The organism is Paenibacillus wenxiniae, from assembly GCF_039822605.1.
GTDB lineage: Bacteria > Bacillota > Bacilli > Paenibacillales > Paenibacillaceae > Saccharibacillus > Saccharibacillus wenxiniae.
In genome coordinates this window covers 1-115,343 of record NZ_JBCGUH010000016.1, presented here as the reverse complement: position 1 = coordinate 115,343, position 115,343 = coordinate 1, and the positions used below count along the sequence as shown (strand labels likewise).

The 115,343-nt window shown below is 44.8% G+C and carries 85 protein-coding genes and 1 riboswitch (1 of these 86 running past the window's edge); of the genes, 67 read left to right on the top strand and 18 right to left on the bottom strand.

Going from position 1 to position 115,343, the window contains the following annotated elements; translation table 11 throughout:
* The 4 genes from AAHF22_RS20550 to AAHF22_RS20535 all read left to right on the top strand — a co-directional run.
* A protein-coding gene (locus tag AAHF22_RS20550) for a flagellar assembly protein A (protein WP_347326886.1) crosses the window boundary here: on the top strand, window positions 1-1,925 show its 3' portion. It extends 241 nt beyond the left edge of the window; the window shows 1,925 of its 2,166 coding nt (coding positions 242-2,166); its start codon lies beyond the left edge, outside the window; the stop codon is at window positions 1,923-1,925.
* Between the two features lie 2 nt (window positions 1,926-1,927).
* Window positions 1,928-2,242: an STAS domain-containing protein gene (locus AAHF22_RS20545; RefSeq protein ID WP_347326885.1), complete on the top strand. Its 315-nt coding sequence runs from the start codon at window positions 1,928-1,930 to the stop codon at window positions 2,240-2,242.
* Entirely contained in the window at window positions 2,239-4,320 is a 2,082-nt protein-coding gene (locus tag AAHF22_RS20540; protein WP_347326884.1) for an HD domain-containing phosphohydrolase, read from the top strand. Before AAHF22_RS20545 ends, AAHF22_RS20540 begins: the two co-directional genes overlap by 4 nt.
* A gap of 187 nt (window positions 4,321-4,507) precedes the next feature.
* Window positions 4,508-5,689 carry a PP2C family protein-serine/threonine phosphatase gene (locus tag AAHF22_RS20535; protein WP_347326883.1) on the top strand — a complete coding sequence of 394 codons (1,182 nt, stop codon included), beginning with the start codon at window positions 4,508-4,510 and terminating at the stop codon, window positions 5,687-5,689.
* A 405-nt stretch (window positions 5,690-6,094) separates the two neighbouring features.
* Here AAHF22_RS20535 and AAHF22_RS20530 read toward each other — a convergent pair whose 3' ends face one another.
* The 8 genes from AAHF22_RS20530 to AAHF22_RS20495 all read right to left on the bottom strand — a co-directional run bounded on the left by AAHF22_RS20530 (window position 6,095) and on the right by AAHF22_RS20495 (window position 15,532).
* Window positions 6,095-8,011, bottom strand: coding sequence for a beta-glucoside-specific PTS transporter subunit IIABC (locus AAHF22_RS20530; protein ID WP_347326882.1), 1,917 nt, complete (start codon window positions 8,009-8,011; stop codon window positions 6,095-6,097).
* A 309-nt stretch (window positions 8,012-8,320) separates the two neighbouring features.
* Window positions 8,321-9,154, bottom strand: a complete 834-nt coding sequence (licT, locus tag AAHF22_RS20525; protein ID WP_347326881.1) for a BglG family transcription antiterminator LicT — start codon at window positions 9,152-9,154, stop codon at window positions 8,321-8,323.
* A 509-nt stretch (window positions 9,155-9,663) separates the two neighbouring features.
* Complete coding sequence (locus tag AAHF22_RS20520; RefSeq protein ID WP_347326880.1) at window positions 9,664-10,101, bottom strand: hypothetical protein; 438 nt, start codon at window positions 10,099-10,101, stop codon at window positions 9,664-9,666.
* A 399-nt stretch (window positions 10,102-10,500) separates the two neighbouring features.
* Window positions 10,501-11,940: a 6-phospho-beta-glucosidase gene (locus AAHF22_RS20515; protein ID WP_347326879.1), complete on the bottom strand. Its 1,440-nt coding sequence runs from the start codon at window positions 11,938-11,940 to the stop codon at window positions 10,501-10,503.
* 768 nt (window positions 11,941-12,708) lie between these two features.
* Window positions 12,709-12,996 (bottom strand): YxcD family protein, encoded by a 288-nt coding sequence (locus AAHF22_RS20510; protein WP_347326878.1) that lies wholly within the window; start codon window positions 12,994-12,996, stop codon window positions 12,709-12,711.
* 5 nt (window positions 12,997-13,001) lie between these two features.
* Complete coding sequence (locus tag AAHF22_RS20505) at window positions 13,002-13,439, bottom strand: hypothetical protein (protein WP_347326877.1); 438 nt, start codon at window positions 13,437-13,439, stop codon at window positions 13,002-13,004.
* A 361-nt stretch (window positions 13,440-13,800) separates the two neighbouring features.
* Complete coding sequence (locus AAHF22_RS20500; RefSeq protein WP_188777831.1) at window positions 13,801-14,364, bottom strand: PadR family transcriptional regulator; 564 nt, start codon at window positions 14,362-14,364, stop codon at window positions 13,801-13,803.
* Window positions 14,365-14,953: 589 nt separating this feature from the next.
* Window positions 14,954-15,532: a beta-class carbonic anhydrase gene (locus AAHF22_RS20495; RefSeq protein ID WP_347326876.1), complete on the bottom strand. Its 579-nt coding sequence runs from the start codon at window positions 15,530-15,532 to the stop codon at window positions 14,954-14,956.
* 439 nt (window positions 15,533-15,971) lie between these two features.
* Between AAHF22_RS20495 and AAHF22_RS20490 the strand changes: the two genes are divergently transcribed.
* Window positions 15,972-17,489, top strand: coding sequence for a carboxypeptidase M32 (locus tag AAHF22_RS20490; RefSeq protein ID WP_347326875.1), 1,518 nt, complete (start codon window positions 15,972-15,974; stop codon window positions 17,487-17,489).
* A 235-nt stretch (window positions 17,490-17,724) separates the two neighbouring features.
* Here the strand turns inward: AAHF22_RS20490 and AAHF22_RS20485 are convergent, their stop codons facing one another.
* Entirely contained in the window at window positions 17,725-19,269 is a 1,545-nt protein-coding gene (locus tag AAHF22_RS20485; RefSeq protein WP_347326874.1) for a hypothetical protein, read from the bottom strand.
* A gap of 699 nt (window positions 19,270-19,968) precedes the next feature.
* Here AAHF22_RS20485 and AAHF22_RS20480 point away from each other — a divergent pair.
* The 19 genes from AAHF22_RS20480 (at window position 19,969) to AAHF22_RS20390 (ending at window position 50,771) form a co-directional block, all read left to right on the top strand.
* On the top strand, window positions 19,969-20,943 hold the full coding sequence (locus AAHF22_RS20480) for an aromatic acid exporter family protein (RefSeq protein WP_347326873.1): 975 nt from the start codon (window positions 19,969-19,971) through the stop codon (window positions 20,941-20,943).
* A 192-nt stretch (window positions 20,944-21,135) separates the two neighbouring features.
* On the top strand, window positions 21,136-22,167 hold the full coding sequence (locus tag AAHF22_RS20475) for an ABC transporter ATP-binding protein (protein ID WP_347326872.1): 1,032 nt from the start codon (window positions 21,136-21,138) through the stop codon (window positions 22,165-22,167).
* Window positions 22,145-23,071, top strand: a complete 927-nt coding sequence (locus tag AAHF22_RS20470) for an ABC transporter ATP-binding protein (RefSeq protein WP_347326871.1) — start codon at window positions 22,145-22,147, stop codon at window positions 23,069-23,071. Before AAHF22_RS20475 ends, AAHF22_RS20470 begins: the two co-directional genes overlap by 23 nt.
* Before the next feature lie 18 nt (window positions 23,072-23,089).
* Entirely contained in the window at window positions 23,090-24,058 is a 969-nt protein-coding gene (gene opp4B, locus AAHF22_RS20465) for an oligopeptide ABC transporter permease (protein WP_347326870.1), read from the top strand.
* A 76-nt stretch (window positions 24,059-24,134) separates the two neighbouring features.
* Window positions 24,135-25,034, top strand: a complete 900-nt coding sequence (locus AAHF22_RS20460) for an ABC transporter permease (RefSeq protein WP_347326892.1) — start codon at window positions 24,135-24,137, stop codon at window positions 25,032-25,034.
* 38 nt (window positions 25,035-25,072) lie between these two features.
* Complete coding sequence (gene opp4A / locus AAHF22_RS20455; RefSeq protein WP_347326869.1) at window positions 25,073-26,875, top strand: oligopeptide ABC transporter substrate-binding protein; 1,803 nt, start codon at window positions 25,073-25,075, stop codon at window positions 26,873-26,875.
* A gap of 534 nt (window positions 26,876-27,409) precedes the next feature.
* Window positions 27,410-30,256 (top strand): DNA mismatch repair protein MutS, encoded by a 2,847-nt coding sequence (mutS, locus tag AAHF22_RS20450; RefSeq protein ID WP_347326868.1) that lies wholly within the window; start codon window positions 27,410-27,412, stop codon window positions 30,254-30,256.
* 93 nt (window positions 30,257-30,349) lie between these two features.
* Complete coding sequence (gene mutL, locus AAHF22_RS20445; protein ID WP_347326867.1) at window positions 30,350-32,788, top strand: DNA mismatch repair endonuclease MutL; 2,439 nt, start codon at window positions 30,350-30,352, stop codon at window positions 32,786-32,788.
* Between the two features lie 104 nt (window positions 32,789-32,892).
* Window positions 32,893-33,666 carry a class I SAM-dependent methyltransferase gene (locus AAHF22_RS20440; protein WP_347326866.1) on the top strand — a complete coding sequence of 258 codons (774 nt, stop codon included), beginning with the start codon at window positions 32,893-32,895 and terminating at the stop codon, window positions 33,664-33,666.
* Entirely contained in the window at window positions 33,663-34,667 is a 1,005-nt protein-coding gene (gene miaA / locus AAHF22_RS20435) for a tRNA (adenosine(37)-N6)-dimethylallyltransferase MiaA (protein ID WP_347326865.1), read from the top strand. Before AAHF22_RS20440 ends, miaA begins: the two co-directional genes overlap by 4 nt.
* A 377-nt stretch (window positions 34,668-35,044) precedes the next feature.
* A complete protein-coding gene (hfq, locus tag AAHF22_RS20430; RefSeq protein WP_188777805.1) occupies window positions 35,045-35,284 on the top strand; it encodes an RNA chaperone Hfq in 240 nt (79 codons plus the stop codon).
* A gap of 270 nt (window positions 35,285-35,554) precedes the next feature.
* Complete coding sequence (locus tag AAHF22_RS20425; RefSeq protein ID WP_347326864.1) at window positions 35,555-38,254, top strand: transglycosylase domain-containing protein; 2,700 nt, start codon at window positions 35,555-35,557, stop codon at window positions 38,252-38,254.
* Window positions 38,255-38,375: 121 nt separating this feature from the next.
* A complete protein-coding gene (locus tag AAHF22_RS20420; protein ID WP_347326863.1) occupies window positions 38,376-38,924 on the top strand; it encodes a ribonuclease FAU-1 family protein in 549 nt (182 codons plus the stop codon).
* Between the two features lie 108 nt (window positions 38,925-39,032).
* Window positions 39,033-40,322: a GTPase HflX gene (hflX, locus tag AAHF22_RS20415; RefSeq protein WP_347326862.1), complete on the top strand. Its 1,290-nt coding sequence runs from the start codon at window positions 39,033-39,035 to the stop codon at window positions 40,320-40,322.
* Window positions 40,323-41,184: 862 nt separating this feature from the next.
* The gene (locus tag AAHF22_RS20410) at window positions 41,185-42,438 is read left to right on the top strand and encodes a methionine gamma-lyase family protein (RefSeq protein ID WP_347326861.1); all 1,254 of its coding nucleotides are present in this window, start codon (window positions 41,185-41,187) and stop codon (window positions 42,436-42,438) included.
* Window positions 42,439-43,694: 1,256 nt separating this feature from the next.
* The gene (locus tag AAHF22_RS20405; RefSeq protein WP_188777794.1) at window positions 43,695-44,108 is read left to right on the top strand and encodes a MerR family transcriptional regulator; all 414 of its coding nucleotides are present in this window, start codon (window positions 43,695-43,697) and stop codon (window positions 44,106-44,108) included.
* Between the two features lie 24 nt (window positions 44,109-44,132).
* Entirely contained in the window at window positions 44,133-45,461 is a 1,329-nt protein-coding gene (gene glnA, locus AAHF22_RS20400) for a type I glutamate--ammonia ligase (protein ID WP_347326860.1), read from the top strand.
* Window positions 45,462-45,818: 357 nt separating this feature from the next.
* Window positions 45,819-47,939 carry a CBM35 domain-containing protein gene (locus AAHF22_RS20395; protein ID WP_347326859.1) on the top strand — a complete coding sequence of 707 codons (2,121 nt, stop codon included), beginning with the start codon at window positions 45,819-45,821 and terminating at the stop codon, window positions 47,937-47,939.
* Window positions 47,940-48,686: 747 nt separating this feature from the next.
* Complete coding sequence (locus tag AAHF22_RS20390) at window positions 48,687-50,771, top strand: CBM35 domain-containing protein (protein WP_347326858.1); 2,085 nt, start codon at window positions 48,687-48,689, stop codon at window positions 50,769-50,771.
* 287 nt (window positions 50,772-51,058) lie between these two features.
* Here AAHF22_RS20390 and AAHF22_RS20385 read toward each other — a convergent pair whose 3' ends face one another.
* Window positions 51,059-52,006: an AraC family transcriptional regulator gene (locus AAHF22_RS20385; RefSeq protein WP_347326857.1), complete on the bottom strand. Its 948-nt coding sequence runs from the start codon at window positions 52,004-52,006 to the stop codon at window positions 51,059-51,061.
* A gap of 305 nt (window positions 52,007-52,311) precedes the next feature.
* On the opposite strand from AAHF22_RS20385, the gene AAHF22_RS20380 reads away from it, so the two are divergent.
* The 3 genes from AAHF22_RS20380 to AAHF22_RS20370 all read left to right on the top strand — a co-directional run bounded on the left by AAHF22_RS20380 (window position 52,312) and on the right by AAHF22_RS20370 (window position 56,212).
* Complete coding sequence (locus AAHF22_RS20380; RefSeq protein ID WP_347326856.1) at window positions 52,312-53,700, top strand: MFS transporter; 1,389 nt, start codon at window positions 52,312-52,314, stop codon at window positions 53,698-53,700.
* A 277-nt stretch (window positions 53,701-53,977) separates the two neighbouring features.
* Window positions 53,978-55,954: a glycoside hydrolase family 127 protein gene (locus AAHF22_RS20375; RefSeq protein ID WP_347326855.1), complete on the top strand. Its 1,977-nt coding sequence runs from the start codon at window positions 53,978-53,980 to the stop codon at window positions 55,952-55,954.
* A 24-nt stretch (window positions 55,955-55,978) separates the two neighbouring features.
* A complete protein-coding gene (locus AAHF22_RS20370) occupies window positions 55,979-56,212 on the top strand; it encodes a hypothetical protein (protein WP_347326854.1) in 234 nt (77 codons plus the stop codon).
* 164 nt (window positions 56,213-56,376) lie between these two features.
* Here the strand turns inward: AAHF22_RS20370 and lexA are convergent, their stop codons facing one another.
* A complete protein-coding gene (gene lexA, locus AAHF22_RS20365; protein ID WP_188777777.1) occupies window positions 56,377-57,003 on the bottom strand; it encodes a transcriptional repressor LexA in 627 nt (208 codons plus the stop codon).
* Between the two features lie 456 nt (window positions 57,004-57,459).
* Between lexA and AAHF22_RS20360 the strand changes: the two genes are divergently transcribed.
* The 4 genes from AAHF22_RS20360 (at window position 57,460) to AAHF22_RS20345 (ending at window position 60,136) form a co-directional block, all read left to right on the top strand.
* Window positions 57,460-58,062 carry a LysM peptidoglycan-binding domain-containing protein gene (locus AAHF22_RS20360; protein WP_347326853.1) on the top strand — a complete coding sequence of 201 codons (603 nt, stop codon included), beginning with the start codon at window positions 57,460-57,462 and terminating at the stop codon, window positions 58,060-58,062.
* 271 nt (window positions 58,063-58,333) lie between these two features.
* Window positions 58,334-58,534: a DUF896 domain-containing protein gene (locus AAHF22_RS20355; RefSeq protein WP_347326852.1), complete on the top strand. Its 201-nt coding sequence runs from the start codon at window positions 58,334-58,336 to the stop codon at window positions 58,532-58,534.
* 153 nt (window positions 58,535-58,687) lie between these two features.
* Entirely contained in the window at window positions 58,688-59,209 is a 522-nt protein-coding gene (locus AAHF22_RS20350) for a methyltransferase (RefSeq protein ID WP_347326851.1), read from the top strand.
* A 132-nt stretch (window positions 59,210-59,341) separates the two neighbouring features.
* Window positions 59,342-60,136 carry an HAD family hydrolase gene (locus AAHF22_RS20345; RefSeq protein WP_347326850.1) on the top strand — a complete coding sequence of 265 codons (795 nt, stop codon included), beginning with the start codon at window positions 59,342-59,344 and terminating at the stop codon, window positions 60,134-60,136.
* Window positions 60,137-60,592: 456 nt separating this feature from the next.
* Here AAHF22_RS20345 and mtnD read toward each other — a convergent pair whose 3' ends face one another.
* Window positions 60,593-61,132, bottom strand: a complete 540-nt coding sequence (mtnD, locus tag AAHF22_RS20340; RefSeq protein WP_347326849.1) for an acireductone dioxygenase — start codon at window positions 61,130-61,132, stop codon at window positions 60,593-60,595.
* Window positions 61,133-62,040: 908 nt separating this feature from the next.
* Between mtnD and ybiA the strand changes: the two genes are divergently transcribed.
* The 15 genes from ybiA (at window position 62,041) to AAHF22_RS20265 (ending at window position 76,390) form a co-directional block, all read left to right on the top strand.
* Entirely contained in the window at window positions 62,041-62,592 is a 552-nt protein-coding gene (gene ybiA / locus AAHF22_RS20335; RefSeq protein WP_347326848.1) for a riboflavin biosynthesis intermediates N-glycosidase, read from the top strand.
* Window positions 62,593-63,282: 690 nt separating this feature from the next.
* The gene (rnz, locus tag AAHF22_RS20330) at window positions 63,283-64,203 is read left to right on the top strand and encodes a ribonuclease Z (protein ID WP_347326847.1); all 921 of its coding nucleotides are present in this window, start codon (window positions 63,283-63,285) and stop codon (window positions 64,201-64,203) included.
* Window positions 64,204-64,321: 118 nt separating this feature from the next.
* Window positions 64,322-65,110, top strand: a complete 789-nt coding sequence (gene nucF, locus AAHF22_RS20325; protein ID WP_347326846.1) for a 5' nucleotidase NucF — start codon at window positions 64,322-64,324, stop codon at window positions 65,108-65,110.
* 213 nt (window positions 65,111-65,323) lie between these two features.
* On the top strand, window positions 65,324-66,148 hold the full coding sequence (locus AAHF22_RS20320) for an Fpg/Nei family DNA glycosylase (protein WP_347326845.1): 825 nt from the start codon (window positions 65,324-65,326) through the stop codon (window positions 66,146-66,148).
* Between the two features lie 20 nt (window positions 66,149-66,168).
* The gene (locus AAHF22_RS20315; protein WP_347326844.1) at window positions 66,169-66,510 is read left to right on the top strand and encodes a cyclic-phosphate processing receiver domain-containing protein; all 342 of its coding nucleotides are present in this window, start codon (window positions 66,169-66,171) and stop codon (window positions 66,508-66,510) included.
* Between the two features lie 33 nt (window positions 66,511-66,543).
* Complete coding sequence (locus AAHF22_RS20310) at window positions 66,544-66,867, top strand: thioredoxin family protein (RefSeq protein ID WP_347326843.1); 324 nt, start codon at window positions 66,544-66,546, stop codon at window positions 66,865-66,867.
* Between the two features lie 25 nt (window positions 66,868-66,892).
* On the top strand, window positions 66,893-67,948 hold the full coding sequence (locus AAHF22_RS20305) for an SAM-dependent methyltransferase (RefSeq protein WP_347326842.1): 1,056 nt from the start codon (window positions 66,893-66,895) through the stop codon (window positions 67,946-67,948).
* Window positions 67,949-67,986: 38 nt separating this feature from the next.
* On the top strand, window positions 67,987-68,457 hold the full coding sequence (locus AAHF22_RS20300; protein WP_347326841.1) for a DinB family protein: 471 nt from the start codon (window positions 67,987-67,989) through the stop codon (window positions 68,455-68,457).
* 282 nt (window positions 68,458-68,739) lie between these two features.
* Window positions 68,740-70,239, top strand: a complete 1,500-nt coding sequence (locus tag AAHF22_RS20295) for a serine/threonine protein kinase (RefSeq protein ID WP_347326840.1) — start codon at window positions 68,740-68,742, stop codon at window positions 70,237-70,239.
* A gap of 378 nt (window positions 70,240-70,617) precedes the next feature.
* On the top strand, window positions 70,618-71,532 hold the full coding sequence (locus AAHF22_RS20290; protein WP_347326839.1) for a hypothetical protein: 915 nt from the start codon (window positions 70,618-70,620) through the stop codon (window positions 71,530-71,532).
* Window positions 71,533-71,741: 209 nt separating this feature from the next.
* Window positions 71,742-71,848: riboswitch (TPP riboswitch) on the top strand.
* 601 nt (window positions 71,849-72,449) lie between these two features.
* Entirely contained in the window at window positions 72,450-73,130 is a 681-nt protein-coding gene (locus AAHF22_RS20285; RefSeq protein ID WP_347326838.1) for a thiamine phosphate synthase, read from the top strand.
* Window positions 73,127-74,323: a glycine oxidase ThiO gene (thiO, locus tag AAHF22_RS20280; protein ID WP_347326837.1), complete on the top strand. Its 1,197-nt coding sequence runs from the start codon at window positions 73,127-73,129 to the stop codon at window positions 74,321-74,323. Before AAHF22_RS20285 ends, thiO begins: the two co-directional genes overlap by 4 nt.
* 2 nt (window positions 74,324-74,325) lie before the next feature.
* Window positions 74,326-74,529 (top strand): sulfur carrier protein ThiS, encoded by a 204-nt coding sequence (gene thiS, locus AAHF22_RS20275; RefSeq protein ID WP_347326836.1) that lies wholly within the window; start codon window positions 74,326-74,328, stop codon window positions 74,527-74,529.
* A 2-nt stretch (window positions 74,530-74,531) separates the two neighbouring features.
* The gene (locus AAHF22_RS20270; RefSeq protein WP_347326835.1) at window positions 74,532-75,299 is read left to right on the top strand and encodes a thiazole synthase; all 768 of its coding nucleotides are present in this window, start codon (window positions 74,532-74,534) and stop codon (window positions 75,297-75,299) included.
* A gap of 32 nt (window positions 75,300-75,331) precedes the next feature.
* Window positions 75,332-76,390, top strand: a complete 1,059-nt coding sequence (locus AAHF22_RS20265) for a MoeB/ThiF family adenylyltransferase (RefSeq protein WP_347326891.1) — start codon at window positions 75,332-75,334, stop codon at window positions 76,388-76,390.
* A 503-nt stretch (window positions 76,391-76,893) separates the two neighbouring features.
* Here the strand turns inward: AAHF22_RS20265 and AAHF22_RS20260 are convergent.
* Window positions 76,894-77,541 carry a thiamine diphosphokinase gene (locus tag AAHF22_RS20260; RefSeq protein ID WP_347326834.1) on the bottom strand — a complete coding sequence of 216 codons (648 nt, stop codon included), beginning with the start codon at window positions 77,539-77,541 and terminating at the stop codon, window positions 76,894-76,896.
* A gap of 580 nt (window positions 77,542-78,121) precedes the next feature.
* Window positions 78,122-78,856 carry an alpha/beta hydrolase gene (locus AAHF22_RS20255; RefSeq protein WP_347326833.1) on the bottom strand — a complete coding sequence of 245 codons (735 nt, stop codon included), beginning with the start codon at window positions 78,854-78,856 and terminating at the stop codon, window positions 78,122-78,124.
* A 252-nt stretch (window positions 78,857-79,108) separates the two neighbouring features.
* Here AAHF22_RS20255 and pdhA point away from each other — a divergent pair, with 252 nt between their 5' ends.
* The 9 genes from pdhA to AAHF22_RS20210 all read left to right on the top strand — a co-directional run bounded on the left by pdhA (window position 79,109) and on the right by AAHF22_RS20210 (window position 92,807).
* Window positions 79,109-80,176, top strand: coding sequence for a pyruvate dehydrogenase (acetyl-transferring) E1 component subunit alpha (pdhA, locus tag AAHF22_RS20250; protein ID WP_347326832.1), 1,068 nt, complete (start codon window positions 79,109-79,111; stop codon window positions 80,174-80,176).
* Window positions 80,177-80,286: 110 nt separating this feature from the next.
* Complete coding sequence (locus AAHF22_RS20245) at window positions 80,287-81,264, top strand: alpha-ketoacid dehydrogenase subunit beta (RefSeq protein ID WP_347326831.1); 978 nt, start codon at window positions 80,287-80,289, stop codon at window positions 81,262-81,264.
* Between the two features lie 278 nt (window positions 81,265-81,542).
* Entirely contained in the window at window positions 81,543-82,904 is a 1,362-nt protein-coding gene (locus AAHF22_RS20240; protein WP_347326830.1) for a dihydrolipoamide acetyltransferase family protein, read from the top strand.
* 4 nt (window positions 82,905-82,908) lie between these two features.
* Window positions 82,909-84,333: a dihydrolipoyl dehydrogenase gene (gene lpdA, locus AAHF22_RS20235; protein WP_347326829.1), complete on the top strand. Its 1,425-nt coding sequence runs from the start codon at window positions 82,909-82,911 to the stop codon at window positions 84,331-84,333.
* Between the two features lie 557 nt (window positions 84,334-84,890).
* A complete protein-coding gene (gene rpmG / locus AAHF22_RS20230; RefSeq protein ID WP_082472246.1) occupies window positions 84,891-85,040 on the top strand; it encodes a 50S ribosomal protein L33 in 150 nt (49 codons plus the stop codon).
* Between the two features lie 588 nt (window positions 85,041-85,628).
* Window positions 85,629-86,423, top strand: a complete 795-nt coding sequence (thyA, locus tag AAHF22_RS20225; protein WP_347326828.1) for a thymidylate synthase — start codon at window positions 85,629-85,631, stop codon at window positions 86,421-86,423.
* Between the two features lie 582 nt (window positions 86,424-87,005).
* The gene (locus AAHF22_RS20220) at window positions 87,006-87,494 is read left to right on the top strand and encodes a dihydrofolate reductase (protein WP_347326827.1); all 489 of its coding nucleotides are present in this window, start codon (window positions 87,006-87,008) and stop codon (window positions 87,492-87,494) included.
* A 493-nt stretch (window positions 87,495-87,987) separates the two neighbouring features.
* Window positions 87,988-89,475: a glutamate synthase subunit beta gene (locus tag AAHF22_RS20215; protein WP_347326826.1), complete on the top strand. Its 1,488-nt coding sequence runs from the start codon at window positions 87,988-87,990 to the stop codon at window positions 89,473-89,475.
* 848 nt (window positions 89,476-90,323) lie between these two features.
* Complete coding sequence (locus AAHF22_RS20210; protein WP_347326825.1) at window positions 90,324-92,807, top strand: type IA DNA topoisomerase; 2,484 nt, start codon at window positions 90,324-90,326, stop codon at window positions 92,805-92,807.
* Between the two features lie 619 nt (window positions 92,808-93,426).
* Here AAHF22_RS20210 and AAHF22_RS20205 read toward each other — a convergent pair.
* Together AAHF22_RS20205 and AAHF22_RS20200 are read right to left on the bottom strand one after the other, a co-directional pair.
* Window positions 93,427-94,194, bottom strand: coding sequence for an HAD family hydrolase (locus AAHF22_RS20205; RefSeq protein ID WP_347326824.1), 768 nt, complete (start codon window positions 94,192-94,194; stop codon window positions 93,427-93,429).
* Window positions 94,195-94,206: 12 nt separating this feature from the next.
* Entirely contained in the window at window positions 94,207-95,127 is a 921-nt protein-coding gene (locus AAHF22_RS20200) for a winged helix-turn-helix domain-containing protein (RefSeq protein WP_347326823.1), read from the bottom strand.
* A 300-nt stretch (window positions 95,128-95,427) separates the two neighbouring features.
* Between AAHF22_RS20200 and AAHF22_RS20195 the strand changes: the two genes are divergently transcribed.
* The 7 genes from AAHF22_RS20195 to AAHF22_RS20165 all read left to right on the top strand — a co-directional run bounded on the left by AAHF22_RS20195 (window position 95,428) and on the right by AAHF22_RS20165 (window position 102,986).
* Window positions 95,428-96,627, top strand: a complete 1,200-nt coding sequence (locus AAHF22_RS20195; RefSeq protein ID WP_347326890.1) for an MFS transporter — start codon at window positions 95,428-95,430, stop codon at window positions 96,625-96,627.
* Between the two features lie 166 nt (window positions 96,628-96,793).
* The gene (locus AAHF22_RS20190) at window positions 96,794-97,522 is read left to right on the top strand and encodes a phosphonate ABC transporter ATP-binding protein (RefSeq protein ID WP_347326889.1); all 729 of its coding nucleotides are present in this window, start codon (window positions 96,794-96,796) and stop codon (window positions 97,520-97,522) included.
* A 164-nt stretch (window positions 97,523-97,686) separates the two neighbouring features.
* Complete coding sequence (locus AAHF22_RS20185) at window positions 97,687-98,943, top strand: FG-GAP repeat domain-containing protein (protein WP_347326822.1); 1,257 nt, start codon at window positions 97,687-97,689, stop codon at window positions 98,941-98,943.
* Between the two features lie 77 nt (window positions 98,944-99,020).
* Window positions 99,021-99,719, top strand: coding sequence for a response regulator transcription factor (locus AAHF22_RS20180; RefSeq protein ID WP_188777716.1), 699 nt, complete (start codon window positions 99,021-99,023; stop codon window positions 99,717-99,719).
* Complete coding sequence (locus tag AAHF22_RS20175) at window positions 99,719-101,116, top strand: HAMP domain-containing sensor histidine kinase (protein WP_347326821.1); 1,398 nt, start codon at window positions 99,719-99,721, stop codon at window positions 101,114-101,116. Before AAHF22_RS20180 ends, AAHF22_RS20175 begins: the two co-directional genes overlap by 1 nt.
* 223 nt (window positions 101,117-101,339) lie before the next feature.
* Entirely contained in the window at window positions 101,340-102,422 is a 1,083-nt protein-coding gene (locus tag AAHF22_RS20170; protein WP_347326820.1) for a GNAT family N-acetyltransferase, read from the top strand.
* Between the two features lie 45 nt (window positions 102,423-102,467).
* Window positions 102,468-102,986 (top strand): stalk domain-containing protein, encoded by a 519-nt coding sequence (locus tag AAHF22_RS20165; protein WP_347326819.1) that lies wholly within the window; start codon window positions 102,468-102,470, stop codon window positions 102,984-102,986.
* Between the two features lie 408 nt (window positions 102,987-103,394).
* Here the strand turns inward: AAHF22_RS20165 and AAHF22_RS20160 are convergent, their stop codons facing one another.
* Entirely contained in the window at window positions 103,395-104,597 is a 1,203-nt protein-coding gene (locus AAHF22_RS20160) for a glucose-1-phosphate adenylyltransferase (protein WP_347326818.1), read from the bottom strand.
* A 431-nt stretch (window positions 104,598-105,028) separates the two neighbouring features.
* On the opposite strand from AAHF22_RS20160, the gene glgB reads away from it, so the two are divergent.
* The 3 genes from glgB (at window position 105,029) to AAHF22_RS20145 (ending at window position 110,096) form a co-directional block, all read left to right on the top strand.
* Window positions 105,029-106,951 (top strand): 1,4-alpha-glucan branching protein GlgB, encoded by a 1,923-nt coding sequence (gene glgB / locus AAHF22_RS20155; RefSeq protein ID WP_347326817.1) that lies wholly within the window; start codon window positions 105,029-105,031, stop codon window positions 106,949-106,951.
* A gap of 96 nt (window positions 106,952-107,047) precedes the next feature.
* The gene (glgA, locus tag AAHF22_RS20150) at window positions 107,048-108,481 is read left to right on the top strand and encodes a glycogen synthase GlgA (protein WP_347326816.1); all 1,434 of its coding nucleotides are present in this window, start codon (window positions 107,048-107,050) and stop codon (window positions 108,479-108,481) included.
* 640 nt (window positions 108,482-109,121) lie between these two features.
* Window positions 109,122-110,096 (top strand): ABC transporter substrate-binding protein, encoded by a 975-nt coding sequence (locus AAHF22_RS20145; RefSeq protein WP_347326815.1) that lies wholly within the window; start codon window positions 109,122-109,124, stop codon window positions 110,094-110,096.
* A gap of 517 nt (window positions 110,097-110,613) precedes the next feature.
* Here AAHF22_RS20145 and AAHF22_RS20140 read toward each other — a convergent pair.
* Complete coding sequence (locus AAHF22_RS20140) at window positions 110,614-111,846, bottom strand: MFS transporter (RefSeq protein WP_347326814.1); 1,233 nt, start codon at window positions 111,844-111,846, stop codon at window positions 110,614-110,616.
* A 947-nt stretch (window positions 111,847-112,793) separates the two neighbouring features.
* On the opposite strand from AAHF22_RS20140, the gene AAHF22_RS20135 reads away from it, so the two are divergent.
* Window positions 112,794-113,675 carry a hypothetical protein gene (locus AAHF22_RS20135; RefSeq protein WP_347326813.1) on the top strand — a complete coding sequence of 294 codons (882 nt, stop codon included), beginning with the start codon at window positions 112,794-112,796 and terminating at the stop codon, window positions 113,673-113,675.
* Window positions 113,676-114,944: 1,269 nt separating this feature from the next.
* A partial coding sequence (locus tag AAHF22_RS20130; protein ID WP_347326812.1) for an RHS repeat domain-containing protein occupies window positions 114,945-115,343 on the top strand: 399 nt, incomplete at its 3' end.

Here is a 115,343-nt window from a genome sequence, read left to right as displayed (position 1 = left end):
CTGCGGACATTGCTAATGCTGCCGAACACCAGTCTGCTGGAACAGCTTCGACCCGGCAACGTTTATCCGTGCTGGATACTATACAACCGTCTGAATCGATAGCAGATGCTAATGCTGTCAAGCCATCTTCCGATATGAAAGCTTCCCAATCTGTACAAGACGGGCAGATTTGGATCGAAGGTGGCGAAGTACGTGTGCGTACATTTGCTGGTGGTAGCTTACCGAGACTGGATGCGTTTAAAAGTGGAGACATACTAATTAATGGACAGCCGCTCATGGCAGGACAGACAGCAGAGATTAGCGAGCATGATCGAATTGAAATTACGTTCACTGAGGAACTGCGTGAACCACTCTGGCAAATCCAGATTGAACCTAAAGCGATGCAGGTGAGTTTACATGTAGAGCCAGGCAGTCATATTCAGCGTTATTTGCTCGATACCGAACCGGAGTCCAGACTAATGCTGCGTGTCGGCCAGCGACGTGAAATTTTGCCAATTGAACCGGCTCGTGTGACGGACCAGCTTCAAACGCTTGGCGTCGTGTATGGTGTAGATCAAGCGGCGATCCTAGCGGCTTGTCGTTCCTCGGAGCCAGGCGAGTTTATCATTGCAAACGGTACGGAACCTATTCCGGGTGTGGATGGCATATTCGAACTACGGGCGAATACCGAAGCGAAGAAAGTACAGCCGAAGCTGCGTCATGACGGCACGATCGATTATCGGGAGACACGTGAGTTTCCATCTGTCGCTGAGGGTGATTTGATCGGCGTTGTGCGTCCAGCCCAGCCGGGACAGGATGGAACGGATGTGTTTGGACGTTCTGTGGCGGCTCCACCCGTGCGCCAGGTGCAAATTTTGGCAGGTAAAGATGTTAGTTTATCCGACGATGGTTTGCGTGCGATCGCTCAGCGTGCCGGTATGCCTACTCAAGTGAAACAGGGCTATCATATCAAGCTTTCAATTGTGCCCAAGCTGATGCAAAGTGGCGATATTAATCTGTCGACAGGCAATATTCATTTTCTCGGTGATGTAGAGATTAGTGGTGCGGTGCAGGATACGATGAAAGTAGAGGCTGAAGGCAATATTCATGTGCGCGGCAATATTAATATGGCGCATATTGTAGCCGGTCAATCGCTAATTGTGAACGCCAATGTGATCAGCAGTCAGGTGGTCGTTGGACAAATGTATCTATTTTACGGCCAGATTGCCCCACTGCTTCAATCGATTGCAGAGCAATCCGAATTGCTCAAGGCTGCGATTCGTCAGGTAAGTAGTGCGTCTGCGTTTAAACTGGACGATATGGATGAGCATGGATTAGCTCCCCTATTTAAAGTATTGTTTCAGGGCAGATTCCGGGGGATGCATGAAATACTCCAGCGGATGGTTGCGCTGAAAGAGCAATATGTCGTGCTTCCGAGCGATGATTGGAAACGATATTATGAGGAACTAGAGCGTGGATTTTTGACGGGGGACTCCAGTCATTTTCGTACAGCCGATGATCTGGAAAGCTTGATCCGGCGTACACGCTATCTGTATTCGGTTGTCGTTGTACCGGCGATGGAGCAGATTTTCGCCCGTTTGCATCATGTGCAGAACAGTCATGTACGCTGTGGCGGTAATCTGATCATTGAAAAAGGCTGCTATAATGCCCATCTGTATTGTGAAGGACATCTGGAGGCAAATGGTACGTTGCGAGGGGGCACGTATCATGCGGTTGGTGGTATGACGCTGCAAGAAGCCGGCTCACCTGGAACAGGAAGCACGTCACTGCATGTAGGCGCTACATCGGTGATCCGTGCCAAGAAAATTTTGGCAGGAACAACGATTCAGGTTGGTGAACGGATGCATCAGTTTACGAAAGATATGGAACATGTGGCAGCACGTATAAACAGTGATAACGAATTTGTATGGCATGGGGAGGGATGACGATGTTTTCGTATCGATTGCAGGAGCAGGATGGACGAATGGTCGTTTATTGTGAAGGGGATATCGATATTGACGCTGGCGACATGATTGAGGAGCAGTTGGAGCCAGCACTACAGACGCAAGAACAGGTCGTACTGAATTTGGATCAGGTTCATTTTGTCGATTCATCGGGCATTGGTTTATTGATTGGGCTAGTACAGGGCTTACAAGAGCAGGAGCGAATCGTATTGCTGGAGCATGTTCAGCCTGAAGTAATGGAAGTATTTGAATTACTGCAACTGGATGAAATTCTGGGTAAGGACGTTTTTAGCAATTGAATGAAAAGAATCTGTATACGATTCCGCTCGGTATTATAGGCCTGGCCAGCCTGGTGTATATGATCTGGCATCTGGATAGTCTGCTCTGGGTTGGACTGCCAATTTTGTTATTTATCATCGTATTGGATTTATTTCCTGTCCGGCTATTAAGCGGTGAGGAATACAGTGCAAGTGTGGCCGGCTTTCTGATTTTGCTGCTGGCATATGGACCGATCTATGCACTGGTAGGTGTTACGCTTAGTAATGTGATTACTCATTTTAGACGGGCAGGCTTTCAGTGGCGGCGCATTCATGGCTTTCGTGTATTATCGACGCAAGGCAAATATGCGATCTGTTTGTATGTTGCTTATCAAGCGATGCAGCAGGTCGATGGCATCGTACAGTCATCGATTCATATGTATGTACAGGCAGCGGTGGGTGCTCTATTATTTAGCGGCTTGTATGTGCTTATGGCTGTGGTCGTATCGAATAGTATCGGTCATGTGCCTTTATTAGGTAGCTTACGTATACGGCTTAAAGAGCTGGCTGTACCTGTAGTGTTATGCACGATTATTGTGCCGCATTTTTTGAAATATGTATCGCTGGGCTATATTGCATATGAAGCATTATATACAGCACTGTTTTTGCTGCTCATTATATTCTTTTCACATGGTTATATCGAGCAGGTTCGTTTGCGCAGACAGGGTGTAGAGGAATTTATTCGAATCGGTGAGCTGCGACTGTCTAACCGCGAAGGGCATGGGCGTAATGTAGGTATTATTTGCGAGCATGTGCTGGAGCTACTCAATTATCCGAAAAAGCATCGCCCGGAACTGATTAACATTGCCGCCCTTCATGATATTGGAAAAATGCTATTACCGCTGGAGGTGCTAACTAAGCGTGGTGCGCTGTCGCTAAGCGAGCAGCATGAATATGAATCCCATACGATCAAAGGTGCACAGATTGTCGGCAATATTACCGGTGATCGTCGTGCAGCCGCATGGATTAAGCATCATCATGAGCGGTTCGATGGCAAGGGCTTTCCAGATCGGCTCAAAGGAAATGCCATTCCATACGAATCGCGAATTATTTATTTGTGCAATCAGCTGGAATATCTCATTCGTCAATATTCGCAAAATGAAGACGTGATGAGTCAGTTACAGCGGATGGCGGGAAAAGAGCTTGATCCGCAGTTAATCTGGCGTATTCATGCAGGTACCATCGCCTGGTTGCGTCAGTATGTCATTCATGACGATATATCGGTATCGGCTGAACTTTCCTCCGTCATTCGATATGATGGGGATAAGCCGCCACAACAACTGGCAAGTATCACAGGTGGAACGAGACTGCTACGATATGGAGCAGATGGGAAGTTATGTGGAACCGGATTAGCGGATGTACCTGCTGGCATTATTAGCGATGCTGAAGTGTTGGCAGAGCGGGCGTTACTTGTAGCTGAAAGCTTTTATGAAGTGCTGGCGAGTGAAGGGAAGACGTATGAAGCTTACTTTTATCCTGAACCGGATCGGATCAATGTGGTGCTCACGGATATTACACCAGCGCTACAATATCGCGAAGACCTTCATTACAATACACTACGTTCTTATCGTGATGTGATCCGCACCCTTTCGCATAGCAAAATCGATATTTGCCTGCATCCACAGGAGATTGAACGTGAGCTGGGCGAACGACTGGACGGTATGGAAGTGCAGGCGCGTGGAGATGTCTCATCCAGCCGCAATCTGGTGATGGAGCATGTGCCGGAATGGTATCGACAGCAATATCCGAAGAAGCTGATGAGCATCAAGCTTGCGGTATCCGAAGGAGTAACCAATCTGATCAAGCATGCAGAGCAAGGGCAAATCGGGATTTATCAACAGGCGAATCGATTGCAAATTTATATTACAGATCACGGCTCAGGCATTCCGCTGCATGAGTTGCCTAAGACGATTCTCGTCTCCGGGTATAGCAGTAAAAGTTCGCTTGGCAAAGGCTTTGCCGTCATGTATATGTCTGCGGATCGGATTATGCTGCATACAAGTCCGGATGGCACGGCGATTTTGCTTGAATTTATGATGGTAGCTGAAGAGACCGGCTAAACGATTCCTGTAAAAGGGAGCGAATAGTCGGTCTGTATGCGTTTATTTTGATGATGTTATCTTGCGTCTGGTGTTTATTACGGATTCATATGCAATTGGTATAAGACAGTAACTTAATTGCTATTACATATTGCCCTCTTTTGGACGAAAAATAAGTATACCCTTTATTTTCAGGAGGCACAGAAACATGAGCAGCATACTAATTGTCGACGATTCCAAATTGAATCTGGCGTATATGGAAAATACATTAAAATCCGCAGGTTATGAGGATGTATGGACGGCAAACTCAGCGCAGGCAGCATATAAGCGACTCGGTATGCAAGATGACCAGATACCACGTAAACCCGTAGCCGTTGATCTGATATTACTGGATATTGTCATGCCTGAAGTGGATGGCATCGAAGCATGTCGACGAATTAAAAGTATCCCTGTATATCAGGATCTACCGATCATTTTCTTAACGGCGGATCGAGCGCATTTTAAAGAAGCTTTTAATGTGGGCGGCATGGACTTTATCGAAAAAGGCGGGCCAGATTACGAGCTGTTAGCACGTGTACAATCCGCGCTGCGTCTGAAAAAGGAGATGGATGCGCGTAAGGAATGGGAAAGTCGTGTGAGCAAAGACCTACAACTGGCGCGTCACCTACAAAGCAGTGTGATGACTCCGCCGCTAACGGAGCAGGGCATCAGCATTCGTAGTAGCTTTATGCAATCGTCTGATGTGTCTGGGGATATGTTTTACTGGAAACCATTTAACGATCATCAATATGGTATTCTACTAATCGATGTATCGCTAAGCGGAATTCCAGCAGCGCTGATCAGCATGTCCATTCGTTCCTTGCTGGACGGGATTGTTGGCATTTACCGTCGACCAAAAGAAGTATGCGCTGAGCTGAATCGCCAAATGCGTACCCTGTTCGGTAAAATGCGCCGCACTGTTTATTTTACAGCAATCTATGTGATGGTTGATACGAATAAGCGACAGCTGGAATATTTTAATGCCGGCCATACGCAAGGGTTACTGTTAACGGAAGGCGAGCCTGCTGGACGACTGAGTGTAACAACGGAACCGATCGGTATGAAGCACGATATGGATACCGATACGAAAACGATCGATTACACAGGTGATGCTCGCATCGTACTGTACACGAATGGGCTGATTACACGTCCAGGCACGAACCCGAAGACGGTCATTCAAGAGCTGGAGCAATATGCCCAAAGCTTGCTGTATCTGGATAATGACAACTTTTTAAGTAAACTGGCGCGCCTGAATCGTCAACATGAAGATGTATGTATTATTTCCATCGACTTGACCGGCCCGGCACCAGTAGCAGAAGTACAATCTGAAGCGGCAGCAGAAGTGGAGTAAAAGTCGGGAAGCAGTCTGAGCGGAAGTGAAGCCTGAAATAGAAGTTCGAAGTAGAAGCATGATCATCAGTACAACGAAACTCCAGACGAGATGCATCATTATCCATTTGAGTCGATGTACACTGATCGATATGCATACTGTAGCTTCCAAATAAAAAAGACCATGCTGCACAATGAGATTATTGTAGAGCATGGTCTTTTTCTGTTGTATTTAAGCACGAAGATTGTCTATAATCGCTGAGACACGAGACACGAGACACGAGACACGAGACACGAGACACGAGACACGAGACACGAGACACGAGACACGAGACACGAGACACGAGACACGAGACACGAGACACGAGGAGTTACATCAACGATGGCAATTCACGGAGCAGCTATCACAATCACACCACCATCAGGTTCAAGCAAGCACTTCCTTGCCAGGCGTTGTCGTCGTAGCAACACTGCTATCCGACACAGCGGCTTGAATACCGAGCAATTCTTGCTGTTCCTGTACCGTTCCTTCTGTAAGCGGAAGCACGTCCTTGTACTCAAACGTATTCGTTACGATAATCGGCGTAACCGTTGCACAGCCTGCGTCACGAATTTGCTGCAAATCCATCTCCAGCAACAATTGACCGGCAGTGACACGATCGCCTTCTTTCACATGTAGTGTAAAAGGCTTACCTTCCAGCTTCACCGTATCAATGCCGACATGAACGAGAATTTCTGCACCATGATCCGACACAATTGCCAGCGCATGCTTTTTCTTAAATGCAACCGTAATCGTACCATCAAAAGGAGCAACAACACGTCCGGCAGCAGGCTCAATCGCGACGCCTTTGCCCATCGCTTCCGAAGCAAATGCAGGATCAGGCACTTCAGTCAGCGGCACAATATGACCGGCAACGGGACTCAGCACTTTTTCATCGATTTGACCTGCATTGCCTTTCACTGGAGTGGCAGGCGTTTCCGATGGAGCTTCTTCAACCGGATCTTTAAAGCCAAGCACATATGCCAGTGTAGCCGAAATGAGGAATGATGCAGTAATCCCGATAATCAGACCAGGAAAACCTTGACCACCCGGACCGTAGAAAATAGGCAGTGTGAGCAGACCTGGTGCACCGGAAGCAAATGCCTGCGTACCCGCCTGACCGATAATCGCACCACCGACTGCACCGCCGATAATACCAGCGATAAATGGACGCTTCAGCGGCAACGTTACCCCGTATACCGCAGGCTCGGTAATGCCGAACAGGGCGGATAGAGTAGCTGAACCAGCGAGTGTTTTGAGCTTTTTATTTTTCGTGCGCAGCATCACACCAAAGGCTGCACCTGTCTGCGCAAAGACCGAAGCAGCAGCGGCTGGCTTAATACCATCACGTCCATGTACCGCGATATTGTTAATAAACACCGGTACAAGACCCCAGTGTACACCGAAAATAACGAACAATTGCCAGCAAGCACCCAGAACTGCGCCAGCAATAAGTGGACTAAAGCCAAATGCAGCGACAAGACTGGTGGCAATGGCATTACCAACATACACACCAAATGGACCAAATACGAGCAATGTTAGCGGCACCATCACAACGAGTGAAATTAACGGAGTAACAAAGTTTTTGACACTTTCATGAATAAAGCGGTTGCATAGCTTCTCCAGCTTACTCATCACAATGACCGCAATGATGATTGGAATGACGGTGGAGGAATAACTCATCATAATAACAGGAATTCCGAAAAATACCGTTTCTGTACCTGCTGTTTTCAACTCAACGATCGAAGGATAGACGAGCGCACCGGCAATCGTTAATGCGGTAAACGTATTCCCACCAAACTTACGAGCCGTGGTCACAGCCAGCAATAGGGGCAGGAAGTAGAACAGACTATCTGCCGTTGCCATTAGAATCGTATACGTCGTTTCCTTTGTGCTAAGCCAGCCTACATTGGTTGCGATGAGCAGTAAGCCTTTCAAAATACCTGCACCTGCCATCACGCCGAGTAGCGGAGCGAAAATACTGGAGATGATATCGATAATTGCGCCAAAGCCTTTTTTACCAGGAACGGAAGCGTTATCTTTTTTGTGATCATCCAGGATATTGGATACGTCACCAATTGCTGCGTACACTTCAGGCACGGTATTACCGATGACGACCTGAAATTGTCCGCCGCTTTCTTTGACCGTAATAATCCCATCGTTTTTTTCCAGCGTTGCTTTGTCCGCTTTAGACTGATCTTTTAGCGTAAAACGAAGTCTGGTTGCACAGTGGACGAGCGAAGCGACGTTCTTTTCTCCACCGACACCTTGCACGATCTCTTTTGCCAGTTTTTCATAACTCATGGGGACACCTCCAAATTTTGGCAAACAAAAAACCTGAGCCATGACAAACGGAGGACAAAAAAGAACACAGTGGTCCTTGCCGTTTCTCATGACTCAGGTTTTGCCTGCATAACCAGTAACAATCCGAATCAGGTTATATGCGGTTGTTAAACTAACAATATAACGCTTACATTCATTTGTCAATGCTTATATTTACAGCCGCATCAATAGCATTATTTTTAAACGGATATACGATAGTTTAAATTGAATATACGATCCAATCACAGCAAGAAAATGGTAAAAAGGTGTTGGACACAGATGGAAACGTCATTATCTACGGCTGACGATACGTTCAATATGTACAGTCAAATAAAGCATTTCCTCATTCGTAAGCTCGTGTCCATGTTCCTTTTTGACAAATATGCGTATTTTCTCCGTACACGCAGCAGCATCGCGATGTTGTTCCTTGATCATCGTGTACAGATGATCATAATTGCTGTCATAATGCGTACCATGAACAATACGCTGTGCGAAAAATTTAAGGTGGGTAATAAAGCGGAAATAGCTTAGCGAATCCTCTTCAAACTCCGTCTTAAAATGATATTTCACAATATTAATAATGCTATGCATAAATTTGGTAATATTCATCGTCGTGCCAACTTCCTCATTCATCTCAGCATTGACGATATGAATGGCGATAAAGGCGGCTTCATCCTGAGGAAGCTCGATGCCCATATGCTCGCGAATTTGCTCCAACGTGCGTAGCCCGATCGCAAACTCTTCACGGTACAGCTGCTTAATTTCCCACAGCAGCGCATTTTTGATCTCCAGCCCTTTCTGATAACGCTCAATCGCAAAATTCACGTGGTCGGTTAAGGATACATAGATATTTTCGTTAAGCGTTTTGCCAAGTGTTTGGCGGCTGTACGCAATAATTTCTTCAACGATCACAATGAGATCAATCGGAACTTCACGCAATAGCATTTTAAAGTTGTCAGACGCTTTTTTATTTTTAAGCGCAAACACTTTTTGAATTTTATGCTGTTCTACCTCTTCGCCGGGCTTTTTCTTAAAGGCGATGCCGCGTCCCATCACGACCAGCTCTGTGCCATCTGCCTGATAGACGCTAACCACATTGTTATTGATGACCTTGGCAATTTTCATATGAACCCCCGATCTCTATACCCTGATCCAACTTCGTACAGTAGCATGAATCTAGTCTGCAAACAACGATCTCGTCTACTAACAACAGGATGCCTATTCTGTATATCGGCATTCACTGCTTTTCGATCATAAAGCGGTACTGCTTTTCCATAATGAGGCTGTAGATCAATGCAATGATCTATGTGGGACGGATACGATGCAGGTATGCGTAGAGGCAGATATGCCTATATAACAAAAAAACCGTAAGCACGACAAAACAGAAGGAGCTGACTCAGCTTTCCTCGCTTTGGCGGCTTAGGTTTTGCCTGCAAACCAGTAACAATCCTAATCCTCTATAAATGCCGTTAATACGGCGTATGACTTACTCAAGTGTAGCCTGAACCTCACATGCTGTCAACGCTTTCACCGTGCATGGAAGCAATCGACCAGCATAAAAAAGCACGAATGCAATAGAGGAAGCTCTAATTGCATTCGTGCTCAAGTTGTGATGCTAAATGTTCGATGTTTTGTTAAAAGTAAGCTTGTACAGTAGCAGTTACTTTTTCACTGTTTGTGCTTCTAATCCATACTTCATACTCACCATTGGGAACACTAGGAAATGTTACGCTACCTGTTTTTCCATAATCAGGTCCATAAGAACCGTAAGCATATTTATTATTGTTTGGAAAGTTTTCGCCATTTTTATTTCTCAAAACATAAGATACGACAATATTTCCAGAACCGTCACTAGGACGCTGATCAATCGATAGTGAGACCGATTTAGCACCATTGCTTATTTTAATAACACCATTTAAAGATGTCATTTTTTTGTGAGCACTGGAATCTACATTGGATGCTTTGAACGTTGGTGGAGCAGCAAAGGCAGATGGAACACTCAGAGATAAAGCTAAAATAGCAACAAACAAGCCTAAACCTAACTTTATAAAGAGTTTTTGAAAAGTAAACATGATAAAACCTCCTATGTATTTGGTAACAACATGTACCATGAAAACATAAAAATTATTATTTGTAAATAGTTATAATTAAAGGTTTTTATGGTATTAAATGATAAATAAATCGTTTGAGAGTACAGCTTTATAGGAAAAAGCGAGGAAATTAAAGCGTAAAAATAAAAATGCTCTACCAGTATATTTCTGGCAGAGCATGCTGTTTAACCAATCAGTTTGTAAGCTAATGCAGGACACATTGTTACACTAAAACGTGTATCAATGGAATGTCCACTTGTATAGTAACAACATAAGGGATGCGTCTATAAAGTTAAAATTGAGACTCCTGGTAAAAGATAACAAAAGATTAGAAGTTACGTATATTTTATTTAGTGAACTAGTAGAAGCTTGCTTAGATGCTTACAAACCTAAATCGGCTCCACGACTCGCGATAACCTGCTTGTACCAGTCAAAGCTTTTCTTTTTCTCACGTTTTAGCGTACCGTGACCTTCATTATCACGGTCCACATAAATATATCCGTAGCGTTTCCGCATTTCGCCTGAGGAAGCACTCACGATATCGATCGGTCCCCAGCTCGTATAACCAATAATATCAACACCATCTTGAATCGCTTCACCCATTTCGGCAATATGACGTTGCAAATAGTCGATTCGATAATCGTCTGCTATCGTTCCTTCTGCTGTCGGCTCGTCATGAGCACCGAGACCATTTTCTACGACAAACAAAGGCTTTTGATAACGATCATGCAGCTGGTTCGCCGTAATACGGAAGCCTTTCGGATCGATCGTCCAACCCCATTCCGACTTCGCCACATATGGATTAGCGACCGAGCCGAATACGTTACCAGATGTCATGTTTTTAATAACTTCTGGATCTGTACTGGTGGTACGGCTGGAGTAGTAGCTAAAGCCGATATAATCGACCGTATGATCTCGCAAAATCTGCTCATCCCCCGGTTCCATCTCAATAGTCAATCCATGATCACGGAAGAAACGTTTCGCATAGCCCGGATATTCACCACGTGATTGTACATCGATAAAGAAGTACGATTCGCGGTCTTTTTCCATGCCTTGATACACATCTTCTGGATTGCATGTATACGGATAGAAGCTACCCGCAGCCAGCATACAGCCGATCATTGCATCTGGAATTAGCTCATGACAAGCTTTAACGGCCAGTGCGCTAGCAACCAATTGATGGTGAGCTGCCTGATATTGAATTTGTTTTACATTGTCGCCTTCTTTGAAGGTTAGACCGGCTCCGAGGAAGGGCAGGTGCAGCAGCATATTGATTTCGTTAAAGGTCATCCAGTATTTCACTTTGTTTTTATAGCGAGCAAGCACAGTACGAGAATACGTTTCAAACCGATCGACCAGCTTGCGACTCCGCCAGCTTCCGTATTTTTCAACGAGTGCAACAGGCACATCGAAATGCGCCAGTGTCACCACCGGCTCGATCCCGTTTTGGATCAAAGCATCGAACAGATCATCATAAAATTGCAAGCCAGCTTCGTTCGGCTGTGCTTCTTCACCTGTTGGGAAAATGCGCGCCCAGGAGATCGATACACGCAATGCTTTAAAGCCCATTTCCGCAAACAGGGCAATATCTTCTGGATAGCGGTGATAGAAATCGATCGCTTCATGCGAAGGATAAAATTCATTTTCAAGTGGTGTCAGTGAAGGTACATAGCCTTTCATAATATCGCGGCGACTCTCGCCAGTAGGTAGCAGATCAACAAGTGTCAGCCCTTTGCCACCTTCAAGATAAGCACCTTCTGCCTGGTTCGCCGCAATCGCGCCTCCCCATAAAAAGTTCTCTGGAAAAGTAAAAGTAGACATAGTAAAACTCCTTCCGCAGCATAATAGAGAATGTGAACAAAACAGGGAAGATGGCGTAGAAAAAAAGAAAACCTGAACGAAGCCTGACATATGCACGCATAGCGCCAGGTTCGTTCAGGTTATGCCCGATAGGTAACATCCCTGAAATGAATGTAGTTGTTACTACAACTGTAGCAAGTGATGAAGGCGCTGTCAACTGCAAGGTACTTAAAAGGTATGTAGAAGACTGACAATTGGCAATCGTGAAGGATTAAAAGGTAGTCGTTTGCTAGAGTGCTTTGTTATGGTTTCATCATTAGATGAATTTGCGGGATAAAGTGAAGTTTTTGCTGAGAGTGATACGACTTGCTTCAAGGAATAAGGGAACATGCTCGGATGGAGACTAGAAATCTACAGATATAGAAGATGAGCTGCTATAAGTTGCTTGCTTATGTGGCGCAATACAGTTGATTATTTAAGGAGTGAAAAGCCTATAATTTTGGAGTAAGGAGTAAGGAGTAAGGAGTAAGGAGTAAGGAGTAAGGAGTAAGGAGTAAGGAGTAAGGAGTAAGGAGTAAGGAGTAAGGAGTAAGGAGTAAGGAGTAAGGTGAAAGGAGTAAGGTGAAAGGTTTGGACATGTAGCTTATAGCAATGGGAAGTAGAGCAAGAGGAGTAGAATTAGTGTAGACACAAATGAGTTAACGATAACAACTATACTAAGTATGCAATAAACAAAAAAATCCCCATCCGATTGTTACATCAGATGGGGAAGGTTGTGTACATGTATCATTAATCTCGGATGATGGCTTGAATTTCTTCTTCTTCATCATTCAAGATCAGTTCGACTTGATCACGGAATACTCTCGCGTTGTATTCGGAAAACATGTAACGCAGGATGGCTTCATATAGATTACTTTCGATGAGGTACTGGCTGCGTCCCAGTGACCACACTTCAGCAGTAAAGCCGGTATCTTCCTCCCAGGCTAGCTGAACAGTGACTTCGGTTGGCTTGATGCCTTTCCGCTCTGCAATGTTCAGACATACTGCATTAATAATCTCGTCCATGCTAAGCCGCATCGCCATTAGCGTCTGTCGTAAGGGTCAGCTGGTTTTTTACGCTGACGAATCATACGATAAATGCCGCGAGCTGCAATGAAAAGTACATAAATAGCGAGCAGGTTGACGATCAGACCGAGGAAGTCGCCGAAGCCGCCCATATTAGCGAACATACCGCCAAACAGCATGCCTGCCAGACCGCCGACCATCATACCGGTGAAGAAGCTACCGCCGCTGAAAAATCCGCGTTTGCCGGTGGCTGCGTTCGCGCCAGTACCTGTATTCGAACGATTGGTGCTGTTGACACTGCCGTTCGTATTATCGGAACGTTTAGGTGTCGTATTGTACGATTTAGGTGAGGATTTGAAGCCACCCCCACGTCTTGCATCTGCATCACTTGCAAACGCCCCGAGCGAAGCAAAAAATACAGTAAATGCCATGAAGACCATAAGCACTTTTTTCATGATGTGTAAGTTCCCCCTGAACGATTAGATTTTGTATTTGTATAGGTATTGTATAAAGGTAATACGGACAGTCAGCCTCTTAGTTTCAAAAATTTTAAATAAAATGCAATTACTATGCGATTTATTTAATAATGATCGTTATTAAACTTCATCTGCTAACGAATTAAGCTCAGATGATGCACACTATAATCCATACTGAAAAGAGGCGGTAAGCGCGATCGTCCTACATGCGTCGTTATCACAACATTCAATAACGACGCAGCTGCAACTTCTGTCTGATTCACTTGTGTATTCGCAAAGGATGCCGGATGTTGTATTCCGATCCGGTACAAAATGATAAAGTATCAAATCATAATTTACATTAATGATGCTGTGGTTCAGATGGTACTTCAGGAATCGCTGCATTTTTCAGCATATCAATGACCCAGGTTGTCCATTCCATATTGGAGCGAGCTGTACCAAGCGCTTTGTGACGCAAAATATATAATCCAAAATCAGGTGAACCAAAATGATGGCTCTCATCAGACATTTTATGAATCGCTTGCTCAAAATAATGAATTTGCTCCTGATAGAAAATAGAGCGCTTGCGGAACAGGGCAATTGCCGTATCACGGTCGGTAATCCACAGGCAGAACGCTTTCAAAACAAGTTCGTCACGGGATACAGGTTCGCCAGCTGGCAGTTGCATCCATTCTTGAAGTTTTTGCTCACCAAGCGGTGTGATTGCATAAATCTTCTTATCGGGCTTGTCTGTTTGTTTTACCCACTCTGCGGTAAGCAGTTGTTGTTCTTCCATACGAGACAACAATGGGTAAATTTGACTATGTTTCGCTTGCCAGAACGGTTGAATTCTAAGCATAAGGTCATAGCCTGAAGAGCGATTACGGGCAAGTAATGCAAGTAAACCATAAGATAATGTATTCATAAGGCAGTCTCTCCTATCTTCGAGCAGCAATCGGCCGATTTAAAATAAAGTGTACACTACAACTGTATGCTTTCGCAACAAACCATTACGTAAAAATGATAAAACCATACAGTAATGAGACCTATTTAGACAAACAATCTTCATAAATTAGACATAGTTAAAGCGCACATAACAACTGTACAAGGAAAGCGTAAGCACAATAAAGCTACGAAAGTTCCTTGATATATCAATCAAAACGAGCATCGTGCCAGCAGTGAGGGATCGGCCAATCCGCTGCATGGTATGGTGGAACGTTATACCTATCGTACTGATATACAAATTTTAGCAAAAATACAGTCGTCTATAGGATGAACAACAGTTTGCTTATGTACCCGTTACGTATGAAAAACGAAAAGGATTCAAAAAGTTATTATTTTTTGAAATATTTTTTATGTATGTTTTGATAATGGTCGGAAGACCCATATATTACAAGTAGATTTGCTTTAATGCGAAAATGGAAACAAATAAAAAGGACACAAACAAAGTTTGTGTCCTGGCGGCATCGATCGCAAAGCTGGCATAGCGTATGCCACTGGTGCATCCGGTTCCGCTAAATGGAAGATTTTTGTTGTTCGTAACCGTTAACGAGCAATTCCAATTGACCTGTCGAGGGATCAATGATCATGCCGTGCACGGGTACATGGGGGGGAAGTAATGGATGATTCTTAATCATATCCACGCTGTTTATTACCCCGTTCTTTTCACTACCAAACCCTTGTAACCAAGTTTTCAAATCTATTCCAGAATGCTCTAAAGTTGTCAAAACTTCTGGAGAGATACCCCGTTCTTTAATTTCATTAATCATATGATCTGCATTCAGTGCAGCCATACCGCAACCATAGTGACCGCAAACGATCACTTCTTCAGCCTGCAATTCATACAGTGCTACAAGTACGCTACGCATCACACTACCATACGGGTGAGAAATAACCGCGCCTGCATTTTTAATGATTTTAGCATCACCGTTACGCAGGTTCATTGCACGTGGCAGCAGCTCGGTTAGCCGTGTATCCATACAGGTTACGACAACCAGCTTTTTGTTGGGTATTCCGCTGGACAGATAGGTTTCGTACTCTTTAGAAGCAACAAATTGTTCATTGTGTTCAAGAATAGAATGAATGGAATCCACAGTATCTCCTCCTGATCGATGCCGATAGGCATAATGAATTTAAATTCTTTTTTGTGAATAAATATTCACATTGGTCACAAGCAATATAATGTCGTTCAGACACAAATTTCAGATATTAAAATAATACATTTTCCGATAAAATGCAAACCAAATGCTGGAATTTGGTCTTTCATATGCACACACGACCCAAACATCATCTTCACTAACCGCTTTTGCAGCAACACGTTGTCATGTGCCACAACGTGAATATCATGTGATGTAACATTGATTATAAAGCTTGAAAAACGTATCATCAAGCAGTAACATACTTTACCGTATCCGCTATTTATTCGGTTTGCGATGGCCTTAGCCTTAGATCATAGCAAACGGTAACATGAGTGATAGATAGGGGTATAGAGATGAATGTAAGACAATTATAAGAGCCGAAGGAGATCATCTAATGGAACAAAATGTAGAGCAAGTAGTGAACTCATTCAAGCAGCTCGTACATAAGATGACGAGTTATTACGAAGCACTCGGTCTACTCGGCTGGGATTTGCGTACAGGTGCGCCACGTAAAGGCGCCGAACTCCGTGCTGAAACGATTGGTATTCTAGCTACAGAAGCATTCAAGTTGTCCATTTCCGAAGAGATGGGTAGCTATGTAGAGTTTCTGTCCCGTCCGGAAGTTTCCGCACAGCTGAGCGATGTTGATCGCCGCTCCGTCAAAGAATGCAAAGCTGAGTATGAGCGCAGTCTCCAAATTCCGCCAGAGCGTTTCCAGAAATATTCTAGTTTGACCACACATGCGCAGACGGTATGGGAAGAAGCGAAGCACAATAATGATTTTGTTGGTTTTGAGCCGCTTCTGCGCGAAATTGTCGACATGAAGCGTGAATTTATCGATTATTGGGGCGTAAAAGAAACACGTTATGATACGCTGCTGGATATGTACGAGCCGGATATGACGGTAGCGAAACTGGATGCCGTATTTGACCGACTCAAATCGCGTCTCGTACCGTTGCTGCAAAAGATTCAGCAGTCTGGTTATACACCAGAGCATGATTTCCTTAAACAAAATTATGATCTGCAAAAGCAAGAAGAAATCGGTCTGTTCCTGCTGGAGCAAATGGGCTATGACTTTGAAGCTGGACGCCTGGATGAGAGTGAACATCCGTTTGCTACAGGTTTGAACCCGGGCGATGTACGGATTACGACGCATTATTATCCGGATGATCTGCTTAGTGCGATCTTTAGCTCGTTGCATGAAGGCGGACATGCTTTATATGAGCAAAATATTTCGACTGATCTGGTCGGTACAGGTCTGGCTACAGGCACATCGATGGGTATTCATGAATCGCAATCCCGTTTCTGGGAAAATGTTGTCGGCCGTAGCCGCGTATTCTGGGATCAATATTATGATCGTTTGCAGCAGCTATTCCCAGAGCAGCTGGGTAAGGTAAGTAAAGAACAGTTTTATCAAGCGGCAAACCGTGTGGAAAATTCACTCATTCGGATTGAAGCGGATGAGCTGACATACAATCTGCATATTATTATCCGTTATGAAATTGAGAAAATGCTGTTTAATGACAATTTAGCGGTTGCTGATCTGCCGAAAGTATGGAATGCGAAGTATAAAGAGTATCTGGGTATTGAGCCACCGACAGATGCACTGGGTGTACTGCAAGATGTGCACTGGTCAGGTGGAGACTTCGGTTACTTTGCATCGTATTCACTGGGCAATATGTATGCAGCACAAATGACACAGACGATGCGTAAAGAGCTGCCACAATTTGACGAGTGGATCGCTGCTGGTAATCTGTTGCCAATTAAGGAATGGCTAACTGACAAAATTTATCGTTTTGGCAAAAGCAAAACGCCATCCGAGCTAATTATGGATATTACAGGGGAAGAGCTGAATCCGGATTATTTGGCGGATTATTTGGAAGCGAAGTACGCAGATATTTACAAGCTGTAATTGGAATTGCGATTGGAAGCATATAGAGCAGAATCCGATACAGTAAAATAGCGCAACAGCCCGTGTTCAACTGCGATGATGGCAGTGAAACACGGGCTGTTTGGCTAGAATTTCAGAAAAATACTATCTATTATATAAGTATATGTTCATTATATTCTTTGATTAATTTGAACATAACATTTGATTGGTTGGAACATAAAATAGGTGGTATATGCTTATTCCGTACAGACACCATTTAAAATTCCCGATGATGCTGGAATACATGTTCCAACTCTTCCAGATGAACATCAAGCACAGGTTCGGATCTGGAAACAAGTTGCTGTTGCAGATAGTGGAACAGTTCGTTAAGCGCAGCATAGATTTCTTCACGTTCAATCGTATCGATAAAAGCGGATTGGGCATCCATTTGATTAAATGTTTCGGTGTACATTTCAATCATCGCCGTAAGCTGTGCAGTAAGGGTTATACGATCAGGTACAGTTTGAGTCCAGTTTCGAATGTTTTTTAGACATTGTTTGTAAAGTGTAGCTGCCTTTTTGGCATCGGTAGCTTTAATGTGGGCACGTCCATCCCAATCGCGGAACGGATTATTTAGATTTTCCGCCAGCCATTCGGGCTTGCGTGGTTGAGTAATGTCCAGCTCGATTGTGGTGGATGCTGCCTTTTTGTAGCGAGCTTTGATCGATCTGGCGGCATCTGCTGGTAAGCTGGTAAGCCATAGTGTACGGAGCTGTGGCAATTGTTCTGGATCAGGAAAGTCGTCGCCTGTAAAACCGAACAGATCAAACATACTGAGAAATTGTAGTGCACGTAAACGTTTTATAGATAATAAACCGGATATCGTACCTGGTTTGCCGGTTAGCCTTAATTCGTTCAGTTCGGTATACATCGTTGTCACAATCTCCAGATCAAGTTGCTCAATACCATGAATTTGCAACGTATGCAGCCGATCCAATCCAGTTAACGCTGGAAATGACGACGGCACATATACACTTAATGTGAGATCGCATCCATCCTGATCGGCATGTACATGTAATGGGCTTGTATGCTCTCCGGTTAGGCTCAGAAATTCCATATGTTTGTTTAGCGTCAACGTCTCTAAATTACCACGATGTAGAATCAGACAACTCAGGTGAGTGTGACTTAGATCCAGCGTCTTCAGATCATGCTGATCAATATGTAATTCGTTAACGAATGGATGTTGCTGTAAAAAGGGGATGATCGCTTCTGTAAAATAGTTCATTTCAATGTGCGTTAGACAGTATAACTGCTCTAAGGCAGCGATGTCTGCATCCGACGCTGGTGAGAAGTTGCGCAGAGTAGACGTATTCTTTTTTACTAAAACGCCTCCGATCATTATTTCTCCGGTATCGTTGCGTGCGTTTTTGAATAGCTGTCTGCGTTTCTCATCGATCGCTTCCCATTTGCGCTGCTGATATAGACTGTCACCAATATCCCAGTTTGTATCATATGTATGCGAGGGAGTAGCAACAAGCGGAGGAATGTTGCCAACAAGACTATAGTCGGCCGGAATGGTTGCTTCTACAAAGCGATGATCCCAATCACCATTCCAAAAATAAAAGCTGCGTATAAGCGGCTTGAGCTGAGCTAGCTGATCGTTCTCCAGTGGCTGATCACCTGACCAGTCTAGCTGTACGATCGAGGCAAGCATTTGTGGGTTTTTGCCTTCTGTTTCTTGAAGCGCTGTGACCTGGCAGGCAGTATATTGCTGTAGCTGATTAGAATAAGTGCAATAAATATCTCCTACAGTGGGAAACATAGGATTCTCCTTTCATCGTGCAGATCATAATATGAATCAAGTGCCTTGCAAGTACTCTGAGTCATGAAGCAAGGATATTAGGTTATGTACAAATAGCTGTAATGCAAAAGCTAATACGAGGAACACAATATATAGAGGGTCTAAGTAGAATTATAGAGAGCTACGGTATGACATACAAGGAAGCAAAAATAAGAATGAAAATACTTGTTACTATATAATAGAAAGAACGAACGAAAAGGGTCAAAGTCTGTTTGATATCGCCATCAATAGGCTGAGAAATTTTGACAATAATTCCTGCCTGCTCAGAATTATGAATGAAGATGTGCACGAATCAAAATGTTAGCGAAACATATAATTATTGTTACATATCAAGCTATGAGCACAATAATCCACACATAATGAAGAATATACTTGTAGTTACGAAGCTTCTATTTCATAAAGTAAATGGAAATGACTAACGCGAATATAAGGTATGAATTAAAATGGGCATATCGGGCAGTAATAAAGATTTTAACAATGGATAGGCTCGCTACAGACGGGTTTTTGCGCTTATTTTCACATTGTCGAATCATTCAAAATAAAGTAGGATAAAATGGCATATCATTTGATTCGGAAAACGTAGATTTTACGCGGAAACAGACTCAAATGAACATCATAAATAGACAAATGTGAAGAAGATAGGTAAGGAGAGAAAAACAAATGGGTTTTCGCGTGATCAAGACCGCTATTGCCGCTTTGCTGGCTGTCGTTGTAGCCAGTACATTAGGCGTTCCGAGCGCAATGTCGGCGGCACTGCTTGCTATTCTGGGGGTGGATGTGACACGCAAGCGTAGTTTGATGACGATTTCGGCACGTTTTTTCGCGTCGTTAATTGGCATGGTTTGTGCGTTTGTGTTGTTTTCTTTTTTTGGATTTGAACACTGGGTATTTGCGCTGTATATTTTGATCGCTTTTCCGCTCATTACACGCGCAGGTTTTAGCGGAGGGATCGTGACCAGCTCGGTTGTCGTTGTACATATTTACAATGGCGGCTTGTTAACGATGCATGCGATGCTCACCGAAGTTGCGCTGCTACTGATCGGTTTGGGTTCAGCTGCGATCGTCAATCTGGCCTATATGCCCAATCCACATGCCAAGCTGCATGCCATTCGATTAGAAATCAATGATTTGTTGTCTCGTATGTTTGCGCAGATTGCTCGTACACTGGAGGAACCGAGCTACGTATGGGATGGTCAGGAAGTGATCGAAGCAGGGAAAAAGGTAGAGCAGGGGCTAGTTGCCGCCAAGCGTGAGCTGGAAAATCAGTTTCTCCATCCAGATGAATCATGGATCGTTTATTTCTATATGCGTAAGCAGCATCTGGATTCGATTCAAAATATGATGCAGCTTGTATCTCAACTGTATCGCAAAATGCCTCAGGCTGCGCGTGCAGGAGGAATTTTCGAGCAGCTTGCCGAAGATGTAAAAACTCCGCATTACACCGGCAAAACCGAAGCGCTACTGGTTAGCTTTCAGGAGGAGTTCAGCAAGATGGATCTTCCGGTAACAAGAGAAGAATTTGAAGTGCATTCGGCGATTTTGCAGCTTTGTCGTGAGCTGGAACAATATTTGAAAATTTCAAAGCGGGATAAAGCAAGAAACCCCTTGCTAACTCAGGATAATAAGGTAAAATAAGGATAAGCCTATAGGCAGTAGCTATCACCGTTATAACAAACGGTGATAGCTTTTTTGTTAAAATCTTTTGACCAAATTGGAAAAAAGATAAATTTTATTGACCTGTGGAAGATTATGAATATAAAATGATAACAATCTGATGAACTAAGTTTACATGGCGTTAAAGTTTGAGATGAGGGGGCAACCAGAATTTTGAACACAGAACCGGTATTGCAAATCAAAGGTCTGACGGTGTCTTTTCGGATCAGGGATCAATACTATCCCGCTGTAGACCAGCTTGATTTAACGATTAACAAGAACGAGGTTTTGGCTATCGTGGGAGAATCCGGTTGTGGTAAAAGTGCGCTGGCACTTTCTCTTACACGGCTGCATGATAGCAAAAACACAAGCATTCAAGGAGAGCTGCTCTTCAAGGGACAGGATTTAAACAAACTGTCTCCCGGACAAATGAACAAAATTCGGGGTTCCGAGATCGGTATGATCTTTCAGGACCCGCTCACTGCGCTTAATCCGCTGATGACGATCGGCAGACAGATTGAAGAGAATCTGGATTATCATACATCGTTATCGAAGAAGGAAAAGACCAAACTTATTTACGAATTGCTCGAACATGTCAACATTGTTAACCCACAGCGTGTGTATGATCAATATCCACACGAGCTGTCCGGTGGTATGCGGCAACGTGTCATGATCGCGATTGCAATCGCTTGCCGTCCGTCGTTAATTATTGCGGATGAGCCGACAACGGCATTGGACGTGACGATCCAATCGCAAATTCTGGACCTGCTCAAACAGCTTCAAGCGGAAACCGAAGCTGGTATCGTACTGATCACCCATGATCTTGGCGTCGTTGCCGAAATGGCAGATCGCGTCGTCGTCATGTACGCCGGTGAAGTGGTCGAGATCGCCAGTGTATATGAACTGTTTAACAATCCGCTCCATCCGTACACCCGCTCATTACTTGCTTCGATGCCGGCAGCAAATGCCGAGCAGGATCAGCTTCACGTGATCCAGGGACGTGTCCCTTCCTTGCAAAATATTCCGCGTGGCACATGCCGCTTCTCCGAGCGCATTCCGTGGATACCGCAAACCGCCCATGCCGAGCAACCAACATTAAATGAAGTTGGTGCAGAGCACTGGGTACGCTGCACTTGTTATCAGCATTTTCATTTTGAAGATGAAGGAAAGGAGCACGTACTGGATGGCATTGCTGGAGCTAAATAACCTCAAAGTGCATTACCCGATTCGTGGCGGCTTTTTCCAGCGTGTAATCGATCATGTCAAGGCAGTCGATGGATTGTCCATCCGTATTGAGCCAGGTACGACATACGGTTTAGTTGGTGAGTCTGGCTGTGGTAAAACAACGACAGGACGCGCCATTATCGGTTTGAACAAAATTACAGATGGCAAAGTAACGTTTGAAGGTCAGGATTTGACCCGTATCGCGCACAAAAATCAGCACCCACTGCGCCGTGATATACAGATGATTTTTCAAGATCCGTATTCTTCGTTAAACGGAAGAAAGCGTGTGATCGACATTATTGCCGAACCGCTGCGTAACTTTGAAAAGCTTAGCCCGGATGAGGAACGCCGCCGCATTCAGAATTTGCTGGAGCGTGTTGGTCTGAACCCGGAAGCTGCGTTTAAATATCCGCATGAATTTTCCGGTGGTCAGCGTCAACGGATTGGCATTGCGCGTGCTCTCACACTCAATCCAAAGCTGATCATTGCCGATGAGCCGGTATCCGCGCTCGACGTATCGGTACAGGCACAGGTATTAAACTTTATGAAAGAGATTCAAAAAGAGTTCAATCTAACATATCTGTTTATCAGTCATGATCTTGGTATCGTTCGCCATATGTGCGATGAAATCGGTATTATGTATCGGGGACGACTGGTAGAGCAGGGCAATACCGAGGATATTTATGATAATCCTCAGCATGTGTACACACGCCGCCTCATTTCGGCGATTCCGAATATTGATCCAGGTCAGCGACAGGAAAGTGCAAGGCTGCGTCGCGAGATTATGGCTTCCTATCAGGATGACCTCAAACAACTGCTTGACGCGGATGGGAAACCACTTGCTCTGAAAAGTATCAGTACATCACACCAGGTTGCACTACCGTAACGTAAGGGGGAACTAATAATGTGGAAATTTACGCTTCGCCGTATTCTGATCATGATTCCCCAGCTGTTCGTGCTCAGTGTACTGGTATTTTTCGTAGCTAAAGCAATGCCCGGTGATGCGCTGACCGGTTTGATTCAGAACAATCCGAATTTGAGTCCGCAGGTGATTGCAGAGCAGCGTGAGCGAATGGGGTTGAATGATCCAGTCATGGTGCAATATGCACGCTGGGTCGGCAACTTGTTCCACGGGGATTTAGGCATATCGTATGTGCACAAAGTAGACGTGACCTATCTGATTGGTAGTCGTCTTGCCAATACGTTTTATCTGGGCGTAGCTATTCTCATTCTTACTTATATCATTTCGATTCCGCTCGGTATTCTCAGTGGACGGTATCAAAACAGTCTGCTGGATAAAACGATTACCGGCTATACGTACTTAAGTTTTGCCACACCGCTATTTATTTTTGCGCTCGTTGTCGTGTTTGTATTTGGTTTCCAGTTAGGCTGGTTTCCTACAAGTGGTAGTGTAGATGCCGGCGTACAGCCTGGCACATGGGATTATTTTATGAATCGACTTCATCACTTGATATTGCCTGCATTTGCCGGAGCGTTTGTAAGTACAACCGCAACGATCCAATATTTGCGCAATGAAGTTATTGATACTCGTTTGAAAGACTTTGTAAAAACCGCTCGTTCTAAAGGGGTGCCAGAATCGAAAGTTTATTCTCGTCATATCCTGCGGAACTCTCTGTTGCCAATCGCTGCTTTTCTGGGCTATGACCTGACAGCAGTACTGGCAGGTAACCTGTTTATCGAGTCGATCTTTGGTTATCCTGGATTGGGTCAACTTTTCTTGCAATCCATTACACAGCGTGACTTCTCTGTTGTTACAGCACTCGTTATGATTTCCGGTCTGCTTGCCCTTATCGGTACACTGCTGTCCGACATCATTTTGAGCTGGGTCGATCCGCGTATTCGGATTAGCTAACACGCGAAGATTGGCATATGCGGGATGCTGAATCCTGATATCTGAACAAGAACGGAGGAAGAGACTGAGTATGGGAATGCGTGCAGAAACATTTGCTCCTGCTGAAACGATTCAAAAGTCACCATCCAGTTGGTCGATTCTGGGCAGGGAATTAATTAAAGATAAGCTGGCAATGAGTTCACTCGTTTTTCTAATTGTGTTTTTGATTGCGATTTATGGCTCTACCTTCTTTATTGATCAGAGTAGTGTGACTAAAGTTGATCTGATGTCGATAAAGGCTGCGCCAAGTTCGGATCACTGGTTAGGTACCGACCTTGCTGGCCGCGATATTTTTGGTCAGGTCGTGTTGGGCGCACGCAACTCGTTTACGATTGGCTTTATGATTACTGTGTTTGCCGCTGTGATCGGCTTGACGATCGGTTTGATCGCTGGCTTTTTCGGTGGAGTGATCGACAATGTGATTATGCGTTTTATTGATTTCGTTCTTGTACTGCCATTTCTGATGCTTGTCATCGTGTTTGTTACGATTGTACCCAAGTATGATATATGGGCATTTATATGGATTATGACCGCCTTCTTATGGGTCGGCAAAGCAAGGCTCATTCGTGCCAAAGTCCTTGCCGAGCGGGAACTGGATTATGTGCAGGCTTCCAAAACACTCGGTACGCCAAACTGGAAAATTATCGCGTTTGGTATTCTACCTAACCTTAGCTCCATCGTCATCGTTAACATGACGCTCAATTTGGCTGGTAATATCGGGATCGAGACAGGTTTATCGTATCTCGGTTTCGGTCTTCCGGACGGTACACCAAGTTTGGGTACGATCGTAAGTAATGCGACAGACCCGAACATTTTACAAAATTACTGGTGGATGTGGTTACCAGCATCGCTGCTGATTTTGATTCTTATTCTGGCAATTAACTTTATCGGTCAAGCTTTAAAACGCGCGACAGATGCCAGACAGCGGTTGGGATAATAAATGTGGGCATGTTTATCACAAAAGGAGGAAGGTTTATGATGGGAAGTAAAAAGAGAAGCTTTAAAACATTATCCATTTTAATGATTGCACTCGTGTTGGTGCTATCCGCGTGCAGCAAAGGTACGCCGGCAGCCGATACAACAACACCGCAGACGAATGAGGCAACAAAGGACACAGGTAAGTTCCCTAAAGCAGCAACGAACCAGAATGCAGCTATTCAAGGGGGTACGATGAACTACGGTCTCGTATCCGATACACCGTTTGAAGGTATTTTGAACCCTGTATTTTACAGTGGTAACCCGGACGCAGACGTTATGCAATTTTTCTATCCGTCCCTGTTTAATGCAGATGCAAGCTTTAATATTAAAGACGGTGGCGCTGCTACACTCAGTTTCTCTGAGGATAACAAAACGGCAACCGTAAAAATTGATGACAAACTGAACTGGTCCGATGGTAATCCAGTTACAGCGGAAGATTATGCATTTGCATTTGAAGTCATCGGTGACCCTGACTATGATGGTGTGCGTTATGACTCCACCTTTACAAATATCGTTGGTATGGAAGACTATCATGCCAAAAAAGCAAAAACGATTTCCGGTATTAAAGTAGTAAACGATAAAGAACTGCAAATTTCATTTATTAACCCAGACCCAAGTATTAAAGCCGGTCTGTGGTCTTACCCGCTGGAGAAAAAGGTATTTGGCAGCATTCCAGTAGCTAAAATGTCTTCTTCCGATCCTGTTCGTAAAAATCCAGTTGGTTACGGTCCATTTAAAATCAAATCGATGGTTACAGGGGAGTCTGTACAATTCGAAGCGAACAAAGACTATTTCCACGGTGCACCAAAGCTAGACGGTATTAACCTGAAAGTAGTTAACCCGAACGTTGTTGTTGAATCACTGCGTTCCGGTGATGTAGATATGGTTAGCTTCCCAGCCAGCTACTATGATGAAAAAACACTGCCTACGAATATCGAAATGCTCGGTATACAGGATCTGGCATACTCCTACCTGGGCTTCAAGCTCGGTAAATGGGACAAATCCAAAGGCGAAAACGTGATGAACCCGGATGCAAAAATGGCGAACAAAGCATTGCGTCAAGCTATGGGTTATGCAATGAACAACGCACAAGTTGGTGAGCAACTGTATCACGGTCTGCGTACAGCAGCATCGTCTCTGATCATCCCTGCGTTTGCTGATTACTACGATCCAAGCATCAAAGGCTACACGTATGATCCAGAAAAAGCAAAACAACTGCTGGATCAAGCTGGTTATGTGGACAAAGACGGCGACGGTTTCCGTGAAGATCCAAAAGGCAACAAGCTCGTCATTAACTTTGCTGCTATGAGTGGTGATAGCGTTGCTGAGCCGCTGGCACAATTCTACATCCAGAACTGGAAAGATGTTGGTCTGAATGTACAGCTGTTGGATGGACGTCTGCAAGAGTTTAACTCCTTCTACGATCGTATTGAAAAAGACGATCCAGACGTAGATATCTTCTCTGCCGCATGGGGAACAGGTACAGACGTGAACCCTGCTGGTCTGTATGGACGTACTGCACAGTTTGACTATTCCCGTTACACAAGTGATGAGAACGACAAACTGCTGAAAGAAGGCGTATCGGAGAAAGCATTTGATAATGCCTACCGTAAAGATGTGTACAAGCAATGGCAAGAACTGATGATCGAAGATGCACCAGTCATTCCAACACTGTACCGTTATGGACTGACTGCTATTAACAAACGTATCAAAAACTTCGACATTTCTTATGGCAGCGGCTATGCCGGCGATGCACTGGCTGGTATTGAGTTGACTGCGGACAAACCAGTTACACAGTAATGGAATAGTTGGATATTTTCCTTGCTTGTATGAAGTGAGGAGGTAATGGGACCGGGAAGCTTTTGCTTTCCGGTTCTATTTTTGTTCTGCTATAGCAGGGTGATAAGGGGATACTCGTTTTAACTGTAAAATAATACCGAATAAGATGCTTGATAGAATTTTAATAAAGCTGATAGCCTGTATTATATGTTATAGGTATGAATATAGATTTGATAATTTTTGTTATATTCTGATCAATCAACATACAAAGTGGCTAAGTGCGAGAGTGTGCTCGAATAAGCGCAAGCACATGTTGAAGCTGGCACAAGCATAGAACTTTTCAAGTTCTTTCGTTATAATAGAAAGACGAACACGCATTTGCATACTATCGCTTATTCGGAGAGAACGCAGCCGAATCTACTATGATATCGTATCGATACAGTATAATAGAAGAAAGCGATATTCAAATGATGCGGGAAGCAGTAGTAACCGTGCAGCATAAAGTCTGCTTGACTTTGTAGTATGCAGAAATACAGGTTTGTCTGGAGGGGCATGATGAGTCAATATACACCGATGATGCAGCAGTATCTCAATATAAAAGAGCAAGCACAGGATGCGTTTTTATTTTTCCGGCTGGGGGATTTTTACGAACTGTTTTTTGATGACGCGATCCTTGCGGCTAAAGAGCTGGAAATTACACTAACCGGTAAAAATGGGGGACCGCCGGAACGCATTCCGATGTGTGGTGTGCCGTATCATTCAGCTGAAGGCTATATTCACCGTTTGATTGAAAAAGGCTACAAAGTCGCCATCTGTGAACAGGTGGAAGACCCGGCGACGGCAAAAGGCATCGTGAAGCGTGAAATTATTCGTGTCGTGACACCAGGTACGATGATGGAAAGTAAGGCGCTTAGCGATAAAGCGAACAATTATATGATCTGTATCACCGAGCTGGATGGCAAGATGGCATTGGCAGCCTGTGATCTCTCCACAGGCGAATTGCATGTTACATCCTCGCCAGCTTCTCAGGAGTGGCTACGAGACGAGCTAGGGCTATATGAGCCGTCTGAAATTATCGGGCAGGTGGAACTCGTTGATGATGCTTATCGTCAGGCAGCGCAGTTTGGACGCAAAATAGTGTATACGCCCTGGGAAAAGCAACGCGAAGAGCTGGCACGTCAGCAGTTTGGCGAAGCGGCATGGGCACGACTTGATGATGAGCGTCAAGCATGCGTAGCCCTATTAATCGCCTATTTGAGTGAGACTCAAAAGCGCTCGCTTGGGCAGTTAACGCATATTAACGCCTACGAACCGGAAAACTATATGATTTTGGACCCGTTTACGCGCCGTAATTTAGAACTGGTCGAGACGGTGCGCGAGCGTTCGCGTAAAGGCACGTTGTTATGGCTGCTCGATCGTACCGAAACGCCGATGGGCGGACGGATGCTGCGCCGCTGGATTGATAAGCCGCTGCTATCCAAACGGCTCGTGGAAGAGCGTTTGGAAGCGGTGGAGAAGTTGCACCACGGGTTGATTTTGCGTGAAGATCTGAAAGGGCAACTTAAAGGCATCTACGATCTGGAGCGTCTTGTCGGACGGATGGCATTTGGTACGGCCAACGGACGCGATATGCTGGCATTGCGGGATTCACTTCTGCGCATTCCGGAACTGCGTATGATGTGCGCTGATTCGCCATCGTCAACACTACAGCAGATTGCGGCACATCTGGATGAATGCGCTGATCTGGCTGAAGCGATTGGTCAGGCAGTTGTTGATGATCCACCGATTTCAGTACGTGAAGGCGGCCTGATCCGCAAAGGCTATCATGAACATCTGGATGAGCTACGTGAAGCGAGTGTCAACGGGAAACGCTGGATTGCCGAGCTTGAGGCAGCAGAGCGTGAAGCAACAGGCATTCGTTCGCTTAAGATCGGGTACAATAAGGTGTTTGGTTATTATATTGAAGTGACGCGTTCCAATCTGGCGCAATTGCCAGAAGGACGCTATGAACGCAAGCAGACGTTAGCGAATGCTGAACGATTCGTCACACCGGAGCTGAAGGAGAAAGAAGCACTCATTCTGGAAGCACAGGAAAAGATGGTCGATATTGAGTATGATCTGTTTGCAGAGCTGCGTAATCGTATTTCGGCTGAGGTTGCACGGCTCAAGCTTCTGGCGGAAAAGGTAGCAGAGATCGATGTGTATCAATCGTTTGCTACGGTGAGTGCGGAGCGTGGTTTTGTAAAGCCTGCACTGACCGAGCAATACGATCTGCGTATCGCGGATGGACGTCATCCCGTCGTCGAAGCAGTTATGAACAATACGAATTTCATTTCGAATAGTACGGATATTACCGAAGCAGGCGCTAACATTTTGCTAATTACCGGTCCGAATATGGCAGGGAAAAGCACGTATATGCGTCAGGTGGCATTGTTGTCTATTATGGCGCAGGTCGGTTGCTTTGTGCCGGCAGGCGAAGCGGAAATTCCGATGGTCGATCGTATTTTCACACGGATTGGGGCAGCGGATGATCTGATTGGTGGCCAGAGTACATTTATGGTTGAGATGGCTGATATTCAAGTGATGACCGAACGGGCTACGCGTCGTAGTTTGATCATTATTGATGAATTGGGACGCGGAACGTCCACGAGTGAAGGGATGGCGATCGCTCAGGCAGTGATCGAATATGTGCATCATGAGATTGGCTGTAAGGCACTCGTATCTACGCATTTTCACGAATTGGCGCATCTGGAGGAGACGTTAGAGCATTTGAGCAACTTCTCGATGGCAGTACGGGAAAGTGGAGATAAAGTACACTTTTTACGCAAACTGGTGCCTGGTGCGGCGAGTAGCAGTTACGGCATATATTGTGCACAGCTGGCAGGATTGCCAGGTCGTATTATTAGTCGTGCGAATGTATTGCTAGAACGGATGGAGCAAGCTGCGACGACAACCGTTGTTGCTGAAGATGAAGCAACCGGATTTACATCTTCAACTGCAACGCCGCGGAAGATGAATGATGGCGCAGGTTTGCGTGAAGATGTAGCTTTGTATGGCGCTACACCAAGCAGAGAGCAGGTTGCTGTATTAGATGTAGAACCAGTGCGATCAACTGGCACTGTCGATATCACGCTGGAGCCGGCAGCTTCGCAGCAACAACAGTCCGCCTCTTCAATGGAACAGTCAGAGCTACATCAACAGGAACAACAAGCACAGGAGCAACAAGAAATCGTACAGCTGTCTATTTTTGGAGAAGAAGAAGTGAAGCCTGCTCGAATCAAAGAAGATCCGCTGACGAAGCAGATTATCAGCCAGATTCAAGGTGCGGATCTGATGAATATGACGCCGCTACAGGCGATGCAGTTGTTAAATGAGCTGAAAATGAAAACGATGCGTGCGTGATTGAATTGTATAGTTGATAAGCGTGGTTGATTAGTTTTCAACATCTGAAATAAATAATCGAGACCGTGTTTTTGCAAGAAAGGAGGAACACCAATGGGAAAAATTCGTGTTTTGGATGAGCATATTGCCAATCAGATTGCCGCTGGTGAAGTGGTGGAACGGCCAGCCTCTGTCGTAAAGGAACTGGTTGAAAATGCGATTGATGCCAAAGCCACGCGGATCGATGTGTATATCGGCGAAGGTGGACTGGAGTCGATCCGTGTACAGGATAATGGACTTGGCATTGCCGCAGAGGATTGTGAAACGGCCTTTTACCGTCATGCGACGAGTAAACTGGCGGATGATCGTGATCTATATCAGATTACGAGTCTTGGTTTTCGTGGTGAGGCATTGCCAAGTATTGCAGCGGTATCCAAAGTTGAACTGCTCACGAGTGCGACAGACGATGGAGCAGGCCGCCGTCTGATCATTGAAGGTGGTACGCTCAAAAGCAATGAGGATGATGCGGCTCCACGTGGTACCGATTTTCGTGTGAATGCTCTATTTTACAATACACCAGCCCGATTAAAATATATGAAAACGGTACAGACTGAACTTGGGCATATTTCCGATATGATGTACCGTATCTCACTGGCGCATCCAGAGATTGCCTTTACGCTTCGGCATAACAGTAACCTGCTTCTGCAAACGCCTGGAACAGGGGATATGCTACAGGTCATTGCCGCGGTCTATGGTACGTCAGCAGCGAAGATGGTATTGCCGATTAATAGCGATAGTCTGGATTACCGGATTGACGGCTTTATCGGGCGTCCAGAGATTGCGCGGGCGAATCGTAATGCGATGTCCGTAATCGTGAATGGACGTTATGTGAAAAATTATGCGGTCAATCAGGCGATTTTGCGTGCCTATCATACGTTATTGCCGATTAATCGTTATCCGCTTACCGTACTGCGCTTAGCAATGCATCCGTCTCTAGTCGATGTGAATGTGCATCCAGCGAAGATGGAAGTGCGGTTCAGTAAAGAGCCAGAGCTGATGCAATTTGTAGAGGAAGCGGTGCGACAGGCGCTGCGTAGAGAGATTCTAATTCCGCATGTGACCAAACAAACGGTCAAGCGTGGCAATAGCGAATCGATTATACAGGAGCAGTTTAACTTCACACGCCCACAGCCAGAGGGCGATGCCTATGCCGGTAATGATCTGTTCACGCCAGCCGGAGAAGGGCATGCAGCGTCTCAGACGCAGACACATGGAGTGGCGGCTGACGATATAGGGGAGCTGGATGCACCTTATGTGCCGCCGCTTACCGATCAAGATCTTCCACCTGAACATCGGATTCAGTCAGGTACAGCGACACATTTAACTGCTGCACAGACCGAAGGGCAATTCCAGTCTGCTCCTACTACGGGAGATGCACATCCGATCGACACTGCAACGACCAATGATCAATATATGATCGATTCAGCGGATCTACACCATGTAGCCACACAGCAAGCTACTGCATCAGTACAGCAGCAAGCGCCGACTGCTGAACCTGCACAGGCTGGGCATCAAGCGCAGCAACAGCTTCACAGTCAGGGTGACGATAAGCGTGGACAGGCTATTTCTGCCGAACAGCAAGCTTCTCGTGCGCATAGTACCGACCAGACAACTAGCCATATGGCTACGAATCTATCAAACATTGATCCAGCATCAGTATCCGCTAGTTCAAATGATACTACCATACCAGCCGCACAACGACCTGCGACGGCATCATCCGCTACAGGTCCATTCGCAACAGGCACTGCATCACATACTACAGCTTCATCCGGTATTCGCGAGCGTGCTGCGAGTTATACATCAGATAAGCGTGGAACAGCTCCTAGCGCTCGTCCACAGCAGCGTCCAGGAGCAAGTCGTACCGTTCCAGCCGAGTTGCTCTACGGTACGACCGAACAGCCAGATGTGCCCGAGTTTCCTGAAATGACGTTGATCGGTCAGCATCACGGTACGTATTTAATTGCGCAAAATGATGAAGGCTTGTTTCTAATTGATCAGCATGCCGCCCATGAACGGGTGAATTATGAGTTTTATTATGAAAAATTTGGTCAGCCGGAATCGGTGTCACAGGAGCTGTTATTGCCGATCACATTGGAATTTACACGTGCTGAAGCGGACAAGTTAAAAGACCGTTTACACTGGTTTGAACGCGTAGGTGTCTATTTAGAGCCTTTTGGAGGCCAAACGTTCCGTGTATGTGCGTATCCATACTGGTTCCCTAAAGGGGAAGAGCAACGTGTCATTGAAGAAATGGCTGAATGGGTACTCAGCGAACGTAAAATCGATCTCGCCAAGCTGCGTGAGCAAGCGTCCACGCTCTGCTCTTGCAAAGCATCGATCAAGGCGAATCAACGTTTGACGGAAATGGAAGCACAGACACTGATTAAGCGATTGTCTGCATGTCGACAACCTTATACATGTCCACATGGACGTCCTATTGTCGTATCCTTCTCCAGTTATGATCTGGAAAAGCTGTTTAAACGGGTGATGTGATGCCAGGCAGCCTTCTTGGCGCGAGACTATTCAAGACTTCTCCCGATGATCTCGCGCGTAGCAGGCTGCTGCTTATCACCGCAATAAGAATGGAGAATGAACTTATGTTAATAACGACAGGCGATGAGCCTTCGGTAGCTATGTTAGAGCGTGCAAAAAAGCTGGCGGAGGAATTCGCTGTACGCTATGTCCCGCGCAGAGGACGATCGGTGACAAGACTGACGCGTGACAATGGTAACGTACCCGTCATAGTGCTAGTTGAAAATGAAGTACGACTGGTGCAACCAGGCGAGAAAGCGATGTTTTTCCATCCGAGTATGGCATTTGTTCGGGCCAAGCGTTTGCTTAAAGGCGAAGAAGATGTGATGATCAGCACCGCTATGCTGCAACCAGGCGATCATATATTAGATTGTACCGCGGGTCTTGGCGCGGATTCACTCGTATTCGCACTGGCGACTGGGCCTACCGGCTCAGTCACTGCATTAGAAAGCTCGCTGCCGCTTTCGATGCTACTGACCGAAGGACTTCGTAGCCACAAAACAGGTCTTCCGCCTTTTGATGAAGCAATGGGTCGTATTCAAGTAGTCAATGAGAATCATCTGTCTTATCTGAGTCAATTGCCGGATAAAAGTATGGATATCGTCTACTTTGATCCGATGTTCCGTGAGGCATTACACGAATCGGCGGCGATCGCGCCACTGCGTGGGTTTGCTAATGATGGTGCCCTGCATCCGGATGCGATTGCGCATGCGGTACGTATAGCACGCAAAGCAGTGTTACTGAAGGAAAAGTGGGATAGCCCTGAATATGAACGTCTCGGATTCGAGCGTATCCGACGTAAAAACTCGAAAATAGAATATGGAGTGATTTACCCATGAATACGCCGTTTGGGCCAACGGGTCAGACAACAGGCAAGCCCAAGCTGCTTGTATTGATCGGACCGACTGCGGTCGGAAAAACAGCCATAAGTATCGAAATTGCCAAGCGTTTTGGTGCGGAAATTATTTCCGGTGATTCTATGCAGGTATACCGTGGTATGGATATCGGTACAGCGAAAATCAAACCCGAAGAAATGCAAGGCATTCCGCATCATTTGATCGACATTCACGATCCAAGCGAACCATTTTCGGTAGCCGAATTTCAGCAGCGTTGTCGGGAGTTGATTCCCGCTATTAGCAGCCGTGGTAAACTGCCGTTTATCGTCGGTGGCACAGGTTTGTATGTGGAGTCGGTAAGCTATGAATTCCAATTCAGTGAAAGTGGCGCAGACGAGGAATTTCGCCGCCAGCAGATGGAATATGCAGAGCAGCATGGAGCACAGGCATTGCATGATCGCCTTGCGACTATCGATCCGAAAACGGCGGACAGACTGCATCCGAACGATCAGCGACGCATTATCCGTGCGCTGGAAGTGCACCATTTAACCGGAGTGAAGCTGTCTGACCAGCTTGCCAGTCAAACCCGCACCTCGCCGTATGAATTGTGTATCGTCGGTTTGACAATGGATAGGGAAATGCTATATAAACGTATTGAAGCACGGATTGATCAGATGCTGGATGAAGGCTTGCTGGATGAGGTTCAACATCTGCTGAATCTGGGATATACCCCCGGAATGGTAGCGATGCAGGGGCTAGGCTACAAAGAGATTGCTACCTATCTGACTGGGGGCACAAGCCTGAAAGAAGCGGTTGTTTTGCTCAAGCGCGATACGCGGCGTTTTGCCAAACGACAGCTATCCTGGTTCCGTCATATGCATGATATTCACTGGGTGGATGTGACTGATGTGGAAAATAAAGAAGGACACATCGATAAAGTATATGACATTGTAGCAGGAACTTTATACCGCGACAGGGAATATAATTCAACAACTCCAGTGTGAGTGATCTCCTCACACGGTGTAAAATGAGAAAAAGGATTTTTGCAAAGCATAAAATCCATACCGCTCCAGTGTGAGTGATCTTCTCACACGGTGTGAAATGAGAAAAGGGATTTTTGCAAAGCATAAAATCCATACTGCTCCAGTGTGAGTGATCTCCTCACACGGTGTGAAATGAAAAAGGGATTTTTGCAAAGCAAAAAATCCATACTGCTCCAGTGTGAGTTATCTCCTCACAAGGTGTGAAATGAGAAAGGGATTTTTGCAAAGCAAAAAATCCACACTGCCCTGAATCGCATTCAGCATCAACAGGTATCACATTTTTATCCAATTGAGCATTGAGCCAATGCTGAATTAATAATCACTTGGGGGTACGGTCAATGAACAAATCTATTAACATTCAGGATACTTTTTTAAATCAATTGCGCAAGGAAAATATTCCAGTGACAGTATACCTCGTAAATGGATTCCAGATTCGTGGCACAATCAAGGCATTTGACAACTTTACGATCATGGTAGATAGCGATGGTCGTCAGCAAATGATTTATAAACATGCCGTATCTACGTTTACTCCGTCACGCAACGTATCCCTTATGCAGGATAATCAGAGCGAGACCTGAGCCGTATTGCAAATAAGTGAATAACGGTACAACATAATCGTGAGCTGATTAGTTGTTCATGTACAGGATAGTGCAGACGCTTATTTTACGGAATAAGCAGCAATCCATCTTTAACAATAAACTGAAACATTTATGCTTCGTATATCGTTTAATGAAGAGAACGAATTGGACAACCCCTTCTCAGGGTTGTTCTTTTCTTTCCAATACCTGTCCAGCATGTTAGCAATGAAATGTACTACATGGTTTACCGAAAGGGAGTCAGAATAAACAATGCCAAGACAGCAACTATCCCGCAGTGACAGAAGCCAGCCAAGTCGTCCAACAACGCGTCCAGCGCGTCCGAATCGCACCAGCACATCGGGCTCCGGTGGCGGCGGTAATGGTGGTGGCAATGGCGGTAAAAAGAAAAAGAAACGGATAACGGGCAAAAAGGTTTTTTGGACGTTATTCGCTGTAACTGCACTGGGAATATTTTGTGCGCTTGCCGCCTACCTGTTCATTATGGTCAGCGGGGAAAAGATCTATGAGGAAAACATCAACAAACTCGCTGTAAGCGAACCAACTAAAGTATATGATCGTAACGGAACACTCATTTTACAGCGCAGTATACGTACAGGCGATCCGGTAAAATACGATGATATACCGAAGGAAGTCATTGAGGCGTTTGTCGCTACCGAAGACAGGCGATTTTTTGATCACCAGGGTGTAGACTTATGGTCGATCGGACGTGCCGCTGTACGTGACGTGATTGCTCGCTCAGCAGTAGAGGGCGGTAGTACGATTACGCAGCAGCTGGCGAAAAACGTATTTTTGAATACAGATAAAACGTTTTTCCGTAAAGCAACAGAAGTATCGATCGCGCTGGCGATTGAACGCAAAATGACCAAAGAAGCGATCATTACCACGTACTTGAACCGTATTTATTTTGGTTCTGGCGCTTATGGAATTAAGGAAGCAGCTGAGACATACTTTGGCGTGAGTGATCTAAGCAAGCTAAAATTGTGGCAAATTGCTACGCTGGCAGGCTTGCCAAAAGCACCTTCACGGTATAGTCCGCTCAGTAACCCCGACTTGTCGCAACAGCGACGTGCGGTCGTACTACAATTGATGCAGCAGCAGGGCTACATTACAGCTGCACAGGAGAAAGAAGCGGAAAGTGTTGCTTATGACTATCAGCCGCCGAAAAAAGACTCACAGTATGATGCCTTTATCGAATATGCGATGCAGGAAGCAGAAGATCAGACAGGGCTGAGCGCGGATGATCTAAACCGTGGTGGATACAATATCTACACGACGATGGACGCCAAAGCGCAAAAGACACTGGAAAGTGCATTCAATAACGACGAGTTGTTTGAAAAAAGTTCTGACGGTACAAAAGTACAGGGCTCGATGGTTATTGTGAATAACGATACCGGCGGCATTGTCGCTTTGCTCGGTGGACGCGATTATAAGGCAGGTAACTTTAGCCGTATCACGAGTCATCGTCAGCCAGGTTCTGCTTTTAAACCGATCATCTCGTATGCACCGGCATTACAGAGTGGCAATTACAACACCAATTCGATGCTGAACAATGAAAAGCAATGTTTTGGCAGCTACTGTCCGAACAACTTGCATGGCGGTTATTCAAGCTCGATCTCGATGACAGCGGCGCTGGAAGATTCTGTGAACATTCCGGCAGTATGGCTACTGAATCAGATCGGAATTGATACCGGTATTAGCTATGCCAAGTCCGTTGGCTTCAATCTGACTCCTGAAGACCGTAACTTGGCGATTGCGCTGGGCGGTCTGAGCAAAGGGACGAATACTCTTGAAATGGCGCAAGCGTATCGCGTGTTCGCTGACGGAGGAACGTACATGCCTGCTTATGCGGTCAAGAGTATTAGTGATAGCACAGGAGCAGAAGTATACAAAAACGATATGAAATCAACACAGGTGCTCAATAAGCAGTCTACAGACGAGATGACACAAATGCTGCAAAATGTCGTGCAAAACGGTACAGGTAAACGGGCGCAAATCAATCGTCCGGTCGCTGGTAAAACGGGTACGACTCAGCATGGCATTTCCGGTCTGCGCAGCAGTGCCAACCGTGATATTTGGTTCGCCGGGTATACAAAGGAATGGACAGCAGCAATCTGGATGGGATATGACCAGCCAGACCGTAATCACCTGCTCAAAGACGGCAGTGGTCGCGCGGCAGCTATGTTTGCAGCTGTAATGGGTCCTGCACTTGAAGGCTATCCGGTGCAAAACTTCGATACGCCGCAGCAAGTGGCACCACCACCGGTAGAGGAAGAACCGGAAGAAGAGCAACCACAACCGCCAGCGGCGGTTACCGGGCTGAGCGCTTCATTTGATCAGAATAGTGGAGCTGTTGCACTGTCCTGGAAAGCTGTAGACGGAGCGACCAGCTATACCGTATATCGGAAAGAAAGCTCGGCAACCGAGTTTAATGCGATTGCGAATGGTGTATCTTCAAACTCGACAAGCGATGCAGCCGTTACACCAGGCCAAACGTACGAATACTACGTGACTGCCGTAACAGCGGATGGCGCCCAGTCGGATGCATCCAATACGGCTCGGGTTACGATTGACCAGGCAAGTCCGGAGCAAACGGAAAATCCAGGTGGTGTCGTTCCACCGGGAGGAGAACCATCCACTCCACCGACAGGTGAAGAAAATGGACCGGGTGCTGGAAACGGTCAGGGTAATGGTCCTGGAAATGGGAACGGAAATCAAGGTAACGGGAATGGTAATGGCGGACCAGCTCCTGGACCCGGTAACGGTTCAACCGATACCGGAGGCGGGACGACAGATGGCGGTCAAACCGGCACCGATAGTAATGGATCAACCGACAGCGGCAACACAGCTCCAGGTACGAATACACCTGGAACGACGACGCCACCGTCGGATAGTACGGATACGACCACATCACCGGATGGCGCAACGACAGCGCCGCCTTCAACACCATAAGCCGATTCGTATCTTTCAAAGCCTCCAATCTGCGCGATTGGAGGCTTTTTTATACGATTTTTTTGAGTGAATGCTTTAAATATGCTATTCTGAAGTTACTTTGTAGGAAAGGGACGCTTCCATGAAACGTAAATTTGCAGATCGAGCGAACTGGCGGCGTGTCATTCAACGCAGTTATACTCGCCGCTACGTCAACAACACCATTTTTACAGGATATGTGACGCTGTACCATATGAACCGACTACGCGAGCCACTGTATAAAATTTACGGAGGTCGAAGATTCTGCATTGCTGCTGCTGAATATTCATGGATGCAGTATTACCCCGAAAATGCGAACTATGTAGTCACAGCCATGTTTGATGATCGGCAGGAGATTATCGAATGGTATATTGATATTTGCAAAACGCAGGGAATTACCGATCAGGGAGTACCGTGGTTTGACGATCTGTATCTCGATATCGTCGTGATGAAGGATGGCCAGATTTTTCTGCTGGATGAAGATGAACTGGATGATGCGCTACGTCGTCGTGTCATTACGCAGCAGGATTATCAACTGGCACATGCAACGGCACGCCGATTACTCAAGCAGATTGATGCGCATGCCTTTCCGCTGTTTCCACTTTCGCTCAAACACCGCCGTAGCTTGTTTGGACGTGAGCATCATTCGTAGGAAGTAGTGGAGAAGTACCACGATCATGCCGAAGCTATACGCTGTTTACGAGGCGATTACTCTTCTGATACACAAACCTGAACAACTTGATCCATAAGGAGAATGCCCATGAAACAGGTAACACATAATACAGAGACAGAGCAGCAGGCACAAGCCGTGCTGGTCAGTCTGATCACGCAAATGGATAAACGGAATGGAGTCAATACAGAAGGCTCGATTCAAGAGCTGGTTAGCCTTGCCGAAACTGCTGGTGTTGAAGTGTTAGAGCAGATGACGCAGAACCGCGAGACACCGGACACACGCTGGTTCATCGGTAAAGGTAAAGTAGAAGAGCTTCGCATCATGCTGGAAGCATTAGGAGCCAACACGGTTATTTTTGATCAGGAACTATCCGGTGCACAGGTGCGTAATCTGGAAGAGCATCTGGATGCAAAAATTATCGACCGTACGCAGTTAATTCTGGATATTTTCGCACAGCGTGCCAAAACGCGCGAAGGTATTTTGCAGGTGGAACTGGCACAGTATAGCTACTTGTTGCCACGTTTGTCCGGACAAGGTAAAAATCTGTCCCGTCTCGGTGGCGGTATCGGTACACGTGGGCCGGGTGAAACGAAGCTCGAAACAGATCGTCGTCATATCCGTACACGGGTAACCGATCTGAAACGACAGCTTGAAGAAGTGATGCGTCATCGTACTCTGTATCGTGAACGTCGCAAGAAGTCTGGCGTAGTACAGGTCGCCCTTGTTGGTTATACGAATGCAGGCAAATCAACACTGCTCAAGCAACTGACCGATGCAGACGTATATATTCAAGATCAGCTGTTTGCCACACTTGATCCAACCTCGCGCACACTGGAATTGCCGGGCGGCAAAGAAATTGTGCTGACCGATACGGTAGGTTTTATTCAAAATCTGCCACATGATCTGGTCGCTGCTTTCCGTGCTACATTGGAGGAAGTGAATGAAGCCGATCTGATTCTGCATGTAGTGGATGCTTCTTCTGAACGTCGTGACGAGCAGATGGAAGTCGTCGACGAGATTTTGCAAGAGCTTGGTGCAGGCAGTAAAGAACAGATTATACTGTATAACAAAATCGATCTGTGCTCTCCGACTCAGCTTGAAATGCTTCCATCCGATCGCCATCATCTGCGCGTTAGTGCTTACAAAGAATCCGATCTGGAGCAGATCAAACAGCTTATTCAAGAGCAGCTTGGTGGGGGACAACGTACGTACCGCATTCCGGCTGATCGAGGTGATCTGATTGCACAGTTGTACAGCTTTAGTAGCGTGGTGGAGCAGGAGTATGAGGATAACGATGCCATTTTCAAAGTAGACATAAACAAAGTCGATTATGAGAAATATGGTTATCGGTTACAGGAGTATGAGGTTCATAGCTGAACGAACGTGGTTCACTATTGATAGTTGATAGTTGATAGTTGATAGTTGATAGTTGATAGTTGATAGTTGATAGTTAGTAGTTAGTAGTTAGTAGTTAGTAGTTAGTAGTTAGTAGTTAGTAGTTAGTGGTTAGTGAATATTGAATTTGCTTGCATATGTTTTTTGAATGACGTTTGATTCGTTCAACGATCAAAGGTTTGCATGAGCATTTGGTGACCTAATGAGCAGTAAGGCTTGAATAAGCACCGGGTGATCTACTAAGCGCTCATTGATCCACTAAGCATTTACTAATCCAATCAGCATTTAGTGACCGGATAACCATCTCTATATACAATAAGAAAAGATGGTTACATTTGCTCAGCTATAAGCCGAGTAAAATGTCACATACAAAGTGACAAAATTACGACAATTCGTAAGAGGGCTTTCCTTCACCCTATCGTAGCATGTAAAATATGAAGCGCGATGAAGAGAGCTATCGACCTTTTTGATCGTATGATAGCTAGGATAGATATCTTTTGTGTGCAATTGTAAGACATAATGACGTGAGTTATTCAGATGACAGCTACATGCAAATGCGCAATAAGATGATGAATAGTAGCTGATCACAGATGAATTTTGCGAATATGCTCGAAACTTGCATTCCACACACGATCGAAACTTGCACTAAATCGAATGAGTATAATCCAATGAATAAGATGATTGTTATGGTTTCATTGTGAACATGATCTGAGATTAGATTCATATGATCGATATAGAAACAAATGGATATAACAGCAACAAACGGAGACAATAACGAACGGATATATAAAATCAGCCCGCCCGAGCGATTTGGGGCGGGTTATCATTGTGGGGAGAGACAAGCATGCCTATTTTTGATAATAAAATTACAGCCTGGTCTGCTCAGGCAGACGAGTTAATTGATACAGCCGTTCGCAACCTGGACAGAATTGTGGACAAAAACCAGTGGAAAGTTATTGAAGCTTTTCAAAAGCATAAAGTGAGTGATTATCATTTTGCTGGCTCAACCGGTTATGCGTATAACGATCGTGGACGCGAAGTACTGGAAGAGGTTTATGCTGAAGTGTTTGGTGCTGAAGCGGCACTGGTACGTCCGCATTTTGCTTCCGGTACGCATACCATTGCGACTGCGTTGTTCGGCGTGCTACGTCCAGGAGATGAGCTATTGTACATCACGGGGCGTCCGTATGATACGTTACACAAAGTGATTGGGAAGTCTGGTGATGGTAAAGGATCACTGGCGGACTTTGGTATTACTTATGCAGAGGCAGCGCTTGATGAGCAAGGACAGGTAGACTGGCCTGAAGTAGAACATCTGTTAAACGATCGGACACGAGTGATTGGAATTCAGCGCTCACGTGGTTATGATTGGCGGTCTTCCTTTACGATTGCTGATATTGAAGCAATGGTGCAGCGTATTCGTTCGTATAACAAGGATATTGTCATTTTTGTAGATAATTGTTATGGCGAATTTACAGAGACGTTGGAACCGACACAGGTGGGTGTTGATTTGATGGCAGGCTCATTGATCAAAAATCCAGGTGGTGGTATAGCGGAAACGGGCGGATATATTTGTGGTAAACGTGCTTATGTAGAGCTTGCTTCTTATCGCCTGACTGCCCCGGGCATTGGTGGCGAAGTTGGAGCGATGCTGGGAACGACACGTGGCATTTATCAAGGTTTGTATATGGCGCCAACGATTGTTGGACAGGCGCTAAAAGGTAGCATTTATGCGGCGGCGATGTTTGAATTGGCTGGTTTTGATAGTAAACCTGGCTGGGGAGAGCAACGTACAGATTTGATTCAGGCGGTATCGTTCCAACAAGAGCAGCAATTGATTGCTTTTGTACAGGGCATTCAGCGTGCATCAGCTGTGGATAGTCATGTGGTACCAGAACCATGGGATATGCCTGGATATGAGCATCCGGTCATTATGGCAGCAGGTACATTTATTCAGGGGGGAAGTTTGGAGTTGTCTGCGGATGCACCGATCCGAGAACCTTATATTGGCTACATGCAAGGTGGATTGACCTATTCTCATGTAAAGCTCGGTGTATTGATGGCTTTGCAAACGATGCTGGAGCGTAATCTTCTCTAAAGGACACTATGCGCTAAAATGAATTAGGCTCCAAACTAAAGTGAACGAGGAACCGAGTAGGTAGGCTAAGTTTATCATGTCATTCGTAACATGCCGAACCGATGTATGTCACGGTCATTTTTTGATAATATGCCTGCGTGTCTGTGCAATGATCCAATGGAATGTACAGGCACTGTACCTCATTCAACTGCTATTACAATAAAGTACAATATCCGGATCACGTATCTATCGTTTTCCGGATATTGATATGGCTGTACGGCGGCATAGGATGATTATAAATTGCAATTCGGCTCTGCTAAATACAGATTGCATGTGTTAGAAAATGATAGTAGGGAATACGGTAGAGTCTTTGAGAATATTTCTTTTGAAAATGAAAATATATTTACGTTGTTTAAACGACGGACAGTAGAATAGGGTATGACCTATTGAAGCTACTATCAATAAGGGTAAATAATGTCTAATTACTGTCTAATTCCAGATCTCTTATAGGAATTACGTATAAGTTTATTGATTATTTCTATAAGTAAATTGAAGTACATTAAAGGCTTTTACCTTACGCTGAATAAGCTAGTTCATGACAGATGGAATTTGCTTTTTGCCTGTAAAATGGATGGAATAGACAGTGGATCTATGGAAAAAGCGATGGATCTGATGACCAAAAAGATGAATATTAAGGATATGTTCATTTTATTGTCATGACTGTTTTAGGAAAGATAAATCTATCCGTAGAGGAAGTATGAACTATAAGAATCCATTGGCGATAGCGATCGTTTGTTATATACAATCATTCTTTGCGAATGTTCGTTACGTGTTCATGTAAACTGTAAATAGGAAAGCGATACTGATTCGGTTACGTTTCGTACAATAATGTAGGCGATATGACATGAGCAGACATAATTGCAACAAAATTGGATTTATAAGAGCTTCGTGTAACACGTATAAGAAAATGGATGGATCAATGAGAAGAAGTTGCATAACAAACCTTGCAAACTTTCAGAAGCGTTGTAACATAATTGGAGAGATACGCTGTCCTGGCGTGCATTTATAGGGCATCTAATGTTATAATAAATCTGTGAAAAAGAGAGCTTGCCGGTTTGAAATGAAAATTCAGCCTTTGCATTGTGAAGCACATGTTAACGCAATATAAAATTATTGTGAGTTAAGTTAACATGTTATTGACGTCTTATATCAGGATATGTACAATAGTAGCAAGAGAATATAATGCTAAAATGCTAAATTGGAAGGTTGATGAATATATGGGTGATGAAATTCGCAGAAATATGGCGCTGTTCCCAATCGGGATCGTTATGAAACTTACCGATCTGTCTGCACGTCAGATTCGCTACTATGAGCAGCACAATCTGATCGTTCCGGCACGTACTTCAGGGAATCAGCGTTTGTTTTCGTTTAATGATGTAGAGCGTTTATTGGAAATTAAAGCGCTTATCGAGAAAGGGGTAAATATCGCTGGTATCAAGCAAGTGATGAACCCAGTTTCGAAGGAATCTGAGGAAGCTACTGTGATTACTCCAGATACGGAAGAGCGTCGCAGGGAATTGTCAGATTCGCAACTTCATCGTATGCTTAAACAGCAACTGGTTACGGGCAAGCGTCCAGGCCAGGTGTCTCTTATCCAGGGTGAGTTATCCCGATTCTTCAACAAAAAATAATCAGACCACAGAGGAGAGGATAGCGTGAGTTACACGAAAGACGATATTTTGCGTATTGCCAAAGAAGAAAATGTACGTTTTATCCGATTGCAGTTTACCGATTTACTTGGTGCGATCAAAAACGTAGAAATTCCTTTTAGCCAGTTAAGCAAAGCACTGGACAATAAAATGATGTTTGATGGTTCTTCGATCGAAGGCTATGTACGTATTGAGGAATCTGACATGTATCTGTACCCAGATCTGGATACGTGGGTTATTTTCCCGTGGGTAACGGACATTCGCGTAGCACGTCTAATTTGTGATGTGTATATGCCAGATGGCACGCCATTTGCTGGCGATCCACGCGGTATTTTGAAGCGCAACCTGAAAGAAGCAGAAGCGATGGGCTTCACCGAAATGATGGTTGGACCTGAGCCGGAATTTTTCCTGTTCCGTACGGATGAGAAGGGTAACCCAACGGAAGAGTTGAACGATCAAGGTGGATACTTTGATCTGGCTCCAACAGATCTTGGTGAAAACTGCCGTCGTGATATTGTAATCACGCTGGAAGAAATGGGTTTTGAGATCGAAGCATCTCACCATGAAGTAGCACCAGGCCAGCATGAGATCGATTTTAAATATGCAAACGCTTTGCAAGCAGCAGATCAGATTCAGACATTCAAGCTGGTGGTACGTACGATTGCTCGTCAGCATGGTCTGCATGCGACATTTATGCCGAAGCCACTGTTCGGTATGAACGGTTCCGGTATGCACTGTCACCAATCCCTGTTTAAAGAAGGCACAAACGCGTTTTATGATGAAAGCGACGAAATTGGCCTGAGCGAAATTGCGCGTTATTACATGGCAGGTATTTTGAAACATGCACGTTCGATGGCAGCTGTAACGAATCCTACCGTCAACTCGTACAAACGCCTTGTTCCAGGTTATGAAGCACCTGTATATGTAGCATGGTCTGCAAGTAATCGTAGCCCAATGGTACGTATCCCGGCTTCACGCGGACTGAGCACACGTATCGAGCTGCGTAACCCGGACCCTACAGCGAACCCGTATCTGGCATTGGCTGTCATGTTAAGAGCAGGTCTGGACGGTATCGATCGTCAACTAACCCTACCAAAACCAATCGACCGCAACATCTACATAATGACTGAAGATGAGCGCATCGACGAAGGTATCCCAAGTCTTCCAGGCGATCTGAAAGAAGCTCTGCATGATTTGCTGCGCGATGACATTATGATCACTGCGCTAGGCGAGCACGCGACAGCGCACTTTTATGAGCTGAAAGAGATTGAATGGGATATGTACCGCACTCAAGTTCACCAATGGGAACGTGATCAGTACATGACGTTGTATTAAGAGCTAAATTCAATCAAAGTAAGCCCGACTATTGCTGTGTATGCAGCAGTAGTCGGGCTTTTTTATAATTCCCAAATTCCAAAAGTTAGACCATAGACATTCAGTAGTGTAATTAACGCCTATAAGTAGACTTTCGACCGCTGCTATAAATAACGAACAGCCATAAGTTGACAAGTCGGTAATCTACACCCAACCTACGTTTTTTGGAGTTTACCAAACACTGGAAAATCAATAACCTAATTATACAGGGCATGTATACATAAGCCTTGCAGATGTTGGCCAACATCTTTTGAAAGCGTTATCTTTGTTTGCCTCACTACGCACAATCTATTAAACAAACTTGAAAGGTGATGACAAATGAACAAAATGGCAGCTTTGTTAAGTGGAGCTTTATTGTTAGGCATGGCACCTGCGCTGTTCGCGCCAACTCCTGTATCAGCAGCGTCTCCATCGCCGTTTACGGTAGATGTATCAGATTCATATCGTCCAGTCACACATGTTGCTTCCGGCTCTTTATACGGATTGGCAGATGAAGGTAGGCCAGCAGACGATCTGATTGCACCAACCCATCCGAAAATGTTCACCCAGATGGCACCAGGAGGGCAGCAGCTTCCGAATGGGGAAACCAGGCCGGTCGGCGACGCGCTGAAAGTTGCGCCAATTGCCAAGCGCAGCGGCGCAGAAGTGACGATCCGTATGCCGGACATTTATCCCAATTTCCCATATCGATGGGTAAGCTGGGATGACTGGTATGGGAAAGTAGATCAAATCGTAAAGGCGCGTTTGGATTCAGGTGCGGATAATATTTACGGGTATGAAATTTGGAATGAGCCGGATGGAACCTGGGATACAAACAAGGCAGGTTCATTTAATGAAGGCTGGGAAAAGACCTATTTGCGTATCAAACAGCAGGACCCTACGACCAAAATCATCGGTCCAAGCATTACACATTACAATGAAGGCTGGCTGCGAGATTTTCTAACGTATGCGCGCGATCATAATGTGTTGCCCGATATTATCTCATGGCATGAGTTGGGAGCGCCAGAAGGATATTATGTGGACGGCCCGGCCCCTCAATTTATTTCTAATCATATGGTTGCTTATCGGGCATTGGAAAAGGAACTGGGCATCAGTCCACGACCGATCAGTATCAATGAATACGGCGTTATCTCCGAACAGGCGGTGCCGGGTAATATGGTACGTTATATCGCTCAGTTCGAACGTTCGGGTGTAGATACTGCCAATATTGCGTTTTGGTTCCGTCCGGGACGATTAAGCAATCTGATTACAGATAAAGGTGAAAAAAATGGAGCATGGTGGCTATACAAATGGTATGGTGACATGTCCGGTCAAATGGTTATGACTACTCCACCTAATCCAAAAGCACTTGATCTGGATGGTGTCGCCAGTGTGAATGATAGCAAGCAACAAGTGGATGTTGTGTTTGGCGGCGGCACAGGCAATCATAATGTTGTCGTCAAAGGTCTTGATGCATTATCCGCTTTCTCAGGTACGGCTAATGTGAAGCTGGAAAGCACGCCGTGGTATGGAGTGGATACCGCAGTAAGTGAGCCAACAACGGTATTTACAGGTAATGTTCATATCCAAAATGGTCAAGTAACGATTCCTGTAACCGACATGAAATCGTCCTCTGGCTATCGTCTAATCGTTACACCAGGTGCACAGAGCGATATTACTCGTTATGAAGCGGAAAAAGCGGATGTGCAACAGGCGAGTGTACTGAGCAGCAATCATGCTTCAAGTAACAGCTATGTAGGTCGGATCGATAATCCAGACAGTTATGTACAATTTACAGTGAATGCGCCAGCAGCTGGCAATTATAATCTGACGGTTGGTTATGCCAATGGGGGTTCCAGCACATCTCAGCAAGCGCTCAGCGTAAACGGAGCGGAAGCGACTACGCTGAATTATCCAGCAACAGGTGGCTGGTTAGACTCCACAGACGGTTCAGCTGTCCAGCAACAGATTGCCTTAAAACAGGGCAGCAATACGATTCGCTTGACCAAAGCAGGTTCTGGTTATGCTGAACTGGATTATATTCAGTTACAGCAGCTTGGCAGTTTTAAACAAAGAGTCGAAGCGGAAGAGGCAAAAGTAAACGATGCGCGCGTTGTGAATAGTTCTTTTGCTTCCAATGATCGATTTGTCGGCAATATCGATCATAGCGATAGCTCGGTAGCGTTTACCGTGAATGCACCAGCGGCAGGCACGTACAAAATGGATATTGGCTATGCGAATGGTACGAATGCGACATCTACGCATACATTGACCATTAACGGTCAGTCTCAGGATGCAGTCTCTTATCCGAAAACCGGTGGATGGACAGCAGATGTACCGAATTTTGGTACACGTCAAATCGTAACGGTTTCTGTGAATTTGAAACAAGGAGAGAATACGATTGTACTCGGCAAAGGCAATGGGTATGCCGAGCTGGATTATATTGAAGTGTATCCATAATGCAGGTTACTTTTGGCTCTATGGATGTTAAAAGACAGACAGCACATTGCGCTTTATCAAGGTTAGGAGACGGTGTGTTGAGCTGCATCGAGATGATGAACGGGCTTAATGCTGTAAGATCATTTTGTACTGTAATATGGCCTGATTTGCAGCCTAAATCGGCAATTAAATAGCCAAATACTCCAATAGCCCGAAGTAAACGTCTGATGCACGGACGCTATACTTCGGGTTATTTGGATTGCGAGTTATGAAGTGATTGGATTACGATTAACGGACGATCTCTGTATGATCCGAGCAGAGTAAAGAACTATGTAAGCAGTGATTAAAAAATACTTTTTACAAGTGTGCAGGTCATTAAATGTATCATTCTACTTTCACAAGCTTACTCATCCCGATTGGAATAAGTTGAACAGATCGATGTCATGTTACATATGAACGCTAGTACTGATTATAGTCGCATTTTAAAACAATCATAGTTTCTGATAAAAATATCTAATTCATCTATATATAAGCAAAAAAGTATATTTATTTCTCTAAACAATGAATAACGTATAGTCCAAAAGTCGGTAATTTGCACTCAACCTACGTTTTTTGGAGTTTACCCACTAGTGGAAAATCAATAACCTAATAGTACAAGGCATATACGTATAAGAGCCTTGCGGATGTTGGCCAACATCTTTGTAAGCGTTACCTTTATTGAATTCACTACTTAGCTACTCATTCTACACATTCGAAAGGTGATGACAAATGAACAAAATGGCAGCTTTGTTAAGTGGTGCACTTTTGCTGGGCCTGTTCCCAGCTCTCGTTGCTCCAACACCAGCGGCGGCGGCAACTTCCTCTCCGTTTACAGTAGATGTATCCAATCTATACCGTCCGGTTACACATGTTGCTTCTGGTTCCTTATACGGATTGGCAGAAGAAGGAAGACCAGCCGATGATCTGATTGCACCTACTCATCCTAAAATGTTTACGCAGATGGCGCCAGATGGTCAGCAGCTTCCGAATGGTGAAACGAAGCCAATCGGCGATGCGCTCAAAGTTGCTCCAATTGCTAAGCGTAATGGCGCTGAAGTAACGATTCGCATGCCGGACATTTATCCAGATTTTCCATACAAATGGGTAAGCTGGGATGACTGGTATGCGAAAGTAGATAAAATGGTAAAAGCGCGTCTCGATTCTGGTGCAGACAATGTTTATGGCTACGAGCTATGGAATGAACCGGATTGGACATGGGATACGAACAAGGCAGGCGCATTTAACGATGGTTGGACGAAGACATACAATCGGATTCGTACATTGGACCCAGACACCAAAACGATCGGGCCAAGTATTTCCAAGTACGATTCGAATTTCATCAAAAGTTTTCTGACCAATGCGAGAGATACGAATACACTACCAGATATTATCTCGTGGCATGAATTGGATGGTCCGAAACCGATTGCGGATCATATTGCCAACTATCGTGCAATCGAAAAAGAACTCGGTATCAGTCCACGTCCGATCAGCATTAATGAATACAGCACACCGGCTGAAGAAGCGGTTCCAGGGGATCTGTCACAATATATCGCTCAATTTGAACGTTCTGGTGTGGATACGGCTACGATTGCATTCTGGTATCGTCCAGGTCGTCTGAGCAACCTGATCACTGCGAATGGTGAGAAAAATGGCGGCTGGTGGCTGTACAAATGGTATGGCGACATGAATGGTCAGATGGCAATGACTACACCAGGCAATTCCAGTAATCTGGATGGTGTTGCCAGCGTCAATAATGATAAAAATCAAGTGTATACTATATTTGGTGGTGGCAATGGGAATCAAAATGTTGTGATCAAAGGATTGAACGCTCTGTCTGGCTTTTCTGGCACTGCGAATGTGAAACTGGAAAGTACACCGTGGTACGGAGTCGATACCGCAGTGAGCGAGCCGACGACCGTATTCACAGGCAATGTTGCGATCCAGAATGGTCAAATCGTTATTCCAGTTACGGATATGAAAGCGTCTTACGGGTATCGTCTGACAGTGACCCCAGGCGCACAAAGTGATGTGACTCGCTATGAAGCGGAAAAAGCTGATGTGCAACAGGCGAGTGTGCTGAGCAGTGATCATGCTTCAAGTAACAGCTATGTAGGTCGGATCGATAATCCAGACAGTTATGTACAATTTACAGTCAATGCGCCAGCAGCTGGCAATTATAATCTGACGGTTGGTTATGCCAATGGAGGTTCCAGTACATCTCAGCAAGCGCTGAGCGTAAACGGAGCGGAAGCGACTACGCTAAATTATCCAGCAACAGGTGGCTGGTTAGACTCCACAGATGGCTCAGCTGTCCAGCAACAGATTGCGTTAAAACAGGGCAGTAATACGATTCGCTTTACGAAAGCAGGCTCGGGTTATGCTGAACTGGATTATGTTCAGTTACAGCAGCTGGGAAGTTTTAAACAAAGAGTTGAAGCGGAAGATGCGAAGATTACGGGTGCACGCGTTGTGAATGGTTCATATGCTTCCAATGGTAAGTTTGTGGGCAACATCGATAATAGCGATAGCTCGGTGGCGTTTACGGTGAATGCGCCAGCGGCAGGCACGTACAAAATGGATATTGGCTATGCGAACGGTACGAATGCGACATCTACGCACACATTGACCATTAACGGTCAGTCTCAAGATGCGGTATCGTATCCGACAACGGGCGGCTGGACAGCCAACGTACCGAACTTTGGCACACGTCAAATCGTAACGGTCTCTGTGAATTTGAAGCAAGGAGAGAATACGATTGTACTCGGCAAAGGCAATGGGTATGCCGAGCTGGATTATATCGAAGTGTATCCATAATGCAGGTTACTTTTGGCTCTATGGATGTTAGAAGACAGCACATTGCGCTTCATCTAGGTTAGGAGACGGCGTGTTGAGCTGTATCGAGATTATGAACGGGCTTGATGCTGTAAGATCATTTTGTACTGTAATATGGCCTGATTTGCAGCCTGAATCGGCAATTAAATAACCAAATGGCCCGAAGTGAACGTCAGGTGGATCGACGTGAACCTTCGGGCTATTTGGCTATACTGTTGAAAAGAATTGCCTACGATCTGTCAAAAGCATGTATCGATGCGATATTCGCTCTATGGCTCCTGCAAATGTTTAGGCAACGGAATATCGGGGTCTACAGTCACACTATTCAAATACGTATGAGTATACGTATCCCGAAATTGAGTAGGTGTCATACCGATATAGCTTTTAAATAGTTTCATCAAATATTTTTCATCGCGAAAATGAAGTTCATAAGCGATCTCCTTGATCGACTTATTGGTCGTACATAACAGTTCCTTCACCAGACTCAGTTTGAGCGTATTGATGTATCGGATAGTACTCATACCGAGATTTTTTTTGAATAAACGGGTTAAATGATCGGCGTTGAAGCAGAACGTATCGGCAATCTTTTGCACGGTTAGATCATGATAAATATTCACTCTGATCCATTCCAAAATTTGCATAAACTTCTGATTATGCTCCTTATTTAGCCATTGCTGCTGCAAGAGTTGCTGTATATATTTATCGGTCAATTCAATCATCAGCTCTGTTACCAAATAATCGACAGCATACGTGCTGTAATATGACGTGTGGGAAATATCGAGAATTTGTTTCATGAGCATTACCGGTTTATCCAGATAAGCGAGCGAAAAAAATTCAGGCAGACAGACATAGGCGCTTAGCTCTTTATGCTGTTGCAGTTCAGCACTGGCAAATAGCAGGCTCCTAAACGTATCGCTGTTATCTACAATCACATCCTGACGAGGAATGAAATGTAGCCAGAAAAAGCTTACCCCCTGGCTGGAAGGCGCATAACCGACATATTTCACACCAGGACCAATGAGCATAATATCGCCATGCTTAATTTCGTAGTGTTCACTGCCCACCTGTAAATAGACCGTTTCTTTCAGCCCGATAATAAGCTCGTAATCTTTGTCCAGCTTCATCGGTTTATGCGTCCATCCCTGATCACCTACAAATTGACCACATTTGTAATAGGCGAGCGGACGCTCAATATTCATTCTCGATACAGGCTTCACCATCAACCACCGTCGCTCTCAGCTGTAATATCAGTTTTGACTACGAAAAGTCGTTTTTATGCACTAGCTTTAGCAGATAAATATTAAAATACGTTGTTACTCGTCATTATAGCATGGATTGACGCAGTTTTACGTCATTAAAATTATTGGAAAAGATCGGAAATCTACACTTATCCTACGAAAACTTAAGTTTATTACACATTCGAAAGCGCTTACGATAAACATAACGGCACGGTGCACCGCTATTGCCGACAAAGGAGATTCGTTTTAGCTAGCTGCTTACTTGCACACAGGAGGTTATACGTATGGAACATTCATCCGCTTCTTCATCTGAACAACATCCATCTTTGCAAACCGACAAAGTTCCATTTCACCGCAGAATTAGTTATGCGCTTACAGACACAGGCGGTAACTTATTGTATAGCGTGATTGGTGCCTATCTATTGTACTTTTATACCGATGTATTCGGACTATCTGTAGGCGTAGCCGGTACATTACTGCTAGTGACACGATTGATTGATGCGGTGGATGCCCCAATGTGGGGCATCATCGTTGATCATACCAAATCCAAATACGGGCAAAGTCGTCCTTACTTCCTCTGGTTATGTGTTCCATTTGCTGCCTTTATGGTATTGACCTTTACGACGCCCAATCTGGATGGAACGTGGAAGATTGCCTATGCCAGTGTTACGTATATTCTGGCAGGCATTGCGTATACCGGTATTTCTACACCGATCACTTCGATTTTACCGAATCTAAGTCGCAATACGAATGAACGGGTCGTACTGAATTCCTTTCGTATGGTTGGTGGGAATGTGGGTAACTTTGTTGCTGTCACCTTCACCTTACCGCTCGTCGCTCTGCTCGGTGGCGGTAACGATCAGAAAGGGTTTTTCTGGACACTATGTTTATTTGGGATCATTTCCATCTTCATGTTCCTGACTGCATTTGCGAATCTGAAAGAGATCAATATCGAAAAGATCAAAACGATTCCGCTACGTCACAGTATGAAGGCGATCGGTGGCAACTGGCCGTGGATATTACTCGTTATCGCCAATTTGATATTCTGGATTGCGCTCACCATTCGTACATCCACACTTGTGTATTATTTCGAATACGATCTGGGAAAAAAGGATCTCGTTCCGCTTATTAACGGTATTTCGCTGATCCAGGTGCTCGGTATGATGTCGATTCCGTGGATTGTTAAATATACAAGCAAACAGCTCACGATGATTATTGGCTTTATACTGGCTGCGATTGGTCAGTTCATTTTGTTCAGTGCAGGCACGCATATGCCGCTATTGATCTTTGGCTGGAGTATTGGCTGTATCGGTTCCGGTATTGCTTGTTCGATGCCATTTGCGATGTTGTCCGATACGGTCGATTATGGCGAATGGAAATCAGGCTTACGAGCGAGTGGTATGTTAACAGCGATCGGTAGCGCATTTTGTATCAAAGCCGGCTCTGGGCTGGGCGGATTCATTCCGACACAATTTATGTCAGCCTTCGGTTATATGCCGAATGTTGCGCAAAGTGCTCAGTCGATCGCAGGCATTCGATTTGTATTTATCTGGCTACCTGCTATCGTGTTTTTACTCGGGATCATTCCGATGCTCTTTTACCGTCGCTTTGAGAAGAAGGAAGGGGATATTCGCAAGCAACTGCTACAAAAGGAAGTGAATGCTGAAGCCTAAGTGTAGTAGGGAGTATTTGTGAATATAAAGCATTTTTGCCTGTTTAGCTTCAATGGATATGGATGACGTTCAAGCGTGCTTAAAGCTCGAATGTACATGATACTCCAGCGTACTTCATGCTCCAACATCGTTGAAGCTCAAATAATATCGATGTTCCAATGTCATTGAAGCTCAAATCTCATTGAAGCACTTATGTATCCGCTAGTCTATGTTGCTATTCAATTATAAAACGATGATCGGGTCGATCATCTGCTTACTTATAAGGAGGAATCATTCTATGCCGCTGCAACTGCAATCATCCCATATTACTGATTCATTCTGGTCGCATTATCGTGAACTGGTACGAACCGAGATGATTCCGTATCAATGGGATGTGCTCAATGATAAAGCCGATATTGTGATCGAAAAAGAACGTAATGATGATACGATTCCATCGGAGAAAAGTCATGCGATTGAAAATTTCAAAATCGCTGCTGGTTTGAAAAAGGGTCATCATTATGGTTGGGTTTTTCAAGACAGTGATGTGTACAAATGGCTGGAAGCCGTAGCGTATTCGCTATCTATTCATCCTGATACCCAACTACAGGAGCTGGCGGACGGTGTGATCGATCTGATCGGTTTAGCACAGGAACAGGATGGTTATCTCAATACGTATTTCTCGATCGAAGAACCAGAACGTCGCTTCAAAAAGCTGGCAGAAAGTCATGAACTGTACTGTGCAGGTCATTTTATCGAAGCAGCGGTTGCTTATTACGAAGCTACCCATAATGAAAAAGCATTAACGATTGCCTGTCGACTTGCAGACTGTATCGATGCCCATTTTGGAAAAGAAGAAGGTAAAATTCGCGGTTATGATGGACATGAGGAAATTGAGCTTGCGTTGACCAAGCTATATAACCTGACAGGTGAACAGCGCTATTTGGAGCTGAGTCTGTATTTTCTGTACGAACGTGGGACAGATCCAACCTTTTTTGCGAGACAGCGTGCAGAGGATAAAGGAACTAAGGCTGTGATCGAAGGCATGAGCCATCGCCAGTTGAAATATTATCAGGCCCATCTGCCTATACTGGAACAGGAGACAGCCGAAGGACATGCTGTGCGTCTGGTCTATCTGTGTGCAGCTATGGCAGATGCCGCCTATCTTGCGAACGATCAAGCGATGCTGGAAGCGTGCCGCCGGCTATGGAACAATATGGTGAGCAAACGGATGTATATTACAGGTGGCATTGGTTCAACCGTGGATGGCGAAGCCTTTACGACGGATTATGATCTACCGAATGATACGATGTATTGCGAAACTTGCGCTTCGATCGGACTTATCTTTTTTGCTTTTAATATGTTGAAAAACGAAGCCAAAGCACAATATGCGGATGTGCTGGAGCGAGCACTGTACAATACAGCGATTGGTGGCATGGCGCTGGATGGCAAGCATTTCTTTTATGTGAATCCACTAGAAGTACGTCCAGACAGCAGTCTGCATGATCCGGGGAAAAGTCATGTTAAAGTTACACGTCCTGCCTGGTTTGGCTGTGCCTGCTGTCCACCTAATTTAGCGCGTCTGCTGACCTCGCTCCACAAATATGTGTATACGGTTCATCCGCAGCAGCGTGCGGTATATACGAATTTGTATGTTACAGGTACAGCGAAATTCGAGCTGGATAATCAGTCCTTTCAGTTACAGCAAAATAGTGAGCTACCGTGGGAGGGGAATGTAGCATTTGAAGTACATGCAGATCAGCCCGTCGCGTTTACGCTGGCACTGCGCATCCCTTATTGGTCTGGAGAGCCTGCATTGACGGTAAATGGAGAGGCAGTACCCGTTACTGTACAGGAAGGCTTTGTTTTGTTGGATCGTACCTGGCAAACAGGAGACATCATCAAGCTGACACTTCCGATGGATATTCGGCAATATAGCGCGCATCCGCTTGTACGTAGCGATTGGGGCAAGCTGGCGATTGGACGGGGACCGCTCATTTATTGTGCGGAGCAGGAAGATAATGGAGCGTATTTGCATCTGATCCGCGTTCAACCCCATCAACAAGCCACGTATCGATTTGATTCAGAACTGCTCGGTGGTGTCGGAACGATTGAGTGGACGGCAGAGCGACAGCAAATTAAAGCGGAATGGGACCACGTCTTATACAGCTCTGTTGCAACAGAGTCGTATGTCCCTCACACCTTAAAGCTCATTCCTTACTATAGCTGGGCGAATCGTACACCGGGAGAAATGCAAGTCTGGCTACACAAAGCATAAAGCTAAAGCAAAGGAGCATGAAGGATGAAAAATAAAGTGAAGATCAATCCCGAAACTTTTGCCCATAGTGTGATGGCAAGCTACACCTCTAGCAAGGAACATCTCGAAGCGATTGCCAAAGATCATCTGGTACTTTATTTGAATGCTTATTTTCTGGCAGAGAAATTCAATTCGATGGAGCAAAAGCTAGCTGAGAAAGCGGACAGTAAAGATTTTAAGGAATTAATGGCTAAAGTGCTGGAAACGAAGCTATTTTGAGCAGGCTAGGGAGTTAGATCGAATGAGGAGATAATAAGTTGAAAAGGTGAAAATGTAACGTCATTATCATGGATTGGCTCTAAATGAATCCATTAAAAAAGACTCTCGCATTATGTGAGAGTCTTTTTTAATGGACTGTGATTACAATCATCATCAACGAGTCCTTAGTGTAGATTACGGAACAGACCGACCACTTTACCAAGAATGGTCACACGAGTGAGACGAAGTGGCTCGTAACGTGGATTTTCCGGTTGTAAGCGAATATGGTCTTTTTCCTTATAGAACGTTTTCACTGTAGCTTCATCGTCCTCAGTCATGGCAACGACGATATCGCCATTGTTGGCTGTCTGCTGCTGACGCACGATGACGAAGTCACCATTGTGAATGCCTGCTTCAACCATACTGTCGCCGACGACGGAAAGCATAAATACTTGATTGTCACCGGTAAACTGCTGTGGCAATGGGAAGTAATCTTCAATATGCTCTGTAGCAGTAATCGGTACACCGGCAGTAACTTTACCGATAATCGGTACGCGTGATACGGTCTGTGCGAACATCAGATTGTTTTCCGATTCCTCTTGACCAAGCAGCTCAATTGCGCGTGGCTTTGTTGGGTCACGGCGAATCAATCCTTTTTTCTCAAGGCGGTCCAGGTGTCCGTGAACCGTCGAGCTGGAAGCGAGGCCAACAGCTTCACCGATCTCACGAACGGATGGCGGATAGCCCTTTAGTTTGACTTCATTCCGGATAAATTCCAGAATCGCCTGCTGGCGGTTAGATATTTTGGACATACTGTATCAACCCCAATACTAGTAACGTTTGGGAAAAGTATAACATAGAACTTCCGTTCGTACAAACATAAGTTCTAAAAGTAAGTTAGAATTTTCGGTAAGATGGAACTTTCAAATCAGTGAGTTAGAACTTTCAAAAGAGAAAGTACAGTTTAGCGATATAACGTTTATCCTAATAAAACACCAGTGAAAAGTATAACGCCAGGTATATTTCAGATGAACATGGTCCGAATCGGCGCAATAGTACATAGCTAATATAGGCTTTTCGTAGCTTATATTATAGATTACCGAACGTAGTTTACTTGCATGGTTTCGGTTTTCCTAGCGCCAGCAAGCATTCCAGCACATTTCGAAAAAAAAGCGAACAAAAGTTCGAAAAAACCTATTGATCAAAACATATGTTCGTGCTATATTCTTTTCAGGAAAACAAGAACAAACGTTTGGAGTGTGAAGCACATGCTTAAATATACTACATATAAAAGTATCCATAAAACGAACTCAACTACGGATGAAGCGGCTTCTTCGGCAGCACGCCCATCTACTCATACAGCGAATGATGCGGCAAAACCAGCAGCAGCTCACGTACAGGCCACAAGTAAGCAAGCAATATCCAAAGAACCTGCTGTTACCGAATGGGTTTATGTGAAAGGAGATACTGAACACCAGAAGCCGCTCAAGAAACATGCGGGTCGTTCATTCCGTCGTAAAACGCTTGATCTGATCCAGATGACTGCACGCAAAGCGGTTGACAAGAAATCGAAACGTTCATCCAAAAAGCGCAAATCAGGTTGGAACTCTACAAGTCGTCTTATGGTAAGTATCTTGTTTGCCGGTGTACTATTATATGGTGGGTTTCAGCATTTTGTCATCGCAGATGAAGCTTCGGCGATGAGGCAACATGTGATCGTTAATGAAGGGGATAGCCTATGGGCGATTGCTTCTCAGTACAAAGCGCCTGGTGCAGATATTCGCGATTATATCGCCGAAATACGAGATGAGAACAATTTGAATACAAGCGACATTCAAAGTGGCGATGTGCTTGTTATTCCTCATAACTGAATTTTTCTAAATAGACTAAAAATGGACTAAATAAAACGGTTCGTGTATAACCGCCTGCTGGTCTATATAAAAGTCCATTATGATCGCTTTTACAATAGAACATTTCATCAACATCTATCGTTGTATTTTATTGCTTTATTACAGTTATGATCTAACCGGTTCTCCTCCGGGTTTATATATTGAATTATCGTTTGCTTGTCAGGTGCGAATAGCCTTGACAAGCTTTTTTTTACATGTCAAAGTTAGAAAAGATAGATTTGGGAGGGTAGTTATGGACATCGACGTAATTATTGCAAGAATTAACGAACTCGCACGCAAGAAAAAAGAAACCGGATTGACGGCTGAAGAAGTTGTAGAGCGTGATGAGCTTCGTGCCGTTTATTTGGGAAATATCCGCCGCAATTTCCGTCAACAGCTGGACACGATCGAATGGGTCGAAGATGCTGAAAACGAACAAAAAGGCAATGCATAATAGCTGGATTCACAGCTTTTGGTTATGTATCGTCTCATCTGATGATCATCGACGCAATAACCATACAGGGATGTCGCTACTGATCAACGATCAGGACTCGGCATCCTGTTTTGTTATAACAGATGTACATTACGCATTATAGGGGGAAAAGCGATGTCCCGTTCCTGGGAGAGGCAAGTCAAACGTAATACGAAGCAGTTAAATGTTCGCCGCAAAAAGGCAGGTCAAGACAGTCTTGGCACAAGCAAGGCAAGCTCTGAATTTACGGTATACAAAGGACGCAATATTGTGTTCCCGGCAACACTTGTGTTGCTTGGTCTTGTATACGGTACCATGGGGATTATGTATCCGGCTGCATCGACAAGTGTAATCCTGTTTGTCGTAACCGTACTGCTGTATGTATTCCTCGGCGTCGTTCTATTCCTGCGTCGTCCATATTTGAAAGTAGGCAAAGACTCGCTGATCACAACCAAGTTTAATCGCGATCGTATTTTGACCGCTGCTAATGTGAAAAAGATTCGTCTGCAAAAAGGGTATGTTGTTATTGAGCATAGCACAAAAGGTGGCGCGTGGATGTTCGCTCGCACACTCAATCGCTATGATACCGATGCGATGGCTGAACATCTGCGTAAATTTGCTACTACTCACAATATCACGGTTGAAGATAAGCTGTAATTACAGCCTTGATATAGTTAGTCTAGTAAGGCAACAGTGTATACGTAATAGCTTTAAAAGGGCATGCGCTTATATAGAGCGATCATGCCTTTTTCACCAATATGCTTGAACAATAGCCGGGAGGGTTTGGACTTGAGTATTGAAGCTGTTTTGTTTGATCTGGATGATACATTGCTGTGGGATGAGAGAAGTATTGAGGAAGCGTTCCATTACACCTGTTTGACAGCAGCGAATCGGGAGGGGATCGATGCTGCTGAGCTGGAAAAGGCCGTTCGTCAGGAAGCGCGTGCATTGTACGAATCCTATGAGACCTTTCCGTTTACACAGATGATTGGTATTAATCCATTCGAAGGATTGTGGGCACAGTTTACAGCAGGTGAGCAACCGGAATTTCGTAAGCTGGAGCAGATTGCACCAGTGTATCGCAAAGAAGCCTGGAACAGAGGACTTCGCGCGCTGGGCATTACCAATGAACAGTTGGGCGATGAACTGGCTGAGCAGTTTGTTAGCGAACGTCGCAATCGTCCGCATTTTTATGAAGAAACATTGCAAATTCTAGGCGAGCTGAAAGGTAAAGTGAAGCTACTGTTACTAACCAATGGCTGTCCTGCACTCCAGCAGGAAAAATTAGATGGTGTACCGGAACTGGCGCCTTTCTTCGATCATATTGTTATCTCCGGTGCTTTTGGACGCGGGAAACCAGATCCTTCTATTTTCCGTCATGCCTTAGAACTGCTTGATGTACAGCCAGAGCAAGCACTGATGGTTGGCGATAAGCTGACTACGGATATTAAAGGTGCCCTGGCGACAGGCATTGCTTCTGTGTGGCTGAATCGAAACGGTAAAACGAATGATAGCGAGATTAAACCGGATTATGAGATCAAGCATTTGAGTGAAATTCACGATATTGCGGCGCAAGTCATATAAAAAACTGCGAAGCTTACGAACAATCCAGGTGATCAAGCATGCGATACGTTATCACGTCACGATTTTGAACAATGAACAGTCAGATAAAAACTGGCGTCAATTGGATGCTAGAGATTATGGTGAATGGGCGTATAGCTCAGGAAGTATTGTATGGAGTGAGCAATCGGATTCATCTCTTTCCGATTTGCACCTGTAATCAGGAATATCGAGATGAAAATGATTCTGATTACACATTACGTTCAGAAAAAGCTTTGGATGATGCCAACTTTTAACATGAATGCTTTCTATAAAAAACAAAAAAAGGCACCTTCTTTCATCCTATAATGGGATAACAAGAAGGTGCCTTTTTTATAGCTGTACAATGTTGATGTGTATACGTATGCAATATAGATGTTTATATTTATGCAATATTCATGGTGAAATAGCAACAGTGGGAGTACAGTAGCTTATGCTCGTTTAAGCTTTTTGGAAAGACGAATCTGCAAATGGGTGAGCAACCCAGCCATCGGTTTCGACAAACAGACGTACCGCTACGATTTTGCGGTTATCGACCAGTGTGAAGAAGTGAGGTGTGTTTTCAGGTACTGAAATCACATCGCCTGGTTCAAGCTCAACATCAAAGTAACCATGCTCAGGACTTTTAATAATAAAAATTCCGTTACCGGATACGATCGCACGAATCTCATCTTCGGTGTGGGTATGGATTTCTTCGAATTTCGCCAGCTTTGCTTCCAGATCAGGTGTTGCTTCAGACAGGGTAATCACGTCCCATGTCCGGTAGCCACGGCGTGCAGCCAAATCTTGAATTTCAGGTTCGAACGTATCAAGCACCGCTTGCTTTTGCTCATCGGTCAGGGTAAAGTTCTCACTCAGCTCATCAGCTAGCTTGGATACATCCCATTTTTCATATACAACCTCATGCTTGTTCAAAAACTCCAGTACGTTGTCATCACCGGAAATGCGTTCGTTTGTATTTCTAATTCTGATTTCAGCCATCGGATTACCCTTCTTTCTATGTTTTTAGAAGTATTATAAAAGATATGTCTACTATTGTCGATACTTTCACCCAAAACTCATGTAACGGAATAAAGTCGTAATAGATCAAACGTCAAAAAGATTCAGTTTGAATATTTATGCGGAATTATAACATGAATATGTGATGTAGTGCCATATGATTCTAGGGCATGTAAGCAAACTATTGGTGTTCAGCGCGGCTAAGGTTTGGCGACCCTATGCTCATGTAAACAAACTATTGGTGCTGGAACATACATCACTGTGGTAAAGAGGAAAGGAATGGACTTGGATCTTACACAGAAATGTATAGAGTAGGAGGTGAATGTATGGAGTAAGAGCTGATTGTACATTCTCATGCTCGAAGGCTGTAAGGTAGTTAGCTTTTCTTTAGCAGAATCGTATTGATCAGCATCGAATAGAGGAATGGGATTATCTTATTTCTATATTGATAATAACTTTATGTTAATATATAATGGTCTACAGGCAAAAGGTGATAAAGATTTTATATTACTTTTCAATCTAGTACCTTGAACTAGAGTCGTTCTAACTTGAAATTCACTTCAAAATCTTGAACTATACTTGAACTACAGATATCGAACGATAGATAGGCTACCATACGATCAAAGCTAATAATTAACATAGTTTAGAGAGCAGTCTATTTTGAAGCTATTTCATTTTAAACAAAATAGGATGGATACGCCTTGTTATCTAATGCATAGTTACTGTGTTCGATTTCAGTCTGTATGCAAATGATGGCTATGTTGCATAATTTCAATCAGCTATACAGATGATTTAGCACAAATGAATTCACTTCAAAACTAATTTCAAAACTATTTTTAAGCTAATTTTATAGCTAACTACATAGCGAACCCTATAAAGGAGCAACTACGATGAACTATACTTTAGAAGCATTACAACAGGACTATATTGCAGGCAAAAAAATCAAATATCTCTTGTTCTGGGGTCATACACCGAAAGCGGTCGATCGAGTAGATCAGAGCTGTTTCAGTCAATGGTGGAGCAGTGCATTTACAATAGATGGCGTTACGTATTCATGTACCGAGCAGTATATGATGGCTGAGAAAGCAAGACTGTTTGATGATATGGACATGCTGGCTAAAATTATGGAAGCGCAGCATCCGAAGCAGATGAAAACGTTTGGGCGTTCGGTGCAGCATTTTGACGATCAAATCTGGCAGGCACATAGTTATGAGATTGTGAAACGAGGCAATGTCGCCAAATTTCAGCAAAATGAGGAATTAGGACGATTTTTGTGTAATACAGGCCAACGTGTACTGGTCGAAGCGAGTCCATATGATAAAATATGGGGAATTGGGCTAGCGAAGGATCATCCAGATGCAGAGCGACCTATTCGCTGGAAAGGCACCAACTGGCTTGGGTTTGCTTTGATGGAGGTACGTGATCTGCTTAATGCGGAATGATCCTGTGAGTCCGTTGGATGAGCAAGTAGCTACTCAGACCATGATCTCATTCAAAATATGATTTAAATAGATGGAGAAGATGATAGCCGACATTTTTGAGGATATTATCTTTTTATGATGAACCTCTTTGGTCATTAAGGTCATTAAATTCTTCGATATGGATCGCGAATAAAGCATTAAAGTATCTATTTCTCGCCCTGCTTAAGCTGTATAGAACCATTAGTGATGCTCGATCCCTAATGGTTCTATACAGCTTTTTTGTTATCAATCGGCGATAACCGGCGATGTACTATTTTATATTTACAAACTGCATCATACACAGACTATACTATTTACAAACTGTATCATGCACAGACTGTGTCACTTATAGATTATATGATTCACACACTGTAGCGCCTGATCACGAGCCTATACAACGCCCTACCTTTATGCCATCTATCTTCATCTATGAACGAATCCCTTTTGACAACGGCGTTTACGTGATATGATAAAGGATATTATCATTTTGCCTAATGCTGCATGACAGGAAACGGTCTAGGTGTGGGTGATAAAATGAAAAGGTCTGCGTTTCAGACGTAGGTCCATATCTTTAATTATATAGTATGTTTATTTTGCTATAGAAGGGCATGCACAGTTCACCAAGTTAGACAGTGGATGGATTGTGATGCATAGAGAGAAGGTTGTTGAACAATGGATTTATATTTTCTTGGAACAAACGCCGGTGTGCCTACATTGCAGCGCAATGTGACATCGATCGGCTTACGCTTGTATGAAGAACGTAAAGCACTTTGGTTATTTGACTGTGGCGAAGGTACACAACACCAGATTTTGCGCTCCCAGTTGAAGCTAAGCAAGCTGGAAAAGATTTTTATTACACATTTGCATGGTGATCATCTGTTTGGCTTGCCGGGTCTGTTATCCAGCCGCTCCAATCAAGGTGGCTTATCGCCGTTGACGGTATATGGTCCTCCGGGATTGAAACCATTTGTTGACATGGCACTGGAACTCAGTCAATCGCGTGTAGAATATGAGCTGAATGTGGTGGAACATGAAGGTGGCGTCGTGTTTGACGATGATACGTTCCGTGTGGAGGCTGCACTGCTGGAGCATCGCATTGACAGCTATGGCTACCGTATTATTGAGAAGGATCGTCCGGGGCAGCTTAATTTTGAGTTGCTGAAGCAGTATGGCATCAAGCCAGGGCCTATTTATGGACAATTGAAAAATGGTGCCAGCATTCAACTGGATAATGGCGACATGCTGCATTCGCATCAGGTTGTAGGCGAGCCGAAAAAAGGTAAAATTGTGACGATTCTGGGCGATACAAGGCCATGCGACAATGTATTACAGCTTGCGCACGGTGCTGATCTGCTTGTGCATGAAGCGACATTTTTGCATGATATGCAGGATACAGCGCGCAAATATTATCATAGTACCGCCTATCAGGCTGCCGTCGCTGCGCGTGATGCTGGAGTGAATCAGCTTATTTTGACTCATTTCAGTTCGCGCTACAAAGATGAGCATCAACTAGAGCCGCTTTTGGATGAAGCACAAACGGTATTTCCACAGACGGCATTGGCTATGGAGCATCATCTATTTCCAGTGCAATAAGCGTAGGCAGCTATACTTGCATCGTTAAGAGTTGCGGTAAGGTAAGCAAATCGTTTGCCTTATGCCGCAACTTTTTTTACAATGAGGATTGTGAGTAATAGAGAGGATGGCATACGCAATGGCAAATGGAAAAGGATTACTAATTGATCTGGATGGCACATTGTATCATGGTAACCGGGTCATCCAGGGGGCAGCCGATTGGATTGGACGTCTCAAACAGGCGGGTACACCGTATTTGTTTGTAACGAACAACTCATCCCGTACGCCTGAAGGTGTAGCTGCCCATATGCGAGAACTTGGTATTGAAGCGGAAGCGGATCAAGTATGTACGTCAGCATTAGCCGCTGCTGCTTATATTGCGGGTGAACAGCCAGATGCTACCGTCTATGTGATCGGTGAACCTGGACTTGTCGATGCTGTGCAGGCTGCCGGATTGAAGATTAGCGAAGAAAAGCCTGATTATGTACTGCAAGGAATTGATCGTTCCTTTACATATGACAAGCTGACGATGGCGCTTCGTCTCATTAGTGAAGGAGCGCGTTTCGTGCTGACCAATCCAGATTTGCAGCTTCCGTCCCATGATGGCCTGCTGCCCGGTGCAGGTACACTTGGTGCAGCGATTACAGCGGCAACGACCGTAGAGCCGATTGTGATCGGTAAGCCGTCCTCGATCCTGATGGAGTACGCATTACAAAAAATCGGTCTGCCTGCCCAAGACGCGATTGTCGTTGGCGACAATATGCTGACCGATATCGCTGCGGGTGCAGCAGCAGGTTGTCCAACGATTCTGGTCATGACCGGAGTGACGACAGAGCATAATTTAGCACAGCATGAAGCACGTACAGGTGTACGTGCCGATCGGATATGCCACTCATTGGACGAGATCCATCCCGGCCATTTAGATTAGCTATAGCACTGATTCAGACGCAGGCTCTTTTGGCTAGTTCGATATCTCATTCGCTATAATAGGATGCTCTGGCGTATGATCGTAATTGTGCAAGTTATTTGGCATTATAGCGAATAACTTTGCATCATAATGAATACATGAAAATAAACGAGAATGAATGAAGCAATAAACGGATGAAACTGTTTTTATTCATAGAGAGAGAGGGACAACATTATGCCTGAATTGCCAGAACTTGAAAATTATAAAGCACAACTGACTCATTATATTTTAAATACATCAATTGAAAAGCTGGTGCTGCATCGCGCCCGTGTAGCCAATGTAGAGGCCGATCCAGTAAATATGATGCTTAGCGGCAATCGTATTGCTTTTATTGAACGACGTGGTAAATATCTGAATTTGCATCTGCACAGCGGACATCGCCTGCTCATTAGTATCGTGGCGGGCAGCTCCCTATATTACGGATTGCGTGAGCAAAACGCGGATCGTAAATGCGATGTCGAGCTGCAATTTGAAGATGGTAGCTCCCTGTATTACACAGCTGGACGTCAGGGTGTGTTCCATTACTGTTCGGCACGGGAATCACAGGAATATTTTGCCGGCCTTGGTTTGGAAGCGACCGACCGCAAGCTAACACGCGAGCAATTTATCAAGCTGCTCAAAGGACGCCGTAGTGCGCTCAAAACCGCATTGATGAATCAGTCGCTCATTTCAGGCATCGGCAGTTATTATGCAGATGAGATTGCTTTTACAGCGGGTATTTTGCCGTCTGCTAAAGTGCAGGAGCTAGATGAGGAAGCACTTGGTAAATTGTATGAGGCGATGCGTAATGTACTTCAGGAAGCAATTGATACAGGGGGGCATATGGAAGGACAGCCGTTAACTGCGAATGATTCGTTAACCGGTGGTTTCCATGCGCTGCGCCGTGTATTTGAGCGCGAAGGTGAGCCATCGGTACGTTCAGCTGACGATAAGGTCGTAAAGATGGAAGTAGCAGGTAAAAAAGCGTATTACTGTCCAGCTTCTCAATTTGAAAATTAAGTGTGGATGGAGGTGTTTTTATGATCCATCTCTATTTAGATGATTATCGTCCCTGTCCAAAAGGATTTGCGCTCGCTCGAGATGGTGAGGAGTGTCTGATGCTGCTACGCGAATGCGAAGTGGATGTTTTATCGCTTGATCATGAGCTTGGATGGGGACAGATGGACGGTACAGACGTGGTGAAAGCGATGATTCACGAAGGACTGTATGCCCGTGAGATTTATTTGCATACGTCCAGTATGTCTGGCAAACAGCGTATGTACGAGCTGCTGTATCAGGCGAAGCCGGAACATGTCATTTTGCATAATGGTCCGATTCCAGCTGATCGTCTGGAGCAGATTGCACGTACAGCAGAGAAGTAAAGAGACTGGCTCGCTCGTACAGGAGGTGGAACGATGATACAGGAATTAAATGAACAGCAGGCGATGCAAATGGTGAAGGAGTCGGGTGAACCGGCTGTATTATTTGCCTATACGCCGCTGTGTGGAACATGTAAAATGGGCAGACGCATGCTGGAAGCAGCATTGCCTTTATTGCCAGAGCAACAGGTGTATGCGCTCAATATTAATTTTGCGCCGCGCTTTGTGCAGGAATTGCAGCTGACAAGTATTCCATGTCTGATCGTATTTGAGGCATGGCGTGAGCGTCAGCCGCGGCTGCTATATCGGCTTGAATCGGTACAACGTATGATCGCACATATACGCGGTACAGGGGTATAAATGACTGGAGGCTAAAGATTATTTCATGAACGAACAGGAAACGATTCAACCAGCGGAATCACGCTGGATTGGTACAGCCAACCACGGCTTTGCTGCTTATGCACAGGAAGAATTAAAGCGAGCATTTGGTTCGGTCAAAAGCTCGGTGCTTATACCTGGCGAAGTATTGCTGTTGACACTACCTGCGGATGCGGAGCAGGTGCTTGAACGCTTACAGGCACAGCCATTGATGTTTTTGCGGCATATTCAGCCTATACGTTATGATATGGTGCTGGAACAACTGGCAGAGCAGCATCCGCTAGATGAATTAGCCACTTTGCTGCTCAAGCGTGAAGAGCTGTATGGCAAGACGCTGGCGCTACACGTAAGGAAAACCGAAGATGGGGAAACAGGCGATCATAATGCATCCGAGCTTCGCCATCAGCTGGAAGATCGGTTAGCTGAGCTGCATGCAGAATTTACTGTGCAACAGCCAGAACTGGTTATCTCCGTATTTTGGACAGCGGATCGCCTGTATGCAGGCGTTTCCAAGCCGGAGGATAATCTGTCGGATTGGAACGGTGGAGCGATTCGTTTTCAGCGTGAAGAAGGCCAGATTTCACGTGCCAAATTCAAGCTGCTGGAAGCGGAAAAGGTATTTGGTATTGATTTTACAGCTTTTCGCCGCGCACTGGATGTAGGCGCAGCACCAGGTGGCTGGACATCGTTCCTGCTGGAGCGCGGTCTGCATGTGATCGCGGTCGATCCTGCCAAAATGCATCCTAGCCTGCAAAATCATCCACAGCTCAAAACCGTTCGTCGCAATGCGGCAGATGTGAAGTTTAGCGCAGGTGAATTCGACCTGCTCGTATGCGATATGAGCTGGAGTCCGAAGCTGACGGCACGTCTTGTGATCGATCTGCTCGATGCGGTGCAGCCAGGTGGAACAGTTATTGTCACCGTGAAACTGATGCACAAAAAGCCGCTCGCTGTCATCCGCGAAGTGATGCAATCGTTTGAAGAAGCACGTCTGCAAATTCAGCGTGCCAAGCAACTGTTTCATAACCGTGATGAAATTACGTTGTATATGGTAAAATATTAATATATAGTTGCTGTATATCTTGAAAAAGGATGTGCGTGATGCAAAATACCATTTATCGTTATTTGCCTGATATGGAACAATTTGTTGAAATGGTTCGTGCTTTACCGGAAGCTGAAGTGAAGTTTAAGCCAGCGGAGACGGCATGGAGTGTGCATGAAATTGTTGTACATTTACTCGACACGGAAATTGTGCTACAGCATCGGTTGAAAGCTGTACTGTCGGAGGAACGCCCTTCATTGATCGCTTTTGATCAGGATGCTTGGGCACGTCGATTGAATTATGCTTCACTTGATCTGGAGCATCATCTACAGGCGTTGCTTGCGCTACGGCGTGCATTTGCACCGGTGTTGGAGACGATAACTGAAGAGGATCAACAGCGTATCGGTATGCATAACGAGGATGGGGAGATTACAGCGCGTATGCTGATTGATAAAATATGTATTACGCATCTTGAATCCCATGTGAAGCAGGTACAGCGTAATCGTGATGCTTTTGCTGCGCAAAAGTAGGTGCAGGTGAAGTGGGAACGTTCATATCCATGTATAGATCTAAGTCGTATAGCATCCGAATGCGCGATAGAATGTGAATATTGCTCTAAGACAGAGTTTGAGCACAGCATCGTATAACATGCTTTACTTTGCTAGCTGTATCTTTTATAATGCAAATATATTTATACTAACGGACAGGGAAAGCATCCCGTCTGCATAGCAGGGCTAATCCAGCTCCATATGCAGACGCGATGCTTTCTTTTTTTATTTAAATAAATCGCGATGGTGAAAGGGGAAAAGACAATGGCATTTCCAACGACTTTATATGAGGGCATGGTACTGGATGATCGTTATCAAATTGTACGTCGGCTTGGGCACGGAGGCATGAGTCAGGTGTATCTGGCGCATGATTTGAAGTTGCCGGGCAAAGAGTGGGCGATCAAGGAAACGATCGCAGTCTCTTCTAAATATCGAGAGGCAGATGTAGAAACGGCAATGCTTACAACACTCAGCCATCCTTTTTTGCCGCGTATTGTAGATTTTATTACCGGTCATGAAGCCGGATATACGTATATGGTCATGGATTATATTCGTGGTGAAACGCTGGAGGAGAAGTTCCGCGCTCATCCAGAGCAGATTGATGTGCCGTTTATTTTACGCTGTGGTGATCAGCTACTCAGTGTACTGGAATATTTACATCAGCATGAACCACCGATTGTTTTTCGTGATATGAAGCCGTCGAATGTCATGATTACGCCGGATGGAGATGTGCGTTTGATCGACTTTGGCATTGCCCGGACGTTTAAGCCAGCAGAAAACCACGATACGATCAAGCTGGGAACGGTCGGTTTTGCAGCACCAGAGCAATATGGAGGAGGGCAGACGGATCATCGTTCTGATCTATATGGATTAGGTGCATTATTGCTCTATCTCGCAACAGGTGGCATGTACAGTGAGTGGCTGGACAGTATGCCAGGACTTATCCGTGCTGATATGCCGGAGCATGCCGTACAGGCCATACAACGTTTATTACAGCCAGATCCGGCAGACCGTTTTCAATCTGCGAACGAAGCAAGGCAGGCACTTTACGTGAAACCGCTTCAGCGTTCCCGCGGTCAACATGGTTCACCCACACAGGTAATCCAATGGAACAAAACGACGCAGGTGATTGCTTTGCTGGGAGCTGGTTCAGGGACTGGCACGACGCATACAGCAATTATGCTAGCTCATTATCTGGCACGTAGGAATCATACGGTAGCGCTAGTAGAAATGAATGGAGCGCCTGGCGCTTTTGCTCGTATTCAGCAGGTGGCTGTAGCCGGTATGAACGAGCAGCAGCAACTTCGCCAATCTCGTCATTTCGAGCTGGAAGGTGTGCACTACTGGCGTGAAGCTGCGCGAGCTGAAGTGGTCTCTTTACTTAGCGGCAGTTACCAGTTTATTGTGCTGGATCTGGGCAGATATAAACAAAGCGATCGCTTAGAGGAATTTTTACGTGCAGATCTGCCAATTATCGTAGGCTCAGGAGCGGAATGGCGCTATCAGGATGTGATTGAGATGATGGTAGCGATGAACTCATATTCACGAGAGAAATGGCATTATTGTTTGCCGCTTGCTCAGGAGGAGTCGGTGCGACGACTGCGCAAAGAACTAGCTACCGATCAAGTTTATGCAATTCCGTGTCAGCCGGATCCATTTGATGAGGATGAGCAAATCGATATGCAGCTGGCTGTCCTGCTACAACGCTGCCTTCCGATTGTGCGTAAAAAACGTAAATTTAGGTTGGGATTGCAGTTATTTTAATTCTTCTGTACCTGTACAAATAAATAATGAGACATTAGACATAGAGTGAGAAGTTTTTCTTTCAAAAACGGCAAAATTTTTACATGGTTTATTACGTCAAAAGGGCTATAGAAGCAGTGAAGACTCGTCCTTTTATCCCTTTGAAGCAAAAGACGATATAGTATAAGCTTAATGAGTAGGCGATTTATAAGCAAAAGAACCCCTACATAACACAAAGTAAATGATCAAGTATAGTTCAAGTACAGTGTTGCATCAATCCATTGTTATGTTTATTTTTCATAGTTAAGGAAGTTACTGGAAATTTGTAGTAGGAGCGAGTTTGCAAGATGTCGCACGTTCAAACAGGGAGCCTATCGATATGCCAAAGGGGGAGCAAATATGACAACGGTAATGTTCTGGAGTCCGGATGCCGGTCATGGTAAAACCTCGTCACATACAGCGATCACAGCTATAACGACCGCCCTGCAATATAGAGCGCATTTGTTACTCTGTCACAATGGACGTCGTGGACATGGAGTTGAATCTGCCTGTGCTGAAGATTTGGCAGAAAAAGCTGCTGAAGTTTGGTTGGAAGGGCCTGGTATTGATCGGCTGCATTATTTGCAACAATCGGGTATTTTAAATGGTCATAATGTATCCCATTATATGGTTCCTTTAATTCGTGGACGATTAGATATGCTATCTGGAACTCGCTACGGTCAGGAAGAGTGTAGTCTGGGCGATAGCTTCTGGCGTTCTTTACTTGTCTCAGCCAGTGAAGCTTATGATCTTATTGTACTGGATGCCGGATCAGGTGAAGATAAGCTGCCACTGCTGGAAATGGCAGATCTGGTCGTTGTTAATCTGAGTCAGCACATGGAGCAACTACATCATTTCTTCGGTCATTCCGTTTACGCTGATTGGGCGTCGTCATGCTCCTGGATTCCGGTATTAGGGGCGTATCGAGCGGAAAGTAAAATCAATCTGGCTCATATTAGACGTACATTTGGCTTAAAGCGTCGACTGTATGCAATTCGAGATTGTCAGCCTTTTCATGATGCATGGAATTCGCGCCGTTTGTTATCCTTTATGCGCTATCGTCTGATGCTGGATTGGCCTGAACAGCAATCCGGTGAATTTTTTCGTCAATCGTTTGAGCTAACGACGGCTGTGCTTGAACAACTTGAGCAGTCAGAGCAAACGCAGCCACGATCTATTTGTTCAAGTAGACAGTATAACCCCATTCCGTCTGTTCGATATGCTGATCGTATGCCGCAGATGTTAGCAGATCGACTTCCCAATGGTATTCATTGAGAGATAGATTTGCAAAATATAAAGCTTGATCTGGATGTGGATCATAATTCAGATCCATAACAATCCAGATCAACTAATCATTTAGATAAGGATCATAATATGTTCAGTTGGCGATCAAGATCATACACGATATGATCTCAAGCAGTTGCTTTATCGGTTTGGTTTTGCTAAGATGGGAATGCTTGATAGCGTAACACTATCATTTATACAATTTGCACTGGGGGAGCCTATAAGGCTGAGATGACAGATTCCTACTGTCGAACCCTTTGTACCTGATCTGGATCATACCAGCGTAGGGAAGTGGAAGAAGCCTGACTCCATTTGCGTGTAGTTTATATTCTGTATTTTGATAAGTTCTTAATGATATGCTGTGCCTGAGAATGAAGATTGCAAGTGTGAAATGATGCAGTCTTACATTATGATGATCAGTGCAGACATGTGCTATTGCACTAAAAATGCGATACAAAATAAGAACTGGGATGAATACGTATACGTAACTGAGAATGACTTCAATCATCATTAGGCGATAGATATGAATGGTTGCCTGATGTCGACTATGTTTATACGTGACGATACGATAAACAGCCACTTTCCTTAACTGGAAGGTGGCTTTTTTGCGTCCCGATCGTTAGGCTGTCTGCTTGTTTTGTGTACCGGATGATGATCAAGGAAAGTCTGACGGCATAATGGTGAAGCAACATAGGCATGTGCAAGCATACCGTTATGTACCACTATGTCGTTATGTACACTAGTATGTTGACTGAGGTTAATTGGAGTTTTGGGAATAGTTTACGTCTTGAAAGATAGACATTTCAATATACAATCAAAACTAATATTTAATCTGGTCAAAGTACTATGTCCAAACTTATTCATGTGAGAGTTAATACAGACGCGGTGGAAGGAGGAATAGTACGCTGATGGAAATACATGTGATCACACCCGCACAGAAAGATAGAGCACGGTTAATGGAGGTAGCCAGTTGTATATATCCTCATGTTACCGCTATTCATATTCGTCAAAAAAGCTGGTCTTGGCAGCAGGTTGAACGTTTTGTTAATCGATTGCTAGATCGCGGTATTCCTGCGTCCAAGCTTGTACTCAATGAACACGCCATGCTAGCGCTAGAAATGGGGCTGGGTGGAGTCCATTTGCCTGAACATGTAGCCGAACGTGTATCGTTATCGCCCTATGATCGTGAATACAAGTACGATTGTAAATATAACGGGACGGGAACAGGCTTACGCTTACGTATTGGGCGCTCTGTTCATAGTATCGACAGTGCACTTCAGGCAGAGCGTGTAGACTGTGATTATGTATTTTACGGTCATGTGTATGCGACAGCTTCCAAGCCAGGTATTCCTCCACGTGGGATTGCAGCCGTACAGCAATTGTGCAACAAGCTACGGCTACCTGTCATGGCGATTGGTGGCATTCAGCCAACGCATATTGATGAGCTACACGCCGCAGGTGTAGCAGGGATCGCGCTCATGTCTGGTATTTTCGAGGCAGCGGAGCCTGAAAGTCAGCTGGAGCTTTATCGGAAGCAGATTGCTAATACGGCTACAACTAAAATCCGAATAGGAAGTGACCAGAAGTGAGGAGCAATGGACATTACGATGTGATCGTAGTTGGCGGCGGTGTGATTGGTGCCAGCATTGCCTATGAACTAGCGTTAACAGGCGCAGCAGTCGCTTTGATCGAAAAGCGTCAGCCTGCGTCCGGTGCATCTGGAGCAGCGGGTGGCATGTTAGCAGCAAGCTCAGAGCATTTCGCTGCGCTGGAACTGTATGAGCTTGCCCTGCAAAGCCGAGCGCTGTATGCGCAATTAAGTGAACAGCTACATGCACAGACAGGAATAGATATCGGTTTACGGACGGAAGGGTTTCTATTGCCGCTCCCCCGGCATCATGAGATGGACTGGGAACATCGTCAGCGTCGCATTGCCGAAGCGCAGGCAAAAGGTATGAAATGGTGGGGCAATGAACGTCTGGCTATAGAGGAGCCTTATGTGCGTGCTGAAGATGGCATGATCTACAATCCGGCGGAGCCACAGCTTGTACCCGCTTTGTTGAATGAAGCCTATGTAGCTGCTTTTGTTGGATTAGGAGGTACGCTTCATTGTGATCTTGAGGTGATCCGTCTATTGCGCGAATCGGATGGACGTGGTCGTGTAAATGGCGTCATGACCGAGCATGGCATAATGTATGCTGATCAAGTGGTGCTGGCGTCTGGTCTTGGTACATCGCGCTTACTGGCTGCCGAAGGATTGCGCTTGCCTTTTTTACCAGTAAAAGGGGAACTGATGGAAATTCGTACTCCGCTACCGTGGCTGCATCATACGATTTATAGCGACACCATTTATATGATTCCGAAGCATCCTCATCGTATCTGGATTGGAGCGACGAGTAAACCAGGCCAGCATAGCACGATTGTAGAGGCGGGTGCAGTGGTAGAGCTGCTGCTGAGAGCGCAGCGTTATATTCCGATGTTATCTAAAGGTGAACTGGTACGTTGCTGGGCAGGGATTCGTCCGGGTACACCGGATGAGCTTCCTTATATCGGTTCGATACGAGAGCTGCCCGGACTATGGATTGCGGCTGGACATTATCGCAATGGGATTTTGCTATCGGCAGGTACAGCGAAGTTAATGACTGCTGCGATCATGACAGGTGATGATCAGCTGATCCCGCATGCCTTCCGTCCCGAACGAGCATTATACCCACTATCCGCTGCAACGAATGCTTATCCCTATGCAGATGCAGCATCCGTTTACATGACAGAGGAGGCCTGACGATGAAGCTAATGATTAATGGAACAGACCGCTTTTTCGATGTCCCTTTGCAAACGGTAGATGAGTTACTACACGAGCTGAAGCTTGGTCATAAAATGGTCATTGTCGAACATAACGAGCATATTTTGCAAAAACATGAGCATCCGCAAGCAGAACTGCAATCAGGAGATCGTTTGGAAATTGTACATTTTGTAGGAGGTGGCTGAATATGTTAACGATTGGACAACATCACATTACATCACGACTATTGCTCGGTACAGGTAAATTTACCGATCTGGACGTACAGGCGCGGGCAGTGGAAGCTTCAGGTACAGAAGTATTAACTTTTGCTGTACGACGCTTAAATTTGGATCGCCCGGATGAGCCGAATTTTCTGGAGCGGCTTGATCTGAAAAAATACAAGCTGTTACCCAATACGGCAGGCGCACATACAGCAGAAGAAGCTGTACGTATTGCACGTCTCGCCAGAGCATCTGGATTATGTGATATGATAAAGGTCGAAGTGATCGGGAATGATCAGCTTATTTTGCCTGATCCACTGGAAACTTATAAGGCATGTGAAACGCTGCTGGGGGATGGTTTTACGGTATTGCCGTACATTTCCGATGACTATATGCTGGCAAAAAGGCTACAGCAACTTGGTGTACATGCCGTCATGCCAGGAGCATCACCCATCGGCTCCGGACGCGGAATTTTGAATCCGTCTGCACTGGAATGGATTATCGGTGACGCAGAGGTACCTGTCGTTGTGGATGCGGGCATTCGCTCTCCGGTTGATGCTGCATACGCGATGCAGCTTGGTGCTGATGCGGTATTGCTGAATACCGCTGTCTCCGGTGCGACCGATCCCGTACAAATGGCGACGGCAATGAAGCTTGCCGTCGAAGCCGGACGTCTGGGTAAGGAAGCTGGCATGATTCCAATCAGGCAGTACGCGGTGGCAAGTAGCCCTGCAGAAGGGATGATTACGACTTGATTCGCAACAAAGATGAACAGACGGAATCACGTCTGAGAAATACTACAGATCATGAGAGTACCGATGTCCATCGTCGATATTCACGGCAAGAACGATTTGCTCCGCTTGGTACAGGCGGGCAGGAGCAGCTCCAGCGTTCCTCGGTATTAATTATCGGTGCGGGTGCGCTTGGCTCCAGCTCAGCTGAAACGCTTGTGCGTGCAGGTGTTGGTCAGGTGACGATCGTTGATCGCGACTATGTGGAATGGAGCAACTTGCAGCGACAGCAGCTTTTTACCGAAGAAGATGCAGCAGGTCGTGTGCCAAAAGCAATCGCTGCACAAAAGCGTCTACAGCAAATTAATTCAACTGTACGTATCGATGCGCATATCGCTGATGTCACAGCGGACGAACTGGAAGAGTTAATTGACGGTGTGGATCTCATTATGGATGCGACAGATAATTTTGAGACGCGTTTGCTTATTAACGATATGGCACAAAAACATAATATTCCGTGGATTTATGGTGGATGTGTAGGAAGTTATGGCATTACCTTTACAATCATTCCGGGCGTGACCCCCTGTCTGCAATGTCTGATGGAAACTGCACCGCTTGGCGGAGATACATGCGATACATCCGGCATTATTCCACCTGCCGTACAGATGGTTGTTGCCCATCAGACAACCGAAGCGATCAAGCTGCTTAGTGGAAATAGCGAACAGCTACGCGGAACATTGCTATCATTTGATCTATGGCGTAACGAACAAGTATCGATCAAAATGAATAGTGCGCGCCGTTCTAGTTGTCCATCATGCGGACAGGAGCCGACGTATCCACATCTTAACCGCGATGCACAGAGCAAATCGGAAGTGCTATGCGGCCGAGATACCGTACAAATTCGTCCGGCACAGCGTCAGGCACTTGATCTACAGCATACAGCGAACCGCTTAAAAGGACTGGGACAAGATGATATTACAATTAATCCGTTTCTGCTATCGATGACATTGGAGCAGGGAAGACGGATGGTCGTATTTCAAGACGGTCGGGTGATGGTTCATGGTACAAAAGATGTAGCCGAAGCACGTACCCTTTATCATCGTTATTTTGGTTAAAACGATTACAAATGTTGGTCGGCACAGCATTTCTTTTAAAAAGCCGAAAAAAATTTTAAACTCAAAAAACGGCTTGTTAGAGCAATTTTGAAAAACAGTGGAACAATCACAAAAAAACGATGTAAGCGTTATAGGCTTACATCGTTTTTTCATATTTTTCTTGATGGTTTACACTATACAAATATGAACAACGTACCCTTTGAGCAATAGGACAAATGACGAACAAAGAAGTGAGTGTATAGAAAATCATACGGAATTTGTAGAAGTGCTTATGCATTGGATGAGGGGATGCTTGTTCACATGGATGATAGGTTCATCACTGCATTCCCTTTATTGTGAACAAATGTCCGTTAGCTGATGATTTACTCCATAGCTCATCATTAAAATAAGTAATCATATATATATGGTGCAGCTACTCCGTATTATTAAAAATAGACATACTCCATAGCATCATTCACATAGTAGCCAGATCAACAGATAGCTTAAAAGCAAAGCACTCAGCTCTAATCTCGACTTTGCACAATGAGCAACAAACCGCCTTCAATCGATACCGTACCTTGCTCCGCAGCGAGATGGTTGCTAATGCCAAGCGAGTGCCCCATACGCAAAGTGGCATTCTCAAGCGGATATTGGAACCCGGTCAGATGAATGCCGGTAACTTCTGATGTGATGGGCAGCAGGGATATATAAGGATAACCTTGATTTTGAATAATCGAAGTGGTGGACGTCAGCGATATGTAGTTATGCATATCCTGAATAGCGCAATGGACCTGATGATGCAGAGCACGAATCAGCAATTGTACATTTGCGATCGAATGGTCAAACCGTGTACCAAGCGCTCCGAAAATAACAATTTCATCCACATGACGCTCCATCGCTGCCTCAAAAGCGGCTTCGGTATCCGTCAGATCTTTATCTACTGGATCGTAGATGACCAGCTCACCAGCCTGCTCGCGAATTTGCTCCAGCTCTGTTTTCGGATCATTCAAAGAATCAAAGTCACCGATAGCGAGCTGTGGCTGTACACCATGCTGAATCAAAAACAGTGCACCGCGATCTGCCCCAATCACAAGATCATCTTCACGAATTTCCTTTAAAAAATCAGGATGTAACAGACCGCCTGAAAAAATAAGAGCACGTTTTGCAGCCATGCAATTCCCTTCTTTCTGTATATAAAATAAGTTGAGTTATGGCGTTAATCGCCTTCACTGAATAATCGGTTCTATTCGTTACTGTAAAAGGAAATTAACAGTTGCGCAACTTTTGCTCACGCCGATACAATAGAGGATGGGAGCTACGGGTTTCTTTTCAAAAGAAAAAATAAGTACCATCGTTCAGCAATATGATTTGTATAGATTGAATTGTAAGCGTAAACAAATGAGGAAGACCGTTTGAATCCCAATTTTTAAATGTAATAAGTTATAAACGAGCCATGATAGACACGTATGCACGGATGGAACAATCGAAAGCAGTTAGAATAAGCATCTAATGCTCGCAAGCCCAACACGGTATGCTGTGAAAAGCAGAGATAGCGATAAAGCATATACATAATGAACAGGATGGACGGTAGCCATATCCGTTATTAAATGATATAGCTGCCGTCCGATCTGCTCTATTGTATATACTTATTTATCGCCCTAATACACATCATAACGTAGATCATTGTCTACCTGTCCTGATGATCCGCACAGAGCCGAAAGTGAACGCGACATGTATACATTCGAGATAATATCAAACTTCCTGCAAAAAATATTTGAGCGCAGCAGGCAGTTCTTTTTGCCAGAAGCCCCACAGATGCTTGCCGTCTTTTTCGGCATAACGAACAGTGGCGCCGCGTTCTAGCAGCAAGTCACGTGTATCTTGATTGAGCTGTACAAAGTCGTATACGCCTGTATCACTTTCAAATTCGGTCTCCTGTAAGCCGACGATCATATACACATCCAGTGCAGACAGGTCGGATTCAGCGGCAATCAGCTGCTGGCTTTGCTCGTAATAAGCACCGGACAGACTAATAATGCGGCGGAACAGTTCTGGATAACGAAGCGCGATATGCATGGAAACACTGCCACCAAGCGAGTCGCCAGCCAGTACACGCTCGTCCGCAGAACGGCGTACCGGATATTTTCCTTCAATATAGGGAATGATCTCTTCAGCGAAGCAAGCGGTGTAAGCTTCAAAGCGGTTGCCGAAAGGTGCGTATTCCTGGGTGCGAATTTTGGTGTTCACTTCTACGCCAACGACGATAAACGGCTCAATATTTTCATCTAATATGAGTTGATTGGCATAAGTGGCAATCCGTCCAAAATTGAAAAACTCTTCGCCATCCTGACAATAAATGACCGGATAGCTGAGCAACTCGTTATAGCCGGGTGGCAGGTAAATGCGAAGCGTACGAGCTTCACCCAGATGACGGCTCTGAATTTCCTCTTTTAAGATCGTTCGTTTTAGATAGCGTGAATCTGTCATGGTGGTCACCTTTTTCTGTCGTAATTTTTGCAATGGGTCTGACGATGCGTTAAGATGGAGTCGTGTGATTTTCACGAATTGTATTTAAATTTGATGAAACTGTTATATTAATAGTTTACACCTGTTATATATACAATAATAGCTATTGCTTACGAATTTCAATGTATCCTTTGACGAATGTAATAGAACAGGTGTATAATAATTCTATAACAGCGGAACATGATATTCAAATTTTTTATTGAGGTGAATAAAATGAGCAAGGTTCCATATGAAGTTTATACGGAAGAAGTGGAAGCACTTTCCGTTCTTTCCCCAGAAGGTAAAATTGTCAACCCTGACAAAGTGCCTGATCTGACTGATGATCAATTGAAAGAAATTATGTACCGTATGGTATTTACTCGTACTTGGGATGACCGTGCAGTAAACCTGGGTCGTCAAGGCCGTCTCGGTTTCTACGCACCGGTATCCGGTCAAGAAGCAACAATGGTTGGTAGTGTATATGCATTGGAAAAAGAAGATTTCGTTTGCCCAGGCTACCGTGATATGCCACAGCTCGTATGGCACGGTCTGCCACTGTATCAAGCATTCCTGTACTCCCGTGGTCATCAAGAAGGCGGACGCATCCCTGAGGGTGTAAACGTTCTGATGCCTCAAATCATCATCGGTGCACAAATCCTGCACGCGATGGGTATCGCTATGGGCTTCAAACTGAAAAAACAAAAACAAGTCGCTATCGCATACACTGGTGACGGTGGTTCTTCCGAAGGTGATTTCTACGAAGGTCTGAACTATGCAGGTGCTTACAAGCTGCCAGTAATCTTCTTCGTACAAAACAATGGCTATGCGATCACAACTCCATTTGCAAAACAAACAGCTGCACTGTCGATCGCTCACAAAGCGGTTTCCGCTGGTATCACTGGCGTGCAAATCGACGGTATGGACGTATTCGCAGTAATCACTGCTGTTCGTGAAGCAGCAGAGCGTGCACGTAATGGCGAAGGTGCTACACTGATCGAAGCGCTGACTTATCGTTTCCGTCCGCACTCCATGTCTGACGATACGAGTAAATATCGTACCAAAGACGAAGAGGGCATCTGGAGCGAGAAAGATCCTATCGCTCGTCTGGCAAAATACCTGGCTGAAAAAGGCCTGTGGACAGACGAAGATACAGAGCGCGTAAGAGAAGAAGCAAAAGCGAAAGTCAACGAAGAGATCAAAAAAGCCGAGAAAACAGAGAAAATGACTGTTAACGGCCTGATCGACAGCATGTTCGAAACTACACCTCACGATCTGGAAGAGCAAAAAGCAGACTTCAAATAAGATCGGCATGCGGCCCGCTTCTGGGCCATGAGGTTTCCGTATAGTACGAAGCAGCACATCCTTGATGCGTGAACATGAACAGTGAAATGTTTAAGGAGGAAATGAAGCAAATGGCACAAATGAATATGAAAGAAGCGATTCGCGACGCAATCCGCGTCGAGATGAAAAATGACCCTAACGTGCTCATTTTTGGTGAAGACGTAGGCAAAGTCGGCGGCGTATTCCGCGCGACAGAAGGTTTGCAAGAAGAGTTTGGCGAAGAGCGTGTATTCGATACACCACTGGCTGAGTCCGCAATCGGAGGTCTGGCTTTCGGTCTGGGTATCCAGGGCTTCCGTCCAATCGCTGAAATCCAATTCGTTGGTTTTATCTTTGAAGCATTGGATCAAATGGCCATTCAAGCAGCACGTTTGCGTTACCGTTCCGGCGGTCGTTACAATGCACCAATCGTATTCCGTACACCTTACGGTGGCGGCGTAAAAGCGGCTGAGCTGCACACAGACGATCTGTCTGGTCTGTTGGCACAAACTCCGGGTATCAAAGTAGTTATTCCTTCGAACCCTTACGATGCAAAAGGTCTGATGGTCGCGGCTATCCGTGAAAACGACCCTGTATTCTTTATGGAACATCTTAACCTGTACCATGCGTTCCGCGCTGAAGTACCGGAAGAAGCTTACACAGTTGAAATCGGTAAAGCGAACGTTGTTCGTGAAGGTTCCGATGTAACGCTGATCACTTACGGTATGACTGTTCACACAGCAACTAAAGCAGCGGATCAACTGGCTGAAAAAGGCATCAATGCTGAAATCATCGATCTGCGTACACTAAGCCCGATCGATATCGATACAATCATCACTTCCGTACAAAAAACAAACCGTGCAATCGTTGTTCAAGAAGCTCAAAAGAGCGCAGGTATCGCCGCTGAAGTTATGGCTCAAATCAACGAAAAAGCGATCCTGCATCTGGAAGCTCCAGTTCTGCGCGTTTGCCCACCGGACACTGTGTATCCTTTCGCTCAAATCGAGGATGCTTGGCTGCCAACACCTCAGCGTATTATCGACGCTGTAGACAAAGTAATGAACTTCTAATGAGGCTTCCGGTTTTGCCGGAGCTCTAGTTCATCGCTGGATGAATTAAAGGTGCAATGAATAAAAGGCGGTTTGCAAGATGGCATCCGGCTGCAACCCCTCCATCCCGGGAAGATGGCGAGCAGCGGAACTTTCTACAGGCGCCTTTTGCCTTGCCCAAAGGCGGGTTCACAGCCGCAATAACACAACAAGAATCACACATATTACTTATCAACGATTGTTGAAATACCGGCCTATGCTAGTGCTGTTCAACAATTTTAATCAGGGAGGTTTTGCAAGTGGCAAGATTCGTATATAAATTTCCAGAGCTTGGTGAAGGTCTGCACGAAGGCGAAATCATCAAGATGCACATTAAACCAGGTGACAAAGTAACTGACGATAGCATTATCATGGAAGTACAAAATGATAAAGCGGTTGTTGAAGTTCCTTGTCCAGTAGAAGGTACTATTCTTGAAGTTCTGACTGCTGATGGTCAAGTGTGCCATGTAGGCGAAACGGTAGCCATCATCGACGCAACTGGTGACATTCCAGATCAAGACGAAGAGCCAGCTGAAGAGTCCGCACCAGAGCAAAAGAGCGGTCAAGAAACAGATGCAGCAAAAGGCGGAGTAGACACAACTTCTTCTCCAGCAGCTTCTAGCCCATCTGATGCAAAAGAAGGCAAAGAAACAAACGCTTCGACTCCAGCTGCACCAAACAAAGATGTACTGGCTACACCAAGCGTTCGCAAATTCGCACGTGAGCAAGGCGTTGATCTGTCCCAGGTTTCTGGTACTGGCAACAACGGCAAAATCACTCGTGAAGATGTAGAATCGTTCAAACAAGGTGGAGGTCAAGCATCCAGCGCAACCGAAGCAGTTGCTTCCGAAGAGAAAGCATCCGCTCCAGTAGCATCCGCTGCTGCACCTTCTGCACCAGCAGCTTCCACTTCCGCAGCAGGCGAAGAAGAGCGCGTGCCATTCAAAGGTATCCGCAAAGTTATCGCTAACGCTATGGTTAAATCCGCGTACACTGCTCCACACGTAACGATCATGGACGAAGTTGACGTTACAGAGCTGGTTGCATTCCGTACTCGTATGAAACCACTGGCTGAAAAACGCGGCACTAAAGTAACGTATCTGCCATTTATCGTAAAAGCACTCGTGTCGGCTGCTCGTCAGTTCCCGGCTCTGAACGCTTCCATCGACGAAAAAACAGAAGAAATTGTATACAAAAAACACTACGACATCGGTATTGCAACAGATACGCCTAACGGCCTGATCGTACCGGTTGTTAAAGACGCTGACCGTAAGAGCATCTTCATGATCGCTGATACAATCAACGATCTGGCTGTTCGTGGACGCGATGGCAAACTGGCTGCTAACGAAATGAGAGGCAGCACGATCTCCATCTCTAACATCGGTTCTGCTGGCGGTATGTTCTTTACTCCAATTATCAACTTCCCTGAAGTTGCTATTCTGGGTACAGGTCGCATCAGCGAAAAAGCGGTTATCAAAAACGGCGAAGTGGTAGCAGCACCAGTAATGGCACTGTCCCTGAGCTTTGACCACCGTATTATTGACGGCGCAACTGCACAACACTTTATGAACCATATCAAATCACTGCTTGGTAACCCTGAGCTGTTAACTATGGAGGTGTAATTCAATGGTAGTAGGAGATGCTTCTATCGATATTGAAACGTTAGTAATTGGTGCGGGACCTGGTGGCTATGTAGCCGCTATCCGCGCTGCACAACTGGGTCAAAAAGTTCTGATCGTCGACAAGTCTGAGCTTGGTGGCGTATGTTTGAACCGTGGTTGTATTCCTTCCAAAGCGCTGATCGCAGCTGCACACCAGTTTGAAGCTGCACAGCACGGCGAACAATTCGGTATTACGGTAGGCGACGTACAAGTTGACTTCGGTAAAACACAGGAATTCAAAAACGGCGTTGTGAAAAAAATGACTGGCGGCGTTAGCGGCTTGCTCAAAGGCAACAAAGTGGAAGTATTCCACGGCGAATGCATGTTCATCAACGAAAACGAAGCGCGTCTGTTCAACGACCACGAGTCCCCGCGCTACCGTTTCAAAAACTGCATTATTGCAACAGGTTCCCGTCCAATCGAACTGAAAGCATTCCCGTTTGGCGGTCGCATTCTGTCCTCAACAGAAGCACTGAACCTGCCTGAAATTCCAAAATCGATGATCGTTATCGGTGGTGGATACATCGGTGCCGAGCTGAGCCAAATGTATGCTAAATTCGGTACAAAAATTACAATCATTGAAGGTCTGGATACGATCCTGCCAGGCTTCGATAAAGATATGACTACACTGGTAGCGAAAAACATGAAAAAATCCGGTGCAGAAATCTTCACAAACGCTAAAGCGGAAAGTGCTACACAAACCGACAAAGACGTTACTGTGAAATTCACTGTAGACGGTAAAGAACAAGAACTGACAGCAGATTACCTGCTCGTTACTGTTGGTCGTCGTCCTAACACAGATGGCGAACTCGGTCTTGATCTGATTGATGTAGAGCTGACAGATCGTGGTCTGGTGAAAATCGACCATCAAGGTCGCACAAACATCCCACACATCTATGCAATCGGTGATATCGTTGAAGGTCCAGCACTGGCACACAAAGCTTCTTACGAAGCAAAAGTGGTTGCAGAAGCAATCTCCGGTATGCCTTCCGTGATCGATTACAAATGTGTACCTGCTGTAGCGTTTACTGATCCTGAATGCGCAAGCGTAGGTCTGACAGAGACTGAAGCAAAAGCAAAAGGGTATAAAGTATCTGCTGGTAAATTCCCTTACGCTGGTAACGGTCGTGCGACTTCCCTCGGTAACACCGAAGGTTTCGTAAAAATCGTTGCTGACGAAGAAACAGGTATCGTGCTGGGTAGCCAGATCGTAGGTCTGGAATCCTCCAACATGATCGCTGAAATGGGTCTGGCTATCGAAATGGGTGCTACCCTGGAAGATCTAGCTCTGACTATTCACGCTCACCCAACACTGGGCGAGATCGTTATGGAAGCAGCTGAGCTAGTTATGGGTCATCCGATCCACGTGATCGCTCCACGTAAAAAGTAAGACTTTAACTCGTCTGTAAAGACGAATAGGAAAGACGTACAGATGGTTACCGTTATGCCCAAGTATAAATCAGCTATCTTCCTATCTGATGTTTCTGCATTCAGCGGTGCGGAGACAAGAAGAGGGGAGAAGCTGATTTTATGCGGGTGTCTCTTTTACTGTCGTAGCTTATTCGTATCATTTGATCTGGACTGGCATAGATGTATCGGCTGTATTGCTTTCGTTTGGTATGTTTGGTTATAGACGCATGCGCAGCATCTATAATCGTGATGTTCGTCTGCCATAATGGAGAAGAACATGATATACCTTAGCCGCCAGCGAGCTACTGGCGGCTTTTATTTTATATATTTATAGGGGTGAATACATGTTCGTAAAAATCTCTTGGATTTCATCAAAATCTATGATAGAATGGACAAGGTGTTTCAAGTGATATTTACGGATAATGAACGGACTATACATCGTTTCAATAGATGATGTTGAACCTTCACTTGCTTGCAAGCTGAAGCGTATAGTTAAACGAACAATTCCTGATTACCAATGAAGTGAGGTGAATTCACATGCGCGTTATCGTTACTTTGGCATGCACAGAGACTGGCGATCGTAATTACACAACAACCAAGAACAAACGGAACCATCCGGAGCGTCTTGAGCTGAAAAAATATTGCCCACGTCTGAAAAAATACACGCTTCACCGCGAAACTCGTTAATTTTCGCTTTAGTGTGTACGAAAACCCCGGTTGCAATCCAGCCGGGGTTTTTCATTATGTTTTCGAAGAGGGTATGTATATATTCGATACGGCGCTAGTGTGAAAAGTAGGCGAGAGAATAAGAAGTAATAGTATGCCAATGAAATATTTTAGTCTGGCTATCAGACAGGGCTGCACTACTTTAATATAGGATGAATAGAGAATCCCATAACAGGCAATTTCAATACGTATATGAAATGCTTAAAATCGAACATCATCCGGTTGTATGGAAACGAGGATATGTGTACAATGATACCAGTCTACCATTCGTGCATGCTGCTGCACTCATTACATACGTTGCTGGTGTTAGTGATCTTCTAACACGGGGTGCAATGAAAAAGTGATTTTTGCGAAGCAAAATATCTTACTTATATGAGTACAAGAAAAGCTATGATTGATGGTCAGGCTGCTAGAATCGATCATGAGTCTGGATTTCTCTATTCGATCCATTCAATCGGTTTTACACATAAAATCGACCAAGTGCGTATAATGCAGAAGCCAATGCATAACCGTGCTTGCTGAAGTCTACTATTGAATGAGGTGTATACAATGAAAGCATATTTGGAACTGTTAGAAGATATTTTAGAACATGGAGTAGAGAAGGGAGACCGCACCGGTACAGGGACGATATCTGTATTTGGTCGCCAGATGCGTATGAACTTGCAAGAAGGGTTCCCTTTACTCACAACGAAACGTATGCACACCCGTTCGATCATTCATGAATTGCTCTGGTTTTTGAGCGGTGATACGAATATTAACTATCTGCGCGAAAATGGCGTAACGATCTGGGACGAGTGGGCAGATGAAGAGGGGAATCTCGGACGCGTATATGGTTCCCAGTGGCGCGATTGGCGTGGTCCAGGTGGCGAAACGATCGATCAGATTACATCTGTCATCGAGCAAATTAAGCGTAATCCTGATTCTCGCCGTCATATCGTAAATGCATGGAATGCAGCCGAAGTCGATCATATGGCGCTACCGCCATGCCATTATGCGTTCCAATTTTATGTCGCTGACGGCAAACTATCTTGTATGTTCCAGATGCGCTCTGTTGACACTTTCCTGGGACTGCCATTCAATCTGGCATCCTACGCTCTGCTGACCCATATGGTCGCTCAGCAATGCGATCTGGAAGTCGGTGATCTGGTCTGGACCGGTGGTGACGTGCATATTTACAATAACCATATCGAACAGGTCAAGCTGCAACTGACACGTGAACCGTACCCATTGCCAACGTTGACGATCCAACGCAAGCCTGATTCTATTTTCGATTACAAATTCGAAGATTTCCAATTCGAAAACTACCAGCACCATCCAACCATCAAAGCACCGATTGCGATTTAATGTGTACCAAACGCTATGATGTTTTAATCAACGCGAACAAAGCATAAAGTATATGAAATATGTACAATGCAGAGACTATTTCCAATCAAAGGCACTTCTTAACCGAAGTGTCCTTTTTGATCTATACGATATCACCTGATCCTGTCGGATGAAGATATACCGGGTATGGATGCGAACTGGAAAATGAACCCGCTTGATCTATGTTGTAACTATTGCAAGTATACCGGCTTAACCAGAGGATGCCGGCATGTTCTCTATTTGAAGTGGTTAAACTCAGGGACAGGAACACCTCAACCATTTGCCCCTTACCATATTTGATACTCAAAACCACTCACCCACTCCGCATGAATCAATTGTAATAGAAACACCTTCGAACAAAATAACGAACAAGCCGATCAATTTTATCAATCCCTTCATATAAAACATTTAATCACTTGCTTTTTCACGAATTATCCCGTATAGACTATACAAAAACATTCGTAAAAGATTACAAGAAGTTGATGCAGAATGATAGCTTTTAATGATATGATATAGAATAAACTTATCCGGAATCTATTTCGGAAGACTGGAGGTTCAGCCACAATGACAATTACGCTTATATGGGCGCAGGACAAGAACGGTGTGATCGGCAAGGATAATGATATGCCGTGGAAGCTGCCTGCTGATATGGCCTATTTTAAACAACAGACCCAGCACAAAACTATTGTCATGGGGCGGAAAACCTGGGAGTCTTTTGGCTCTAAACCATTACCGAATCGTCGCAATATTATATTAACGCGTGATTCAAGCTTTACTGCTGAAGGTGGCGAGGTTGTGCATACGCCGGAACAGGCATTGGAACTTGCAGGCAATGAAGATGAATGTATGATCATCGGTGGCTCGCAAATTTATAAGCTGTTTCTGAACTATGCTGATCGTCTGCTCGTTACACAAATCGATCATGAATTTCACGGCGACACCTTTTTTCCAGAAGTGCACTGGTCACAATGGAAGCTAGAATCGTCTGCACCGGGTCCACGTGATGAGAAAAATGCGTATGACTACCGATTCGAGCAATATGTGCGTAACTAGTTGTTCATTAGCTGGAGGGGCGATAACGTTATATAGGAACTGCATATAGCATAAAGTAAACATTTACCCTATAAAACCGAGCCGATCGAGCAAATGCATATTTATTAATAAAAATTAATATTGACTGTATAAGTAACAAAGTGATATATGAATATAGGTATGTATGTGTTGCGAACAATGAAGCGTTAATGATTTGCATAAATGTATAAAAAACGAGTGCAATCGCTAATAACCCTTGCTATGACTGGATCTTTTCTTTTACAGCGATTGCAAGATATGAATGCAATTATACAAAAAGCTTTGAAAGTATACAGATTGTTCTTGCAAGATCTTTCATGACGGTGTAATCTCTATGTAAAAAGTACAAATAATTATGCGCTTAATCCATTTTGCCAAAGTTGGTCCTGATGCTACTCTTGAAAATAAACTTATCGGCAAGCTGATGGATAGAGAAGAATCGGCAGCGTATAGAACGGATGGGGGAAATATTAACATGTCTACACCTACTGGATTCATGGAATACAAAAGACAAATTCCTGCGGATCGTAATCCGCTTGAGCGTGTAAAAGACTGGGAAGAGTTCCACAAGCATTTATCCGAAGAAGAGCTGCGTACACAGGGCGCGCGTTGTATGGATTGCGGTACTCCGTATTGTCATACAGGCATGAACATGGCAGGGTCCACCTTTGGCTGTCCGGTTCATAACCTGATTCCGGAGTGGAACAATTTGGTTTATCGCGGACTTTGGAAAGAAGCGCTGGAGCGTCTGCACAAAACGAATAATTTCCCTGAGTTCACCGGTCGGATCTGTCCGGCACCATGTGAAGGATCTTGTACAGTCGGTCTGATTGGACAGCCTGTAACGATCAAAACGATCGAAGAAGCGATTATTGAAAGAGGCTTTGCTGAAGGCTGGGTTGTACCGGAGCCACCGGAAAAGCGTACTGGTCGTCGTGTAGCAGTTATCGGTTCAGGACCTGCTGGTCTGGCGTGTGCAGCACAATTGAACAAAGCTGGACATCATGTAACCGTATACGAGCGTTCTGATCGTGTCGGTGGGTTATTGACATATGGTATCCCAAGTATGAAGCTGGAGAAAAACATTGTAGAACGTCGGGTGGATCTGCTGAAAGCAGAAGGCATCGAGTTTATTACTAGCGTGGAAATCGGTAAAGATATTCCGGCACAGCAGCTGGTGGATGAATATGATGCAGTCGTGCTTTGCGGCGGTGCAACGAAACCGCGTGAATTCAACATTGAAGGCAGCAAGCTGAATGGTGTTGTATACGCGATGGATTATTTGAATAGCACGATCAAGAGCTATCTGGACAGCAATTTGGAAGATGGTAACTATATGTCCTCTGAAGGCAAAAACGTCATCGTGATCGGCGGTGGAGATACCGGTTCTGACTGTGTGGCTACATCTCTGCGTCACGGTTGCAAAACGGTAACTCAGTTCGGTACACATGACAAAGCTCCACTGGAACGCGATCCAATCGCTAATCCATGGCCGCAATTCCCGAATGTGTACACACTGGATTACGCGCAGGAAGAAGCGAAAGCGATCTTCGGTAGCGATCCACGCGAATTCTCAATCATGACGACCAAGTTTGTCGGGGATGAGAATGGTAACTTGAAAGAGCTGCACACGATCCAAATCCAACGTATCGTTGACGAAACAGGCCGCAAAATCTATCAGCCAATTCCAGGAACCGAGCGCGTATTCCCAGCTGAACTGGCGCTGATCGCCATCGGCTTCGATGGCCCAGAACAAACACTGGCACAGCAACTCGGTCTCGAAACCGATCGCTGGACAAACGTCAAAGCACGTTACGGCAAGTACAATACCAACGTCGATAAAGTATTCGCTGCTGGTGACATGCGCCGTGGTCAAAGTCTGGTCGTATGGGCAATCAACGAAGGCCGCGAAGCTGCACGCGAAGTGGATAAATACCTGATGGGTGCAACTGTGCTCGTATAATAAAGTTTACGAACTTATTCAAGCTATGATCGTGTTTGGGATGTCCCAACATAGCATTCAATACATTACATTTAGTAAAAAGTGATTTTTATTAAAGCAACACTAAAGCAAAATAATGTGTAGATAGGCTGCATTAAGATAAGCTTATTTTATCAACACGATGAATGAACAAAAAACTCCACGATGTGCGACAAGCGCATCCTGGAGTTTTTTTAACGTATCCTACAAACGATAAAACGATAGAGCAATACAGTGATAGATCCATAAATTCATAAATCTATGAATCTATAAACCCGTAAACCCATCTATTTTGTAGACAAAATCCACCCTCATATTTCAGATCATACTGCGCTTATCATTAAGCGATTCACACGAAGAAGTATACGCAAACTTCTATATGTGTAAGCCGTAGCAATGTCTACCTCAGCGTAACCAGTTCGACTTCCGCACAAACCATACCCTAGTACAATAAGATTGTCTTCAAACCCTTCATATATTTCCCCAAGCCGATCTGCTACTTCACCCTAACCATTGCATACGTTAGCACATGATCATTACACTCAATCGAAAACGCCATGCTTTATCGTAGTTACTGCAAATACATCTTTACTACAACCATGAATACATCCATAACTACAACCACGAGCACCTACTTTTACCGACAGCCAGCTTGTGCTATACTAAGAGGGAGTTAAGTGATCGTGGACAGGAAGGGCTGCACTCCAGAGTGTAGCTTCTTTTTTTGCCAAAATTCCGTGATAGAAAGCAAGTCGAGAGCGAGTCTGTTAAGGGAAGTGCTACACTTTTTATCACATCCACTACTACCATTCCGAGAAAGGAATGAAAGCATGAAAATTCTTGTTATTGCCGAAAAGCCGGATATGGGACGGAATATTGCGGCTGTGATCGAGCCAGGTGCGAAAAATCAGCGTACGTATATTGAAGGCGAGCATTATGTGATCACCTGGGCGATTGGGCATCTGATCGGACTAGCAGAGCCTGAGGCGTATGATTCCAAATACAAGCGCTGGAATTTTGGCGATCTGCCGATCATTCCAGAGCAATTTAAAATTGTCCCGAATCCACGTACGAAAGATCAGCTTAAAGTGATCGGAGAGTTGGCTAAGCGTTGTGATCGTATCGTTAACGCATGTGATGCCGGGCGAGAGGGACAGCATATTTTCGCCCTCATTCAGCGTCAGCTCAAGCTGCGTCAACCGGTGAAGCGCTTATGGATCTCCGACCTTACGGCAGAAAGTATTCGTAAAGGTTTTGACCAGCTGCGTGATGGCAGTGAGTTTGAAAATTTGACACAGGCGGCGCGTGCGCGCAGTGAAGCAGATTGGCTTATCGGTATGAATGCATCACGTGCCTTTACGACCAAGCATAACAATTTGCTATCGGTTGGACGTGTGCAGACGCCGGTACTGGCGCTAATTTATGATCGGCAAAAGGAAATTGAAAATTTCACATCGCAAACCTTTTATGAAGTACGTGCTACGTTCAAGCAGCCTAACAAAACCTATGAAGGTGTATGGCAGGGCGAGGAACGCCTAACCGACAAAGCGAAGGGCGAAGCCATTGCAGCCAAAGTACAGGGCAAGGAAGGCACAATTAGCAAGTACGAAGTTAAAGAAACAAAGGAATATCCGTACAAGCTATATGACCTCACACTGTTGCAACGTGATGCGAATGCGAAGTTTGGCTTTTCCGCGAAAAAGACGCTGGACGTCGCGCAAGCATTATACGAGCGTCATAAAGTCATCTCATATCCGCGTACAAACTCCAACTATGTAACGAAAGAAAATATCGATGGCATGCAAAAAGTGCTCGGTATGCTGCAAAATGGCGAATATGCCGAGCTGGCAGGTGGTGCCGAACGCAGCCGTGTGCATACAGGTAATAAAGCGGTTTGCAATCCGGCACGAGTCGAGGATCACCATGCTATTTTGCCAACATTGAAAAAGCCAGGTACGTTAAGCAAGGAAGAGCAGCAGCTATATGATCTGATCGTGCGCCGCTTTCTGGCGCAGTTTTATCCACCTGCGGAGTATAAGCAGCATATTGTACTAACTGTAGTCGAACAGGAAACGTTTCGGACGGCGGTCAAAGAGCTACTTTCGCTTGGATGGAAAGTAACATTGCCAGATAAGGATAAAGCGAGATCAGGCAGTAAAACGAAGCGTAGCCAACGTGATGGCGACAATGAAGAGCAACAGGAGGAAGTGGAGACAGACAAACCATTTGTGCTGGATCGCGGGCTACCTGTTCAATGTCGTAAAGCAGAAGTGAAGGAAAAGGAAACGCAGCCACCTAAGCCGTATACCGAAGGTACATTGCTGAAGGCGATGGAGAGTGCGGGGAAGCAGATTGAGAACGAAGAGCTTCGCGATGCGATGAAGGAATCGGGTCTTGGTACACCGGCGACGCGAGCAGCAACCATCGAGCGTCTCAAGCAAGTCGGTTATGTACAGGCAAAAGGGAAAAAGATCGAGCTTGCCTTAAAAGGACGCGCAGCGATCGAATTGATTCGTGCCGCAGGTGTAGAGCTGTTAACCTCGCCCGAAATGACAGGACAATGGGAACGTCGTCTGAATCAAATTTCACGTGGCGAAGCTGATCCAGATCGCTTTCTGGAAAATGTGAAAAAATTTGCCGGACTGGTCGTTGATAAAGTGCGTACACAAACACCAGCTGCTGCCGACATTTTCGGTGATGAAGGAACCCGTGGCAAAGGAAAGGGTAAACGTACCACTCGCAGCAGTAGCCGTTCATCCAGTACAACGCGTTCTTCATCGACCTCAGGAGGCTCCAAACGTAGCTCAAGCACACGCGCCAAATCAGGCTCACGCTCATCCGCTACAATGCTACCAGATGATCTACCGTTGCCTGTACCACCACCGGAAGGTGAAGAAGGATATACTTCCAGCCGCTCACAAGCAACTGGAAACCGAGCTTCATCAAGTGACAGTAGCACGCCAAGTTCAGCTCATTCTTCGGCATCATCAGCGACACGCACACGTGCTATCACATCCAATCCAGCGGCTTCACCTGCTCATACCGCGCTTGGAAAGTGTCCGCGTAGCGGCTGCGGAGGCACGATTATTGAAGGTAAAAAAGGATACGGTTGCTCCCATTTTCGTCAGGGCTGTAGCTTTGTCATCTGGAAAGAATTCGCAGGCAAAAGTGTATCTATTCAAATGCTCAAAGCATTATTACTCAAAGGCGAAAGCCAGGTACTCACGTTCAAACGCGGCGGCGAAGCCTTCAAAGCCCGCATTCGATTGCTGGATCACGAAACCGGCAAGCTAGGTGTAGACAAAGTAGAGTAACCGTGAATCGATCATAGCAGCAGTATAATATCGTACATGAAACTGTGGCTTCATTTATTGTGTTTGAAATAGCATCATAACTATGGGATAAAAGCTGCATTTGTCAGCCTGTTTCGTCGATCGTTATCAGCCAGATATTTGATATGGATCGACCAATAAAATGTTTCCAAGTGTACTACTTGAATGCAAAGGCTCTTATAGATGATGAACGCGATTAGTCCTTTACTCGCGCTAAATTGTTAAGTTTCATATTGGACAGCGATAGCCCTGGACAATTTTATAATGTGATTCAGATATATTTTATGCAATGGGGCAGATCAGAATTTGAATTTGAGTTCTTCAAGGTACTTGTGCGAGCAGCAGATAGTCTGCCTAAGCACAGAACGGAAGACAGAGAACGATGCCAAAAGACCGACCTTTAAGCCAGAATACGCCAGCTGTATCCCCTTTCAAGTATGCTGGCTTAACCGGAGGTCGCTGGCATGTTCTCTGTCTGAAGTGGTAGAGGTGATATATGGATTAGTCGCACTACAAATAATAGTATGGCTCTTCATATGCTATGAGCGGACAATATTGCATGTGCACTCACTCAACACAACAAGTAAAAACGGACCAGGATTTAACCCCAGGTCCGTTTATTGTCGTAAATATTCAAATGCTGCTGAATCGTATGCGGCACTTCGGTAAGCTTGGATACCGTATGGAACGATTGCTCTGTTCCCGTTTGGAGCTGAACAATATCATATGCCCATTCGTGTTCCTGCTTAATGTAGATCGTATTCAGCGCTGCCTGTAGCGCAGGCTGCACATCAGAACGCAGGGAGTTGCCGATCATCCATGTATCCATACGTGGCAACAGCTTCGTCGTAATGATCTCTTCCAGCGCACGAATATTTTTGTGCTGACGGATGAAAATGCGATCATCAAAAAAGGTGCTCAGCTTCATCTGATCAATTTTACGTTGCTGAATGGCCGTTTCACCGCCCGTATACAAATATAGCGTATGGCCTTCCTGTTGCAAATGATCGAGCGTATCGACCATACCTGGATAAGGTTCCACTTCTTTCTCATACACACTGCTACCGAGAAGGCGCAGCTGACGTTCCTCACGTTCGGACAGTGGACGTCCATACAGACGCGCAAAGTGTCGGTACGTTTCGACAAGGGAAGCCGGGAAATGCTCGCTGGCGAAGCCGACTTGATGTACACCGGCCACATCGATTTCGATTTGCTTTTGCCGAATCGCATCCATTTCGATTCCATATTCTTTAAACCAGCCCGATACGAGGCTGATGAATTCATCCAAAATCAGATTGAAGTATTTATTACAGTAGATCAACGTATCATCCATATCGAAGATCAGATGCTGGTGTCGAATGTCTTTCATGAAGTTCACTCCTTAAATACGGATATACGATTCCAGGAACAGCTGTAGCTCGGACGCACCGTCCTGACGCAAGCTGAACCGGTCAATATCCTCTCTGCCCAGATGAATGCGCAGCAGTCCGGCAACACGTAGCATCATCAGATGATGCATCAATGTCTCCTGCGGCTGTAGCAAATCATGGGCCATATCTTGCAGGGAACGTGGCTCGTCGCCCCCGATATAACGAAGTATTCTGAGCCGCTCAGGGTCAGATAGTGCGCGTGTCATGCGAAGCAGCACATTAGGTGGATCTTCTTCGCCTTCTTCGTGTACATCGACCGGATATTGGATAAGCAGAATGCCGTCGTAGAAGCAGTACGTATTGATCGGACGATTATGCACGGTCGGAAATAAAATAACCGTGTTCAAGCCGTGCATTTCCGGTACAACGAGTCCACCTGATGCATATTCAATCAATGCAGCCGGGTCCATTTTGTCGAGCAGGCGCATTTTCTCTTCGCCATCTTCAGTGATGAGCGTCATGATCTCATCCTCAAGCTCGTTAAAATAATGCTCATACCACAGCTTGAGCAGCGGAGCATAGCTTTGCTGGATGCGCTCAGCTTCACTTTCAGTCAAGTCAGGCATGAGCGGATAAATCTCATTCCACATCGCTGTTGCCGGAGTCGTTTGCAGATGATGCAGAAAATCGCTTACTGTACTTTCACGGGTACGGCAGCTTGCCCATGCATACAATGCATCATAATCATCAAAGGGCCATGAAGAAGCTTCCAAAATAGCGGATCGCACATCTTTGCTTAACCTATTGTCAATTTCCCTGATCCATTCGGGTCCGAGATCGATATCACGAATCCATTTTTTGGTCACATAGACCATAAAACTGCCGAGCAGATCGTAGACCGGGGAAACGTCTATTTTCACCTGATAGCTCATGAAACCAAGACCTCCCAAATATAATCGGTAGCAGTCAGCTTTCTTTACCGAAATTTTGATATAGAAATACTGAAAAACAGGAGCCGATTCCTAAATTCCTGTTGTGCTTATTATGGCTTGTTCACCTACGGATTGTCCACTATAATGTTCGGATGGTCTGATTTGTTTTCATACGTGTTTCCATAACCGTTTACATACGGAACAACCATCATTAAATTACATCATAAAACATACACTTTGTAAAATAAGTGAATCATCTGGAGGCTCGCATCTGTGTTCAACAAGACTAAACAAGACAAAATTAACCCCAATGCATCTACATCATCTTCCCCTGAAGCGACCGGACATCAGACGATGCACTTCGTTATTCTTGTACTCGCTATCATTAGCGCGGGACTAAGTCAGGGCATGTTATTGCCTGTACTGGCGATCTTTTTGGAAAAAATGGGCGTATCGTCCACCCTTAACGGATTAAACGCAGCAGCTTTGTATGTCGGTTCTTTTTCCATGACACTTATGGCTGAAAGACTGGTCGGCAGACTTGGTTTTAAAAAGCTGATGTTGCTCGGATTGATAATTGTCATTATTGCGTTACCATTATTCCCACTCGTTCCGGGTATTGCCTTCTGGTTTGTACTGCGTCTGCTCGTCGGAATCGGTGACAGCGCGATCCATTATGTCGCTCAGCTCTGGGTGTTGATGGTTACCTCACCGGAAAATCGCGGACGTAATCTGTCTATTTATGGCATTTCGTACGGCATTGGCTTTAGTATCGGGCCACTTGGCATTTCGTTGCTGGATTGGGGGATGGCAGTGCCATTCTTGCTGATGACGGGCATGTTCATTATCGTCGCTCTGCTCGTATGGTGGAAGCTGCCAGCCGGTGGTCCAGGTCGCGGTGAAGCGATCAAGCCGGAAAAGGGACGATTTGTACGCAGCTATCGACTGGCCTGGTATGCACTCATTCCAGCATTGTTATACGGTTATATGGAAGCGGCCATGAATAGCAATTTCCCGGTATACGGACTGCGTACCGGCTTATCGACCGATCAGATTGCCTACTTACTTCCTTTTATCGGTGTTGGTGGGCTGGTCTTACAGCTTCCGCTGGGCATTTTGAGCGATCGCTGGGGACGTAAGCGCGTGCTCATGCTTGCCGGAGCGCTTGGCGGATTGTTATTTATGCTTGTACCTTTTGCAGGGACGAAGCTGCTCGGGATTGCGATTCTGTTTGCTGTCGCTGGGGGACTGGTCGGTTCCTTTTTCTCACTTGGCCTTGCTTATGCAGCAGATGTGCTTCCACGAACCTATTTACCGGCTGCCAATGTGCTCGCTTCGTTTCATTTTAACTTTGGCAGTATCGTCGGTCCGGCGATTGGCGGTAAAGGAATTGAGCTAGGTTCCGCTGCCAGTCTATTTTGGATACTGGGCGGTTGTTATGTGATCTTTGCGCTATTGGGACTGCTGTTCCGAGAAAAGCAAAATAAAATGTCGTCATAGATGGCATTTATTCGCTTTTTCCCCTAAACTATAGATTAGAACAATAGTACGATATTTGGCTTACGCCAACATGCTTTTTCATTTTATATCGTGTTTAATGTTCTCAAAACATTAGAATATTATCGTTTCAGCAACAGCGTAGAAGGGCGGTCTGTAGTAGATGTCGATGATTCAAATTGATAATCTGACCAAAGCGGTCGGTGAGCATAAAACGAAAGTACTGGATCATATTAGCCTGGAAATCCAGCATGGCGAAATGATTGCACTGGTCGGTCCTAGCGGTAGCGGTAAAAGCATGCTGCTGAAATGTCTGGCGATGAAAGAAAGCTGGACCGAAGGCAGCTTTCGCGTAGGCGATACGGATATTATCAAAGCAGGTTTTAGCGGCAAACGAAAGCTGAGCAAGGAATGGTCTTATCTGGAGCAAAGCCCGCAGCTTCATCCTGAGCGGACTGCACTCAAAACGGTGCTGATCGGTCAGATGGGACAGACGCCAATCTGGCGTATGGTCACAGGCATGGTGCGCTCCGATGATTATATGGGCGCCATGGACGTGCTGGAAACGCTTGGACTACTGGACAAAGCGCATCAGAAAGCAGGTACGCTGAGCGGCGGTGAAAAACAGCGTGTAGCGATTGCACGTGCGCTCGCTCACGGTGCCAAAGTGATTTTGGCAGATGAACCGATTACCGGTCTTGATCCACGCTCTGGCGAGGACGTGATCAAAACGCTGCGCGGTTTATGTACGAGTGAGCGTTTGACGGTGATTTCGGTCATTCCGTTAGAGCTTGCAGAGCGCTATGCAACGCGGATTATCGGCTTGCAGGAAGGTCGAATTATGTTTGACATCAAGGGGCGCAGGCTGACAGGTCCAGAACGCAGCAAATTGATCTGAAATCGATCTTATTGAGCGTTATCAATCATGTCTACATAAACCCATGTGAAGTGGTAAAGCAGCATGTAATGTAGCTATGGCATGATGTCTTTAGAATGGATCATATGTTGAATATGAAATTGAACAGGTAGCGCTAGCGCTACTTGAAATGAAAGAGTGATATCATGAGTAAAAGTATCTGGATCAAGCTGTTTGCGGCGGTCGGATTGCTATTTTTGCTAAGTGCATGTAGCTTCAATCCGCTCGCTGATCCAAAGACGCTCATTCAGACACCGGAACTGCCTTCGGATAAGCAAACGTTGAGCAGCATCATTAGTTCAGAGCTGCCCGAAGGAGCGAGTATCCAGAGTCCGAAAAACGGGAATGGCAGCAAAATTCAGACCGTCGATCTGGATGGAGACGGTACAAGTGAAACGATCGTCTTTTACCAGACGACAACAGGACGTATTATTGGCTTGATCTTTGAGAAATCCGGCGATACCTGGGTAAAAAAAGATACGATCGACAGTGCTGGTTTTACGCTGGAAAGTGTAGAAATTACAGATATTACGAACGATGGTCATCGCGATCTAATTGTCGGTTATTCCAATGATACGAGCAATTCAGAGACGAGTCAGAAACGACTCGTAATTTATAGCTATGATAAAGGCAAGATTAGCATTGTAGACGATATGCCGTATTCGTATTATTCCATCATTGATATGGATGGAGATGGCATTCCTGATCTTGTAATTACCAAAATTAATAACAGCGGTTATGTGAATATAGCTGTCTATCGATACAAAGATGGCTTCCAGATGATGAGTTCAATGGATCTGGTGAATACGATCGGTAGTGACCATTTTTATAATGTCGTTGCTGGTAAAGTCACCTCCAACCAGAATGGAATCATTATGGATCAAACGCTAGGCGTATCTGCCTTCTCGCATCTAATTGTGATGGAGAATGGACAACTGAAAGATGTGTTCCCACTCAGCCGTCAGGCGACGTACAAAGATATTCAGATTGCGAGTGAAGATGTGAACAATGACGGTATTCTGGAAATTGGTATGGCTGAAATTCCAGAAGGCTGGGAAAATATCGCCCCAACCGAAATTCCGAGATTCACCAGTTATTATCAATGGAGCGGTGGAGCTGATCTGACCAAGCTGGTTAGTCAGCAATATCGTGATGAACAGGGCCGCTTCGTGATCAAAATCGCCCCGGAATGGATCGGCAAAGTAACGATCGATACGAAGTCGAACAAAAATCAGGATCTGCGCTTCATTCTTAAAGATACAGGTGAGAAGGTAGCCGAAGTTCGCTTCTTTAGTGAAAATGAATGGAATAATCATAGCGGAGATTGGGAGATTATTGCTCAAAATCGCGGCCAAATTATTGCACTCTGGGAAAATAGTAAAATTAACGTCATTCAAAACTAAACCGATTATGCCATCCATATCTTATTAGATATAAACAAACACACAATGAACAACCTGACTCTGGAGGAGGATTATACATGAGTAAAGTATTGATTATGGAGGACGAAGAGTCTATCCGCAGTTTTATTATTATTAACCTGAAGCGTAACGGCTTTGAGGTGCTGGAAACGGAAAATGGCGAACAGGCGCTGCATATGCTGGAAACTGTACCTGATATCGACATCGCTTTGCTCGATGTGATGGTGCCCGGTATTGATGGCTTTGAAGTATGCCGCCGTATCCGTGAGAAAAATGAACGGATCGGCATTATTTTCCTGACCGCTAAAGTGCAGGAGCAGGATAAAGTGTATGCTTTATCTGTTGGAGCAGATGATCATGTGAGCAAGCCGTTCAGTCCGACCGAACTGATCGCGCGTATTCAATCGCTACTGCGTCGTGTTAATGTGCAGCGTGAATCGAATACAAAAGTATCGTTTGAATCCGGTCCGTTCACACTGGATTTGATCTCCAAGCAATTCAAAAAGAGCGGCAAACTGATCGAGCTGACACCGACAGAATTTTCGCTAGTGCAATTTTTCCTTGAAAAAGAAAATACACCACTTAGCCGTGATGTACTGCTGGATCATGTATGGGGTAAAGAATATATGGGCGATCCGAAGATCGTCGATGTGAACATTCGTCGTTTGCGTCAAAAAATTGAAAATAACCCATCCGAGCCGGAGTTCCTGCAAACGGTATGGGGACATGGGTATAAATGGAGAGGCCGGGATTCATAATGATCAAAAAGGGGATGACCCGTCAGATCGTCCTGCATTATTTTATCGTTGTATTTTTGACGATATTGCTGGTGGAGCTGGTGTTTTTATTTGCGATCCGCACCTACTACTATGACGGGATATCAAACTACTTGCAGTCATCATTTGATAATACACGAGCACCTGCCAATTATCGTGACATCGTATCCAGTTACAGTCTGGATAAGGCGGAAGTGCAGGTGCTTGACCTTAAAGGTAATGTACTGCAAAACTCGACTGCATTTATCGTGGATAAGCCGATACAGACCGGTGATATTCCACAAGCACTGTCCGGATCAACCGGACGCTGGATCGGTAAGCAGGCAGGTACAGGCGAAGATGTGATGGCTGTTACACGTATGATCAAGATCAATGGCGATAAGGAATATCTTGTTCGTTATGTGACTTCGCTGGAGCTGGTGAACCAGAAGCTATTTTATATTACAATGGTTTCGGCAGGTATCGGTGTTATTATTCTGATCATTGTCCTTATGGTCAGTGTGGGACTGGCAAACTCGATCGTCAAGCCGATCAACAATATTATCGGTGTCTCTACGCTGATGGCAAAAGGGGACTTTAACGTGCGGATCAAAGGTAATTATCCGCACGAGATCGGTGAGCTTGCAGCAACGCTAAATTATATGGCTGATGAGATTGTACGCAGTAATCAGATTAAAGACGATTTTATCTCATCCATTTCGCATGAGCTGCGTACACCGCTTACCGGTATTAAGGGCTGGAGTGAGACGCTTGTCTCTGGCGGCTTCGATCCGGAAGAGACGAAGCTAGGGATGAGCATCATTTCCAAAGAAACCGAGCGTCTGATCGGGCTGGTCGAAGAAATGCTCGATTTCTCCAAGCTACAGCAAAATCAGATGAAGCTTGTTATTGGTGAAGTGAATCTGAAGGAAGTTTTGCAAGAAACGATGCTTAATGTATGGGCGAAAGCCGAGCAAAAGCAGATCAAGCTTGATCTGGAGCCAGGCGATGCCAGCTATATCGTACAGGCTGACGGTAACCGCCTGAAGCAAGTATTTCTAAATCTGGTTGACAATGCGATCAAATTTTCACCTAATGAGTCTACGATCAGACTGATCATTAAGGAATTGACACCAGCACGTGTACGTATCATCGTCAAAGATTCAGGTATCGGCATCAGCACCGAGTTTTTGGAAAAGGTAAAAGACCGCTTTTTCCAGGTGAATCCGAATCAGGGGGGTACAGGTCTTGGGCTGGCGATTACGCAGCAGATTGTGCAGCTTCATAAAGGTGAAATGCACATCGAAAGTGAGCTGGATCATGGTACATCGGTGATGGTCGATTTGCCATTGCTCGATAAAAAGCCAGCTACACCTGATCTGATAGAGGACGCGGAATAAGTGCCCTATGAAAAGGAACAATAATTCATACGGCAATGAAGACTAAGGCAGTATCAATCATATTGAAAATATAATATTTTTTAATCCCCTCATCGTAGACCGTGCAACAGGAACGTGTTTCATAACGCCTGGCATTGTAAACGAAAGGGGATTTTTTGTAGTATAATAAGCAAACCTATAATCAATGAAATGATCGCTTATGTGTGCGAAAGGGGTAAACGTAATGTCACAACAACAGAAGAACACCATTTCGAATAAATTACATATTCGCCGTGCTGAACAGGGCGAGGAAGAACTCATTACCTATTTTCTTGTAGACGCTGCGGATTGGATGGAGGAGCAGGGCATAGGTCAATGGCGTCGTGCATTGTTTACACCAGAGCTTATTCATAGCTATTTTGTAGAACGTGAAGTATATGTGGCCGAATATCAGGGCGAGCCTGCGGGTATGTTTACTTTGCAATTGGGCGATGAAGCGTACTGGCAACATAAAAACGATGAGGATTATTATTATTTGCACCGTCTAACCGTATCACGTCAATTCCGTGGGCTTGATCTAGGTTCTTATATGTTAGATTGGGCAGTGCAAACAGCGGCTGAACGTGGTAAAAAAGGTCTGCGTCTCGATTGTCTGGCAGAGCTTGTACCCTTAAATCGTTTTTACCAACGCCAGGATTTTCGTTATATGGGCACACATAATGTAAACGGTAAAATGGCTAATTTATATGAAAAGCTACCGCCAGCGGTAGCGAATGAGTTACGACTGGAGTATTTTGATGAGCGTGATATGGATAACTTGCTGCGCTGGACAGACGAGCAGGATGCACAAATGTTAATGCAATGGAGTGGGTCAATGTGGCAATATCCGTTGCAACGTCATGAACTGCAACAATATATCGAGGGAGCCAATGATCCTTCGCATTCAGACTGGTTGATCTATGCCGTCGTCGAACGTCAGAGTGGCAAGACGATTGGACATATGGCATTGGGACGTATCGATCACAAAAATCGCTCTGCACGTCTATCACGTGTACTGGTTGGTGATCCAGCTGCACGGGGTAAAGGCTATGGGCGCCAGATGGTTATGGAAGGTTTGCGAATTGGCTTTGAAGCACTCGGTATGCACCGGATCACACTGGCTGTATATGATTACAATGAGCAAGCAGCAGGCTTATATGAATCGTGTGGTTTTCGCAAGGAAGGCTTATTACGGGACGTAGCACTCGTAAATGGACAATATTACAGTGCCTATGAGATGGCGATTTTGGAGCAGGAGTGGGCAGAGCTGAATTGCAACTTATCGTGATAACGATCCGTTTAATGAAGTAGAAGAACGGAAAGGATGATCATGATGTACCGGATGATTGCAACATGTATTTTATTATGTGGAATAATGGGTGGTGCGAATTCGGCTATAGCTTCCACATCAGTACCGTGGGAATTGAAAGTGAATAATAAATTCATCTCAACTGCAATCCATGCACCGTATCAAAATGATGATGGCATCGTGATGGTGCCTTTACGCATCACATCGGAAGAATTAGGTTATACCGTTCACTGGGACGCCAAGCAGAAGCAAATAAAGATCGATGCACCTTATCAGGTTATCTTCTTGAAAGAAAATACTACCATTATGCATGTTGATAATGACTTTAAAGTCATTAATTTATCCGGCGACTTTGCAATGGATAGTAAAGTGGTGAAAAAGCAAGGCGTATTATATGTACCTGCGACATTTTATGAACGATTATTGGTGGGCAAGCAATCTGTAAATATCGCTGTGAGCATGGCTTACACGACCGATACAATGGGACAAAACAGCTCTTCGCAAAGTTTAGATGAGCGTAGCACTTTGATGACAGATCAATAAGGATGATGAAAGTATAAGCAAATACAAGCAAGAACAAGCAAGAACAAGCGAACAAAAATAAACACCAGCAGAGGAAAAGGCAAAGCGAATAGTTCGTGCTCAAGCCTACATTTTTAGATAGCCATAATCGTCTCGTTTAATAAATATTCAATATAAATTGCGAATACAGTCGATTGTCGATTAGTTTAGTTTGATCAGATTAGCGATTGGAAAAGGATGATATCGATCGAGTCTACTGTTCATTAATCTGTAATTACGGCGCGACATCAAACAGTATGCACGATCGTTCTATCTGTGCATCAAGATATACAGATGACTGCTCCAAATAAAAAGACCAGCTTGCGCAATAAGGATTGCAAACTGGTCTTTTATTTATATTCATATTTATATGGATACGTTTATAATCAATTAAGAAGAGATACCGCCAGCATGTACACGACCCAATACTTCTTTGAGCAGACGAGCAGGCTGCGTACGTACGGATGGTTTTGGATATACCGTTTCATACGGAGCAACGACCGCGATTTGTTCCGGTGTGCCTTCAACGATCGCACCGTCTTTTACGATCGCGCCTTCAGCAATAATCGCATATTCGATGCGCGCTTGCTTGCCGATCACCGCGCCTGGCATAATAATGCTGTGTGTAACTTCAGCCTGTCTGCCAATTGTCGATCCATTAAATACAACGGAACGCTCGACATGGCCTTCCAGCGATGCTTTGCAGCTCACCATCGAGCAATCGGGTGCATGTGCATGATCATTATCCTGCAATGGATTGTAATCAGCGGAGAACATAGGCCATGCAGAGTTTTTTAACTCAAATTGACGGCTATGTTGTAAAATGTCCATATGTGCTTCCCACAGACTGTTGATGGTGCCCACATCTCTCCAGTAGCCCTGGAACTCATAAGCGACTACCGTTTGGCGATCAGCCAGCATTTGGGGAATAATATTTTTGCCAAAATCATGACTCGATTGTTCGTTCATCGCATCTTGCAGCAAATGTTGACGCAGATATTGCCAGTCAAATACGTAGATACCCATCGACGCTAGATTGCTTTCCGGCTCGGCAGGCTTCTCGGAAAATTTCGTAATATTCATATCAGCATCCGTGCTCATCACACCAAAGCGACTTGCTTCCTCCCACGGTACCTCGACGACCGCGATTGTAGCATGTGCTTTATTTTCGCTATGGTATTGCAGCATTTCATTATAGTCCATATGATAAATGTGATCCCCGGACAAAATAAGTACATCCTTTGGATCAAGGGCATCAATATATTCAATGTTTTTATAAATTGCATCCGCTGTACCGGTATATTCACCTGTACGCTCAGAAGAGAGCAATGTGATATTCATTGGATTATTGTCAGTAGACCAGGCGTCGCCACCACCGATATGGTCATGCAGGGACTGTGCTTCATACTGGGTCAATACCCCGACTGTATCGATCCCGGAATTTGCACAGTTGCTCAGAGGGAAATCAATAATTCTATAGTCTCCACCAAATGGAACTGCTGGTTTCGCTATAATGGAAGTCAAAGGAGCCAGCCTACGTCCTTCGCCTCCGGCCAGCAACATTGCAATGCATTCTTTGTTTGTCTTTCTCATGTTGTTTTCCCTCCCATTTTCATGACAACGCTCAGTTGACAGTGTACTAGTCTTTTAAACGTCAGCTAAGCGTATTGAAACAACAAAAATTGTAAAATATTATAAAAAACAACGGATCGGATTTTTTTAGTTGATTTAGCATTTATATTTATTCGATTGGCGCTGGAATTTCAGTTGCTTCGCCAGTACAATAATGTAAAAGCCCGTCAGTACAGGCATTTAGAGAGCTTGCTAATTTTGGCTATTCAATGCATATTGAAAAGGGTAATAAATAAGGTTGGCTAATTTTTGTCGTACAAATTGGCTTTTGTTATAATCGTTTCCAAAATAAGTAATTCATTATGTGTAATAATAGGCGAACATATGCAAATGAAAGGCATTATTTGGAATTGTGAAATTGATATTATGTTAATCCATTTGGAGGTGATCATTTGAAACAATATCGTTCGCAATCTACACTGCCCAGTGCTGAGGAAATTTACCTGTTTCACGAAGGCACCAATTATCATGCGTATCGTCATTTTGGCTCACATCTAGTTTCCGAAGAAGGAAAGAATGGTGTGCGCTTTACCGTATGGGCGCCAGATGCACAGGTTGTTGGCGTGGCTGGCGATTGGAATAACTGGAACGGGGATCATCATTTATTACATAGAATTGAAGATACAGGGATCTGGACTGGTTTCTTTGCTGAGATCGGTGCCGGTTATTTGTATAAATATCATATTACAGCAGCAAATGGTGAACGCTTTTTAAAAGCTGACCCCTATGCGATTCATGCCGAAGTACGCCCTGCGACCGCTTCGGTTGTTGCTACGCTTGCCGGTCATAAATGGGAGGATGCGGCATGGCGCCGTAAACGTCGTCCATTGTACCAGCGTCCATTGAACATTTATGAAATGCATGCAGGCACATGGCGGCAAAAAGAAGACGGCAGTTTATACAATTACCGTGAGCTAGCCGATCTGCTGGTGCCGTATCTTACCGATATGGGCTATACGCATGTGGAGCTAATGCCGCTGACGGAGCATCCATATGATTTATCCTGGGGATATCAGAGTACAGGCTATTTTGCGCCAACGAGTCGTTATGGCACGCCTCAGGATCTGATGTACTTTGTAGATCGCTGTCATCAGGCGAATATTGGCGTGCTGCTCGATTGGGTGCCAGGACATTTTACAAAAGATGCACATGGCTTGCGTCGCTTCGATGGTACGCCATTGTATGAATATGCTGATCCGGATCGTGCAGAAAAGCATGGCTGGGGTACGCTGTCGTTTGATTTTGGCAAACCGGAAGTGCGGTCGTTCCTTATTTCAAGTGCGCTGTACTGGCTGGATGTGTATCATTTTGATGGTCTTCGTGTCGATGCAGTTACCAGTATGATTCGACTTGATTTTGAACGTGAAGGCGGAGGATGGCGTCCAAACCAATACGGTGGTGTGGAGAATCTGGAAGCGATCTCGTTTTTACAGCAGCTGAATAAGACGATCTTTCAGTATTTCCCCCATGCGCTCATGATGGCAGAGGAATCAAGTTCATGGCCTGGAGTGACCAAGCCGGCGCATGAAAATGGATTGGGCTTCAATTATAAATGGAATATGGGCTGGATGAACGATACACTGGATTATGTGGAAACATCGTTTGATGAGCGGCCCTCCAAACATAATTTGCTTACATTCCCGCTGGTATATGCTTATTCCGAAAACTTTACATTACCGCTTTCCCATGATGAAGTCGTGCATGGCAAACGTTCGTTATTAAATAAAATGCCGGGCAGCTATGAACAGAAGTTTGCCGGATTGCGTCTGTTGCTCGCCTACCAGATGACGCATCCCGGTAAAAAATTGCTATTTATGGGCAGCGAATTTGGTCAGTTTATCGAATGGAAAGATCAGGAGCAGCTCGACTGGCTGCTGTTTGATTATGAAATGCATCGCCAAACGCAACATTATACACGTGAGCTTAATCATCTGTATGCGAAATCTCCAGCTCTGTGGGAACGTGATCATGATTGGGAAGGCTATGAGTGGCTGAATGCGGATGATGCAAGCAATAGTGTGATTACGTATATGCGCAAAGGTCGCAAGCCGGCGGATACGTTACTGATTGCGATTAACTTTCAGCCCGTTCCACGTGTGAATTACCGGATCGGTGTGCCTAAACCAGGAACGTATGCCGAAATATGGAATAGCGATGATCCGCGCTTTGGCGGTACAGGTGGGCGCACGGAAAAGCTGCTTGTTTCTGAGAAAATTCCGTGGCATCAGCAGGAGCAAAGCGTACTGCTGACTATTCCCCCATTAAGTGTATTAATTTTGAAAAAAGGAACAGCTGCTAAAAAGGCAAAAAGCTAAATATAACGATGATCGGAACGTAAGCTGCGGTGACGATATATGTACTCTTGCAGCAGGTACGAGCAGTACCGTTTACATTCAAAGGAGGAGTTTTGCATGAACATTTTATTCGCAGCAGCCGAGGCTAACCCTTTTATTAAAACGGGTGGACTGGCAGACGTTATTGGTGCGCTCCCAGCAGCACTAAAAAAAGAAAAGTGCGATGTGCGCGTGGTGATGCCGAATTACAACAGCATTAGCGAGCCGATTCGCAATCAGGCTACACTTGTAGACGTTGTGCAGGTACAGGTTGGCTGGCGCAGTCAATATTGCGGGATTAAGCAGTTTAAGCAGGATGGCATTACGTTTTATTTGCTCGACAATGAATATTATTTTGGCCGTGACGGTGTGTATGGTTATGGTGATGATGGGGAGCGTTTTGCCTTTTTCTGTCGCGCTGTACTGGACATGTTGCCGGTGATCGATTTTCAACCGGATATTATCCATGCCCATGATTGGCATACCGGCATGATCCCACTGCTGCTGAAGGCACAATATCAATCGTTACCTTTTTACTCCAATATACGTACCGTATTTACGATTCATAATTTGCTGTATCAGGGCATTTTCCCTTATTCCACATTATGGTCGTTATTCGGTCTGGACGATCGTTACTTTCATGCAGGTGGCGTAGAATATTACGGTAATATCAGCTATATGAAGGCAGGTATCGTATTTGCTGATCGGGTCACCACCGTTAGTCCTACATATGCAGAAGAGATTAAAATGCCCTATTATGGCTATGGTCTGGATGGTTTACTGCGTTCACTTGGTGGACGTTTGCGTGGGATCGTCAACGGAATCGATACGAAAAGTTACAACCCGGCGACCGATCCGTATTTGCAAACCCATTATCGTAGTGCAACGAACAAACGCCTTGAAAATAAAGCTGCTTTACAGGAAGAGCTTGGCTTGCCAGTACGAGCAGATGTGCCAATCGTAGCGATGGTCACACGTCTTGTGGAATCGAAGGGACTCGATCTCGTTATGCGTGTGCTGGATGAGCTGCTTTATTATAATGATGTGCAATTTGTATTGCTTGGTACAGGCGAAGCGATGTATGAAGATTGGTTCCGCGGTGCAGCATATCGTCATCCCGAGCGTCTTGCTGCTGAAATTCGTTTTAGTGAAGGTGTGGCACGACGCATCTATGCTGGAACCGATATGTTCCTGATGCCATCACAATTTGAGCCATGTGGCATTAGTCAGTTGCTTGCACTTCGGTACGGAAGTATTCCTATCGTGCGCGAAACAGGTGGTCTGAATGACACGGTGCAGTCTTACAATGAAATGACCGGCGAAGGGAATGGATTTACGTTCAATTCCTACAATGCTCATGATATGCTGTACACGATCCGCCGGGCGGTATCCTTCTATCAGCAGCCAAAGCATTGGAAACAGGTTATGAAAAATGCGATGACCGGCGATTATAGCTGGCAAACTTCGGCACGTGAGTATCTGGATGTATATCGTGAAGCGCAAATGAGTTAATGGATGGATCGTTTCATAATTATGGTATAGTTCCGTAATAGAGTTGCATAGGTAATAGCCCGTTCTTCAGCTGATGGAGTACGGGCTATTTATGTTATGTTGAGCGGAGATTAAAGCGTAGCGATAAATTTGAGAAGAGTGGTAAGCAGAATAGGATGGTCTGGGTGATAAGAGAAAGAAGCACTAGAAATTCCTTGACTGCGTCAAACCTAAAGTTTGAGCTGGCAAAGCCTGAGAGAAATTTATGATGTGATGAAAATGTAGATTTTGTAAGAAGTAAGGATATACGTCATCGTATGCTGACCACATTAAATTAAAAGTTGAATCCGTTCTATTTGATGATACATGTATCTGCATCACGCCATAAAATTATCTTTGCTGTATAGTATTAAACTTTACATTGAACTTGGTCACTGTTGCTGGTCATAAAAGTATAAAAAGCAGTAAGAAAGGAGATCATGTCCATCGTAGCCGAAATAGATCGCAATCTAGTAATGGGTATATCTTACTAGCAATAAAAGTGAATTAAAGCTTTGCAAATCTATGATAGGTTTACAGAAAATCAGACATCATGTATACTAATCAAGTTGATAATAATTCTCATTATCAAATGAAATATGTACATAAAGGAGATTTTATCATGAAAGTTCAATTCGGATTCAAGCATTTGCTAATCGGAGGCGTATGTGCAGTATTGTTAGCAGGCTGTGGTCAGACAACATCGTCCAACTCATCTGCTTCAGCAAACAACGATAACTCTACAATAGGAAGCATTGTCATTCAGCATGATATGGGAACAACAGAGCTGAAGCAACCTGCCACTCATGTGGTGGCGCTAGAATGGTCGTTTGTGGATGATCTACTTGCACTTGGGATCACACCTGTTGGGATCGCAGATGACGACAAGCCAAAAGCAATGGAAAAGCTCGCAGGCAAGCCAATTGAATATATGCCCCTCGGCAAGCGAGAAACGCCAGATCTGGAAAAAATCGCAGGGGTAGCACCGGATCTGATCATCGCCGATACCGATCGTCACTCTAAAATTAAAGATCAACTGGATCAGATTGCACCGACGATTGTATTAAATAGCCGCAAAGGCTCTTATGAGGATAGCATAAAGGACTTTGAAACAATTGCGAAGTCAGTCGGTAAAGAAGCTGAGGCTAAAGAGCGCCTGGTACAGCATGATAAGATGATGGCTGTGATGAAGAAGCAGGTTGAAGCATTACCAGAGAAAAGGGTGCTTGTCGGTGTAGCACGCAAAGGTGATTTTAATGCCCATTCCACAACATCGTATGCTGGTGAAGTGCTGAACGATATGGGCTTTGACAATGTAATACAGGGTAGTGAAAAAGAACCTTATAAAGAGGTGAACCTGGAGACCATTACGGCGATGGATCCTGATATCATCTTTATCGCTACCGATGATTCCGAAGTGATCACGAATGAGTGGAAGAAGCTGCCAGTATGGCAAAACTTAAAAGCCGTGAAGAATCATCATGTGTATATGGTCGATCGCGATATATGGACTCGTTTCCGCGGGATTACCCCTGCTGAGAAGATCGGTCAAAGCGCGCTCGATTATATTAGTGGCAAGCTTAAATCCGAGTCGTAAGGAAACGCGAGTAGCTTCATTATAAAAGAATGCAAAAAGAGAATTCCTAGTTTCTCCTATACTGCACCTTGTGTGCAAGTGTAGAGAGCTGGAATTCTCTTTTTATATAATGATTGTAATCGATTTATTTTGTATATGCTACATAGGTTTGTACATAACCTGTATCGCGACTACTATACACTCAAAGTCTGATCTATGCTATTTTATGCAAAATATACTTACATTAGACGATAAGCGTATCTTTATTGAACATTATCCATATTTACATATACTATGGCCAAAAGAATAATCATTTTATTGGTCAAAAGATCCCGTTTCAAGTGAATAGAGCTACATGTACAGGAATTGTCTAATAAAAATAAACTTCATCGTACTATTGCTATAAAGCCTTTTAAAGACACAAACTAAAGCGTATTAACTGATCTAGGTTCTGTATCTAGGATTATTAACGATAATCTGCATCGTGCGCCAATGTTCTCGTATTAACTGATCTAGGTTCTATATTTAGCATCCGCATCTAAGCAGCTAATGCTTTATGATGACGCTCATAACGAACGGTCAACAAACACGCAAGTGCAAAAGCAGCAATCATCAGCCAGATCGGAATACGTGGATCAAATGTATACGCCCAGCCGCCAATAATACCGGCAGGTGAGGTGATCAGCAAAATAAGCACAGAGAGCATGGAGAAAATTTTCGCCCGTTTATTATCATCGATCGCATTGGCGACAGCCGCTTCCAGATAAGGTGAGCTAATCATCATCCCGACCGCAGCAACAATTGTACTTAGCGCGACCCAGGCTAGCTCGGTAATCGGCCCAACGACGAGCATCACATTGGAAACGACAGATAATCCAAAACCAGCCATCATCGACTTGTACATGGCTCGTTCCGGAATACGTGGGGTGAGTAGCCAGAGCACGAGTAACATGACAATAGACGAAACGGCTGGAACAAAGGAGATCAGATCATTATCAATATGTAAATAATCCGCCATATAGAGCGATAAATACGTCGTTTTCAGCGTAGTTTGGAAATTAAACAATACATACACACCGAAAATGAGCAGCAAGGAACGACTGGCGGTAATTTCGCGGATAGCCCCTGCATAATCAAGCAAACTTTTACCGAGTCCCAGATCACGCGTTTCTTGCATTTTACGATAACCCATTTCAGTTTCTCTCGTCGTCAAATGGCGCCCGACGAATTGAAAAGTCATAAAAATAGCCGCAATCCAGTACATGATTCGTGTACCGTCGACTAACCCATATGCGTACACAAGCAATCCACCGAGCGGTGCAAACAAGCCGCCGATGACGCTAATAATCTGCAACAACGTGAATACATAGGTACGATCCGCAGGACGTGTATCCTCTACAACGAGACAGTAAAAGGCGGTAGACGGAACACGCTGAAAGCCATTTAATAAAGCAGCCGCAACGAAAAACCATACATTTTGCGACACCGCCCACACAATCGTAGCCAGCGTCCAGCTTAACAGGTCAAAATAAAGCACGGCGCGCTTACGTCCCAGCCGATCGGTTAAGTAACCACTCAAAAAAGAAGAGATCACCTGAACGATCAAACTAAGTGTCGTAATCCAGCCGATCGCCGTTTCGGTTACGCCAAGCTCATACATATAAAGCGTAGCATAGGTCATCACCATGCTGTAGGGAATGAGAAAAAAAGGTTCAAAGGCGAGACAGCCACGGCTGTTGCCTTGAAGCCTCGGAAACCAGATACGTGCCATAGTGTGTATGATCCTCCGTTAGGTAGTGGGATGGTAGAGCGGATAAGGGTTTGTTGATGGTTCATGGTGTGCAAGATAAGAATCATGTTGCCCATGAATAGATGAATGAACATACCCTTACTAAGGTGTTGCAAAGAGCTGATTTGAGCGGCGTGCCGATTTCGTGCCGACCAAGAGTGTAAAGAAATATAATCCGTACTACATGGTCATTCATTTTCTTACGTTTTTGATGATCGATACCTATGTATCCTGTTATTTTATCTTGCTTTAACGAATGAGAGAATCATCTCTTTTCATTAAGATCGATTGAGCTAGGCACCTCCTATGTCAGAACTATTGTGCTTAATTTTAGCATGATCATAGAGATTATCAATGTATAGCAGGCAGAAATTGAAGTGTCTTTTTTACGAGTGTTGTGAAGTGGTATATAACCGAAGGATGCTGATGAAAATAAAAATCCGTATAGATATTAAAGTGGAACGAGAGCACTTTTCTAATAACAATTCATCTCTAATCAGTATGCCGTCGGTAGATCGTTTAGGAATTTGAGCCTTTATGGTTCTCGCTTTTTCGACTATATCAGGATACATATATTATTAGACCATCCCTTTTCTGATAAAATGATAAGGTATGTCATTATCATTTGTAGTCATAAGCGAAATTTTAGTTCTGTTTGCCATTTTTGCAGCTTCCTCTATTGTATGCAAAAGTAAGATTTCATCATTTGATTGGATGGAGTGAAGTTTTCTTTTCTACCGGGCTTCATTGTACGTGCAGTGATAACCTAACGAATAAGATGGGATGAGAAGTGTTGGGCTAATGTAGTATACATAAGATTAATCGGCTTTTTAACTATGGTGATGGGCATAGTCTGCCTCAATGCCTTCATAATTTGCCTTTAAAACGATAATGATAAACAAAATTTATATTAAGAAAGGAAGCTTCATATGAGTCATTTTAGCGTTGCAGTGATTACGCCAAGTATGAACGATGTAGAGCGTCTATTAGCCCCATTCCAAGAAAATAATAGGGGGAATTGCCCTGAAGAGTATTTGGTGTTTTTTGATGTGGAAGAGGAGTATCGACGATCGTATGAAACGGAATCAGCGGAATATGTAGAGATGGAGGATGGTCGACTGCTCTCACCCTACCATTCCATTTTTCGTACAACTGCTTCACAACCGATGTTGCGCACGCATGAAGTGCCTTCACATTTAAAACGTGTACGGATTCCACATCAAGAGAAATACACGACATTGGATGACTACCTGATGCAACATGTAGGGTATAGCGCTAGAGATGAGAAGACAAGGAAATGGGGCTATTGGGACAATCCGAATGCGAAATGGGACTCGTGGCAAATTGGAGGAAGTTGGTCCAATACGCTGTTACTCCGATCCGGGGAACAGGTTAATGCAGCGCCAATTAAAGATATTTTCTTTATAGAGCAAGAGCTAGGTGAAGGCGTGACCGTTACAATCGAAGACATGCCTGTACCCGCAGCATTAGCTACAAAACTTAAGATTTGCTTAGCCCACGCCTCTCAGGAATGGGAAAAGGTGATGGAGGGAAAAGGCTCCGATCAGCCAGAATATTACATGAATCGGTATGGTGATAAACAAAGCTTTTTACGTGAAATGTTGAGTGTTCGTACGTATGCTGTAGTAACACCCGATGGGAATTGGCATGCTCCAGGAGAAATGGGAAGGTTCGGCATAAGTTCGGAACGTCCAGAAGAAGCAACACAATTTAATACTTCGTTTTATGATACGTTCATTAAAGATGCCGATCCAGAACACTTTGTAGTGATTGTAGACTGTCATATGTAAGTCCTCGTGAAATAAAGCAATACTGAGCATCGAAAAAGGAAATCTAATGTCTAAAGTTTATTTTCGACACCAATCATATCGGAAGATACGAAATGAGAAGAAGTAGAGACTATGACCACCGTATTGTAAAACCATATATGTATATTTCTTTGGGAAAGATAATGATAATCCAAATCGAGTAAAAGTCACTGACTTAACAGCAGCTCCATTTTCTTACGAAGATCGTTTGCATTATCATCAAAGCCAAATTTTCTTTCCTCGATCCTGATATCCATTATTCATAATGACCTCCACATTTTAAAACAGGATCCAGCCAGGTTTCCGCAGCAGTTAACAAAGCTGCTCGCATAATCGCAGACATGCCATGTTCATGTATAATCCTATAGGTGGTGAGTCCAAGCCGGTATAACTTCTGATGATCATACCCGTCAAACAAATCGACTTGAATAGCATCCTTGGTACACTATATTAGTCATATCCACGCTAATATGTCGAATCGATATATGTGTTGGAGCATGTGTTAATAAATCGATACAAGCGAGATAGAGTATTTTAGCTGGTAGACATATGTAATTTGCATCGACTTTTCTAAATAAAGACCCATGCGTGTTTTGGCGATATGTATGCGGCGGTCATCCGTTGGAATCGGATAAAGCCGGCTACCAGTTTGAATTTGTTTAATGCAGGAGAGGCAGCCAGTACGACACCACCATGCCGAGTAATGTCGCGGACAACAGCAATCATATAGTGGAGGGGATCAAGCCCTCACTCGACAGCTTCCACCGAAGCATAAACAGATTTGAGATCCACACAGAGTATCTTGTAATCGGGAAGCTTTGTATAGTCGATCTGCCTGATAATCATCTATACAGGAATATTTGTTCTTGCATGAACATGATATATGTAATTATTAAATTAGCAGTTTATCTATCATATTAAATGTATAAGAATATCTGTTGTCTGAACGTACGAATATACAAAATCTTAGTATTAAAATAGATGAAGTTATTAATTTTTGGTTACATAAATTAATAACTTCCATTTTTGAAAACACCCGGTATAATCAGATTGTTGGAATATGTAGATAGAGAAGTACATAAAGTATAAAAACGTTCATATGAGCGTAATCTCCATTCGCATGACAACTAATTTACAACAACGGAGGTGTTTGTTGAGGAAGACAGATTAAAATCGGCCAAATAAAAAGGAATAAGTGTGTCTAATGCTTGCTAAGTCACTATGAAATTGAATTAAAGGAGTCTATTTTCTATGAAAATCAGAAGTTTGCCGATCCAAGCTTCTCTGCTGCAAAAAATTATGCTTTTGCTATGTGTCTGGCTTGTCCTGATTCCTGTGCTGTCAGCTGCCGCAGCCACACAGCGCGTCTATCAATATAACGAAAACGGGCGCTTGGCGGTCATGTATACAGCGACACAGAAAACAACGTATGCGTACGATAAAAACGGCAATCTGATCAGCAAACAGGTTGAGCAGGGAGATTATAACAGTGTAGTGAATCCAAATGCGCCCACACCGACGCCAGCTCCAGAACCTACACCAGAACCTACACCAGCGCCTACGCCGACACCAACTCCAGAACCAGCACCCGACCCTACGCTTGTTCCGCCGCCTGTACCGACTCCGGCAGTACAAGGATTGGATATTGTA

What these genes read in the sequence shown, in the direction of transcription:
- hfq (WP_188777805.1), top strand. Translation starts at nt 35,045, where the DNA reads ATGAACAAATCTATTAACATTCAGGATACTTTTTTAAATCAATTGCGC.
- AAHF22_RS20295 (WP_347326840.1), top strand. Translation starts at nt 68,740, where the DNA reads ATGGCATTTCCAACGACTTTATATGAGGGCATGGTACTGGATGATCGT.
- AAHF22_RS20145 (WP_347326815.1), top strand. Translation starts at nt 109,122, where the DNA reads ATGAAAGTTCAATTCGGATTCAAGCATTTGCTAATCGGAGGCGTATGT.
- AAHF22_RS20420 (WP_347326863.1), top strand. Translation starts at nt 38,376, where the DNA reads ATGAAACGTAAATTTGCAGATCGAGCGAACTGGCGGCGTGTCATTCAA.
- AAHF22_RS20210 (WP_347326825.1), top strand. Translation starts at nt 90,324, where the DNA reads ATGAAAATTCTTGTTATTGCCGAAAAGCCGGATATGGGACGGAATATT.
- AAHF22_RS20260 (WP_347326834.1), bottom strand. Translation starts at nt 77,541, where the DNA reads ATGGCTGCAAAACGTGCTCTTATTTTTTCAGGCGGTCTGTTACATCCT.
- AAHF22_RS20425 (WP_347326864.1), top strand. Translation starts at nt 35,555, where the DNA reads ATGCCAAGACAGCAACTATCCCGCAGTGACAGAAGCCAGCCAAGTCGT.
- AAHF22_RS20405 (WP_188777794.1), top strand. Translation starts at nt 43,695, where the DNA reads ATGGGTGATGAAATTCGCAGAAATATGGCGCTGTTCCCAATCGGGATC.
- AAHF22_RS20375 (WP_347326855.1), top strand. Translation starts at nt 53,978, where the DNA reads ATGCCGCTGCAACTGCAATCATCCCATATTACTGATTCATTCTGGTCG.
- rpmG (WP_082472246.1), top strand. Translation starts at nt 84,891, where the DNA reads ATGCGCGTTATCGTTACTTTGGCATGCACAGAGACTGGCGATCGTAAT.
- mutL (WP_347326867.1), top strand. Translation starts at nt 30,350, where the DNA reads ATGGGAAAAATTCGTGTTTTGGATGAGCATATTGCCAATCAGATTGCC.
- rnz (WP_347326847.1), top strand. Translation starts at nt 63,283, where the DNA reads ATGGATTTATATTTTCTTGGAACAAACGCCGGTGTGCCTACATTGCAG.
- AAHF22_RS20470 (WP_347326871.1), top strand. Translation starts at nt 22,145, where the DNA reads ATGGCATTGCTGGAGCTAAATAACCTCAAAGTGCATTACCCGATTCGT.
- AAHF22_RS20185 (WP_347326822.1), top strand. Translation starts at nt 97,687, where the DNA reads ATGAGTAAAAGTATCTGGATCAAGCTGTTTGCGGCGGTCGGATTGCTA.
- AAHF22_RS20245 (WP_347326831.1), top strand. Translation starts at nt 80,287, where the DNA reads ATGGCACAAATGAATATGAAAGAAGCGATTCGCGACGCAATCCGCGTC.
- AAHF22_RS20270 (WP_347326835.1), top strand. Translation starts at nt 74,532, where the DNA reads ATGTTAACGATTGGACAACATCACATTACATCACGACTATTGCTCGGT.
- mutS (WP_347326868.1), top strand. Translation starts at nt 27,410, where the DNA reads ATGAGTCAATATACACCGATGATGCAGCAGTATCTCAATATAAAAGAG.
- AAHF22_RS20180 (WP_188777716.1), top strand. Translation starts at nt 99,021, where the DNA reads ATGAGTAAAGTATTGATTATGGAGGACGAAGAGTCTATCCGCAGTTTT.
- AAHF22_RS20215 (WP_347326826.1), top strand. Translation starts at nt 87,988, where the DNA reads ATGTCTACACCTACTGGATTCATGGAATACAAAAGACAAATTCCTGCG.
- AAHF22_RS20285 (WP_347326838.1), top strand. Translation starts at nt 72,450, where the DNA reads ATGGAAATACATGTGATCACACCCGCACAGAAAGATAGAGCACGGTTA.
- AAHF22_RS20370 (WP_347326854.1), top strand. Translation starts at nt 55,979, where the DNA reads ATGAAAAATAAAGTGAAGATCAATCCCGAAACTTTTGCCCATAGTGTG.
- AAHF22_RS20545 (WP_347326885.1), top strand. Translation starts at nt 1,928, where the DNA reads ATGTTTTCGTATCGATTGCAGGAGCAGGATGGACGAATGGTCGTTTAT.
- AAHF22_RS20480 (WP_347326873.1), top strand. Translation starts at nt 19,969, where the DNA reads ATGGGTTTTCGCGTGATCAAGACCGCTATTGCCGCTTTGCTGGCTGTC.
- AAHF22_RS20160 (WP_347326818.1), bottom strand. Translation starts at nt 104,597, where the DNA reads ATGAGAAAGACAAACAAAGAATGCATTGCAATGTTGCTGGCCGGAGGC.
- AAHF22_RS20310 (WP_347326843.1), top strand. Translation starts at nt 66,544, where the DNA reads ATGATACAGGAATTAAATGAACAGCAGGCGATGCAAATGGTGAAGGAG.
- AAHF22_RS20520 (WP_347326880.1), bottom strand. Translation starts at nt 10,101, where the DNA reads ATGTTTACTTTTCAAAAACTCTTTATAAAGTTAGGTTTAGGCTTGTTT.
- AAHF22_RS20315 (WP_347326844.1), top strand. Translation starts at nt 66,169, where the DNA reads ATGATCCATCTCTATTTAGATGATTATCGTCCCTGTCCAAAAGGATTT.
- pdhA (WP_347326832.1), top strand. Translation starts at nt 79,109, where the DNA reads ATGAGCAAGGTTCCATATGAAGTTTATACGGAAGAAGTGGAAGCACTT.
- AAHF22_RS20350 (WP_347326851.1), top strand. Translation starts at nt 58,688, where the DNA reads ATGTCCCGTTCCTGGGAGAGGCAAGTCAAACGTAATACGAAGCAGTTA.
- hflX (WP_347326862.1), top strand. Translation starts at nt 39,033, where the DNA reads ATGAAACAGGTAACACATAATACAGAGACAGAGCAGCAGGCACAAGCC.
- AAHF22_RS20165 (WP_347326819.1), top strand. Translation starts at nt 102,468, where the DNA reads ATGTACCGGATGATTGCAACATGTATTTTATTATGTGGAATAATGGGT.
- AAHF22_RS20200 (WP_347326823.1), bottom strand. Translation starts at nt 95,127, where the DNA reads ATGAGCTATCAGGTGAAAATAGACGTTTCCCCGGTCTACGATCTGCTC.
- AAHF22_RS20320 (WP_347326845.1), top strand. Translation starts at nt 65,324, where the DNA reads ATGCCTGAATTGCCAGAACTTGAAAATTATAAAGCACAACTGACTCAT.
- AAHF22_RS20205 (WP_347326824.1), bottom strand. Translation starts at nt 94,194, where the DNA reads ATGAAAGACATTCGACACCAGCATCTGATCTTCGATATGGATGATACG.
- ybiA (WP_347326848.1), top strand. Translation starts at nt 62,041, where the DNA reads ATGAACTATACTTTAGAAGCATTACAACAGGACTATATTGCAGGCAAA.
- AAHF22_RS20290 (WP_347326839.1), top strand. Translation starts at nt 70,618, where the DNA reads ATGACAACGGTAATGTTCTGGAGTCCGGATGCCGGTCATGGTAAAACC.
- lpdA (WP_347326829.1), top strand. Translation starts at nt 82,909, where the DNA reads ATGGTAGTAGGAGATGCTTCTATCGATATTGAAACGTTAGTAATTGGT.
- AAHF22_RS20485 (WP_347326874.1), bottom strand. Translation starts at nt 19,269, where the DNA reads ATGTTTCCCACTGTAGGAGATATTTATTGCACTTATTCTAATCAGCTA.
- AAHF22_RS20380 (WP_347326856.1), top strand. Translation starts at nt 52,312, where the DNA reads ATGGAACATTCATCCGCTTCTTCATCTGAACAACATCCATCTTTGCAA.
- AAHF22_RS20500 (WP_188777831.1), bottom strand. Translation starts at nt 14,364, where the DNA reads ATGAATACATTATCTTATGGTTTACTTGCATTACTTGCCCGTAATCGC.
- AAHF22_RS20220 (WP_347326827.1), top strand. Translation starts at nt 87,006, where the DNA reads ATGACAATTACGCTTATATGGGCGCAGGACAAGAACGGTGTGATCGGC.
- AAHF22_RS20510 (WP_347326878.1), bottom strand. Translation starts at nt 12,996, where the DNA reads ATGCGGCTTAGCATGGACGAGATTATTAATGCAGTATGTCTGAACATT.
- AAHF22_RS20355 (WP_347326852.1), top strand. Translation starts at nt 58,334, where the DNA reads ATGGACATCGACGTAATTATTGCAAGAATTAACGAACTCGCACGCAAG.
- AAHF22_RS20360 (WP_347326853.1), top strand. Translation starts at nt 57,460, where the DNA reads ATGCTTAAATATACTACATATAAAAGTATCCATAAAACGAACTCAACT.
- lexA (WP_188777777.1), bottom strand. Translation starts at nt 57,003, where the DNA reads ATGTCCAAAATATCTAACCGCCAGCAGGCGATTCTGGAATTTATCCGG.
- licT (WP_347326881.1), bottom strand. Translation starts at nt 9,154, where the DNA reads ATGAAAATTGCCAAGGTCATCAATAACAATGTGGTTAGCGTCTATCAG.
- AAHF22_RS20175 (WP_347326821.1), top strand. Translation starts at nt 99,719, where the DNA reads ATGATCAAAAAGGGGATGACCCGTCAGATCGTCCTGCATTATTTTATC.
- thiS (WP_347326836.1), top strand. Translation starts at nt 74,326, where the DNA reads ATGAAGCTAATGATTAATGGAACAGACCGCTTTTTCGATGTCCCTTTG.
- AAHF22_RS20170 (WP_347326820.1), top strand. Translation starts at nt 101,340, where the DNA reads ATGTCACAACAACAGAAGAACACCATTTCGAATAAATTACATATTCGC.
- AAHF22_RS20255 (WP_347326833.1), bottom strand. Translation starts at nt 78,856, where the DNA reads ATGACAGATTCACGCTATCTAAAACGAACGATCTTAAAAGAGGAAATT.
- AAHF22_RS20535 (WP_347326883.1), top strand. Translation starts at nt 4,508, where the DNA reads ATGAGCAGCATACTAATTGTCGACGATTCCAAATTGAATCTGGCGTAT.
- miaA (WP_347326865.1), top strand. Translation starts at nt 33,663, where the DNA reads ATGAATACGCCGTTTGGGCCAACGGGTCAGACAACAGGCAAGCCCAAG.
- AAHF22_RS20395 (WP_347326859.1), top strand. Translation starts at nt 45,819, where the DNA reads ATGAACAAAATGGCAGCTTTGTTAAGTGGAGCTTTATTGTTAGGCATG.
- AAHF22_RS20505 (WP_347326877.1), bottom strand. Translation starts at nt 13,439, where the DNA reads ATGAAAAAAGTGCTTATGGTCTTCATGGCATTTACTGTATTTTTTGCT.
- AAHF22_RS20410 (WP_347326861.1), top strand. Translation starts at nt 41,185, where the DNA reads ATGCCTATTTTTGATAATAAAATTACAGCCTGGTCTGCTCAGGCAGAC.
- AAHF22_RS20515 (WP_347326879.1), bottom strand. Translation starts at nt 11,940, where the DNA reads ATGTCTACTTTTACTTTTCCAGAGAACTTTTTATGGGGAGGCGCGATT.
- AAHF22_RS20300 (WP_347326841.1), top strand. Translation starts at nt 67,987, where the DNA reads ATGCAAAATACCATTTATCGTTATTTGCCTGATATGGAACAATTTGTT.
- AAHF22_RS20140 (WP_347326814.1), bottom strand. Translation starts at nt 111,846, where the DNA reads ATGGCACGTATCTGGTTTCCGAGGCTTCAAGGCAACAGCCGTGGCTGT.
- AAHF22_RS20490 (WP_347326875.1), top strand. Translation starts at nt 15,972, where the DNA reads ATGGAACAAAATGTAGAGCAAGTAGTGAACTCATTCAAGCAGCTCGTA.
- AAHF22_RS20530 (WP_347326882.1), bottom strand. Translation starts at nt 8,011, where the DNA reads ATGAGTTATGAAAAACTGGCAAAAGAGATCGTGCAAGGTGTCGGTGGA.
- AAHF22_RS20440 (WP_347326866.1), top strand. Translation starts at nt 32,893, where the DNA reads ATGTTAATAACGACAGGCGATGAGCCTTCGGTAGCTATGTTAGAGCGT.
- thyA (WP_347326828.1), top strand. Translation starts at nt 85,629, where the DNA reads ATGAAAGCATATTTGGAACTGTTAGAAGATATTTTAGAACATGGAGTA.
- AAHF22_RS20135 (WP_347326813.1), top strand. Translation starts at nt 112,794, where the DNA reads ATGAGTCATTTTAGCGTTGCAGTGATTACGCCAAGTATGAACGATGTA.
- nucF (WP_347326846.1), top strand. Translation starts at nt 64,322, where the DNA reads ATGGCAAATGGAAAAGGATTACTAATTGATCTGGATGGCACATTGTAT.
- AAHF22_RS20190 (WP_347326889.1), top strand. Translation starts at nt 96,794, where the DNA reads ATGATTCAAATTGATAATCTGACCAAAGCGGTCGGTGAGCATAAAACG.
- mtnD (WP_347326849.1), bottom strand. Translation starts at nt 61,132, where the DNA reads ATGGCTGAAATCAGAATTAGAAATACAAACGAACGCATTTCCGGTGAT.
- opp4A (WP_347326869.1), top strand. Translation starts at nt 25,073, where the DNA reads ATGATGGGAAGTAAAAAGAGAAGCTTTAAAACATTATCCATTTTAATG.
- glgA (WP_347326816.1), top strand. Translation starts at nt 107,048, where the DNA reads ATGAACATTTTATTCGCAGCAGCCGAGGCTAACCCTTTTATTAAAACG.
- AAHF22_RS20460 (WP_347326892.1), top strand. Translation starts at nt 24,135, where the DNA reads ATGCGTGCAGAAACATTTGCTCCTGCTGAAACGATTCAAAAGTCACCA.
- AAHF22_RS20305 (WP_347326842.1), top strand. Translation starts at nt 66,893, where the DNA reads ATGAACGAACAGGAAACGATTCAACCAGCGGAATCACGCTGGATTGGT.
- opp4B (WP_347326870.1), top strand. Translation starts at nt 23,090, where the DNA reads ATGTGGAAATTTACGCTTCGCCGTATTCTGATCATGATTCCCCAGCTG.
- AAHF22_RS20390 (WP_347326858.1), top strand. Translation starts at nt 48,687, where the DNA reads ATGAACAAAATGGCAGCTTTGTTAAGTGGTGCACTTTTGCTGGGCCTG.